General features: G+C 61.3%; 107 protein-coding genes and 3 tRNA genes (2 of these 110 cut by a window edge). 71 read left to right on the top strand and 39 right to left on the bottom strand.

The window, feature by feature from the left end:
- The 14 genes from CRO18_RS01115 to CRO18_RS01050 form a co-directional block, all read left to right on the top strand.
- Window positions 1–845, top strand: partial view of a polyprenyl synthetase family protein gene (locus CRO18_RS01115; RefSeq protein WP_076484824.1) — the 3' portion only. It extends 25 nt beyond the left edge of the window; only the last 845 of its 870 coding nucleotides appear in the window; the start codon falls outside the window, past its left edge; the stop codon is at window positions 843–845.
- Window positions 846–941: 96 nt separating this feature from the next.
- On the top strand, window positions 942–2024 hold the full coding sequence (locus CRO18_RS01110) for a methyltransferase (RefSeq protein ID WP_170952549.1): 1083 nt from the start codon (window positions 942–944) through the stop codon (window positions 2022–2024).
- Between the two features lie 143 nt (window positions 2025–2167).
- Complete coding sequence (bchC, locus tag CRO18_RS01105) at window positions 2168–3112, top strand: chlorophyll synthesis pathway protein BchC (protein ID WP_076484823.1); 945 nt, start codon at window positions 2168–2170, stop codon at window positions 3110–3112.
- Window positions 3109–4110: a chlorophyllide a reductase iron protein subunit X gene (locus CRO18_RS01100; RefSeq protein ID WP_076484822.1), complete on the top strand. Its 1002-nt coding sequence runs from the start codon at window positions 3109–3111 to the stop codon at window positions 4108–4110. The genes bchC and CRO18_RS01100 overlap by 4 nt, the downstream gene beginning before the upstream one ends.
- The gene (gene bchY / locus CRO18_RS01095) at window positions 4103–5608 is read left to right on the top strand and encodes a chlorophyllide a reductase subunit Y (RefSeq protein ID WP_097080762.1); all 1506 of its coding nucleotides are present in this window, start codon (window positions 4103–4105) and stop codon (window positions 5606–5608) included. The genes CRO18_RS01100 and bchY overlap by 8 nt, the downstream gene beginning before the upstream one ends.
- Complete coding sequence (gene bchZ, locus CRO18_RS01090) at window positions 5608–7080, top strand: chlorophyllide a reductase subunit Z (RefSeq protein WP_097080761.1); 1473 nt, start codon at window positions 5608–5610, stop codon at window positions 7078–7080. Before bchY ends, bchZ begins: the two co-directional genes overlap by 1 nt.
- A complete protein-coding gene (pufQ, locus tag CRO18_RS01085; RefSeq protein ID WP_097080760.1) occupies window positions 7077–7301 on the top strand; it encodes a cytochrome PufQ in 225 nt (74 codons plus the stop codon). The genes bchZ and pufQ overlap by 4 nt, the downstream gene beginning before the upstream one ends.
- A 162-nt stretch (window positions 7302–7463) precedes the next feature.
- Window positions 7464–7613 (top strand): light-harvesting antenna LH1, beta subunit, encoded by a 150-nt coding sequence (gene pufB / locus CRO18_RS01080; protein ID WP_076484818.1) that lies wholly within the window; start codon window positions 7464–7466, stop codon window positions 7611–7613.
- A 13-nt stretch (window positions 7614–7626) separates the two neighbouring features.
- Entirely contained in the window at window positions 7627–7803 is a 177-nt protein-coding gene (gene pufA, locus CRO18_RS01075) for a light-harvesting antenna LH1, alpha subunit (protein WP_076484817.1), read from the top strand.
- Between the two features lie 130 nt (window positions 7804–7933).
- Window positions 7934–8782, top strand: a complete 849-nt coding sequence (gene pufL / locus CRO18_RS01070; protein WP_076484816.1) for a photosynthetic reaction center subunit L — start codon at window positions 7934–7936, stop codon at window positions 8780–8782.
- On the top strand, window positions 8775–9695 hold the full coding sequence (gene pufM / locus CRO18_RS01065; protein WP_076484815.1) for a photosynthetic reaction center subunit M: 921 nt from the start codon (window positions 8775–8777) through the stop codon (window positions 9693–9695). Before pufL ends, pufM begins: the two co-directional genes overlap by 8 nt.
- A gap of 12 nt (window positions 9696–9707) precedes the next feature.
- A complete protein-coding gene (pufX, locus tag CRO18_RS01060; protein ID WP_076484814.1) occupies window positions 9708–9935 on the top strand; it encodes an RC-LH1 core complex protein PufX in 228 nt (75 codons plus the stop codon).
- Window positions 9936–10123: 188 nt separating this feature from the next.
- Complete coding sequence (gene dxs, locus CRO18_RS01055) at window positions 10124–12049, top strand: 1-deoxy-D-xylulose-5-phosphate synthase (RefSeq protein ID WP_097080759.1); 1926 nt, start codon at window positions 10124–10126, stop codon at window positions 12047–12049.
- Between the two features lie 109 nt (window positions 12050–12158).
- Window positions 12159–12761, top strand: coding sequence for a hypothetical protein (locus CRO18_RS01050; RefSeq protein ID WP_097080758.1), 603 nt, complete (start codon window positions 12159–12161; stop codon window positions 12759–12761).
- A gap of 3 nt (window positions 12762–12764) precedes the next feature.
- Here CRO18_RS01050 and CRO18_RS01045 read toward each other — a convergent pair whose 3' ends face one another.
- On the bottom strand, window positions 12765–13406 hold the full coding sequence (locus tag CRO18_RS01045; protein ID WP_097080757.1) for a TetR family transcriptional regulator C-terminal domain-containing protein: 642 nt from the start codon (window positions 13404–13406) through the stop codon (window positions 12765–12767).
- A gap of 174 nt (window positions 13407–13580) precedes the next feature.
- Here CRO18_RS01045 and CRO18_RS01040 point away from each other — a divergent pair, with 174 nt between their 5' ends.
- From CRO18_RS01040 to aroC, 8 genes are all read left to right on the top strand, one after another.
- Window positions 13581–14906, top strand: a complete 1326-nt coding sequence (locus CRO18_RS01040) for an aspartate aminotransferase family protein (RefSeq protein WP_097080756.1) — start codon at window positions 13581–13583, stop codon at window positions 14904–14906.
- A gap of 236 nt (window positions 14907–15142) precedes the next feature.
- Window positions 15143–16393, top strand: a complete 1251-nt coding sequence (locus CRO18_RS01035; RefSeq protein ID WP_097080755.1) for a Zn-dependent hydrolase — start codon at window positions 15143–15145, stop codon at window positions 16391–16393.
- A gap of 80 nt (window positions 16394–16473) precedes the next feature.
- The gene (gene hydA / locus CRO18_RS01030; RefSeq protein WP_097080754.1) at window positions 16474–17925 is read left to right on the top strand and encodes a dihydropyrimidinase; all 1452 of its coding nucleotides are present in this window, start codon (window positions 16474–16476) and stop codon (window positions 17923–17925) included.
- Between the two features lie 21 nt (window positions 17926–17946).
- Window positions 17947–18726 carry an ABC transporter ATP-binding protein gene (locus tag CRO18_RS01025; RefSeq protein WP_097080753.1) on the top strand — a complete coding sequence of 260 codons (780 nt, stop codon included), beginning with the start codon at window positions 17947–17949 and terminating at the stop codon, window positions 18724–18726.
- A 260-nt stretch (window positions 18727–18986) separates the two neighbouring features.
- Window positions 18987–19850: an ABC transporter permease gene (locus tag CRO18_RS01015; protein ID WP_097080751.1), complete on the top strand. Its 864-nt coding sequence runs from the start codon at window positions 18987–18989 to the stop codon at window positions 19848–19850.
- Window positions 19847–20695, top strand: a complete 849-nt coding sequence (locus CRO18_RS01010) for an ABC transporter permease (protein ID WP_097080750.1) — start codon at window positions 19847–19849, stop codon at window positions 20693–20695. Before CRO18_RS01015 ends, CRO18_RS01010 begins: the two co-directional genes overlap by 4 nt.
- Window positions 20696–20748: 53 nt before the next feature.
- Window positions 20749–21729 (top strand): ABC transporter substrate-binding protein, encoded by a 981-nt coding sequence (locus CRO18_RS01005; RefSeq protein WP_076484246.1) that lies wholly within the window; start codon window positions 20749–20751, stop codon window positions 21727–21729.
- A gap of 140 nt (window positions 21730–21869) precedes the next feature.
- A complete protein-coding gene (gene aroC / locus CRO18_RS01000; protein WP_097080749.1) occupies window positions 21870–22970 on the top strand; it encodes a chorismate synthase in 1101 nt (366 codons plus the stop codon).
- Here aroC and CRO18_RS00995 read toward each other — a convergent pair.
- The 4 genes from CRO18_RS00995 to hisA all read right to left on the bottom strand — a co-directional run bounded on the left by CRO18_RS00995 (window position 22967) and on the right by hisA (window position 25309).
- Window positions 22967–23263 carry a DUF1330 domain-containing protein gene (locus CRO18_RS00995; protein WP_076484244.1) on the bottom strand — a complete coding sequence of 99 codons (297 nt, stop codon included), beginning with the start codon at window positions 23261–23263 and terminating at the stop codon, window positions 22967–22969. The two genes, aroC and CRO18_RS00995, sit on opposite strands and share 4 nt — an antisense overlap.
- Window positions 23264–23344: 81 nt before the next feature.
- Complete coding sequence (locus tag CRO18_RS00990; protein ID WP_076484243.1) at window positions 23345–23656, bottom strand: phosphoribosyl-ATP diphosphatase; 312 nt, start codon at window positions 23654–23656, stop codon at window positions 23345–23347.
- Window positions 23653–24414 carry an imidazole glycerol phosphate synthase subunit HisF gene (gene hisF, locus CRO18_RS00985; protein WP_097080748.1) on the bottom strand — a complete coding sequence of 254 codons (762 nt, stop codon included), beginning with the start codon at window positions 24412–24414 and terminating at the stop codon, window positions 23653–23655. Before hisF ends, CRO18_RS00990 begins: the two co-directional genes overlap by 4 nt.
- 175 nt (window positions 24415–24589) lie before the next feature.
- The gene (gene hisA / locus CRO18_RS00980) at window positions 24590–25309 is read right to left on the bottom strand and encodes a 1-(5-phosphoribosyl)-5-[(5-phosphoribosylamino)methylideneamino]imidazole-4-carboxamide isomerase (protein WP_097080747.1); all 720 of its coding nucleotides are present in this window, start codon (window positions 25307–25309) and stop codon (window positions 24590–24592) included.
- Window positions 25310–25464: 155 nt separating this feature from the next.
- On the opposite strand from hisA, the gene CRO18_RS00975 reads away from it, so the two are divergent.
- Entirely contained in the window at window positions 25465–25848 is a 384-nt protein-coding gene (locus tag CRO18_RS00975) for a DUF2147 domain-containing protein (RefSeq protein ID WP_076484240.1), read from the top strand.
- A 70-nt stretch (window positions 25849–25918) separates the two neighbouring features.
- Here CRO18_RS00975 and ilvD read toward each other — a convergent pair whose 3' ends face one another.
- The 3 genes from ilvD to CRO18_RS00960 form a co-directional block, all read right to left on the bottom strand.
- Complete coding sequence (ilvD, locus tag CRO18_RS00970; RefSeq protein WP_097080746.1) at window positions 25919–27754, bottom strand: dihydroxy-acid dehydratase; 1836 nt, start codon at window positions 27752–27754, stop codon at window positions 25919–25921.
- Between the two features lie 190 nt (window positions 27755–27944).
- The gene (locus tag CRO18_RS00965; protein ID WP_212710043.1) at window positions 27945–29123 is read right to left on the bottom strand and encodes an acetyl-CoA C-acyltransferase; all 1179 of its coding nucleotides are present in this window, start codon (window positions 29121–29123) and stop codon (window positions 27945–27947) included.
- A gap of 11 nt (window positions 29124–29134) precedes the next feature.
- A complete protein-coding gene (locus tag CRO18_RS00960) occupies window positions 29135–29902 on the bottom strand; it encodes a 3-hydroxyacyl-CoA dehydrogenase (protein ID WP_097080744.1) in 768 nt (255 codons plus the stop codon).
- A gap of 151 nt (window positions 29903–30053) precedes the next feature.
- On the opposite strand from CRO18_RS00960, the gene ybaK reads away from it, so the two are divergent.
- The 3 genes from ybaK to CRO18_RS00945 all read left to right on the top strand — a co-directional run bounded on the left by ybaK (window position 30054) and on the right by CRO18_RS00945 (window position 32840).
- Entirely contained in the window at window positions 30054–30533 is a 480-nt protein-coding gene (gene ybaK, locus CRO18_RS00955; RefSeq protein WP_097080743.1) for a Cys-tRNA(Pro) deacylase, read from the top strand.
- 155 nt (window positions 30534–30688) lie between these two features.
- Entirely contained in the window at window positions 30689–31633 is a 945-nt protein-coding gene (locus CRO18_RS00950; protein WP_097080742.1) for a lipid A-modifier LpxR family protein, read from the top strand.
- 130 nt (window positions 31634–31763) lie between these two features.
- Window positions 31764–32840, top strand: a complete 1077-nt coding sequence (locus tag CRO18_RS00945; RefSeq protein ID WP_097080741.1) for a Hint domain-containing protein — start codon at window positions 31764–31766, stop codon at window positions 32838–32840.
- Here CRO18_RS00945 and CRO18_RS00940 read toward each other — a convergent pair whose 3' ends face one another.
- From CRO18_RS00940 to CRO18_RS00930, 3 genes are all read right to left on the bottom strand, one after another.
- Window positions 32841–34190, bottom strand: a complete 1350-nt coding sequence (locus tag CRO18_RS00940; protein WP_097080740.1) for a peptidoglycan -binding protein — start codon at window positions 34188–34190, stop codon at window positions 32841–32843.
- Window positions 34191–35384 carry a biopolymer transporter ExbB gene (locus CRO18_RS00935; RefSeq protein ID WP_097080739.1) on the bottom strand — a complete coding sequence of 398 codons (1194 nt, stop codon included), beginning with the start codon at window positions 35382–35384 and terminating at the stop codon, window positions 34191–34193. It abuts the gene before it with no gap.
- A gap of 61 nt (window positions 35385–35445) precedes the next feature.
- Window positions 35446–35997, bottom strand: a complete 552-nt coding sequence (locus CRO18_RS00930) for a gamma-glutamylcyclotransferase (RefSeq protein WP_097080738.1) — start codon at window positions 35995–35997, stop codon at window positions 35446–35448.
- Between CRO18_RS00930 and CRO18_RS00925 the strand changes: the two genes are divergently transcribed.
- Window positions 35996–37042 carry a DUF2125 domain-containing protein gene (locus CRO18_RS00925; RefSeq protein ID WP_097080737.1) on the top strand — a complete coding sequence of 349 codons (1047 nt, stop codon included), beginning with the start codon at window positions 35996–35998 and terminating at the stop codon, window positions 37040–37042. The two genes, CRO18_RS00930 and CRO18_RS00925, sit on opposite strands and share 2 nt — an antisense overlap.
- Window positions 37043–37048: 6 nt before the next feature.
- On the opposite strand, the gene CRO18_RS00920 is transcribed toward CRO18_RS00925, so the two are convergent.
- Complete coding sequence (locus CRO18_RS00920; RefSeq protein WP_097080736.1) at window positions 37049–37981, bottom strand: prephenate/arogenate dehydrogenase family protein; 933 nt, start codon at window positions 37979–37981, stop codon at window positions 37049–37051.
- Complete coding sequence (hisC, locus tag CRO18_RS00915) at window positions 37978–39069, bottom strand: histidinol-phosphate transaminase (RefSeq protein WP_076484228.1); 1092 nt, start codon at window positions 39067–39069, stop codon at window positions 37978–37980. The genes CRO18_RS00920 and hisC overlap by 4 nt, the downstream gene beginning before the upstream one ends.
- A 257-nt stretch (window positions 39070–39326) precedes the next feature.
- Here hisC and CRO18_RS00905 point away from each other — a divergent pair, with 257 nt between their 5' ends.
- Window positions 39327–39746, top strand: a complete 420-nt coding sequence (locus CRO18_RS00905) for a peptidoglycan-binding domain-containing protein (RefSeq protein ID WP_170952515.1) — start codon at window positions 39327–39329, stop codon at window positions 39744–39746.
- A gap of 14 nt (window positions 39747–39760) precedes the next feature.
- On the opposite strand, the gene hisH is transcribed toward CRO18_RS00905, so the two are convergent.
- From hisH to CRO18_RS00885, 4 genes are all read right to left on the bottom strand, one after another.
- The gene (hisH, locus tag CRO18_RS00900) at window positions 39761–40402 is read right to left on the bottom strand and encodes an imidazole glycerol phosphate synthase subunit HisH (protein ID WP_097080734.1); all 642 of its coding nucleotides are present in this window, start codon (window positions 40400–40402) and stop codon (window positions 39761–39763) included.
- Entirely contained in the window at window positions 40403–40990 is a 588-nt protein-coding gene (gene hisB / locus CRO18_RS00895; protein ID WP_076484224.1) for an imidazoleglycerol-phosphate dehydratase HisB, read from the bottom strand.
- A gap of 102 nt (window positions 40991–41092) precedes the next feature.
- Window positions 41093–41167: transfer RNA gene (locus tag CRO18_RS00890), tRNA-Gly, on the bottom strand.
- A gap of 51 nt (window positions 41168–41218) precedes the next feature.
- Window positions 41219–41293, bottom strand: a tRNA-Gly gene (locus CRO18_RS00885).
- Between the two features lie 163 nt (window positions 41294–41456).
- Between CRO18_RS00885 and CRO18_RS00880 the strand changes: the two genes are divergently transcribed.
- Window positions 41457–41654 carry a CsbD family protein gene (locus CRO18_RS00880; protein ID WP_076484223.1) on the top strand — a complete coding sequence of 66 codons (198 nt, stop codon included), beginning with the start codon at window positions 41457–41459 and terminating at the stop codon, window positions 41652–41654.
- Between the two features lie 90 nt (window positions 41655–41744).
- Here the strand turns inward: CRO18_RS00880 and CRO18_RS00875 are convergent, their stop codons facing one another.
- The gene (locus CRO18_RS00875; protein WP_097080733.1) at window positions 41745–45179 is read right to left on the bottom strand and encodes a pyruvate carboxylase; all 3435 of its coding nucleotides are present in this window, start codon (window positions 45177–45179) and stop codon (window positions 41745–41747) included.
- 148 nt (window positions 45180–45327) lie between these two features.
- Window positions 45328–47157 (bottom strand): trypsin-like peptidase domain-containing protein, encoded by a 1830-nt coding sequence (locus CRO18_RS00870; protein WP_249275962.1) that lies wholly within the window; start codon window positions 47155–47157, stop codon window positions 45328–45330.
- Between the two features lie 182 nt (window positions 47158–47339).
- Between CRO18_RS00870 and CRO18_RS00865 the strand changes: the two genes are divergently transcribed.
- From CRO18_RS00865 to glmM, 8 genes are all read left to right on the top strand, one after another.
- The gene (locus tag CRO18_RS00865; protein WP_076484220.1) at window positions 47340–48269 is read left to right on the top strand and encodes a glycine--tRNA ligase subunit alpha; all 930 of its coding nucleotides are present in this window, start codon (window positions 47340–47342) and stop codon (window positions 48267–48269) included.
- Complete coding sequence (locus tag CRO18_RS00860; protein WP_249275961.1) at window positions 48266–48694, top strand: DUF6446 family protein; 429 nt, start codon at window positions 48266–48268, stop codon at window positions 48692–48694. Before CRO18_RS00865 ends, CRO18_RS00860 begins: the two co-directional genes overlap by 4 nt.
- A complete protein-coding gene (gene glyS / locus CRO18_RS00855) occupies window positions 48695–50965 on the top strand; it encodes a glycine--tRNA ligase subunit beta (protein ID WP_097080732.1) in 2271 nt (756 codons plus the stop codon).
- A gap of 102 nt (window positions 50966–51067) precedes the next feature.
- On the top strand, window positions 51068–53605 hold the full coding sequence (locus CRO18_RS00850) for a putative PEP-binding protein (RefSeq protein ID WP_076484218.1): 2538 nt from the start codon (window positions 51068–51070) through the stop codon (window positions 53603–53605).
- A gap of 274 nt (window positions 53606–53879) precedes the next feature.
- Window positions 53880–54554 carry a cell wall hydrolase gene (locus CRO18_RS00845; protein WP_249275960.1) on the top strand — a complete coding sequence of 225 codons (675 nt, stop codon included), beginning with the start codon at window positions 53880–53882 and terminating at the stop codon, window positions 54552–54554.
- A 90-nt stretch (window positions 54555–54644) separates the two neighbouring features.
- A complete protein-coding gene (locus CRO18_RS00840; protein WP_076484216.1) occupies window positions 54645–55559 on the top strand; it encodes a dihydroneopterin aldolase in 915 nt (304 codons plus the stop codon).
- A 48-nt stretch (window positions 55560–55607) separates the two neighbouring features.
- A complete protein-coding gene (gene folP / locus CRO18_RS00835) occupies window positions 55608–56624 on the top strand; it encodes a dihydropteroate synthase (protein ID WP_097080730.1) in 1017 nt (338 codons plus the stop codon).
- On the top strand, window positions 56621–57967 hold the full coding sequence (gene glmM, locus CRO18_RS00830; RefSeq protein WP_097080729.1) for a phosphoglucosamine mutase: 1347 nt from the start codon (window positions 56621–56623) through the stop codon (window positions 57965–57967). Before folP ends, glmM begins: the two co-directional genes overlap by 4 nt.
- Window positions 57968–57970: 3 nt before the next feature.
- Here glmM and CRO18_RS00825 read toward each other — a convergent pair whose 3' ends face one another.
- Together CRO18_RS00825 and CRO18_RS00820 are read right to left on the bottom strand one after the other, a co-directional pair.
- Window positions 57971–58339, bottom strand: a complete 369-nt coding sequence (locus tag CRO18_RS00825) for a hypothetical protein (RefSeq protein ID WP_097080728.1) — start codon at window positions 58337–58339, stop codon at window positions 57971–57973.
- Between the two features lie 59 nt (window positions 58340–58398).
- Window positions 58399–59685, bottom strand: a complete 1287-nt coding sequence (locus tag CRO18_RS00820) for a DUF2254 domain-containing protein (protein ID WP_170952514.1) — start codon at window positions 59683–59685, stop codon at window positions 58399–58401.
- 256 nt (window positions 59686–59941) lie between these two features.
- Here CRO18_RS00820 and CRO18_RS00815 point away from each other — a divergent pair, with 256 nt between their 5' ends.
- On the top strand, window positions 59942–60562 hold the full coding sequence (locus CRO18_RS00815) for a hypothetical protein (protein ID WP_097080726.1): 621 nt from the start codon (window positions 59942–59944) through the stop codon (window positions 60560–60562).
- A gap of 62 nt (window positions 60563–60624) precedes the next feature.
- On the opposite strand, the gene ilvC is transcribed toward CRO18_RS00815, so the two are convergent.
- Complete coding sequence (gene ilvC, locus CRO18_RS00810; RefSeq protein WP_097080725.1) at window positions 60625–61647, bottom strand: ketol-acid reductoisomerase; 1023 nt, start codon at window positions 61645–61647, stop codon at window positions 60625–60627.
- Between the two features lie 126 nt (window positions 61648–61773).
- Here ilvC and CRO18_RS00805 point away from each other — a divergent pair, with 126 nt between their 5' ends.
- The 6 genes from CRO18_RS00805 (at window position 61774) to ureC (ending at window position 65971) form a co-directional block, all read left to right on the top strand.
- A complete protein-coding gene (locus CRO18_RS00805) occupies window positions 61774–62232 on the top strand; it encodes an Lrp/AsnC family transcriptional regulator (RefSeq protein ID WP_076484278.1) in 459 nt (152 codons plus the stop codon).
- Window positions 62229–62687, top strand: a complete 459-nt coding sequence (locus CRO18_RS00800; protein ID WP_076484209.1) for an Lrp/AsnC family transcriptional regulator — start codon at window positions 62229–62231, stop codon at window positions 62685–62687. The genes CRO18_RS00805 and CRO18_RS00800 overlap by 4 nt, the downstream gene beginning before the upstream one ends.
- 138 nt (window positions 62688–62825) lie before the next feature.
- Window positions 62826–63638, top strand: a complete 813-nt coding sequence (locus CRO18_RS00795; RefSeq protein WP_097080724.1) for an urease accessory protein UreD — start codon at window positions 62826–62828, stop codon at window positions 63636–63638.
- 9 nt (window positions 63639–63647) lie between these two features.
- On the top strand, window positions 63648–63950 hold the full coding sequence (locus CRO18_RS00790; protein ID WP_097080723.1) for an urease subunit gamma: 303 nt from the start codon (window positions 63648–63650) through the stop codon (window positions 63948–63950).
- Between the two features lie 9 nt (window positions 63951–63959).
- Window positions 63960–64265 carry an urease subunit beta gene (locus CRO18_RS00785; protein WP_097080722.1) on the top strand — a complete coding sequence of 102 codons (306 nt, stop codon included), beginning with the start codon at window positions 63960–63962 and terminating at the stop codon, window positions 64263–64265.
- A complete protein-coding gene (ureC, locus tag CRO18_RS00780; protein ID WP_097080721.1) occupies window positions 64265–65971 on the top strand; it encodes an urease subunit alpha in 1707 nt (568 codons plus the stop codon). The genes CRO18_RS00785 and ureC overlap by 1 nt, the downstream gene beginning before the upstream one ends.
- A gap of 5 nt (window positions 65972–65976) precedes the next feature.
- On the opposite strand, the gene CRO18_RS00775 is transcribed toward ureC, so the two are convergent.
- A complete protein-coding gene (locus CRO18_RS00775; RefSeq protein WP_097080720.1) occupies window positions 65977–66318 on the bottom strand; it encodes a hypothetical protein in 342 nt (113 codons plus the stop codon).
- A gap of 78 nt (window positions 66319–66396) precedes the next feature.
- Between CRO18_RS00775 and CRO18_RS00770 the strand changes: the two genes are divergently transcribed.
- From CRO18_RS00770 to urtE, 8 genes are all read left to right on the top strand, one after another.
- Window positions 66397–66906, top strand: coding sequence for an urease accessory protein UreE (locus tag CRO18_RS00770; RefSeq protein WP_097080719.1), 510 nt, complete (start codon window positions 66397–66399; stop codon window positions 66904–66906).
- A complete protein-coding gene (locus CRO18_RS00765; RefSeq protein WP_097081087.1) occupies window positions 66893–67534 on the top strand; it encodes an urease accessory protein UreF in 642 nt (213 codons plus the stop codon). The genes CRO18_RS00770 and CRO18_RS00765 overlap by 14 nt, the downstream gene beginning before the upstream one ends.
- Window positions 67531–68157: an urease accessory protein UreG gene (gene ureG, locus CRO18_RS00760; RefSeq protein WP_097080718.1), complete on the top strand. Its 627-nt coding sequence runs from the start codon at window positions 67531–67533 to the stop codon at window positions 68155–68157. Before CRO18_RS00765 ends, ureG begins: the two co-directional genes overlap by 4 nt.
- A gap of 233 nt (window positions 68158–68390) precedes the next feature.
- Window positions 68391–69683, top strand: a complete 1293-nt coding sequence (gene urtA / locus CRO18_RS00755; RefSeq protein WP_076484201.1) for an urea ABC transporter substrate-binding protein — start codon at window positions 68391–68393, stop codon at window positions 69681–69683.
- A gap of 62 nt (window positions 69684–69745) precedes the next feature.
- Window positions 69746–71728, top strand: coding sequence for an urea ABC transporter permease subunit UrtB (gene urtB, locus CRO18_RS00750; RefSeq protein WP_097080717.1), 1983 nt, complete (start codon window positions 69746–69748; stop codon window positions 71726–71728).
- An 88-nt stretch (window positions 71729–71816) separates the two neighbouring features.
- Entirely contained in the window at window positions 71817–73043 is a 1227-nt protein-coding gene (urtC, locus tag CRO18_RS00745; protein WP_097080716.1) for an urea ABC transporter permease subunit UrtC, read from the top strand.
- Window positions 73040–73780 carry an urea ABC transporter ATP-binding protein UrtD gene (gene urtD, locus CRO18_RS00740; RefSeq protein ID WP_097080715.1) on the top strand — a complete coding sequence of 247 codons (741 nt, stop codon included), beginning with the start codon at window positions 73040–73042 and terminating at the stop codon, window positions 73778–73780. Before urtC ends, urtD begins: the two co-directional genes overlap by 4 nt.
- Window position 73781: 1 nt before the next feature.
- Complete coding sequence (gene urtE / locus CRO18_RS00735; RefSeq protein ID WP_097080714.1) at window positions 73782–74477, top strand: urea ABC transporter ATP-binding subunit UrtE; 696 nt, start codon at window positions 73782–73784, stop codon at window positions 74475–74477.
- Between the two features lie 25 nt (window positions 74478–74502).
- Here the strand turns inward: urtE and CRO18_RS00730 are convergent, their stop codons facing one another.
- From CRO18_RS00730 to CRO18_RS00715, 4 genes are all read right to left on the bottom strand, one after another.
- Window positions 74503–75717 (bottom strand): UbiH/UbiF family hydroxylase, encoded by a 1215-nt coding sequence (locus CRO18_RS00730; RefSeq protein ID WP_097080713.1) that lies wholly within the window; start codon window positions 75715–75717, stop codon window positions 74503–74505.
- 85 nt (window positions 75718–75802) lie between these two features.
- Complete coding sequence (locus CRO18_RS00725) at window positions 75803–75985, bottom strand: hypothetical protein (RefSeq protein ID WP_076484195.1); 183 nt, start codon at window positions 75983–75985, stop codon at window positions 75803–75805.
- 152 nt (window positions 75986–76137) lie between these two features.
- Window positions 76138–76359 (bottom strand): hypothetical protein, encoded by a 222-nt coding sequence (locus tag CRO18_RS00720; RefSeq protein WP_076484194.1) that lies wholly within the window; start codon window positions 76357–76359, stop codon window positions 76138–76140.
- 159 nt (window positions 76360–76518) lie between these two features.
- Window positions 76519–77178 (bottom strand): pyrimidine 5'-nucleotidase, encoded by a 660-nt coding sequence (locus CRO18_RS00715; protein WP_097080712.1) that lies wholly within the window; start codon window positions 77176–77178, stop codon window positions 76519–76521.
- A 157-nt stretch (window positions 77179–77335) separates the two neighbouring features.
- On the opposite strand from CRO18_RS00715, the gene CRO18_RS00710 reads away from it, so the two are divergent.
- Window positions 77336–77971, top strand: a complete 636-nt coding sequence (locus tag CRO18_RS00710) for a GntR family transcriptional regulator (protein ID WP_076484192.1) — start codon at window positions 77336–77338, stop codon at window positions 77969–77971.
- Window positions 77972–77989: 18 nt separating this feature from the next.
- Here the strand turns inward: CRO18_RS00710 and CRO18_RS00705 are convergent, their stop codons facing one another.
- Window positions 77990–80068: a glycosyltransferase family 2 protein gene (locus tag CRO18_RS00705; RefSeq protein ID WP_170952513.1), complete on the bottom strand. Its 2079-nt coding sequence runs from the start codon at window positions 80066–80068 to the stop codon at window positions 77990–77992.
- Between the two features lie 193 nt (window positions 80069–80261).
- Complete coding sequence (gene carA / locus CRO18_RS00700) at window positions 80262–81428, bottom strand: glutamine-hydrolyzing carbamoyl-phosphate synthase small subunit (RefSeq protein ID WP_097080711.1); 1167 nt, start codon at window positions 81426–81428, stop codon at window positions 80262–80264.
- 169 nt (window positions 81429–81597) lie between these two features.
- Here carA and CRO18_RS00695 point away from each other — a divergent pair, with 169 nt between their 5' ends.
- Window positions 81598–82050: a GatB/YqeY domain-containing protein gene (locus CRO18_RS00695; RefSeq protein WP_076484190.1), complete on the top strand. Its 453-nt coding sequence runs from the start codon at window positions 81598–81600 to the stop codon at window positions 82048–82050.
- Here the strand turns inward: CRO18_RS00695 and CRO18_RS00690 are convergent, their stop codons facing one another.
- From CRO18_RS00690 to lipB, 4 genes are all read right to left on the bottom strand, one after another.
- The gene (locus CRO18_RS00690; RefSeq protein WP_097080710.1) at window positions 82051–82482 is read right to left on the bottom strand and encodes a DUF6691 family protein; all 432 of its coding nucleotides are present in this window, start codon (window positions 82480–82482) and stop codon (window positions 82051–82053) included.
- Entirely contained in the window at window positions 82482–82922 is a 441-nt protein-coding gene (locus CRO18_RS00685; protein ID WP_076484188.1) for a YeeE/YedE family protein, read from the bottom strand. The genes CRO18_RS00690 and CRO18_RS00685 overlap by 1 nt, the downstream gene beginning before the upstream one ends.
- 322 nt (window positions 82923–83244) lie before the next feature.
- A complete protein-coding gene (locus CRO18_RS00680; RefSeq protein ID WP_076484186.1) occupies window positions 83245–83661 on the bottom strand; it encodes a cytochrome c family protein in 417 nt (138 codons plus the stop codon).
- A gap of 283 nt (window positions 83662–83944) precedes the next feature.
- Entirely contained in the window at window positions 83945–84622 is a 678-nt protein-coding gene (gene lipB / locus CRO18_RS00675) for a lipoyl(octanoyl) transferase LipB (RefSeq protein WP_097080709.1), read from the bottom strand.
- A gap of 139 nt (window positions 84623–84761) precedes the next feature.
- Here lipB and CRO18_RS00670 point away from each other — a divergent pair, with 139 nt between their 5' ends.
- The 7 genes from CRO18_RS00670 (at window position 84762) to CRO18_RS00640 (ending at window position 95438) form a co-directional block, all read left to right on the top strand.
- Window positions 84762–86588, top strand: coding sequence for a peptidoglycan-binding domain-containing protein (locus CRO18_RS00670; RefSeq protein ID WP_097080708.1), 1827 nt, complete (start codon window positions 84762–84764; stop codon window positions 86586–86588).
- A gap of 184 nt (window positions 86589–86772) precedes the next feature.
- Window positions 86773–86859 (top strand) — tRNA-Leu (locus CRO18_RS00665).
- 248 nt (window positions 86860–87107) lie between these two features.
- Entirely contained in the window at window positions 87108–90722 is a 3615-nt protein-coding gene (locus CRO18_RS00660) for a Hint domain-containing protein (protein WP_097080707.1), read from the top strand.
- A 93-nt stretch (window positions 90723–90815) separates the two neighbouring features.
- On the top strand, window positions 90816–91919 hold the full coding sequence (locus tag CRO18_RS00655) for an ABC transporter ATP-binding protein (protein WP_076484182.1): 1104 nt from the start codon (window positions 90816–90818) through the stop codon (window positions 91917–91919).
- A gap of 117 nt (window positions 91920–92036) precedes the next feature.
- Window positions 92037–93107, top strand: coding sequence for an ABC transporter substrate-binding protein (locus CRO18_RS00650; protein ID WP_076484181.1), 1071 nt, complete (start codon window positions 92037–92039; stop codon window positions 93105–93107).
- 101 nt (window positions 93108–93208) lie between these two features.
- Window positions 93209–94474, top strand: coding sequence for an ABC transporter permease (locus CRO18_RS00645; RefSeq protein WP_076484180.1), 1266 nt, complete (start codon window positions 93209–93211; stop codon window positions 94472–94474).
- Window positions 94475–94487: 13 nt separating this feature from the next.
- Window positions 94488–95438, top strand: coding sequence for an ABC transporter permease (locus CRO18_RS00640; RefSeq protein WP_076484179.1), 951 nt, complete (start codon window positions 94488–94490; stop codon window positions 95436–95438).
- A 121-nt stretch (window positions 95439–95559) separates the two neighbouring features.
- Here the strand turns inward: CRO18_RS00640 and CRO18_RS18555 are convergent, their stop codons facing one another.
- Window positions 95560–95850, bottom strand: a complete 291-nt coding sequence (locus CRO18_RS18555; protein WP_143128580.1) for a hypothetical protein — start codon at window positions 95848–95850, stop codon at window positions 95560–95562.
- Here CRO18_RS18555 and CRO18_RS00635 point away from each other — a divergent pair.
- The 10 genes from CRO18_RS00635 (at window position 95843) to CRO18_RS00590 (ending at window position 108901) form a co-directional block, all read left to right on the top strand.
- Window positions 95843–97468 (top strand): ABC transporter ATP-binding protein, encoded by a 1626-nt coding sequence (locus CRO18_RS00635; RefSeq protein ID WP_097080706.1) that lies wholly within the window; start codon window positions 95843–95845, stop codon window positions 97466–97468. The two genes, CRO18_RS18555 and CRO18_RS00635, sit on opposite strands and share 8 nt — an antisense overlap.
- Window positions 97469–97663: 195 nt before the next feature.
- Entirely contained in the window at window positions 97664–98191 is a 528-nt protein-coding gene (locus tag CRO18_RS00630; protein ID WP_212710041.1) for a MarR family winged helix-turn-helix transcriptional regulator, read from the top strand.
- Window positions 98182–98892, top strand: a complete 711-nt coding sequence (locus tag CRO18_RS00625; protein ID WP_097080705.1) for an SDR family NAD(P)-dependent oxidoreductase — start codon at window positions 98182–98184, stop codon at window positions 98890–98892. The genes CRO18_RS00630 and CRO18_RS00625 overlap by 10 nt, the downstream gene beginning before the upstream one ends.
- Window position 98893: 1 nt before the next feature.
- The gene (locus CRO18_RS00620) at window positions 98894–100225 is read left to right on the top strand and encodes an FAD-binding oxidoreductase (protein WP_097080704.1); all 1332 of its coding nucleotides are present in this window, start codon (window positions 98894–98896) and stop codon (window positions 100223–100225) included.
- A gap of 106 nt (window positions 100226–100331) precedes the next feature.
- Window positions 100332–101996, top strand: a complete 1665-nt coding sequence (locus CRO18_RS00615) for a peptide ABC transporter substrate-binding protein (protein WP_097080703.1) — start codon at window positions 100332–100334, stop codon at window positions 101994–101996.
- A 136-nt stretch (window positions 101997–102132) separates the two neighbouring features.
- Window positions 102133–103083, top strand: coding sequence for an ABC transporter permease (locus tag CRO18_RS00610; protein WP_097080702.1), 951 nt, complete (start codon window positions 102133–102135; stop codon window positions 103081–103083).
- Between the two features lie 14 nt (window positions 103084–103097).
- A complete protein-coding gene (locus tag CRO18_RS00605; protein WP_076484174.1) occupies window positions 103098–103979 on the top strand; it encodes an ABC transporter permease in 882 nt (293 codons plus the stop codon).
- A 4-nt stretch (window positions 103980–103983) separates the two neighbouring features.
- Window positions 103984–105306 (top strand): FAD-binding oxidoreductase, encoded by a 1323-nt coding sequence (locus tag CRO18_RS00600; RefSeq protein WP_097080701.1) that lies wholly within the window; start codon window positions 103984–103986, stop codon window positions 105304–105306.
- A 57-nt stretch (window positions 105307–105363) separates the two neighbouring features.
- Window positions 105364–106716, top strand: coding sequence for an FAD-binding oxidoreductase (locus tag CRO18_RS00595; RefSeq protein ID WP_097080700.1), 1353 nt, complete (start codon window positions 105364–105366; stop codon window positions 106714–106716).
- A 232-nt stretch (window positions 106717–106948) separates the two neighbouring features.
- Window positions 106949–108901 carry a YgiQ family radical SAM protein gene (locus CRO18_RS00590; RefSeq protein WP_249275959.1) on the top strand — a complete coding sequence of 651 codons (1953 nt, stop codon included), beginning with the start codon at window positions 106949–106951 and terminating at the stop codon, window positions 108899–108901.
- 12 nt (window positions 108902–108913) lie between these two features.
- On the opposite strand, the gene CRO18_RS00585 is transcribed toward CRO18_RS00590, so the two are convergent.
- From CRO18_RS00585 to CRO18_RS00565, 5 genes are all read right to left on the bottom strand, one after another.
- Window positions 108914–110233 carry an RsmB/NOP family class I SAM-dependent RNA methyltransferase gene (locus CRO18_RS00585; protein WP_097080698.1) on the bottom strand — a complete coding sequence of 440 codons (1320 nt, stop codon included), beginning with the start codon at window positions 110231–110233 and terminating at the stop codon, window positions 108914–108916.
- Between the two features lie 283 nt (window positions 110234–110516).
- Complete coding sequence (locus CRO18_RS00580; RefSeq protein WP_097080697.1) at window positions 110517–111200, bottom strand: hypothetical protein; 684 nt, start codon at window positions 111198–111200, stop codon at window positions 110517–110519.
- 13 nt (window positions 111201–111213) lie between these two features.
- On the bottom strand, window positions 111214–112263 hold the full coding sequence (locus CRO18_RS00575; protein ID WP_097080696.1) for a PASTA domain-containing protein: 1050 nt from the start codon (window positions 112261–112263) through the stop codon (window positions 111214–111216).
- A gap of 3 nt (window positions 112264–112266) precedes the next feature.
- Entirely contained in the window at window positions 112267–112902 is a 636-nt protein-coding gene (locus CRO18_RS00570; protein WP_076484168.1) for a hypothetical protein, read from the bottom strand.
- Window positions 112899–113706 carry the 3' portion of a hypothetical protein gene (locus CRO18_RS00565; protein ID WP_097080695.1) on the bottom strand. The gene runs 317 nt beyond the window's last position, so only the last 808 of its 1125 coding nucleotides appear in the window; the start codon falls outside the window, past its right edge; the stop codon is at window positions 112899–112901. The genes CRO18_RS00570 and CRO18_RS00565 overlap by 4 nt, the downstream gene beginning before the upstream one ends.

Below are 113706 nucleotides of genomic sequence, written 5' to 3'. Positions count from 1 at the left end.
CGGCGCTGAAAAATGCGCTTTCGACCGAAGCTCTGGCTGATTGCCCGCCGCGCTTGGCAACGTCTTTGCCCTATGCCGTATTCCCGGGCGGCGCGCGTATCCGCCCGACGATCTTGCTTTCGGTCGCGATGGCCTGTGGCGACGATATGCCCGCCGTGACCGATGCCGCCGCTGTGGCGCTTGAATTGATGCACTGCGCAAGCCTCGTGCATGACGATCTGCCCGCCTTTGATGATGCCGATATTCGCCGGGGCAAGCCCTCGCTTCACAAAGCCTATAACGAGCCGCTGGCGGTGCTTGCAGGCGATAGCCTGCTGATCCGCGGCTTTGAAGTGCTGGCCGCCGTTGGCCCGCACTCGCCCGACCGTGCGCTGAAGCTGATCGCCAAACTGGGCCAGCTTTCGGGCGCTTGTGGGGGCATCTGCGCGGGCCAAGCTTGGGAAAGCGAAGAAAAGGTCGATCTGGCCGCTTATCACCAATCCAAAACCGGGGCGCTTTTCATTGCTGCCACGCAAATGGGCGCGATTGCGGCAGGAGCGGAGCCCGAGCCGTGGTTTGATCTGGGGATGCGGATTGGCTCTGCCTTCCAAATCGCCGATGACCTGAAAGATGCGCTCGTCTCGGCTGAGGTGATGGGCAAGCCTGCGGGCCAAGACAGCACCCACCAACGCCCGACTGCCGTGCAAACCATGGGGATCGCGGGCGCGACCAAGCATTTGCAAGACATTCTGGCGGGCGCCATTGCCTCGATCCCGTCTTGCCCGGGCGAAGCCAAACTTGCTCAGTTGGTGCAGCTTTACGCCCAGAAGATCATGGACATCCCGGCCGCCGCCGATCGGAGCTGAGCCGTGGCGAAGGACGAGGTCAGCGCCGCGACCGAAAAGCAGGCGTCCGCGCCGGGGGCGCAGGCGCCTTCGGTTCCCGGCCAACCCGGCCATAAGGTGACCGAGCCGGGACGGGTGAGCTTTTTCACCCGGATCGCGCTTTCCCCGCGTTTGCATGAAATTTTCGAACGCACGCCACTCTTTAACCGTGTCACGCGGCGCGAAGGGCGGGCGCTTTTCGATGTGGTGGCGGGCTTTGTGCATAGCCAAGCGTTGCTCGCGATCGTCGAATTTCGCATCCTGCACATTCTGGCCGAGGCCTCTTGGCCGCTGCCTGCACTCGCTGACCGGACAGGTTTGGCCGAGAATCGCTTAGCCGTGCTGATGCAGGCGGGCGCTGCGCTCAAGCTCGTGAAATTCCGCCGCGGGATGTGGGAGCTTGCGCCGCGCGGCGCGGCCTTCATTACCGTGCCGGGGCTTGAGGCCATGGTGCGCCACCATCCGGTGCTGTACCGCGACCTTGCCGACCCGGTTGCCTTTCTTAAAGGCGACATCGAGCCCGAGCTCGCGGGCTTTTGGCCCTATGTCTTTGGCCCGCTCGTGCAAGAAGATGCGGGGCTGGCGGAGCGCTATTCCCAACTCATGGCGGACAGTCAGCGCATTGTGGCTGATGACACATTGCGCCTGGTCGATCTGAAAAACGCCAAGCGGCTGATGGATGTGGGTGGCGGCACCGGCACCTTCCTGCGCCAAGCCGCGAAACTGCACCCGAATCTCGACCTGACCTTGTTCGATCTGCCCCATGTGCTGGCGGTGGCGGAGCCCTTCAGTCCGCGACTCACCCTTGCGCCCGGCAGTTTCCGCGATGACCCGATCCCGACAGGGGCGGATGTTATCTCTTTGGTGCGGGTTCTGTATGATCATCCTGACAATGTCGTCGAGCCGCTGCTGAAAAAAGTGCATGATGCATTACCGCCCGGCGGCCGGATTGTCGTGTCGGAAGCGATCGGCGGCGGTGCCAAACCGGACCCGGCTTGTGACATATATTTCGCCTTCTACACCATGGCGATGAGCTCTGGCCGCACCAGAAACCCCGAAGAAATAAAGAAAATGTTGGAAGCGGCGGGCTTTGTCAAAGTCACCAAGCCCCGCAGCCTTCGCCCCTTCATCACCTCGGTGATCGAGGCGGAGCGCGGCTGATCTGCCCCGGATGGGGGCAGAAAGTCGCACATTTCACCTGCGCAAAAGTGTCTAATCAAATTGACAGTTCGGCGTGTAAGTTTAATCATACACCTAGGCGTGATCTGCCCGACTCTCCGGCCCGATCTCGCCGGGAGTGAGAGATGGAAACTAAAGTCGTTATAATGTCCGGTCCGAAAGCGATCTCGACGGGCACCGCTGGACTGACCGACCCCGGTCCTACGGACCTTGTCGTCGACATCGCCTACTCGGGCATCTCGACTGGTACTGAAAAGCTGTTCTGGCTCGGAACCATGCCACCCTTCCCGGGCATGGGGTACCCTCTCGTTCCTGGCTACGAAAGTTTCGGAGAGGTCGTTGAAGCCGCCCCCGACACCGGCTTCCGACCGGGCGATCACGTCTTCGTTCCTGGGGCAAACTGCTTCTCGGGCGGGGTGCGCGGACTTTTTGGTGGGGCGTCCAAGCGTTTGGTCACCGCCTCGTCACGGGTCTGCCGCCTTGATGCGGGGATGGGCGCTGAAGGGGCTTTGCTGGCGCTTGCCGCCACCGCCCGCCACGCCCTTGCAGGGTTCGACAATGCGCTTCCTGATCTGATCGTGGGTCACGGCACCTTGGGCCGCTTGCTTGCGCGCCTCACCATTGCCGCCGGTGGCAAGCCGCCGATGGTGTGGGAAACCAATCCCGCGCGCCGCTCTGGTGCGGTGGGCTATGAGGTGCTTGACCCCGAAGACGATCCCCGCCGCGATTACATGGCGATCTATGATGCCTCTGGTGCCCCCGGTCTGATTGACCAGCTTGTGGGGCGGATCGCCAAGGGCGGTGAATTGGTGCTGTGCGGTTTCTACACCGTGCCCGTCAGCTTCGCCTTTGTGCCGGCCTTCATGAAAGAGATGCGCCTGCGCATCGCCGCTGAATGGCAGCCCGCTGACCTTTCCGCGACCCGTGCGCTGATCGAAAGCGGTGCGCTTTCGCTCGATGGTCTCATCACCCACCGTCGCCCCGCGACGGAAGCGGCTGAGGCCTATCAAACCGCCTTTGAAGACCCTGACTGCCTGAAGATGATCCTGGATTGGAGGGATGTGGCATGAACGACGCGCCCAACCTGAAGGGATACGACGACCGGCTGCGTAACGAGGCCGCCGAGGAGCCGACGATGGAATTACCCGACTTCCCGCCCACCAAGAAAACGCAGATCATCGCAATCTACGGCAAGGGCGGCTCTGGCAAGTCCTTCACGCTCGCCAACCTCAGCCACATGATGGCCGAGATGGGCAAACGCGTGTTGCTGATTGGCTGTGACCCGAAATCGGACACCACCTCGCTTTTGTTTGGCGGTAAAAACTGCCCCACCATCATCGAAACCGCCGCTGCCAAAAAGGCGGCGGGCGAAGAGGTGACGGTGAGCGATGTCTGCTTCAAATCGGGCGGCGTGTTTGCCATGGAGCTTGGCGGGCCGGAAGTGGGGCGCGGCTGCGGTGGTCGGGGGATCATCCACGGCTTTGAAACGCTCGAAAAGCTTGGCTTCCACGAATGGGATTTTGACTTCGTCCTGCTCGACTTCTTGGGCGACGTGGTCTGTGGCGGCTTTGGTCTGCCGATTGCGCGCGACATGGCGCAAAAGGTGATTGTGGTTGGCTCGAACGACCTGCAGTCGCTTTATGTGGCCAACAACGTCTGCAACGCGGTCGAGTATTTCCGCAAACTTGGCGGCAATGTCGGCGTGGCGGGCATTGTGATCAACAAAGATGACGGCACCGGCGAGGCGCAAGCCTTTGCGAAAGCGGCCAATATCCCGATTCTGGCGGCGATCCCGGCGGATGAAGAACTGCGCCGCAAATCGGCGGCCTATCAGATCGTTGGCACCAATGCGACCTCTTGGGGCCCGCTCTTTGCGGAGCTTGCACAGAACGTGGCCGATGCGCCGCCGCTGCGCCCGCATCCGCTGAGCCAAGATGAACTGCTGAACCTTTTTGAATCGAGTGACGAGGGCGGGGATGTTGATCTTGTGCCCGCCACCGAAGAAGACCTGCGTGGCGCCAACGCCGCGCCGAAGCAATCTCTGGAAGTGATCTACGACGATGTCTGAGAGCCAAGGCGCATATGGCCAGGGCGAAGGCGGCTGCACGTCAGGCGCTGAACGGCTTGAGGCTGACGCGCGCGCTGCGGGCAATGCTGAACTGCTCGATCGTTTTGCCGCTGACTATCCGCAAGGGCCGCATGATCGCCCGCAAACTATGTGTCCGGCCTTCGGCTCGCTTCGGGTCGGGCTGCGGATGCGCCGCGTGGCGACCGTGCTTTGCGGCTCGGCTTGCTGCGTCTATGGGCTAAGCTTCATTTCCCACTTCTATGGCGCGCGACGCTCGGTGGGATATGTGCCCTTCGATTCTGAAACTTTGGTGACGGGCAAGTTGTTCGAAGACATTCGGGCGGCGGTGCATGAACTGGCCGACCCGGAACGCTATGATGCGGTGGTTGTGGCGAACCTTTGCGTGCCCACAGCCTCTGGCGTGCCGCTGCGGCTTTTGCCAAGCGAGATCAATGGAGTCCGCGTGGTTGGGATCGACGTGCCCGGCTTTGGCGTGCCGACCCATGCTGAAGCGAAAGACGTTCTGTCCGGCGCGATGCTGAACTATGCACGCCAAGAGGCGATGGCTGGCCCCGTGCAAGCGCCCGCCTCTGGCCGGGCGGACCGCCCGACCGTGACGCTTTTGGGCGAGATGTTCCCGGCTGATCCGATGGTGATTGGCGGCATGCTCGCGCCGATGGGCCTCGCCGTGGGGCCGACCGTTCCAGTGCGCGATTGGCGCGAACTTTACGCCGCGCTTGATAGCAAGGTGATCGCCGCGATCCACCCGTTCTACAGCGCTTCGATCCGTGAGTTTCAGGCCGCTGGCCGGACGATTGTGGGCTCTGCTCCTGTGGGGCATGACGGCACGATGGATTGGCTCGCCAATATCGGGGCCGCCTACAACGTGCCCGCCGAACAAATCGCCGCCGCGCAAAACGCCTTTGGCCCCGCGATCAAAGGGGCGATTGCCAATGCGCCGATCAAAGGTCGCATCACGCTTTCGGGCTATGAAGGCTCGGAACTGCTGGTCGCGCGTCTCTTGATCGAATCTGGGGCTGATGTGCCGTACGTTGGCACCGCGCTTGGCCGCACGCCGTGGAGCGCTGCGGACAAAGAATGGCTCGAAGCGCGTGGCACGGTCGTTAAATACCGCGCCAGCCTTGAAGACGATTATGCCGCGATGGAAGCCTTTGAGCCTGATCTCGCGATCGGAACCACGCCTGTGGTGCAAAAGGCGAAAGAATCGGGCACGCCCGCGCTTTACTTCACCAACCTTATCTCCGCCCGCCCGCTCATGGGGCCGGCAGGGGCAGGCAGCCTTGCGCAGGTGATCAACACCGCGATGGGCAACCGCGAGCGCATGGCCTCGATGAAAGCCTTCTTTGAGGGCGTGGGCACGGGAGACACCGCCGGGATCTGGGAAGACCAGCCCGAGTTGCACCCTGATTTCCGCGAAAGCCAGCGCAAGAAACAAGAAAAAGCCGCCCGCGTGGCCAAAGCCGAGGAGATGATCTGATGCTGATCCTCGACCACGATAGGGCAGGGGGCTATTGGGGCGCGGTTTATGCGTTCTGTGCCGTCAAAGGTCTGCAAGTGGTGATCGACGGTCCTGTGGGCTGCGAAAACCTGCCCGTGACGTCTGTGTTGCACTATACCGACGCGCTGCCGCCGCATGAGTTGCCGATTGTCGTCACCGGGCTTGGCGAAGAAGAACTGGGCCGCGAAGGCACCGAAGCGGCGATGAGTCGGGCTTGGAAAACGCTCGACCCGCATCTGCCAGCTGTGGTGGTGACGGGCTCGATCGCCGAAATGATCGGTGGCGGCGTGACGCCGCAGGGCACCAATATCCAGCGCTTCTTGCCGCGCACGATTGACGAAGACCAATGGCAATGCGCCGACCGCGCGATGACTTGGCTCTTCACCGAATTTGGCATGACCAAAGGGCGTATGCCCGGCGAGCGGGTGAGACCGGAAGGCGCGAAGCCCCGCGTCAACATCCTTGGGCCGATGTATGGCACCTTCAATATGGCCTCCGACCTTGCGGAGATCCGTCGCCTTGTCGAAGGCATCGGGGCCGAGGTGAATATGGTCTTCCCGCTCGGCGCGCATTTGTCTGAGATGCGCAATCTCGTGAATGCCGATGTCAACATCGTCATGTATCGCGAGTTTGGTCGCAACTTGGCCGAGAAGCTGGGCAAGCCGTATCTGCAAGCGCCGATGGGGCTTGAGGCCACCACCAAGTTCCTGCGCAGCCTTGGCGAGCTCTTGGGAATCGATCCTGAGCCCTTCATCGAGCGTGAAAAACACACGACTCTGAAGCCGTTGTGGGATCTGTGGCGTTCTGTCACGCAGGACTTCTTTGGCACTGCTTCGTTCGGTGTCGTCGCGAATGAGACATATGCGCGCGGTATCCGAGCCTATCTTGAACGCGATTTGGGCCTGCCTTGCGCATTTTCCGTGCCAAGAGTGGCCGGAAAGAAGACAAATAACGAGGAAGTTCGCGGTTTGATCCGCCAAACCCGGCCTTTGGTGGTGTTTGGCTCGATCAACGAGAAGATTTATCTCGCCGAAACCAAGGGTGGGCATGGCCCCTCGGCCTCTTTTGTGCCCGCTTCCTTCCCCGGGGCGGCAATCCGCCGCGCGACGGGCACCCCCTTCATGGGCTACACAGGGAGCGTCTACTTGTTGCAAGAAATCTGCAACGGACTGTTCGACGCTTTGTTCAATATCCTGCCGCTCGCTTCCGAAATGGACAGCTCCGCGGCAACGCCTACCACCTTGCGTCGTGACATGCCCTGGGATGCAGATGCACAGGTGGCGCTCGACCGGATCGTCAGCGAGCATCCGGTTCTTACGAGGATTTCAGCGGCCAAGTCTCTGCGGGACGCGGCCGAGAAAGCTGCCCTTGATCAGGGGGCAGAACGCGTAGTGCTGGAAATGGTTGAGGCCCTTGGTGGTCTTGATCGGAAGAAGGGGGGAACTGAATGAATACCCAAGAGATCCGCGCACACGGGGTTTCGCATGCGCACCGTGCCCCCCGTCCTGAGTACACGCTTTATTTCTCGCTCATCTTGATCGTCGCGGTTCCGTTCGCGCTGGTCGGCTGGGTGAACCGTCTGGTCCGTGATCGTCGTCTGCCCGAGATGGGGCCGTTTGCCCGCGCCTGGCGCGAGGCGACCGAGATCACGCCCGAGATTTTCCGCCCCTAAGGCGGCAAGGAATTCCCGACGGGTTGCGCCCACCGGTCGGATGAAAGTTCTCCATGAGCGGGGATGAGCCTCGGTCATGGCGGAAATGCGAGATGGCATGGTGCCATTTCGTCTACCCGGCCGCAGGGGTTGCGGCGTCAGTCTGCCAATCCGGAGGTTGTTATGGCTGATAAGAACGACCTGAGCTTCACAGGTCTTAGCGACGAGCAGGCGCAGGAACTGCATGCCGTCTACATGAGCGGTCTCTCGGCGTTCGTCGCCGTTGCGGTTCTCGCTCACTTGGCGGTCTTCATCTGGCGTCCGTGGTTCTGAGGAGAATCTGAAAATGTCCAAGTTCTATAAAATCTGGCTCGTTTTCGATCCCCGTCGCGTGTTCGTGGCGCAGGGCGTGTTCCTGTTCCTTCTCGCGGTGCTGATCCACTTGATCCTGCTCTCGACCCCCGCTTTCAACTGGCTCACGGTTGCCACGGCCAAACATGGCTACGTGGCTGCGTCCCAGTAAGCGCTAGAAAGCATCGCGGGCGGGGCGCATGCCGTCCCGCCCGCGATCATACCGCAAGACGCAACCCATCGGCACGATCCGGAGCCTTTCGCCGGGCTAAGGACCGTCCCGCAACAGCGGAGACACGGGCATGGCTTTGCTCAGCTTCGAACGAAAATATCGCGTGCCGGGCGGCACCTTAGTTGGCGGGAATCTCTTCGACTTCTGGGTCGGACCCTTCTACGTGGGGTTCTTCGGGGTTACTGCCATCTTCTTCGCCGCTCTCGGTACAATTCTCATTCTGTGGGGGGCTGCGCTGCAAGGCACGTGGAACCCGCAGTTGATTTCCATCGTGCCTCCGTCGGTTGACGTGGGCCTTGGCATGGCACCGCTCGCCGAAGGTGGGCTGTGGCAGGTCATCACCGTTTGCGCCATCGGCGCATTCTGCAGCTGGGCGCTGCGTGAGGTGGAAATCTCCAAAAAACTCGGCATCGGCTACCATATTCCGATCGCTTTCTCGATGGCGATCTTTGCCTATGTCACCCTGGTGGTTATCCGCCCGGTGATGATGGGTGCTTGGGGCTATGCTTTCCCCTACGGGATCTGGACCCACCTCGATTGGGTGTCCAACACCGGCTACACCTACGGGAACTTCCACTACAACCCGTTCCACATGCTGGGGATCTCGTTGTTCTTCACCACCGCTTGGGCCTTGGCCATGCACGGCGCGCTCGTGCTCTCGGCTGCCAACCCGGTGAAGGGCAAAACCATGCGCTCGCCTGATCACGAAGATACCTATTTCCGTGACCTCATTGGCTACTCGCTCGGCACGCTCGGCATTCACCGCGTCGGTCTGCTGCTCGCTCTCAATGCGGTGTTCTGGTCGGCCATGTGCATGCTCGTGACTGGCACCATCTACTTCGATCTGTGGAGTGACTGGTGGTACTGGTGGGTCAACATGCCCTTCTGGGTCGACGTCGCGGGAGGCATCAATGGTTGAGTATCAAAACTACTTTGCTCAGGTGCAAGTGAAGGGGGAGCCCGAACTCGGGCTCACCGAACAGGTCGACACTTCCGAACGTACTGGCGCTGGCTTCATGTCCATTCTGGGCTGGATGGGCAACGCTCAGATCGGTCCGATCTACCTTGGCATCGCGGGCACCGTCTCGCTTGCCTTCGGGATCGCGTGGTTCATGACCATCGGCTTCTGGTTCTTCTACCAGGCGGGCTTCAACCCGGCCGTGTTCATGCGCGACCTGTTCTTCTTCAGCCTTGAGCCGCCGGCGGAAGAATGGGGCCTTGCCCTTGCGCCGCTCGGTGAAGGTGGTGTGTGGCAGATCGCTTCGATCTTCATGGCGATCTCGGTCATCACCTGGTGGGTGCGCGTTTACACCCGCGCCGAACAACTCGGCATGGGCAAACACATGGCTTGGGCGATGCTCTCGGCGATGTGGCTGTGGTCGGTTCTGTCCTTCTGGCGCCCGATCATGATGGGCTCCTGGAGCCACGCAGTGCCCTACGGCGTGTTCTCGCACCTAGACTGGACCAACCAGTTCTCGCTCGACCACGGCAACCTGTTCTACAACCCGTTCCACGGTCTTTCGATCGCGGCGCTCTATGGCTCGGCTCTGCTGTTCGCCATGCACGGCGCAACGATCCTTGCCGTCAGCCGCTTCGGTGGGGAACGCGAACTCGAACAGATCTGTGACCGCGGCACCGCTTCGGAACGTGCGGCTCTGTTCTGGCGCTGGACCATGGGCTTCAACGCCACCATGGAAGGTATCCACCGCTGGGCGCTTTGGATGGCCGTTATGGTCACCCTGACGGGCGGCATCGGGATCCTGCTTTCGGGCACCGTCGTCGACAACTGGTATGTCTGGGCTCAAACCCACGGCTATGCGCCGGTCAACTAAGGGGAAGTGATCATGTTTGATAAACCGTATGACTTCTCTGCAGGCAACAAGTTCAAGATGGGTCTTTGGATTGGCCGTCAGATGACTTGGGGCGCCGCGCTTGCCTCGATCTTCGTGGGCTTCCTGCTTGGTCTGTTCCTCTTCTCGTACTTCGTTGGCATGTTCTTGCCCGAACGTTCGAAACAGGCTCCGTCGCCATACACCGCCCTTGAGGTTGTGTCGGTCACCGAGATCGCCTGATCAAGCTTTCCGGTCGCCTTTGCCTTTGTGCATTGGCGGCCGGTTCCCGTTTCCGGGCCTTGGCTCGGGAATGTTGGGGTCCCCACATGGCCCCGATCCCTTCCCTGTGAACACAGGCACCTTGGTGCCGTGCGGCACACCACACGGCACCATTTTTGATCAATACCAGCTCATCGGAGGACGCAGCCATGAGCGACACCCCTTCCCGCACCCCGTATCTTGACCGCGTGACCGGTCCGGCCGATCTCAAACCGATGAGCATTGCCGAGCTGACCGCCCTCGCCGGAGAGGTCCGCCGCGAAACCGTCGAGATCGTGAGCCAGACGGGGGGGCACCTTGGGTCATCGCTGGGCGTGATCGAACTCACCGTTGCGCTGCATGCCGTTTTCAATTCCCCCGGTGACAAGTTGATCTGGGATGTGGGGCACCAATGCTACCCGCATAAGATCCTGACCGGGCGCCGCTCGAAAATGTTGACCCTGCGCCAAGCCGGGGGCCTTTCGGGTTTCACCAAACGCTCCGAAAGCCCGCATGACCCCTTTGGCGCGGGCCATTCTTCGACCTCAATTTCCGCCGCACTTGGTTTTGCCGTTGGCCGTGAAGTGGGCCAGCCGGTGGGCGATGCGGTCGCGATTATCGGCGATGGCTCGATCACCGCAGGCATGGCCTATGAGGCGCTCAACCACGCGGGCCACCTCAAAACCCGGATGTTCGTCATCCTGAACGACAACGACATGTCGATTGCGCCGCCGGTGGGCGCGCTGAGCCGGTATTTGAACACGATCGGTCGTCAGGCGCCTTTTGCTGCGCTTAAAGCCGCCGCCGAAGGGATCGAAATGCATCTGCCCGGCCCGGTGCGCGACGGCGCCCGCCGTGCCCGCCAGATCGTCACCGCTATGCCCGGCGGGGCCACCTTCTTTGAAGAGTTGGGCTTTGATTACATTGGCCCGGTTGATGGCCATAACATGGATGAGCTGGTCGAGACGCTGCGCGTGGCGCGTGCCCGTGCCTCTGGCCCGGTTTTGATCCATGTGTGCACCACCAAGGGCAAAGGCTATGCGCCCGCGGAAGGTGCCGAAGACAAGCTGCATGGTGTCTCGAAATTCGATATCGAGACCGGCAAGCAGAAGAAATCGGTCGCGAATGCCCCGAACTACACCGCTGTTTTCGGTGAGCGTCTGACGGCAGAGGCTGCGCAAGACCCGCGCATTGTGGGGGTGACGGCGGCGATGCCCACTGGCACCGGGCTTGATGTGATGGGCAAGCGCTTCCCGAATCGCGTCTTCGACGTGGGGATTGCCGAACAACATGCCGTGACCTTCTCGGCGGCCATGGCGGCCTCGGGCCTCAAACCCTTTTGCGCGCTCTATTCGAGCTTCTTGCAGCGCGGCTATGACCAGATCGTGCATGATGTGGCTCTGCAAAATCTGCCGGTGCGCTTCATGATCGACCGCGCCGGGCTTGTGGGCCAAGACGGGGCGACCCATGCGGGCGCCTATGACGTGTCTATGCTCGCGAACCTGCCCAATTTCACGGTGATGGCCGCCGCAGATGAGGCGGAACTCTGCCATATGATCGTCACCGCCGTTGAACATGATGCCGGGCCTTTGGCACTACGCTATCCGCGCGGCGAGGGCCGTGGGGTGGACATGCCCGAACGCGGCGAAGTGCTTGAAATCGGCAAAGGCCGGGTTCTGCAAGAAGGCAGCGACGTGGCGCTTCTTTCCTATGGCGCGCATTTGTCTGAGGCGCTCAAAGCCGCAGGGATGCTTGCTGCGGATGGCGTTTCCGTCACTGTGGCCGATGCCCGCTTCGCGCGCCCGCTCGACACCGATTTGATCGATCGCCTGATCGACAGCCACCCGGTCTTTATCACGCTTGAACAAGGCGCGATGGGCGGCTTTGGCGCGATGGTCCTGCATTACCTTGCCCGCACTGGGCAACTCGAAAAAGGCCGCGCGATCCGCACCATGACGCTGCCCGATCATTTTGTCGATCATGGGTCTCCCGCTGAAATGTATGCCTGGGCGGGGCTCACGGCAGAGGATATTCGCAAGACCGCTCTTGGCGCTTTGCGCCCCAGCGCGGATGTGCATCAGCTTCACCGGGCCTAGCGAAAACACGCTGACCCGGAAGACAGGACTTGCCTTCGGGCGAACCGGCGTGTGACAGTCGGGTGGCATACCGTGCCGCCCGCACGGGTTCTCGCACCCGGATTTTGTCTTGAAGTTCCAGCAGGTTTATTATGTTGTCGACGACCTGCTCCGCATCCTCTGGATCGGCGGGGAATGGGACGATTTCGCCTTGGCCAATGCGGGATCGGGTGCGCGCGCGAATGGTGTTTTGTCGACGCGGCTTCTGGATCACGTCGCAGGTGCAACCACACGCAGTGCTTTGGCGGATCTGATTTCTGCGGTGCGGGAAGAGGCGCGGCCGCTTCGCCTTGATTACCGTTGCGATAGCCCGCAGATGCTGCGCCGGTTCCAATTGACAATCCAGCCGATGCGGGGCGAGCGGGTGCTTTTGGTGCATGATCTGCGGGATGCGCGCAGCTTCGAAGAGCCCTTGCCGCATTGGCATGCGGACCGCGCCGCAGATGCGCAGAAATGTTCTTTTTGTGGCGCAGTGCACCATCCATTGCGCACGGATCTTGAGGGCGTGTGGGCACCTCCCGAGGATTTGGGGGCCCAGCATCCCGAGGCGGTCTCCTATGTGATCTGCCCTAGTTGTTCCGCTGAGATCGAGGAATTGATCGCGAGCCTGCGCCAACATCGCGCGCCGCGCAGCCTTTCGACCGGCGGCTTTGGCCCGGCAGAAGAAGACTAAGCCCTAGGGCTTCAGCAGTCTTTCGAACATGGTTGTGAGGAAGGTTTCGGCTTCTGCGAACGGGTCGTGACCGGGGCCGAGGACGGCGCGGACTTGGACGTCGAAATCGGCGTAATGTTGGGTCAGTGCCCAGATCGAGAAAATCAGGTGATGCGGGTCAACCGGGGCGATTTGGCCCGCCTCCGTCCAGGCGCGGATGAGCGCGGCCTTTTCATCGACCAAGGCTTTGAGCTCCGTGCCCAGCATCGCCCCCATGCGCGGCGCGCCTTGCAAAATCTCATTGGCAAAGAGCCGGCTTTCGCGCGGCATCTCCCGGCTCATCGCAAGCTTGCGGCGCATGTAGCGCATCAGCTCTTCACGCGGATCGCCCGCGCCGGTCATTTCCCGCAGGGGGGCGAGCCAATCATCCAAAAGGCTGGTCAAAAGCGCGAGGTGGATCGCCTCTTTCGAGGGGAAATAATAAAGCAGATTGGGTTTCGACAACCCGGCCTCCGCGGCGATCTGGTCGAGCGTCGCGCCCCGGAAGCCCTGCGCCGAAAACACCTCCAAAGCCGCTTCCAAGATCGCCTCGGTGTTGCGCTGTTGAATGCGCGTGCGGGGCCGCGCCCCGCCCTTGCTGGCCCCGGTTGCCGTCTCTTCCGCCATGCTGTTCTGACCCTGCCCCTGTTTCCATTTTACTTTTCAACGGGGGCTTTGTGCCCCCGGCTGCGCGCCGCCGCTCACCCCCGCTTGACGCCGCGCGCGCCGATGTTAGCCTGCGCCTGACCGTGTGGTCAAACCGCCCGGATGCCCCACCCCCTCACTCGCATGGAGAGACCCATGGCGCTCGACCGCAAGACGCCCAATGATTTGAACGCATTCTGGATGCCCTTTACCGCCAACCGCCAATTTAAAAAGGCGCCGCGGATGTTTGTGGGTGCCAAAGACATGCATTACACGACCGCCGAAGGCCGCCAAGTGCTGGATGGCACCGCGGGGCTGTGGTGCTGCAACGCGGGCCATTGCCGCCCGAAAATCTCGGAAGCGATCGCCAAACAGGCAGTGGAGCTCGATTATGCCCCCGCGTTCCAAATGGGCCATCCGGCGGCGTTTGAGCTGGCCAACCGGATCATCGACATCGCGCCCGAGGGGATGGAGCATGTGTTCTTCACCAACTCCGGCTCGGAATCGGTCGAAACCGCGCTGAAGCTCGCCATTGCTTACCACCGCGCGCGTGGCGAAGGTGCCCGCACGCGGTTGATTGGCCGCGAGCGCGGCTATCATGGGGTGAACTTTGGCGGCATTTCGGTGGGCGGCATTGTCACCAACCGCAAGATGTTTGGCAGCTTGCTCAATGGCGTGGACCACCTGCCGCATACGCATTTGCCGGGCCAAAATGCCTTTTCGAAAGGCCAGCCGGAGCATGGCGCGACCCTCGCCGATGAGTTGGAGCGGATTGTTGCGCTGCATGGCGCGGAAACCATCGCCGCGGTGATTGTGGAGCCGATGGCGGGCTCAACGGGCGTGCTCTTGCCGCCCAAGGGCTATCTTGAGAAACTGCGCGCGATCACCCAAAAGCACGGCATCTTGCTGATCTTTGACGAGGTGATCACTGGCTATGGCCGTTTGGGCGCGCCCTTTGCCGCGCAGCATTACGGCGTGACGCCGGACCTCATGACCACCGCCAAGGGCCTGACCAACGGCGTTATCCCGATGGGCGCGGTGCTGACCTCGGCCGAGGTGCATGATGCCTTCATGCAAGGCCCCGAGCATATGATCGAGCTCTTCCACGGCTACACCTATTCGGGCAACCCGGTGGCCGCCGCGGCGGGCTTGGCGACGCTTGAGACCTATAAAGAAGAGGGCCTGTTCGAGCGCGCGGCGGAGCTTGCGCCTTACTGGCAAGAGGCGCTGCATTCGCTCAAAGGCACCCGCCATGTGATCGACATCCGCAACGAGGGGCTGATTGGCGCGGTGGAACTGGAGCCGATCGCGGGCGAACCGACGAAGCGCGCCTTCAGCGCCTTCCTCAAAGCCTATGAGAAAGGCATCTTGATCCGCACCACCGGCGACATCATCGCCATGTCGCCGCCGCTGATCATCGAAAAAACCCATATCGATACCCTCATCGGCACCCTCAAAGACGTCCTCGAAACACTCGACTGAGGTGGCTATCCCCCTTTAAATGCACAAAACCCCGGCAAATCTGCCGGGGTTTTTTGTGCTTGTGGCCTGCCTTGCCTATTTTTTGCGCATGCGACTGATTGCGCAGCGATATGCTGCGCTGCGTCATGGGAAGGTCATTGACCGGGGCGGTTGAACATGGCCTGTTTCCTCTGACCAATCGGTCAGAAAAGATTCGGCCAGAGGGCATAAGCCCCGCACCGGCAGGGAGAAAACAGATGTCTGCACCCGGAGAAAACCTCCGTATCGATTCCGCACGCCTTTGGGACAGCCTGATGCAGATGGCACAGATCGGCCCCGGCGTGGCAGGCGGCAACAACCGCCAGACCGTTACCGATTCCGATGCCGAAGGCCGCGCGCTGTTTAAGAAATGGTGCGATGAGGCCGGGCTGACGATGGGTGTTGATCAGATGGGCACGATGTTTATGACGCGGCCGGGTGAAGACCCGGATGCGCTGCCGGTCTATGTGGGCTCGCACCTTGATACGCAGCCCACGGGGGGCAAATTTGACGGGGTGCTTGGCGTGTTGGGTGCGCTTGAAGTGGTGCGCACGATGAATGATCGCGGCATCAAGACCAAGCATCCGATTGTCGTGACGAATTGGACCAATGAAGAAGGCGCGCGGTTTGCGCCCGCTATGCTCGCCTCGGGCGTTTTTGCGGGGATGCATACGCTTGAGTACGCCTATGGCCGCACCGATCTCGAGGGCAAGACCTTTGGCGCGGAACTGGAGCGCATCGGCTGGAAGGGCGAGGAAGAAGTCGGCGCGCGCAAGATGCATGCCTATTTTGAACTGCATATCGAGCAAGGCCCGATCTTGGAGGCCGAAGACAAGACCGTTGGCGTGGTGACCCATTGCCAAGGGCTTTGGTGGCTGGAATTCACGCTCACCGGCAAAGAAGCCCATACCGGCTCCACCCCGATGAACATGCGCACCAATGCGGGCCTTGCGATGGCGCGCATTCTGGAAATGGTGCAAGAGGTGGCGATGGCGGCCCAGCCCAATGCCGTGGGCGGCGTGGGGCAGATGCAATTCAGCCCCAATTCGCGCAACGTGCTGCCGGGGACGGTGGTCTTTACCGTCGATATTCGCACCCCCGATCAAGAGAAACTTGACCGGATGCGGGCCGAGATTGAGACGCGCGCGGCCGAAATTTGCGCCGAGTTGAACGTGGGCTGTGCGGTGGAACCCGTGGGCCATTTTGACCCGGTGACCTTCACGCCGGAACTGGTGGAGCGGGTGCGCAGCGCGGCGGAAAAACTGGGCTATACGCATCGCGACTTGGTCTCGGGCGCGGGCCATGATGCTTGCTGGGCGGCCAAAGTTGCGCCGACCACGATGGTCATGTGCCCCTGTGTCGATGGGCTCAGCCATAACGAGGCTGAAGACATCAGCCCCGAATGGGCGACGGCGGGCACCGATGTGCTCTTGCATGCAGTGCTTGAGACTGCCGAAGTCGTCGAATAACCAGCATCCGGGGGGCAGCCCCCGGAGCTTCCCAAGAATATTTGAACAAAGTCGAAGGCCGGACCTTCAGGGAGTGTCCCATGAGCACAGTCATCAAAAACGGAACCATCGTCACTGCCGATCTGACCTATAAGGCCGATGTCTTGGTGGAAGGCGGGCAGATTGCCGCCATTGGCCAAGGCCTTGTGGGCGATGAGGTGATTGACGCTACGGGCTGCTATGTGATGCCGGGCGGGATTGACCCGCATACCCATCTTGAGATGCCCTTCATGGGCACCTATTCGGCCGATGACTTTGAAAGCGGCACCCGTGCGGCTTTGGCGGGCGGCACCACGATGGTGATCGACTTTGCGCTGCCCGCGCCGGGGCAGGGGCTCTTGGATGCGATCAAGGTCTGGGACAACAAATCCACCCGCGCGCATTGCGACTATTCCTTCCACATGGCGATCACTTGGTGGGGCCAGCAAGTGTTTGAGGAAATGCCGAAAGTGGTGGAGCATGGCATCACCTCGTTCAAGCATTTCATGGCCTATAAAGGCAGCCTGATGGTGAACGATGATGAGATGTTCGCCTCCTTCAAGCGCTGCGCCGAACTGGGCGCGGTGCCGATGGTGCATGCTGAAAACGGCGATATCGTCGCGGAAATGTCCACCAAGCTGTTGGCAGAGGGCAATAACGGCCCCGAGGGCCATGCCTATTCGCGGCCCTCTCAGGTGGAGGGCGAGGCGACCAACCGCGCGATCATGATCGCCGATATGGCAGGCGTGCCACTTTATGTGGTGCATACCTCCTGTGAAGAGGCGCATGAAGCCATTCGCCGCGCGAAAATGAACGGCAAGCGCGTTTGGGGAGAGCCGCTTATTCAGCACCTCACGCTCGATGACAGCGAATATTTCAACCAAGATTGGGACCATGCCGCGCGGCGCGTGATGAGCCCCCCCTTCCGCGATAAAAAGCACCAAGACAGCCTCTGGGCCGGTTTGGCTTCGGGCACGCTGTCTTGTGTGGCCACCGACCACTGCGCCTTCACCACCGAACAAAAACGCTATGGTGTTGGCGATTTCACCAAAATCCCGAACGGCACCGGCGGGCTTGAAGACCGTCTGCCGATGCTCTGGACCTATGGCGTCGGCACGGGCCGGATCACGATGAACGAGTTTGTCGCCGTGACCTCGACCAATATTGCCAAGATCATGGGCATGTATCCCAAGAAAGGTGCGGTGCTCGTTGGCGCCGATGCCGATTTGGTGGTTTGGGACCCGGAAGCCTCGAAAACGATCTCCGCCAGTGCGCAGCAATCGGCGATTGATTACAACGTCTTTGAGGGCAAAGAGGTCAAAGGCCTGCCGCGCTATACGCTGAGCCGCGGCGTGGTTGCTGTGGCCGAGGGTAAGGTACAAAGCCGCGAAGGGCATGGTGAGTTTGTTGCCCGCGAACCGATGGGCGCGGTCAACAAGGCGCTCTCTACGTGGAAGGAACTCTCTGCGCCGCGTCCGGTGGTGCGGGCAGGCATTCCGGCCTCGGGCGTCTAAGAAAAAGGACAAAAGCCAACGATGCGCAGCCCAGTGATCGACGCCAAAGACCTCAACCTCATTTTTGAGACGAATGACGGCCCCGTGCAGGCGCTCAAAGATGTGAACCTGTCGATTGAGCGGGGCGATTTCGTCTCATTCATCGGCCCCTCGGGCTGCGGCAAAACCACTTTCCTGCGCTGCATCGCGGCGCTGGAACACCCGACTTCGGGCAGTTTGACGGTGAATGGCATTTCGCCGGAGGAGGCGCGCAAGGCGCGCAGCTATGGCTATGTATTCCAAGCCGCCGGGCTCTACCCTTGGCGCACCATTGCGGGAAATGTGAAACTTCCGCTGGAAATCATGGGCTATACGCAGGCAGATCGAGAGGCACGTGTTGAAAAAGTGCTCTCGCTGGTGGACCTGCAAGGCTTTGCGAAAAAGTTCCCGTGGCAGCTTTCGGGCGGCATGCAGCAACGCGCTTCAATCGCGCGGGCGCTGGCTTTTGATGCCGATATTTTGCTGATGGATGAGCCTTTCGGCGCGCTGGATGAGATCGTCCGTGATCGGCTGAATGAGGAGCTTCTCAAGCTTTGGGCCACAACGGGCAAGACGATTGGCTTTGTCACCCATTCGATCCCCGAGGCGGTCTATCTCTCCACTAAGATCGTGGTGATGTCGCCGCGTCCGGGCCGGATCACGGATGTGATCGAAAGCACGCTGCCGAAAGAGCGCCCGCTCGATATTCGCGACAGCGCAGAGTTTTTGGCGATTGCGCATCGGGTGCGCGAGGGCCTGCGCGCGGGGCATGCCTATGATTAAGGTTTTGCGCGGAACGCAGACGGGGAGAGGACGGGGGCACCTCCTCCTTTTCGGGCTCTTCACGGGTTTCGGGGTGATTGGGGCGCTCCCCCTCGCCGTATTTTTCGCAGCTGCGGCAGGAGATTTCTTCAATCAGCACTGCGCGCAGTTTGGGATGAGCGTTGGAAACTGCTCGGATGCGCGCGATGTCATGCTGACCAGCGGCGGGTTGATGGTCTTGCCTCTCGCGGCGCTTGTGATCGGTCTTCGGGGGACGTGGCATGGCTAAGCTTCTCTCCATTCTCACCGTGCTCGCCGCGATTGTGGTGATTTGGTATGCGGGTGCCGTTAGGCTCAACAGCCAATGGACCTATGATCAAGCTGCCCGCGCGGGCGTTGAGGTCAGCTTCTCGGAAATGGTCTCCGATACGCTGACCCAAGACCGCCCGGTTCTGCCCGCGCCGCATCAGGTGGCCAAGGGGCTTTGGGACGGCATCGCCGGGCAAAAGATCACCTCCAAGCGTAGCTTGGTTTATCATGCTTGGATTACCTTCTCGGCCACGATGGCGGGCTTTGGCTTGGGCACGATCGCGGGAATTTTGCTGGCCGTCGGCATTGTGCACAGTCGCGCGATGGATATGAGCGTGATGCCTTGGGCGATTGCGAGCCAAACGATCCCGATCTTGGCGATTGCGCCGATGGTGATTGTGGTGCTCGCTTCGCTCGGGATTAAGGGGATGCTGCCGAAGGCGATTATCGCGGCCTATCTGAGCTTCTTCCCGGTGCTGGTGGGTATGGTGAAGGGGCTGCGTGCGCCCGATGCGATGCAGCTTGATCTCTTGCGCACCTATAATGCCTCGGATGCGCAGGGCTTTTGGAAGCTGCGCCTGCCTGCCTCGATGCCCTATCTTTTTGCCTCGCTGAAGGTGGGCATCGCCGCAGCACTTGTCGGCACAATCGTGGCCGAACTGCCTGCGGGCGCGACGCAGGGGCTTGGCGCCCGGCTGCTCTCGGGCAGCTATTACGGGCAAACGATCCAAATCTGGGCCGCGCTCTTTGGCGCCGCCATTCTGGCCGCGCTTTTGGTGCTGGTCGTTGGGGTGGTGGAGCGCATCACGCTGAAACGCAAGGGGATGGCACAATGAGCGCGGTCGGATGGGGGGCCATCGTCTTCTGGTGCGCCGCATGGGCCGCGAACTCGTTCTTGGCCAACCGCTACCCGAAAGCGGGCTGGGTCAAGGCGCTGGTGCCCACGCTTTTTGGCATCACGCTTTTGGTGCTGTGGCAGGGGCTGGTGCGGGGGCTCAATGTGAGCCCGGTGATCTTGCCCGCACCCACCGATATTGCCACCGCCATTGGCGCGAATATCCCGCTTTTGTGGGGCGATTTTAGCCAAACAATCCTGAAAGGCGCGCTTGCGGGGTATCTGATTGGCTGCGGCGCGGCGATTGTGGTGGCCGTGCTGGTGGACCGTTCGCCATTTTTGCAACGGGGGCTGTTGCCGGTGGGCAATTTCGTCGCTGCGCTGCCCATCGTTGGGATCGCGCCGATCTTGGTGATGTGGTTTGGCTTTGATTGGCAATCCAAAGCTGCCGTGGTGGTGGTGATGGTCTTCTTCCCGGTCTTGGTGAACATGGTCGCGGGCCTCGCCGCGACTGATGCGCTCAGCCGCGATCTGATGGCCACTTGGTCGGCCTCTTACCCGCAGGCACTGGTGAAATTGCGCCTGCCTGCCGCGCTGCCGTTTTTGTTCAACGGGCTGAAAATCGCCACCACGCTTGCGCTGATTGGCGCGATCGTGGCGGAGTTCTTTGGCTCGCCCACCCGTGGCATGGGGTTCCGTATTTCCACCGCTGTGGGCCAGCTTGATCTGCCGCTGGTCTGGGCCGAAATTACCGTAGCGGCTTTGGCCGGTTCGGGGTTCTATGGGCTTATTGCCATGATCGAGAAGGCCGCAACCTTCTGGCACCCGTCGCAACGCGGCAAGTAAAGAAATCAACCAACCGGGCGCAAAGCTCGGGTCCAACAGAGAGAGTGTGAACCATGAAAAAACTGATGCTGGGGGCCGCCGCCCTTGCGCTGATGGCCGGTGGCGCGCAAGCGGAATCGGTGAAACTGCAACTCAAATGGGTGACCCAAGCCCAGTTCGCGGGCTACTATGTCGCCGCCGAAAAAGGCTATTATGAAGAAGAAGGGCTTGATGTCGAAATCCTGCCCGGCGGCCCTGATATCGCGCCCGAGCAGGTGATTGCGGGCGGTGGCGCCGATGTGATCGTCGACTGGATGCCCGCCGCTTTGGCCGCGCGTGAAAAGGGGCTGGGGCTTGTGAACATCGCTCAACCGTTCAAGCATTCGGGCATGATGCTGACCTGCCTCGCCGAAAATGGCATCACCTCGCCCGAGGATTTCAAAGGCAAGACGCTCGGCGTTTGGTTCTTTGGCAACGAATACCCGTTCCTGAGCTGGATGTCGAAACTCGGCATCCCGACCGATGGCTCTGAGGGCGGCGTGACCGTGCTCAAGCAAGGTTTCAACGTCGATCCGCTGTTGCAAAAGCAAGCGGCTTGTATCTCCACCATGACCTATAACGAATATTGGCAGGTGATCGACGCGGGCATCTCGGCCGATGACCTTGTGACCTTCAAATATGAAGACGAGGGCGTCGCCACGCTCGAAGACGGGCTTTACGTGATGGAAGATCGTCTGGCCGATCCGGCATTTAAAGAAACGATGGTCAAATTCGTGCGCGCTTCGATGAAGGGCTGGAAAGACGCCGAAGCGAACCCGGATGAAGCCGCGATGATCGTGCTCGACAATGACGAGACCGGCGCGCAAACCGAACAGCATCAAAAGCGCATGATGGGCGAAGTGGCGAAACTGACCGCTGGCTCGAACGGCGCGTTGGATGTGGCGGACTATGAGCGCACGGTGGCGACGCTTCTGGGCGGCGGCTCTGACCCGGTCATCACCCAAGAACCCTCGGGCGCTTACACGCTCGAAATCACCGACGCGGCGCTGCAATAAGCATTCGCGTGATCGTTTAGGGAAGGGCGCCTGTGGGCGCCCTTTTCCTTTGCGGCGGGGCCTTGCGCGCGCGGCTGCGCCACTTTCCGCCTTTATCCGCGCGGCCCCATAGCTTATGGCAAAGCCAAAGGGAGGCGGTCATGAGCTACAACACCTTCGGTCATCTGTTCCGGGTCACCACTTGGGGCGAAAGCCACGGGCCTGCGCTTGGCGCGACGGTGGATGGCTGCCCGCCCGGCGTCGAGATCTCCGAAGAGTTCATCCAGGTCTTCTTGGATCGTCGCCGCCCCGGCCAATCGAAAATGACCACCCAGCGGCAAGAGCCCGACCGGGTGCGTATCTTGTCGGGCGTTTTCGAAGGCCGCTCGACCGGCACGCCGATCCAATTGATGATCGAAAACACCGATCAACGCTCCAAAGACTACGGCGAGATTGCGCGGCAGTTCCGCCCCGGCCATGCCGATATCACCTATCACCAGAAATACGGTATCCGCGATTATCGCGGCGGCGGGCGCTCGAGCGCACGCGAAACGGCGGCACGTGTCGCGGCGGGCGGCGTGGCGCAGGCGGTGCTGAATGCGCTGGTGCCGGAACTGACCATCACCGGCTATATGGTGCAGATGGGTGAAAAGCACCTTGATCGCAGCAAATTCGATGCGGGTGAGATTTTGAACAACCCGTTCTTCCTGCCCGATGCGAGCGCGGTGGCGGAGTGGACCGAGTATCTTTCGGCGCTGCGCAAAGGCCAAAACTCGGTCGGGGCCGCGGTTGAGGTGGTGGCGACGGGCTGCCCTGTGGGGCTCGGCGCACCGATCTATGCTAAGATGGACAGCGATTTGGCCGCCGCGATGATGACGATCAATGCCGTGAAAGGCGTGGAAATCGGCGAAGGCATGGCCGCGGCGGCGCTTACCGGCACCGAAAACGCCGATGAGATCGTGATGGGGCCGAACGGGCCGGAATATCTGTCAAACCACGCGGGTGGGATTTTGGGCGGCATCACCACCGGGCAACCGATTGTGGTGCGTTTCTCGGTGAAGCCGACCTCCTCAATCCTGACGCCGCGCCGCTCGATCAACACGGCGGGTGAGGCGGTAGAAGTGGTCACCCAAGGCCGCCACGACCCCTGCGTCGGCATTCGTGCCGTGCCGGTGGCCGAGGCGATGATGGCCTGTGTGATTTTGGATCACCTGCTCATGGATCGCGCGCAAACCGGCGGTCAGCGCGGGCAGATCGGCTAACCGAGCCAGCCCTCGACAATGCAAAGATCGGCTTCCGAAATCGGCGTGCGCAGTGACAGCGCATGCTGATATTCGGGGCTGAGGTAGCACGCGCGCGCCGCTTCGAGTGACGGAAATTCAATCACCACGGTGCGCGGGCGCAGATCCCCCTCAACCACTTCCATCTCGCCGCCGCGCACCAAAAACTTGGCGCCATATTTCTCAAACGCGGCGGCATTGGCGGTGCGATAGGCCTGATAGCCTTGGGGATCGTCCACTGTCACATGGCCGATCCAATAGCCTTTAGCTGTCATGCGGTTCCCCTTCCCCTTTCACGCAGCCTGCGAGGGAAGGGGGGATTCGGCAAGTCTTTTGAAGGGGCTGGCGCGCGACGCTCAGCCGCGCGCGGCTTTTTCCGCAATACCCGAGGTGCCCTCGCGCCGTTCAAGCTCGGCCAGCACCTCATCCAAAGGAATATCCCGCGCGGCCAGCATCACCACAAGGTGGTAAAGCACATCAGCAGCTTCATAAACGAGGTTCTCGCGGTCGTTTTTGGCGGCGGCAATGATCGCTTCCACCGCTTCTTCGCCAAATTTCTCGGCGCATTTTTCGGGGCCTTTGGCGAAGAGCTTCGCGGTCCACGAACTGTCCGGGTCCGCGCCTTTGCGCGATTCAACCGTGGCGGCAAGGCGGGAAAGCGTGGTCATGAAAGCCTCATCGGGATGCCGGCGGCGGCCATATGGGCTTTGGCCTCGCCAATCGTGTAAGTGCCGAAATGGAAGATCGAGGCGGCGAGCACAGCGCTTGCATGGCCCTCGGTCACGCCTTCAACCAAGTGATCAAGCGTACCCACGCCGCCAGAGGCAATCACCGGCACATCCACCGCATCGGCAATCGCGCGGGTGAGCGGCAAGTTAAAGCCCGCCTTGGTGCCGTCGCGGTCCATTGAGGTGAGCAAAATCTCCCCCGCGCCTTTGGCGACCACGGTGCGGGCAAATTCCACCGCATCAATGCCCGTGGGCTTGCGCCCGCCATGGGTGAAGATCTCCCACCGGCCCGGCTCGACGGTTTTGGCATCAATCGCGCAAACGATGCATTGCGCGCCAAAGCGGTCGGCGGCTTCGGCGATCACATCGGGGTTCGCGACGGCGGCGGAGTTAAAGCTGACCTTATCGGCCCCCGCCAAAAGCAGTGCGCGCACATCTTCATGGGTGCGCACCCCGCCACCTACCGTCAGCGGCATGAAGCATTGCTCGGCGGTGCGGGTCACCAGATCGAACATCGTGCCACGGTTTTCATGCGTGGCGTGAATATCAAGAAAACAGAGCTCATCCGCGCCTGCCGCGTCATAGGCCTTCGCGGCCTCGACCGGGTCGCCTGCGTCGATCAGGTTGACGAAGTTCACGCCTTTGACCACGCGGCCATCGGCCACGTCGAGGCAGGGGATGATACGCGTTTTGAGCATGGAGAGACTCCTTTGCAGCCTTACTAGCGGGCAGCGTGCAGGAAGCCAAGAAGAAGGGGCGCTCTGGACCCTTCGCGCCCCCGTGGACATTTGCGCAAAGTTGAAACGGAAAAGCTTCCGGTCTTCGACTTTGTCCAAATATCTCGGGGGTCTGGGGGCAGCGCCCCCAGCCTTTTTACGCTTTCAATGCGGCCAAAGCCTGCGTCAGATCGAGTGCGCCGTCATAAATCGCGCGGCCCGAGATCGCGCCCGCAATCACGCCGGTGTCGCGCAGGGCGATCAGGTCGGGCAGCGACGAAACGCCGCCCGAGGCGATAACGGGGATCGAAACCGCCCGCGCCAGCGCTTCGGTCGCCTCGATATTCGGGCCAGTCATCGCGCCATCGCGCATGATATCAGTGTAAATGATCGCCGCCACGCCGGCATCTTCAAAGCTTTGCGCAAGGTCGGTCACCATCACATCGGTTTCCTCGGCCCAGCCTTTGGTGGCCACTTTGCCGCCGCGCGCATCAATCCCCACCGCCACTTGGCCGGGGAAGGCTTTCGCCGCCTCGCGCACGAGCGCGGGGTTCTCCACCGCCACGGTGCCCAAGATCACGCGCGAGAGGCCCTTGGAAAGCCAGCGTTCAATCGTCGCCATATCGCGGATGCCGCCGCCAAGCTGTGCGGGCACTTTGATCCGCGCCAAGATCGCCTCGACCGCCGCGCCGTTCACCGGCGCGCCCGCGAAAGCGCCGTTCAGGTCCACCAGATGCACCCATTCGCAGCCCGCAGCCTCAAACTTTGCCGCTTGCGCTGCCGGGTCATCGCCAAAGACCGTGGCCTTATCCATCTCGCCATGCAGCAGCCGCACGCATTGGCCATCTTTAAGGTCGATTGCCGGGTAAAGGATCATCACGGGCTCCTGTCTGTGGCGGGGTTGTGCGCCTCTTGCCATGCGCGGGGGCGCTTGCCAAGACGTCTCAACGCCACGTCGCGCCGCGATATCGGGCTTGCGCGGACACCACTTTGATGGCGCAATGGCCCCAGCGAAAGCGGGAGGAGAGAGGAATGAAATCCATTTTGATGGCGGGGGTGTTATGCCTTTTCGCCGGGGCTGCGCTGGCCGACCCGATTGAAGGGCTGTGGAAGACACAGCCGGATGACGGGGCCTATGCCCATGTGAAGATTGCGCCCTGCGGCGCGGCCTATTGCGGCACGATTGTCAAAAGCTTCAACGCGGATGGGGAATATCAATCCCCGAATGTCGGCAAGCAGATCGTGATCGACATGGTGCCTGCGGGGGGCGGTAAATATGAGGGCAAGGTCTGGCGGCCCTCGAACAACAAAATTTACATCGGGAAAATTGCGCTTTCGGGCGCATCGATGAAGCTTTCGGGCTGCGTGGCCGGGGGGCTCATTTGCGCCAAGCAAAACTGGAGCAAGGTGCAGTAACGCATTGCCCGTTATCCAAAACAAAAGGCCCCGCTTTGGCGGGGCCTTTTCATCATTCGTAGGCTTAGCCTTATTTCGGCAAAATCCGCACGCCGCCTTTCGCCGCCGAAGAGGCCAGAAGCGCGTAAGCCTTGAGCGCGGTCGACACGGCACGGGTGCGCGGCGCGGCGGGTTTCCACGGCAGCGGGCCTTTGGCGGCGCGGCGCGCTTCCAGCACATCATCGGCTACGGCCAGTTGGATGGTGCGGTTCGGGATGTCGATCTCGATCATATCGCCGGTTTCAACAAGGCCGATCAGCCCGCCTTCTTCGGCTTCGGGCGAAACGTGGCCAATCGACAAGCCCGAGGTGCCACCCGAAAAACGGCCATCGGTCAGTAGGGCGCATTTTTTGCCCAAGCCTTTGGATTTGAGGTAGCTCGTCGGGTAGAGCATTTCTTGCATGCCCGGCCCGCCGCGCGGCCCTTCAAAGCGGATCACCACCACATCGCCCTCGGTCACCTTGCCGGTCAGAATGCCGGAAACGGCATCATCTTGGCTTTCAAAGACTTTGGCCTTGCCCGAGAATTTCAGGATCGAGTCGTCCACGCCTGCCGTTTTCACGATGCAGCCGTTGAGCGCGATATTGCCAAAGAGCACCGCCAAACCGCCATCTTTGGAATAGGCATGCTCAGCCGAGCGGATCACGCCGGTTTCGCGGTTGCGATCCACCTCTTTATAGCGGTTTTGCGTCGAGAACGCCTCGGTCGTGCGCACACCACCCGGCGCGGCGCGATAGAAGCTATCCACCGCCGGGTCATTGGCGGTCATCACATCCCATGTGGCGATGGCTTCGCCCATCGAGCTGCTGTGCACGGTGCCGCAATCGGCATGCAACAGGCCCGCGCGATTCATCTCGCCCAAGATCCCCATGATGCCACCGGCGCGGTGCACATCTTCCATATGCACATGCGAGACGGCGGGCGCGACCTTGCACAAAACCGGCACTTTGCGCGACAGGCGGTCGATATCGTCCATGGTGAAATTCACCTCGCCCTCATAGGCGATGGCGAGCAGGTGCAGCACGGTGTTGGTGGAGCCGCCCATCGCGATATCAAGGCTCATCGCGTTTTCAAACGCTTCAAAGGTGGCGATGTCGCGCGGCAGGAGGCCCGCTTCCTCGCCTTCGTAATGGCGCTTGGTGATCTCAACGATCTTGCGACCCGCTTCCAAGAACAGCTCTTTGCGGTCGGCGTGGGTGGCGAGCATCGAGCCGTTGCCCGGCAGCGCCAGACCCAGCGCCTCGGCCAAGCAGTTCATCGAGTTTGCGGTGAACATGCCCGAGCAGGAGCCACAGGTCGGGCAGGCGGCGCGCTCAATCTCGGCCACTTGCTCATCGGTGTATTTGTCGTCGGCGGCAGCGACCATCGCGTCGATCAGGTCGATGTCATGGGCGATCACATCGGGGTTGATCTTGCCCGCTTCCATCGGCCCGCCCGACACGAAGATCACCGGAATGTTCAGCCGCATCGCGGCCATCAGCATGCCGGGGGTGATTTTATCGCAGTTGGAAATGCACACCATCGCATCGGCGCAATGGGCATTGACCATATATTCGACGCTGTCAGCGATCACCTCGCGCGAGGGGAGCGAATAAAGCATGCCGTCATGCCCCATCGCGATCCCGTCATCGACGGCGATCGTGTTGAATTCTTTCGCAACGCCGCCTGCCGCTTCAATCTCGCGCGCAACCATCTGGCCAAGGTCCTTCAGGTGGACGTGGCCGGGCACGAATTGCGTGAAAGAGTTGACGACCGCAATGATCGGCTTGCCGAAATCGCCATCTTGCATCCCGGTCGCGCGCCACAGGCCACGGGCACCGGCCATGTTGCGGCCATGGGTCGATTTGCGGGAACGATAATGCGGCATGGGATCCTCCGGGCGGCATGAATTGCAGCCCTTCTAGCGCAGGGTGTTACCGAATGCCAATGGCGAAGCCTTGCAATATTGCTTGATCGCGCGGGGTGGCGGACATTTCATTGCCGCTTGGCAGGGATGCGGGATAGAATCGGCCAGGCCTGCCTCGCAAGGCCGGAGGGAAGCCCCCGGCTGTCATGCGTTACATCAACTCCACCGCCATCGCCGTTGCTTCGCCGCCGCCGATGCACAGCGTTGCGACGCCGGTTTTCAGCCCATGCGTTTTCAGCGCGGCCAGAAGCGTCACCAGCACCCGCGCGCCAGAGGCGCCGATTGGGTGGCCAAGTGCGCAGGCCCCGCCGTGGATGTTGACCTTATCATGCGGCAGATCAAGCGCCTGCATGGCCGCCATCGCGACCACGGCAAAAGCCTCGTTCACCTCGAAAAGGTCCACCTTGGCCAGATCAAGATCAAGCTTGGCCGAAAGCGTTTTCAGCGCGCCAATCGGCGCGGTGGGGAAGAGGTTTGGCTTATCGGCATGGGTGGCATGGCCTAGCACACGTGCAAGCGGGGTGAGGCCACGCTTTTCCGCCTCAGAGGCGCGCATCAGCACCAGCGCCGCCGCGCCATCGGAGATGGAGGAGGAATTTGCCGCCGTCACCGTGCCATCCTTGCGGAAGGCGGGTTTGAGGGTGGGAATTTTATCGAGTCGCGCTTTGCCGGGTTGTTCATCCTCCGCCACCACCGTCTCGTCCTTGCGAGTGGAAAGCGTGACCGGGGCAATCTCGCCCACGAAATGCCCCGTTTCAATTGCGGCCTGCGCGCGGGTGAGCGAGGTGATCGCATAGGCATCCTGCGCCTCGCGGGTAAAACCAAAACTCTCCGCGCAATCCTCGGCATAGGTGCCCATGAGGCGGCCCTGTTCATAAGCGTCTTCAAGCCCATCAAGGAACATGTGATCCATCACCTGCCCGTGGCCGATCCGGTAGCCGCCGCGCGCTTTAGTCAACAGGTAAGGGGCATTGCTCATGCTCTCCATCCCGCCTGCGAGCACGACTTGCGCCGAGCCTGCCGCCAAGAGATCATGGCCGAACATCGCGGCCTTCATACCCGAGCCGCACATCTTGTTGATGGTGGTGCAGCCGGCAGACAGCGGCAGCCCCGCGCCAAGGCTGGCTTGCCGGGCGGGCGCTTGGCCTTGGCCTGCGGGCAAAACGCAGCCCATGATCACCTCTTCCACCGCTTCAGAGGCAAGGCCTGCGCGGGCCACAGCAGCCTCAATCGCCACGCGCCCCAAATCGGCGGCGGTCACATCACTCAATGCGCCTTGAAAGCCGCCCATCGGCGTGCGTGCCATGCCAACGATCACAATCGGGTCCATCTTTGCCTCCGTCATTTCGCGGCCATGCGCAGCGCGCCATCAAGCCGGATCACTTCGCCATTGAGCATCTGGTTTTCACAAATATGGCGCACCAAAGCGGCATATTCTGCAGGGTCGCCCAGCCGTGGCGGGAAGGGGACCGAGGCCCCCAAACTGTCTTGCACCTCTTGCGGAAGCCCCGCCATCATCGGGGTATGGAAAATCCCCGGGGCCACGGTGACAACGCGAATGCCATGGCGGGCCAATTCGCGCGCGGCGGGTAGCGTGAGTGCGGCAACGCCCCCCTTAGAGGCCGCATAGGCCGCTTGGCCGATCTGCCCGTCAAAAGCGGCGATCGAGGCGGTGTTGATAATCACGCCCCGCTCGCCACCGGGGCCGGGGGCGTTGCGCGCCATCGCCTCTGCCGCAAGGCGCAGCATGTTGAACGTGCCCACAAGGTTGATTGAAATCGCGCGGGCAAAGCTTTCGAGCCGATGCGGCCCCTCGCGGCCCAAAATCTTTTCGCCCGGCGCAACGCCTGCGCAATTGACCAGCCCGTCAAGCCGCCCGAACGTGTCTTGCGCCAAGGTGATGGCGGCTTGGCCATCCGCCTCTTGCGTGACATCTGCGCGGCGAAAGCGGGCCTTGGCACCCAATTCCTCCGCGGTGGCCATGCCTGCTTCGGCATTGATATCGACCAAAATCACCGCGCCGCCAGCATCTACGACCATCCGGGCCACAGCCGCGCCCAGCCCCGAGCCGCCGCCGGTGATGGCGAAGACTTTGCCTTCGATCTGCATGTTGTCCTCCTTGGGCCTCTCCCTTGCCCTAAGGTCAAACTTATCGGGGTGACCGCGTGAGGCAACGGGGAAGGGCGCGCCGCGACGCAACGGAATTTCGCCCGTTGACCGCATGAGGGGCGCGGGGCAGAACGGCGCAAAGGAGCATGTCATGAGCACAGCCACCCCCGCCACCCGCGCGCTAGAAGCCGCGAAAATCCCGTTTGAGCGGCTCGAATATGACTATGTGGCGGGCCAAGACAAAATCGGCCTGCATGCCGCGCAGGCGATTGGGGCGGACCCGGCGCAGGTGCTTAAAACGCTGATGGTTGAGGTGGATGGCAGGCCTGCCTGTGCGGTGATCCCGTCTGATGCACAACTCTCGATGAAAAAGGTGGCGGCGGCCTTTGGCGGCAAAGCGGCGGTGATGATGGCCCCTGATAAGGCCGAGCGGTTGACGGGCTTTCATGCCGGGGGCATTTCGCCCTTTGGGCAAAAGAAGCGCGTGCCTGTGGCGTTTGAAGAAAGCGCGCTGGGCGCGGCCCTTGTGGTGATCAATGGCGGCAAACGCGGCCTGATGGTGCGATTGGCGCCTGAAGATGCGCTCAATGCCTCGGGCGGGGGCGCGAAAGCGTTGATCGCGGCCGGCTAGCCCGGCCTAACGCCTCGCCAAAGCGTGACTTTTTCGCCGCGCCAAGGCGCAGCGCCGCGGCGTATGCCCCATTTCTGCCGAATTCCCTTGCGAAGACGCGGTAACGAGTGATTAACCACGCCCGCCTTGGGCCAAGACAAGATTACAGGACTGACATGCTGCCCCGACTTTGTGCCACGCTACGCGATATTGCCGCAGTTTCTCTTTTGGCAGGGGCGTTTTGCAGCGGCCTTAACTCCGCCGCGCAGGCCGAGCCGCGCCAAACTCTGGGGTTCGGGCATTTCCTGAACAATGACGCCATCGGCGACGGGCAAGACCGGTGGCAAAGTGGCTCTTACACGATGTCATGGCTGCGGGGGCCGGGCTGGGAAGACACCCTGCCCGCGAAACCTTTTGAGGTGCTGGAATACCGGCTGAGTGGCGCGATTGTGGCCCCTGCGGATTTGCATAAACCCGCTGCGGGGGATCGGCGCTACGTCGCAAAGTCGATGTGGTCGGTGCATACCCCCTTCGCGCCGCGCCCGGGGCTTGAGGCAGATTTGGGGCTGGGGCTCGTTTGGATCGGGCCCTCGAACGGGCTCTCGCAGTTCCAAGACTTCATCCACAAATCTTTGTCGATCAGCCGCCCGGTCGCGGCACTGAACCAATTGCCCGATCATGTCTATCCGGTGGTGACGGCGGAAGTGGCGCATCCCATCGCGCTGGGCGGGGCGGAATTGCGCCCCTTCATGGCGGTGCGCGCGGGGGATGAAAGCCTCGTGCGCGTGGGGGCCGATCTGGCTTTCGGCGCGCGGGAGCGCGGTGCGCTGTGGCTGCGCGATGAGGTGACGGGGCAGCGTTATGTCGGGGTGTCTGGCCAGCAAGAAGGTGGCACAAGCTTTGTGATTGGCGGCGATATCGCGCATGTCTTTGACAGCTACTATTTCCCCGAAGCCGATGGCGTTGCGTTTGAGCCGGTGCGCAAGCGGGTACGCGCGGGTGTCACCACCCGGATCGGCAGCCTTGGTGTCTTTTATGGTGCCACTTGGCTTTCCGAAGAGTTTAAGGGCCAGCCCGAGGGGCAGGTCGTGGGCTCAATGCGGTTTCGGCTGAATTTTTAAGCCGGTTTCTGCCTTTTGGCCTATGCCCCTTGAAGACAAAGGGGATTTTCAAGCCGAATCACCCGTGTTACCGTGATCAATAATCAAGGGTCAGAAGGCCCATATAAAAACGGCACGGGACATACAGGCAATGCAACCGGGTTATCTCGGAACCTTCGTCATATCTTGGGCACAGACGGAGATTGATGGCACCTTCGCGGCGCCGATAGAGGCCCTTTCGACGGGGGCCTGTTGGCGCTGGACGGGCGAGGCGGTAAGGGTCGATGGCCCTTCGGCACCGCTGTTACTCACGGGAGCGGAGGGCGCAGCCGATGTGCGGCTGCGCGCGGCGCGTGTGGTGCGCAGGCTTTTGGGCGCTGCGATGGACGAGGGCGGCGCCGGGGCTGATGCGCTTTTGGCGCGAGACAGAACGCCCGATCTTCCCGATCAAAGTTTCACCATCACCGATGGGATCGAGGCTTATGTTGTCACCTTGATCGAATTGCCTGAGGCGCAGGCGCGGCTTTTGATGTTTTCGGGCCGCGTGCCGCCGCGCGATACGGATTTGTGGCTGGTGGAAAGCACCGTCGATACGCGGCCCGAGGCGCTGCGTCTGCCCGAGCCGGGGGTGATTTGCTTTACTCCGGGCACCTTAATCGACACGCCCGATGGCAAACGCCCGGTTGAGGCCCTGCGCCCGGGGGACAAGGTGTTCACCCGCGATGACGGCGTGCAGGCGCTGCAATGGATCGGTTCGCGGCGGATGAGTGGGGCGCGGCTCTATGCTTTGCCGCATCTGCGCCCGGTGCGGATTAGGGCGGGTGCTTTTGGCATGGATCGACCCGAGGGGGATCTGCTGGTTTCGCCGCAACACCGCATGCTGATCAAAGGCCCTGCTGCGCGTGCGCTTTTCAATGAAAGCGAAGTGCTGGTGCAGGCGCTTGATCTGGTCAATGGCAGTTCTGTGCGTATCGAGCACAGCCTGCCCGAGGTGCATTACATTCACCTGATGTTTGAGCGCCATCAGGTGCTTTGGGGGAATGGGGTGGAGACCGAAAGCTTCCATCCGGCCTCGACTGCCTTCGATATGATCGACCCGGCGCAGCGCAACGGCCTGTTGCAGCTTTGTCCCGGGGCGCAAAACGACCCGCTCAGCTATGGGGCATTTGCGCGGCGCGCGCTGACCCCGTCAGAGGCGGCGATTTTGCGCCACGATCTGGCGGCCTGATCAGCGCTCGGTCAGCTTAAGTTCAATGCGGCGGTTTTGGGCGCGGGCCTCCTCGCTTGTGCCCTCCGCCACCGGACGAAACTCGCCAAAGCCCGCCGCGGCAAGACGCTTGGGCTCAAAGCCTTGGGTTGTGATGAGAAAGCGCACGACCGATAGCGCGCGGGCCTGCGACAGTTCCCAATTGTCTTTGAACTCGCCAAGGCCAGAAAGCGGCGTGTCGTCAGTAAAGCCATCGACTTCTAGCACCCAGTCGATTTCTGGCGGGATTTCATTGGCCAATTCGCGGAAAGTCTCGGCGACACGGGCAATTTGCGCTTGGCCCTCGGGGGCTAAATCGGCAGAACCTGGTTCGAACAGCACTTCCGAGGAGAAGACAAATCGGTCGCCCACCACCCGCACGCCCGCGCGGCCATCAAGCAGTTGCGACATGCGGCCAAAGAATTCAGAACGGTAGCGGGCAAGGTCTTTCGCCTCGGCTTCGGCGCGTTTGCGGGCTTCTTCTTCCAAAGCGGCGCGGCGCTTTTGTTCGGCGGCGACTTGGGCAAGGGCCGCGTTCAACTGGCTCCCCAAAGCTTCCACCTGAACTTTGGCGGCAGTGTCTTTGGCTTTGGCTTCATCTAGCACCGCCTGCAGATCGGCCAATTGGCCGCGCAGCGCCGCAATTTGCTGGTTTAACAGCGCCACCTGTTCGGCATTGCGGTCGGCCTCCGCGCGGGTCTCTGTCAGCTTTTGCTCGGCAAGCGCTTTGAGCGCGGCTTCTTTCTCGGCTTCGCTCAGTTGCACATCCAGTTTCTGTTCCAGATCGGCTTTTGCGGCTTCGGCGGCAGCAAGCAGGGTCAGCGTTTCTTCGGCTTTCTTGCGCGCGGCCTCTAAGTCGAGCCGCGTGCTGGCAAGTGCGGTTTCAGAGGCTTTGAGATCGGCCTGAAGGCCAGAGATTTGTGCGGCGCGATTTGCCAACTGGGTGTTGCGGTCGGCGAGTGCCGCTTCTTGCTCGGCAATTGTTGCCCCTTGCGCGGCGATCTGTGCGCGCGCGGCTTCGGCATCGGCCAAAAGACCCGAAACTTGCAGTTCATAAGCCGAAATCTGTGCCCCTGCGGCCTCCAACCGCCCGGTGAGTTCGGCGGTCTTGCTCTCCTCAAGCGACAACGCCTGCGCCAAGCTTGCCACCTGCGCTGCCAAGGCGGATAGCTCATGATCTTTGGTCGTGATCGTGTCGCGCAACATGGATTGCACGATCATGAAAATCGAGATCACGAAAAACAACACCATGAGCAGCGCGGCCATCGCATCGACAAAGCCGGGCCAGACGTTGGTGGAAAAGCGCGCGCTGCGGCGGGCCGAAAGTGCCATTTAGCCCTCCGAACGGCTGCGCGACAGGATCGCCCGGGTCAGCGCGGCAAAGTCATTGCGCAATTCGGCCATGCTTTCTTGCCGCCCCGCGGCCATTTCTTCCAAAAGCCGCGACATCTGAATGTCGATCGAGCGCAGGCGCATGCGCATTTCGCCATCCACCTCAGACTCTTGCGCGGCGCGAGCTTGCGAGGTGAGCGCCTCAAGCGCGGTCACGAGCCGGTCTTGCCCCGCTGCCATTTGTGCGAGCGATTGGCTTTGCGTGGCACGGTTTTCTAGATCGGCCGCCATCTGCCCCGCAAAATCGGCAAAGGCATGGGACAGATGCGCAAGCTGCGTTTCGGTTTGCGCGCGGGCATGTTCCGCGCGCGTGAAAAGCGTTTGCAGCGCATCCATCTGCTCGGACATGTGATCAAGGATCTCGGCCATTGCCGAGCCCTCGCCGCTATCGCCCTCTGCCGCTGCGAAGCTCAGCCGGGTGATCGAGGAAATCCATTCCTCCAACTCGCGGTAAAAGCGGTTTTGGCCATGGGTCACGAAGAGTTCGAGCATCCCCACCACCAGCGATCCCGCAAGACCAAGGAGCGAGGAGGAAAACGCCGTGCCCATGCCGCCAAGCTGACCCTCAAGCCCGCCCATCAGCCGCTCAAACACCGCTGTTGCGCTTTCGCCCGGTTGCGGGGCGAGCGCGCGGATCGTTTCCACCACGCCCGGCACAGTGGTCGCGAGCCCGTAGAAGGTGCCCAGAAGGCCAAGGAATATCAGAAGGTTAGAGAGATAACGCGTGATGTCGCGGGCTTCATCAATCCGGGTGCCGACCGATTCCAAGATCGAGCGCGCGGCGGAGGTGGCGATAGAACGGGTTGAGCCGCGCGCGCCCAAGAGCGCGGCAAGGGGGGCCAGCATTTGTGGCGCTTTATACTGCGGGCGACCGGGGCGATCTGCGGCGAAGCTTTCGATCCAACTCACCGCTTTGATCAATTGCGCGACCTGCCAAAAACAGGTGACGATCCCGGCCGCGAAAACGGCGAAAATCACCCCGTTGAGCCATGGGTTGGATTGGAAGATTGCGGAAATCGGCCCGTAAGCGAACCAGCCCCCCGCGCCAACAAGCGCCAGCACGGCCAGCATCGAGGCCACTTGCCGGACGGGTTGCGAGAACTGCGGGGCCTGGGGCCGGGCCGGTGCGCGCATGATATGCCTCTTTGCCTGCTCTTAGCAAGAGGATATGCCGCAGACCGCCCCCTGCCAAGGGTCAGCCGATCAGCGCACGCACCCGTGTTGCCAGCGCCACAAGGTCCTCATCTTCAAGCCCCCATTCGGCCAGATGGGCTGCGGTGTTAAAGAGGTAATCGCGGTTTGGCCCGCGCCCGCCCACGGCAGTGGCAATGATCTGCGCCTGTTCCTCGGCCCCGATCTGGCAATATTGCGGCCCGGCGCGGTCGATCACATAGGTGACGGTCTCGACTTCACGGCCATCTTGCAAGGTGACGGGAAGGCGCTTTTCCAGATAGGCGTCCGAAACCAATTCCCGCGCGCGGGTCTCGGCCAGAACCGCCTCACGGTCCTCTTCGGCCACGCGCAAAGCCACGCCCCAGCAATGCGCGCCGGGTTGGGCATCAAGCGCGAGCACAAGACCGGGCTTTTCGACGGTGCCGCGAAAATGGATCGAGCGCATGCAAAAGCTGCGATGCCAGCCATCAAGCCGCGCGGGGACCGCTTCGGTGGGTGTAAAGCCCGGGTCCCAGACCAAGGAGCCATAGCCAAAGATCCACAGCGGAGTGGTATGGTCATTGGGCTTGGTCATGTGCTGGCTCTCCTTCGCGGCGGGGCATAAAGTGATTGGGCAGTTTTGGGAAGGGGTGGCGATGCGGATCTGGCTTTGGGCGATTGTGGCAGCGGGGCTGGCCGGGGCCGTCAGTTGGGGGGGGAGCGCCGCGCTGGTTGCAGGCGCGCGGACGGGCTTTGCCGAAATCGCGGCGCAAGGGCAGGGCAGCGTTGAGGACGTTTCTGCGAAGGGTTTCCCACTTGCGATTGGCGCGCGTGCGCAGGGGGTGCGCCTGACCGATCCAGCGCAAGGTTTTGCGTGGACTATCCCTGAGCTTACGCTCTCAGCCCCGCTTTGGGCGCCGCTGACGTGGCGCGTCGATTTAAGCGCGCTGCAAGATATCACCGTGGGCGGGGTGCCCTTTACGCTCACGACAGATCAGGCCTTCGCGCGTGTGTCCTTTGGTGCGGGGCGTGATCTGCCGCTGCGTGGTGGTGCGGTGCGGATCACGAATGCCAGTTTGGAAATGGTGGTCGCGTCGATCCCGTCATTTTCGGTTACCGCGTTTGAGCTTGTGGCGCAAGCTGGGGATGCGGAGGGGCGCTATCAGATTAAAGGCGGAGCAGAGGCGCTTACTTTGCCGCCGCAACTCATCGCCACGCTCGCGCCGCAGGCGGGTTTTCCGGCCACGGTAGAACAGCTCTCCGTCGCGGGGCAACTTGGGTTTGCCGAGCCGCTTGCGGTGTTGAAGGATACCCCGCCAATTCTGCAAGTGCTTGATCTCGAAAAGGTCGCGCTTTCATGGGGCGGGCATCGCTTGGCGGTTTCCGGGGCGCTGACCCTCTCGCCCGCAGGCGAGCCCGAAGGCACGCTTACTTTGGCGGTATCGGATTGGCAAAACTGGCTCGCACTTGCGCAAGGGGCGGGACTGGTGCCGCAAGAACGGTTGCCGATGGTGCAAGCCTTTGCCCAAGGGCTGGCCAATCAAAGCGCAGATGGCGTGATCCGCTTACCGCTCAGCTTTGCGGGCGGGCTGATGTTCTTTGCGGGTTTGCCACTGGGCCCAACGCCGCGCCTGCGCTAAGCGGCGTTACTTTTTCGCGGGGTCGGTCGTGGTCGGGCTGCGGCCAAAGTCGGGCGCGGCAGTATCTTGACCCGCTTCAATAATGCCACGGCGGATCGCCCGTGTTTGGGTGAAGTAGTCAAAAAGCTTTTCGCCATCGCCCATGCGAATGGCGCGTTGCAGCATGAACAATTCTTCCGTGAAGCGGCCCAAAATATCGAGGGTGGCTTCTTTGTTCGTCAAGAACACGTCACGCCACATCGTCGGGTCCGAGGCTGCGATCCGGGTGAAATCGCGAAAGCCCGAGGCGGAATATTTGATCACTTCCTCATGGGTGACGCGGCGCAGATGGTCCGCCACACCCACCATCGTATAGGCGATCAGGTGCGGGGTGTGCGACACGACCGCCAGCACCAGATCGTGCCGGGTCACGTCCATCTCATCGACATTGGCGCCAAGCCCGGTGAGGAAGTCTTTCAGCCGGGTCACCGCCACCGGGTCATTCCCCTCAAGCGGGGTAATGAGCCACCAGCGGTTCACAAAAAGCGTCGCAAAGCCCGAGCGCGGGCCGGAATGTTCGGTGCCCGCGAGCGGGTGGCCGGGGATGAATTGTGCATGGGTGGGCAAATGCGGGGCCACCGCTTCGACCACGGCTTGCTTGACCGAGCCAACATCGGTGACCGTCGCACCGGGGGCAAGGTGCGGGGCGATTTCGCGCGCAATCGCTTCCATCGCGCCCACCGGCACACACAGCACCACCAGATCCGCACCTTGGACCGCCTCGGCAGCAGTCTCAAAGACCCGGTCAACAAGCCCGATCTCCAGAGCGGTTGCCCGCGTCTCGGCAGAGCGGGCATGGCCCACGATTTCATCAGCCAGACCGTTTGCGCGGATCGCATGGGCCATAGACGAAGCAATCAGGCCCAGACCAATCAGCGCGACGCGGTTGTAATGGCTCATACCGTGCCGCCCGCCTTAAAGACGCCGATCAAATGCGCCACGCGGCGGCAGGAGGGTTCGTCGCCCACGGTGATGCGCAGGCAATGCGGCAGGCCATAGCTTGCCACGCGCCGCACGATCAGGCCGTCTTTCTTGAGGAATTCGTCACAGGCCACCGCTTCGGCTTCCGAGCCGAAACGCGCCAGCACGAAGTTCGCCATCGAGGTGTCATTCGGTACGCCACGCTCGGCCAAGGCCTCCGAAAGCCAGTGCCGCAACCGGGTGTTTTCCCCCCGGCAGTGGGTGATCCAATCTTGGTCCCGCACAGCGGCTTCTGCGGTTTCCAACTGCGCGGTCGACAGGTTGAACGGATCGCGAATGCGCGACAGCACATCAATGATCGCCTGCGGCCCATAGGCCCAACCGATCCGCAGACCGCCTAGCCCGTAAATCTTTGAAAAGGTGCGCGTCATGATGACATTGGGCAGACGATGCGCCAGTTCGGCGCCGCCATCATAGCCCTCGACATATTCCGCATAGGCACTGTCGATCACCAAGATCGCCTGTTTCGGCAGGCCGGTGGCGAGCCGCTCCAGTTCCGCCAGCCCGACCATCGTGCCGGTCGGGTTGTTCGGGTTGGCGATGAAGACGATCTTCGTTTTCTTCGTGCAGGCGGCCAAGATCGCATCGACATCAATCGTGCGCTCGCGCTCGGGCACGGCAACCGGGGTTGCCCCCGCACCTTTCGCTGCGATCGAATACATCAAGAAGCCGTGCTCGGTATGGAGCACCTCATCCTTCGGGCCGGCATAGGCATTGGTGATCATGCGGATGATTTCATCCGAGCCAACGCCGCAAATGATCCGGGTCGGATCAAGGCCATGCACTTCGGCAATCGCTTGGCGCAACGCGGCGTGATCCGTCGAGGGGTAGCGGTGCAGCTTGTGCATGCAGCGCTGAAACGCCTCTTTCGCTTTATCAGAGGGCCCGTGCGGGTTCTCGTTCGAACTCAGTTTAATCGCATCGCTGATGCCCGCCACATGCGAGGCGCCCCCTTCGTAAAGGGCGATGTCGAGAATACCGGGTTGCGGGCGGATCGGGTCGGTCATGGCAGCGTTCCTCGTACTCACGGCCTCAATAGCGGGACGGCTTGCGCTTTGGAAGTCTTGTTTACTTTGCAAGGCCGAGGTGTGGCCGCGCGGTAGCAGGTTCCGAGGGATTTTAGGAAAATTGCAGCCTTTTGCTGAAATCTTGCCGCAGATCGCGCCGGGGTTTGCCGCGATCGGGGGCGACTGTCAGGAAAAGTGAAGGGTGGGCAGTCATGAATTTACGTATGATTTTGGCAGGGCCGGTGCTTGTCGGCGCCATGACCACACTGGTCCCCGTTGCGGTGTCGCAAGCGGGGACAGATGCGCTTTGGGCTGGGTTCTCTTCCTTGAGCCACGCAGATCGTATCGAGGTGCAGCGCGAGCTTGAGCGCGCGGATCTTTATTTCGCGCCCATTGATGGGAAATGGAGCGCCGCCACCGAACAAGCGTTGCGCCGCTCTGTCGAGACGATTGCCTTGGCGTCAGGGGACCGGATTCACCCCAAGGTGAACTCCCAAACAAGTGCCGCACGGTATCTCGATGATCTTGGAGAGGGGGCCTATCGGCGGCTGCTTTATGGTGGCACGTTGTTTGAAAAGATCTTCTTTTTGGCGGAAGATCCGGTGCTTGCGGTGCAAGAGGCGTTGAACCAGCGCGCCAAGGCGCGGGCGCAGGAAGACCCGCCCGGCCCGAATTAACCTGCGCCGCAGGCTTAGGGCTTCCAGTTCAGGAAGTTGGCAATCAATCGCAGCCCGGTGCGCTGCGATTTTTCCGGGTGGAATTGGGTGCCCACGATATTGTCGCGCCCAACGATCGCGGTGATCTCGCCTGCGTAATCGGCATGGGCGAGCCGCTCGGCCGGATTGGTCACTGTGAAGTGGAACGAGTGCACGAAATAAGCGTGATCGCCGGTTTGCACGCCTTCAAGCACCGGGTGGGCGTGATCGACCACCAGATCGTTCCAGCCCATATGCGGCACTTTCAGGCTCGGATCGGTAGGGGCGATCTTCACCACCTCGCCGCCGATCCAGTCAAAGCCCGGCGTCGGTTCAAATTCGAGGCCGCGCGTCGCGAGCATCTGCATGCCGATACAAATGCCCAAAAACGGCACAGCGCGGCGGGTTACTGCCTCGTCGATCGCCTCAAAAAGCCCAGTATGGCGAATGAGCGCTGCGCGACAGGCCGGAAAAGCGCCATCGCCCGGCAGCACAATCCGATCGGCACGGGCCACGACGTCAGGTTCGGAGGTGACAACCACCGTCCCGTGCCCCGCCTCGCGGGCCATCCGTTCAAAGGCCTTCTGCGCGGAATGCAGGTTGCCGCTGTCGTAATCGACCAGAACCGTCAGGCTCATTTACAGCGCCCCCTTGGTGGAGGGCAGCACATCGCCCATGCGCGGATCGGGCTCAACCGCCATACGCAGCGCGCGGGCGACCGATTTGAACGCCGCTTCGGCAATGTGGTGGCTGTTGATGCCATGCACCTTGTCGATATGCAGCGTGATCCCGCCATGGGTCGAGAGCGCTTGGAAAAATTCGCGCACCAGTTCCGTGTCGAAGGTGCCGATCTTTTGCGTCGGGAAATCGACATTCCACACCAAGAAGGGCCGGGCCGAAAGATCGAGCGCGGTGGCAATTTGCGAGTCGTCCATCGCCAGCACGAAATGGCCGTAACGACGAATGCCGCGCTTGTCGCCCAAGGCTTTCGTAAGGGCTTGGCCAAGCGCGATGCCCACATCTTCCACCGTGTGGTGGTCATCAATGTGCAAATCACCCGTGGCGGTAATGGTCAGGTCAATCAGCGCGTGGCGCGAGAGTTGATCCAGCATATGGTCAAAGAAGCCCACCCCGGTGCGGTTGTCATAAACCCCGGTGCCGTCCAGATTGACGGTGACCGAGATATCCGTCTCGGCGGTCTTGCGGGTGATCGTCGCTGTCCGCATCGGGCGCTCCTTTTGCTTTCAGCGCCTTATAGGGCCTTGCGCGGAGCTTGTTAAGCGTGAAGCTGAAAAGACAAAACCCTCCCCGAAGGGAGGGTTTTCGTCTGGAGCGGGCGATGAGATTCGAACTCACGACCCTTACCTTGGCAAGGTAATGCTCTACCCCTGAGCTACGCCCGCATCCTTGGCGATGGCCTTGCGGCCTGGGTTGGTCTTGCGACCGGTTCCGAATGGAGCGGGCGATGAGATTCGAACTCACGACCCTTACCTTGGCAAGGTAATGCTCTACCCCTGAGCTACGCCCGCGCTGCCTTTCGGTGCAGGCGATTTAGGCAATCGCGCGGGCGCCCGCAAGAGGAAAATGCGCCGCAATGTGAAAAACTATCGGAACCGGGTTCGGGCGGGCCGCGTTGGTTTGTCACAGGCGAGGGGAAGCCTTCGCATCAACGCAAACCGAGAGGAGACCACCATGAACACGCATGTGATCGAGGGGAAGTGGAAGGAACTCAAGGGGACGGTGCGCGCCAAATGGGGCGAACTGACCGATGACGAGATCGAACAGGTCGCGGGCGAGCGTGAAAAGCTCGAAGGCATCGTGCAACAGAAATACGGCAAGACGAAAGAGGAAGCGAAGAAGGAAGTGGATGCCTTCTTTGATTCGATCTGACCTTTCGACCCAATGTGCCGAAATGGAAGCGGGGGCCAAATGGCCCCCGTTTTCTTTTTCTGAAGGTAAGGGGGCAGTGCCCCCTTTTGCTTATTCCAACTCGATCAGCAGGTCTTTGGCGTCGATCTGTGCGCCGGGGCTGACATGGAGCGCCTTCACCGTAGCGGCGCGGTCGGCATGCAGACCGGTCTCCATCTTCATCGCTTCGATCGTCAGCATCAAATCGCCCGGATGCACCTTTTGCCCCACCGTCACCGCAACCGAGGCAATCGAGCCCGGCATCGGCGCGCCGATATGGCCGGGGTTCGCCGGATCCGCTTTCGGTTTGGCTTGGGTCGTGGCCTTCACCGCCCGGTTCGGCACACGCACTGCACGCGGCTGACCGTTGAGTTCAAAGAAGACCTTCACCTCGCCCTTCTCATCGGTTTCGCTCGCCGTTTGGTAGCGAATCTCCAGCGTTTTGCCGGGGTCGATCTCGGCCGAGATTTGTTTGCCCGAGCTCATGCCGTAGAAGAAGACTGGCGTCGGCAGGGTGCGCACCGGGCCGTATTGGCGGTGGCGGCCCATGTAATCCAAGAAGACCTTGGGATACATCAGATAGCCCGCCAGATCTTCGTCATCGACAGTGAAGCCGTTGAGTTCGGCCGAAAGCTTGGCGCGGGTTTCCTCAAGATCGACCGAGGGCAGCTTCTTGCCGGGGCGTTCGGTCGAGGGTTTCTCGCCCTTGAGCACTTTCGCCACGATCCCTTCGGGCCAGCCGCCCGGCGGTTGGCCAAGGTTGCCCTTGAGCATGTCGATCACCGAATCCGGGAAGGCCATGTCTTTCGCCGGGTCAAGCACATCGGCCATCGACAAGTTTTGCGCGACCATCATCAGCGCCATATCTCCCACCACTTTCGACGAGGGCGTGACTTTCACGATATCGCCAAAGATGCGGTTCGCATCGGCATAGGCTTGCGCGACTTCGTGCCAGCGCTCCTCCAGCCCCAGCGATCGCGCCTGCGCCTTGAGGTTGGTGAACTGACCACCGGGCATTTCGTGCAGATAGACCTCAGAGGCTGGGGCCTCGAGCCCGCTTTCAAAGGCCGCATACTGGTGGCGCACGGCCTCCCAATAGTTCGACATGTGGCGGATCGCGCCAATGTCGAGTCCGGTGTCGCGGTCTGTGTGGTGCATCGCCTCGACAATCGAGCCAAGGCAGGGCTGCGAGGTGCCGCCCGAAAACGCATCCATCGCCGCGTCAATCGCATCCACGCCCGCATCGGCAGCGGCCAGCACGGTCGCGCCTGCAATCCCCGAGGTGTCATGCGTGTGGAAGTGGATCGGCAGGCCAACCTCTTCCTTCAGCGCTTTAATCAGCGCGCGCGCGGCGGCGGGTTTCAAAAGCCCCGCCATGTCTTTCAGGCCAAGAACATGGGCGCCGGCGGCTTCCAGTTCTTTTGCCATGCCGACGTAATATTTCAGGTCATATTTCGCGCGGTCGGGGTTCAGAATATCGCCGGTGTAGCAAATCGTGCCTTCGCAGACCTTGTTAGCCTCCACCACAGCATCCATCGCGACGCGCATGTTTTCGACCCAGTTCAGGCTGTCAAACACGCGGAACACATCAACGCCCGATTTCGCCGCCTGATGTACGAAGAACTGCACCACGTTATCGGGGTAGTTGGTGTAGCCGACCCCGTTCGAGGCGCGCAGCAGCATCTGCGTCATGATATTGGGCATGCGCGCGCGGATGTCGCGCAGGCGTTGCCACGGGCATTCTTGCAAGAAGCGGTAAGCCACGTCGAAGGTGGCGCCGCCCCAGCACTCGACCGAGAAAAGCCCCGAAAGGTTCGCCGCATAGGCTGGCGCGGCGGCGATCATATCGGCCGAGCGCATCCGGGTGGCCAAAAGTGATTGGTGCCCGTCGCGCATCGTCGTGTCGGTGATCAAAAGCTTCTTTTGATCCCGCATCCAGTCTGCGACGGCTTTCGGGCCTTGCGCCTCCAGCAAATCCCGCGTGCCAGGGACAACCGGGCCGCGCAGTTCGGGAACACGCGGCGCGCGCGCATCGGGCGAAGGCTCAGGGCGGCCCGCTGTTTCGGGGTGCCCGTTGACCGAGATATCCGCGATATAGGTCAGGATTTTCGTCGCCCGGTCGCGCCGCTTGCGGAACTGGAACAGCTCGGGCGTCGTGTCGATGAACTTCGTCGTATAGCTCATGTCGAGGAAGGTCTCGTGCTTGAGCAGGTTGATGACGAAATCGATGTTGGTGGAAACCCCGCGAATCCGGAATTCGCGCAACGCCCGGTCCATCCGACGGATCGCTTGATCGGGCGATTGCGCCCAAGCGGTGACCTTCACCAGCAAGCTGTCATAGTAGCGCGTAATCACGCCGCCCGCATAAGCGGTCCCGCCATCCAAACGGATGCCCATGCCTGTGGCAGAGCGGTAAGCGGTGAGCCGTCCGTAATCGGGGATGAAGTTGTTTTGCGGGTCTTCGGTCGTCACCCGGCATTGCAGCGCATGGCCCGAAAGCGAGATATCGGCCTGATCGGTTACGCCCGTCGCCTCGGCCAAGGTTGCGCCCTCGGCGATGCGGATCTGGCTTTGCACGATGTCGATCCCGGTCACCTCTTCGGTGACGGTATGTTCCACCTGCACGCGCGGGTTCACCTCGATGAAGTAGAATTTCGAGGTTTCCATATCCATCAGGAATTCGACAGTGCCGGCGTTTTGATAGCCCACGGCATTGCCGATTTTGAGCGCAAGCGCACAGACCTCGGCGCGTTGTTCTTCGCTCAGATAGGGGGCCGGGGCACGTTCCACCACCTTTTGGTTGCGGCGCTGCACGGTGCAGTCACGCTCAAACAGATGGTAAAGGTTGCCATGCGTATCGCCCAGAAGCTGCACCTCAACGTGGCGCGCACGGGTAATCATTTTCTCCAGATAGCCTTCGCCATTGCCAAAGGCGGCCTCGGCTTCACGGCGGCCCTCGCGGACTTTTTCGACCAGCTCATCAGGGCCGTTGATCGGGCGCATCCCGCGCCCGCCGCCGCCCCAGCTGGCTTTCAGCATCAGCGGATAGCCGATCTCGGCGGCCTCAGCTTTGATCGCGTCAAAATCGTCGCCCAGCACTTCGGTGGCCGGAATCACCGGAACCCCCGCCGCAATCGCAACTTTGCGGGCGGAGGCTTTGTCGCCAAGCGCGCGCATCGTTTCGGCTTTGGGCCCGATGAAGGTGATGCCCGCGTTGGCGCAAGCTTCCACGAAATCAGGGTTTTCCGACAAAAGCCCATAGCCCGGGTGAATCGCATCCGCACCCGCCTCTTGCGCAACGCGGATGATCTCGTCGATGCTCAGGTAAGCGCCTACGGGGCTCAGCCCCTCGCCAATGCGGTAAGCTTCATCGGCTTTGAAGCGGTGCAGGCCAAGCTTGTCTTCCTCGGCATAGACCGCGACCGTCTTCTTGCCCAGTTCGTTGGCGGCGCGCATCACGCGGATGGCAATTTCGCCGCGGTTGGCGACAAGGATTTTTTTGAACATTTAGGTCTCCCTGAAAACCGGCACGTCCCACAGGCGCGTGTGACGAAAGGTTGACGGAAAACCTAGCGGTGCCGCAACGCGGCGCAAGGCCAAAACTGCAAAATCGGGCAAATTTACTGTCCAATTCACCCGAGTTTGCAAAGTCCCCTTATTTCCAACACTCAATCTGGACGGTGAAACCTCCGGCCAAGGCCGCAAGGTCTTCGGCGGCAAGGTGGGTTTGGGCATCTGCCGCCACCGGGGCAAAGCCGTTTTCGGCCAAAACCGGCACCAGCGCTGCGGTTTGCACCGCCACGGTCATTTCAGAAGGCAGCAATTGCGTGGTCGCATCGCCGCGCGGCAGCACAAGGCCGAGCACCGCACCCATCGAATCGAGCACCGGCCCGCCCGCATCGCCCGCAAGTGTCGGCACCGCGAGCCGTGCGCGCTCCGCTTCACCGGCAAGACCGGTCAGGTCCGACAGCGTGCCAAAGTTCAGCACCGGGGCCGAAAGCGCCTCGGGGTAAGAAAAACCTGCCACAACGATTGAGGCACCACGGTTCACGGTTTCGGTCTCAAAGGCGGCGACTGCTGCGGGGGCGAGTTTGTCTTCGGGCGTCAGCACAGCCACGCCCAGCCCAGCATCGCTGAAGGCAATCGTGGCGGGCAGCCCCTCAATCGTGACCTTGCCACAGGTGCCAAGACCTTCGCCGGCCGTCAACACGGCGCCGTTTTCATTGATGAAAAAGCCAGAGCGGGCAAATTCCGGGTGACGCACGTCGAGCCCGCCAATCAGATCGGCACGGCCCACGCCCATCGGCTGGCCCAAAGTCGGATCAAGCGCAGAATCGCCCACCGCGCGGAAGCTCGCTTTCATCGCATCAAGAACACGCAGCATCCGCGCGCCCTCATCGGCAGGGTAAACCAGCGTGAAGCCCTTCACCATGCCTTTGGACAGCTTCACCTCGGTCACCGAATGGATGCGCGCATCTTCGCCGACCAGCGAGAAGCCTGATTTGGAGCGTTCGCGCGGCCCGTTTTGCGGCACGATTTCAAGCGTTTGCATCGCATCGTAAAGGCCGAAAAGGGTGTTTTGGTCGCCCGGTTCCGAGATCAAGATCACCTGCACGCCCGAGCCGTTTTTTTCGCGGAAATGCACGAACGGCGGGTCGTAATGGTCAAATTCGACAAGTCCCAACGGCAGGTCGATGGCGATGCCCGCTTTGACCTCATCGACTGGGGCGATGCCAAGGGCCGCGCGCTCTGCGGCAACGGTTTCGAGCAGATGCGCTTGCTGGGCAGAGGCCAGAACGCCGGTGGGCTCAAATCCTTGCGTTTCTTGCCAGACCGAAATGGAGCTGCGCGTGCCACGGCCAAAGGCGCCATCAATCCCGCTGTTATAAAGCCCGACCCATTGCAGCGCGCGCTGAATATCCATCCGCTCTTCGCGGCTCAGCGCCGCTTCCAAACGGCGCGACTCGGCGAGCGTCTCCACCGGTTCGGGGGGGAGTTCGGGTTCCGCGACCGGTTCCACAACGGGTTCGGGCTGCGGCGCGACTTCGGCTGTTTGCGGGGCAGGGGCCTCGGGCGCTTCGGCGACAGGTTCCTGCGGCGCTTCGGGCGTTGGGGCGACTTGCGGCACCGGTGCGGTCAAATTCGCGCCCACCGGCCAGAATTGGCTCCGGAAGGTGTTCGGGTCGGCCACATAGCTGTCGCCGGGGATTTGCCGTGCACGCCGTAGGTTCAGCAGTGCTTCTTGCGCCGCTTCGGGGGTGGCATAGGGTCCAAGCGCCACACCATACCAGCCGCCGGTTAGCGCAAAGCCCGCCAAATCGGGGAAGCTGGCAGAGAGATCACGCAGCCGCCCCTCGGCTTGATCGAGCGTCGGCAGGGCCTCAATTTGCACCCAAGCCTCTTGTGCTTGCGCGACGGTTGCCCAAACAACTGCCGCCAAACCCAGCGCGCTTGCCATCAGCTTGGCCCGTTTTCCTGCCTGCATTTGATCCCCGAAAATCCTGTTGTGAAACTTTTGCGGCAAATTAGGCACGAAGCGCGCCCCCGTCACCCCCTAAAAGCCGGATAAATCGTGCGAGGGCGCCGCTGCGGCCCGGTGGCCCCGTTGACCGCCTGCCGCCCCTTGCCTAAGAGGGGGCAGCTTAGAGAACAGATCGGTGACAGACCATGGCAGCGCCCCGCTCGTTTCAGGAAATCATCCTGCGGCTCATGACCTATTGGGCCTCAAAGGGCTGTGCGGTCTTGCAACCTTATGACATGGAAGTGGGCGCAGGCACCTTCCACCCGGCCACGACGCTGCGCAGCTTGGGCAATCGCCCGTGGGCGGCGGCCTATGTCCAGCCCTCGCGTCGCCCGACCGATGGCCGCTACGGCGAAAACCCGAACCGTTTGCAGCACTATTATCAATACCAAGTGCTGATCAAACCAAGCCCGCCGGATTTGCAAGCGCTCTACCTTGGCTCGCTCGAAGCCATTGGCATTGACCTGAACCTGCACGACATCCGCTTTGTCGAAGACGACTGGGAAAGCCCGACGCTGGGCGCTTGGGGGCTTGGCTGGGAAGTCTGGTGTGATGGTATGGAAGTCAGCCAGTTCACCTATTTCCAACAGGTCGGCGGGCATGATTGCCACCCCGTTTCGGGCGAGCTGACCTATGGTTTGGAACGTCTGGCGATGTATGTGCTCGGCATCGACCATGTGATGGACATGCCCTTCAACGACCCCGACAGCCCGATCCCGCTGAAATACGGCGATGTGTTCCGGCAAACGGAAGAAGAATATTCGCGCCACAACTTCGATGCGGCCACGACCGAAATGTTGCTGCGCCACTTTGAAGATGCTGAAGCCGAATGTGAAAAGATCCTGTCGTTCCCGGCAGATGATCCCAACACCGGCAAGCGCATCGTCATGGCGCATCCGGCCTATGACCAATGCATCAAGGCAAGTCACCTGTTTAACCTGCTCGACGCGCGCGGCGTGATTTCGGTCACCGAACGCCAAGCCTATATTGGCCGGGTCCGGGCGCTTGCCAAAAAATGCGCCGATGCTTTCGTGCAAACAGAAGCGGGCGGTTATGTGGCGGAGGCTCAGGCGTGAAACCCTTCGCCCTGACTTTGGCGGGCCTTGGTTTCGCGGGGGCGGCGATGGCGGCCGTGCCGCAGGCGGTGGAGCTGACCTCGCTCATCACCGGGCAGCCCGAGCCGATCTTGTCGGAAAACTGGCAGGCAGTGGGCGAGCACAGTGCTCCGGTCGATTTCCGCGCCTGTTTCCGCACGCCCTTGAGCCTTGGCCTTCTGACCGAGACTTTCACCGTCTATGACGCCGCCCATCCTTTGGCCGCGCCGCCCGAATTTGGCTGCTATGATGCGCGCCGGATCGGGGCGGATCTTGCCACCGGTGTGGCGATTGCTTTCCTTAGCGCGCGCGACATCGCCCCCGGCGTGGATCGTGTTGTCGCTGTCTATCCCGATGGCCGGGCCTTCGTCTGGCAACAACCAAGCGACCTTGCGGGGACCGAGTAAATGCCCGAGCTTCTGATTGAACTCTTTTCCGAGGAAATCCCCGCCCGTATGCAGGGCGCGGCCCGCGACAACCTCAAAAAGCTTGTCACTGACGGGCTGGTAGAGGCCGGGCTCACCTATGCCAGCGCGCAGGCGTTTTCGACGCCCCGGCGGCTGGTGCTGGTGCTGGATGGGTTGTCCTCTGAAAGCCCCACGCTTCGCGAAGAACGCAAAGGCCCCTCTGTCAGCGCGCCGGAAAAAGCGCTTGAGGGCTTTCTGCGCTCCACCGGGCTGACGCTCGACCAGTTGGAAAAACGCGCCGATAAAAAAGGCGAGGTCTGGTTTGCGGTGATGGAAAAGCCGGGCCGCCAAGCGCCCGAAATTATTTCCGAAGTGCTGGAAAAAGTGATCCGCAGCTTCCCTTGGCCCAAAGCCATGCGCTGGGGCGCGGGCAGCTTGCGTTGGGTGCGCCCGCTGCACTCGATCTTGTGCCTGTTGTCCGATGAAGCGGGCAGCACCGTGGTGCCGCTCACTATTGATGGCATCGTGGCGGGCAACACCACTGCGGGCCACCGTTTCATGGCCCCTGCACCCTTTGCCGTGACCGGGTTTGAGGATTACGCCGCAAAACTGAAAGCCGCGAAGGTGGTGCTCGATTCCGCTGAGCGCGCCGAAATGATCTGGCATGACGCAAGCCAAATGGCCTTTGCGCAGGGGCTGGAACTCGTGGAAGACAAAGGTCTTTTGAATGAGGTTGCGGGGCTGGTTGAATTCCCGGTCGCGCTGATGGGGGCGATTGCGGAAGATTTCCTACATCTGCCGCCCGAGGTGCTGCAAACCTCGATGAAGGAACACCAAAAGTTCTTCTCGGTCAAAAATCCGAAAACGGGCCGGATTGAGGGCTTTGTCACCGTGGCGAACCGCGAAACGGCGGATCACGGCGAAACCATCCTCAAGGGCAACCTCAAGGTGCTTTCGGCGCGTCTGTCTGATGCGCGCTTCTTCTGGGAGCATGACCTGCGGCTGGTGAAATCCGAGGGGCTGGAGGGCATGGGCGCGGGGCTCGCGAATGTGACCTTCCACAACAAGCTTGGCAGCCAAAAAGCTCGCATCGACCGGATCGAGGCTTTGGCGCGCGAAATTGCGCCGCGCGTGGGCGCGCAGCCCGATTTGGCGGCAGAGGCCGCGCGGGTGGTAAAATCCGACCTGCGCTCCGCGATGGTAGGCGAATTCCCCGAACTTCAGGGCCTGATGGGCAGCTATTACGCACGCGAAGCGGGCCTGCCCGACGCCGTGGCAAATGCCTGCAAAGGCCATTACTCGCCGCTTGGTCCGAGCGACGAGGTGCCGTCTGAGCCCGTGACCGTCGCCGTGGCGCTGGCTGACAAAATCGACACGCTCACCGGCTTTTGGGCGATTGATGAAAAGCCCACCGGCTCGAAAGACCCCTTCGCCCTGCGCCGCGCCGCGCTGGGGGTGATCCGTTTGGATAGGGAGAACGAAGGTAAATTCTCGCTTCTTGACCTACTTCAAAAAGCGCGAGGTCCTTTTGTGACCATTTTGCAGCGTCCGCTTTCGGACGCGGTTGAGCAAATTCAGGCGGAAATAGCAGAAATCGAAAATAGAACTGGGCTTGAGAACTCTGAGCGGGGTTTGCTGGTCCCGGCGGTAGAAATGGATGCGGTTCTTCTCGCTGAAAGAACCAAAGTTTTGGGCTCGCTGAAAGAGGAACTCGCGGCAGTTCTTGAGCGGCTTGAGAACCTTCCCACCGACCTCCTCTCCTTCTTCCACGACCGTCTCAAAGTCTTCCTGAAAGACGAAGGCATCCGCCACGACGTGATCGACGCAGTGCTGGCCATGCCGGGCTCGGATGATTTGACGCTTGTCGTCAAACGCGCCGAGGCGCTGAGCGCCTTCCTGAAAACCGAAGATGGCGGCAACCTGATCCAAGGTTTCAAACGCGCCAACAACATCCTGACCCAAGCCGAGGCGAAGGATGGGGTGGAATACAGCTACGGCGCCGATGTCAAATTTGCCGAGGCCGCGGAAGAGAAAACCCTCTTTGCCGCGCTTGACGCAGCCGAAGCCGCGCTTGCGCCCGCGATGGCAGCGGAAGATTTCGCCACGGCGATGGCCGAAATGGCCAAGCTCCGCGCGCCGATTGATGCCTTCTTCACCGCTGTGCAGATCAACGCCGAAAACGCCATTGTCCGGCGCAATCGGCTTAATCTGCTCTCGCGCATCCGCCAGATTTGCCTCTCTGTGGCGGATCTGACGAAGCTTGAAGGCTAAGCCCCGGCCCGCCGCTTGTCGGCGGGCTGTTACCTTCCGTTCATACTTGCGCCGGGCGGCGATCTGCCTATCCTGCAAAAAGCGGGCCAAGGACGTGCCAGAATGTCAAAAAACGCCGATGTGACCGAGTTTGTCGCGCTGACGCCTTCCGCAAAGGTTAAGGCCGCGCGGCACGGTTGGCGTGCCAAATGCCTGCAACGGCTTATTCGGCTGGATATGCCGGTGCCCGAGACGCTGTCGCTGCCAGTTGAAACCGTGCGGGCGATTGCGGCGGGGGTGATGCCCGATACCGCCGCGATGGTGGCGCATTTTGGCGAGGACTTCTTGGTCTCGGTACGGTCCAGCCCCGGCAACCCGGAATGGGGCGGGCCGGGCACGGTGCTCAATGTCGGCATGAATGATGCGATGCATCGCAAGCTTGCCGACAGCCACGGGCAAGAGGCCGCCGATGCGCTTTATCTGCGTTTTGTGCAAAGCTACGCGGTGCATGTCGCGCGCCTAGACCCCGATATGTTTGATGCGGGCCCCGGCCCCGGCGCGCTGAACGAGGCGCTGGCCGCTTTCGAGACCGAGATGGAAGCGCCCTTCCCACAAGATGCGGCGCGGCAATTGGCCGAAGTGCTGCGCTCGATGGCGCGGGCATGGGAGGGCACAACGGCAAGGCTTCTGCGCGAGGCGAAAGGCGCGCCGCCGGATGCCGCGCTTGGCCTTTTGGTGCAGCGCATGGCTTTGGGGGTTGGCCCCGGCGTTTGTGGCTCGGGCACGATGCAATTTGTCGATAGCGTGACCGGTATGCCCCGCATCATGGGGCGGTTTCGCGGCCAAAGTCAGGGCCGGGCGGCGGCGCAAGACACGTTTTTCCTGACCCGCGACCCGCGCGGTGGGGCGCTGGAAGAACTCGCCCCAGCGGTTTTTGAGGAATTGCGCCATTACGGCGCGATCTGCCGCAAGCGGCTGCGCGAAGAAATGCAGATCGAATTCACCGTGGAAGGGGGCCGCGTCGCGGTGATTGACGCGGTGCGGGTGGCGCGCTCGTCCCGTGCGGCGGTGAAAATTGCCGTGGCCTTGGCCGAGGATGAGGTGATTTCGCGCGAAGATGCGCTGTTGCGGGTGGAGCCGCGCGCGCTTTCGGAACTGTTGCACTATCAGGTGGACCCGCGCGGGCCGCGTGATCGCTTCGCCATCGGCATTGCCGCCAGCCCCGGTGCCGCTGTGGGCCGGATCGTGTTTTCTGCCACCGCCGCACAGGCCAGCGCCGCGCGCGGCGAGCCTTGCGTGTTGGTGCGCCGTGAAACCGGGCCAGAGGATATTCGCGGCATGCATGCCGCCGTTGCCGTTCTGACCGAACGTGGGGGCATGACCAGCCATGCCGCAGTGATTGCGCGCGGATTGGGCTTGCCCTGCATCGTCGGCTGTTCGGATGTGCAAATCTCGTGGCGCGATCGCAGCTTGCGCGGCCCCGGTGGGCGGATGTTCCATGAGGGCGATCAGATCACCGTCGATGGCACCAATGGCGAGGTGTTGGTGGGCGCAGCCGAAATGCTGGAACCTGCGCTCGATGATGGGTTCCGCACGCTTTTGCGCTGGGCGGAAACGGTCTGCGACATTGGCATTCGCGCCAATGCTGACACGCCCGATGATGCCCGCACCGCGCGGATGTTTGATGCCGATGGGATCGGGCTGTGCCGCACCGAGCATATGTTCTTTGATGAAGACCGGCTGACGGTGATGCGCGAGATGATCTTTGCCGATACGGCCAATGATCGCCGCGTGGCGCTGGAACGGTTGTTGCCGATGCAAAAGGCCGATTTCAGCGCGCTTTTCGACATTATGGCGGGCCAGCCGGTCTGTATTCGGCTCTTTGACCCGCCGTTGCACGAATTCTTGCCGCATGACCGCGAAGGGCTGCGCGATCTGGCCGAGGCTTTGGGGCGGCCGCTTTCAGAGGTCACGCGTCGGGTTGAGGCGCTCTCTGAGTTTAACCCGATGCTCGGCATGCGCGGGGTGCGGCTTGGCGTGACGGTGCCCGAGATTTACGACATGCAGGCCCGCGCGATTTTTGAAGCGACGGTAGAGGCCAGCCGTCGTGGTGCGCCGGTGGTGCCTGAGGTGATGATCCCGCTGGTTTCTGCGGCGCGTGAGGTGGAAATCGTCAAAACCCGCATCGACGCGGTGGCCGCTGCCGTGCGCACGGAAATGAAAGCTGATTTCGCCTACCGTCTTGGCGTGATGGTGGAAACGCCGCGTGCCGCACTGCGTGCCGGTGAAATTGCCGAACACGCGCATTTTCTGAGCTTCGGGACCAACGACCTCACGCAAATGACCTATGGTCTTTCACGCGATGACGCCGGGCGCTTCATGTCGGCTTATGTCAATCAGCATGTCTATGCCGAAGACCCGTTCCATATTCTGGATGTGGAAGGGGTAGGGGAATTGCTGCTGATGGGCGCCTCGCGCGGGAAGGCGGCGCGGTCCGATGTGACGATTTCGGTCTGCGGCGAGCATGGCGGCAACCCCGAATCAATCGCGTTCTGCCGCGCGGCGGGATTCGACTATGTTTCCTGTTCGCCTTTTCGCGTGCCAGTTGCACGACTCGCCGCTGCGCATTTCGCCCTTCTGGCGCCACGGAATCGATTCTGAGGCGGAAAACCGCTGAAAATAAGGTTAACGCCAACAAGACTCTGGTAATCGCGTCGCGTTACCTTTAGTCGCATTTCTGTGAGAAAACTGCGAGGGGCGGTTGATTTTGCGCGGATTTCCGCCACTTTTGTGGGCGGAAATTGCCCGCGCCATTTCGCTTTATAGACAAGGTAACTTCCTTTCGCTAAGCCCGCCCGGTCGCGGCTTAGGCCGGGGCGTTTGACCTTATCGAAAGAAGACCATGTCAGTGCTGAAAAGCTGGGCGGGGGGCGCAATGATCCTCTTGGCTCTCGCCTCAGGCTCGCGTGCCGATACGACGGTAAGCCAGTCGAATGATCCGACGGAGATCGCGGAGCAGGGCCTGATGGCGCTCCTGTTCCAAGAACGTGTGGCGCTTGAGACGGTTTCCGCAGAGCGGGCCGAGGCGCTGACCACCGCGCCGAGAGCCCCGCGTAAAGCGTCGCTCTGGCCTTGGGCGCGCAAAAAAGATGACCCGCCGGCGCAAATTACAGCCGCTTGGCTGGAAGCGCAGCCCGCGCCGAAAGGCGGCGAGCAGTTTCAATGCCTTGCCAATACGCTGTATCACGAAGCGCGCGGCGAGGGGATCGCCGGGCAAGTGGCCGTGGCCGAAGTGGTGCTGAACCGCGTCGATGATCCGCGGTTCCCGCGTTCGGTCTGTGGCGTGGTCAATCAAGGCAATTCGCGTGGCTGCCAGTTCAGCTGGACCTGCGATGGCCGTTCGGACCGGATTCGCGACCGCGCCGCTTGGGATCGTGCTGCGCGCATTGCACGTGCGATGCTGGATGGCGCGCCGCGCAATTTGACCGATGGTGCCACCTTCTTCCACACCCGCGCCGTGCGCCCTTCGTGGTCGCGCCGGTTTGAACGCACCGTGCGGATTGGGGCGCATACCTTCTATAAACGCCCCGCGCAGACGGCGGGCGGTTAAGCGCGAGGTCGCAAGAGCGGTCGCAAATGACGTTTCGGGGTGGGCTTCGGTCCGCCCCCTTTCTATATCAGGGGGCAAAAAGGCGGCCCGATGACATCCGACACTTCCCTTGCCTTCGCCCATCCCGAGGAGCGCGCGCTTGCCTCGGCCCCTGCCGATCCGCGCGACCGGATCAGCTTGCGCGATCATGTGGTCGAGGCTGATATCGGCGCGTTTCAGCAAGAGCGTGGCCATAGCCAGCGGCTGAATTTCAACGTTGTGGTCGAGGTGCGGCCAGCGTCCGGTCCGCTGGACGACGATGTTGACCGAATCCTTTCCTATGACCGGATCACCGAAGCGATTGCGGCGGAGCTTGCCGCCGAACGACTCAACCTTTTGGAAACATTGGCCGAACGTGTGGCGGAGCGGATCTTGCTTGAGCCGCGTGCAATGCGGGTTTTCGTGCGGATCGAAAAGCTCGACCGTGGCCCCGGCGCGCTGGGTGTGGAGATCGTGCGTGCTCGCGCCTCGGCCCCGGTGCAAGCCTTGCATGAAGATGATGCCGCACTGCACCCGGTGGTGGCTTATCTCTCCAATGATGTGATTGCCGCGCCGGATCTTTCGGCCCGACTTGATGCGCTCGCGGCTTCGGGCGCGCCGGTGATTCTGGCGGTGGGTATGCCCGAAGGCGTGCCACCCGAAACCGGCCATCGCCCGACCCAGCGCCGGATTGACCTTTTGGCGATTGAGCAAAACGCTTGGGTGCTGGCGGCGCGCGACCCGCGCTGCGTGGTGGTGGCGACCCGGACCGAGATTGATTGGGCGATGCGCCATGGGCAAATGCTGGTTTGGGCGCCCTCGAAAATCGTGCTGGATGCCGTCGATGGCCCCAAGGGCGCGGTGCGCGAAGCGGGCAATCTGATCATCTGGCTCGCCGAACAACTGGCAGCCGTGCGGTTGGAACTTCACGGCGATGTTTCAGCCCCGGCGGGAAGTCGCGTGCCGGTTCAGACTGTCGCGCGTTAACGCTTCCTTAGCCTTGCCATTGGCGGTCTTGCGCGCCAAGACAGGCGCATGACGCTCTATTATCGACCAATTGCGCAAACCGATCCTTGCCGCCCTGCGGGGGCGCTGACGCTGGCTGGTGGCTGGTGCTGGTTCACCCATGTCGAGGTGCTGACCCGCGCGGGCAGCCAAGGGCTGATAGCTGCCGCTGATCTGCCTGAAGATGTGCTGGGTCGCCTCACCGCTCCGCGTGCGCCACTGGCCGGGGTCTCATTTGAGCGCCCCTCGGTCATGGGCATTTTGAACGTCACGCCCGATAGCTTCTCGGATGGTGGGCGGTTCGATGCGCCCGAAGCCGCGCTTGCCCAAGCACAAGCTTTGGCGCAAGCCGGGGCCGATATGCTGGATATCGGTGGCGAATCCACCCGCCCCGGTGCTGTAGAAGTCCCGGTGGCGGAAGAAATCTCTCGCACTGCTCCGGTCATTGGGGCCCTGCGTGCGCAAGGCTACGGCGCGCCTATCTCGATTGATACGCGCAAAGCCCCGGTTGCCAAGGCGGCTGTCGAGGCGGGCGCGGGGCTGGTGAATGATGTCTCCGCCATGCTTTTCGATGCCGATATGGCGGCGACGGTCGCGGCCACTGGCGCCGCGCTATGCCTCATGCATGCGCAAGGCACGCCCGCCACGATGCAGGCCGCGCCCAGCTATGATGACGTTCTTCTGGATGTCTATGATCATTTGGCCGCGCGTTTGGCCGTGGCCGAGGCCGCCGGAATCGCGCGTGCACGCATCATGCTCGACCCCGGCATCGGCTTTGGCAAAACACTCGAGCATAATCTGGTGCTGCTGCGCGGGCTGAGCCTGTTTCACGCGCTCGGCTGCCCGATCTTGCTGGGCGTTTCGCGCAAACGGTTCATTGGCACCATCGGTGGGGCGGAGGCGGTAGATGCCCGCGCGCCGGGCACTTTGGCGGTGACGCTTGCGGGGCTTGCCCAAGGCGCGCAAATGCACCGGGTCCATGATGTTGCCGAAATCGCCCAAGGCATCCGCCTTTATAACGCAATAACAAAAGGGTACGAGCAATGACGCGGAAGCTTTTTGGCACCGATGGGGTGCGTGGGGAAGCCAATACCGCCCCGATGACCGCCGAACTGGCCCTGCGCCTTGGCGCTGCGGCGGGGCGCTATTTCCGCCGTGATGGCCGCAACGGCCACCGCGTGGTAATTGGCAAAGACACGCGGCTTTCGGGCTATATGCTGGAAAACGCGCTGACCGCTGGGCTGACCTCTACCGGGATGAATGTGCTGCTTTTGGGGCCGGTGCCGACGCCTGCTGTGGGCTACCTCACGCGCTCGATGCGGGCTGATTTGGGGATCATGATCTCGGCGAGCCACAATCCGGCGAAAGACAATGGTATCAAGTTCTTCGGCCCCGATGGCTTCAAATTGTCCGATGAGGCCGAGGCCGAGATTGAAGCGATTGTGGCCGGCGAAATTCGCCTCGCGCAACCGCAAAACATTGGTCGCGCCAAGCGGATTGATGATGGCCTTGGCCGCTATGTCGAATATGCGAAAACGACCTTCCCGACGCGTGATAGCCTTAAGGGGCTGAAGGTCGTGGTCGATTGCGCGCATGGTGCCGCTTATAAGGCGGCCCCGCAGGTTTTGTGGGAACTGGGTTGTGATGTGATCCCCGTGGGCGTGGAGCCGAATGGCCTGAACATCAACGATAAATGCGGCTCGACCTATACCCAAACCGCAGCAGAAGCCGTGGTGGCGCATGGGGCGGATCTTGGCATTTCGCTGGATGGCGATGCCGACCGGGTGATGATCATTGATCAAAACGGCATGGTTGCCGATGGCGATCAGATCATGGCGCTTTTCGCCGCGCGTTGGGCCGAGGCGGGCAAGCTGCGCGGCAATGCGCTGGTGGCGACGGTGATGTCCAACCTTGGGCTTGAACGTTTCTTGCAAGGGCGCGGTTTGGGGCTTGAGCGTACGGCTGTGGGCGACCGTTATGTGGTTGAGCGGATGCGCGCGGGCGGCTTCAACCTTGGAGGGGAGCAATCGGGCCATATTGTGATGACCGATTACGCGACCACGGGCGATGGGCTGATGGCGGGGCTGCAATTCTTGGCTGCAATGGCCGAGACAGGCGCGCGCGCCTCTGAATTGACGACGCAATTCGAAACCGTGCCGCAAATGTTGAAAAATGTACGGTATCAGGCGGGTCAGGCGCCGCTTGAGGCCGAGAATGTTCAAAAAGTGATTGCGGCGGCCGAGGCTTCAGTGGCTGGGAAGGGCCGGATTTTGATCCGCAAATCGGGTACCGAGCCGCTCATTCGGGTGATGGCCGAATGCGAAGACGCCGATCTGCTGGCGCAGACGGTTGATGGTATCGTTGCGGCGGTGGAACGCGAAACGGCCTAAGACTTAAAGCGTGGCGGCGGTGTAAAGTGCGTAAAGCGCCATGCCCGCCGCCAGCGCCATGCCTGTGATGGGCCAGCCGCCACGCGCCCCGATACGGAGCAGCGCTTGCGAAACGGCGAGGGCCCAAATTCCATAAAGCCCAGAGATCACTTTCAAAAACGGGATCATCGCAGCGGTGGCTTGGGCGTAGAGCAACCCCGCAACCAACACTACGGCGGGGACGACAAACATCAAAACGCCAAAGAGGCCGAGCCAGAACGTATCGCCAAAGCTCAGTCGGCCCGAGATCAGATCACCGAACCAGCCGGGGGTGAAGATCTTGGCGCGCTCAACTTCCAGCGCTTCCAGTTGCTTTTGATCAAGTTCGCTCATCCGCCCCTCCTGCGATTTGTCGCGACCCTGCCGCAAAACGCCTGTTCCCGCAACCGGGCTCAGGTAGCGCGGCCAAGAGGGTCGTCCGGTAGGCGCCGCGCATGCAATTGCGCATTAAGCGCGTGCAAGGTGTTCTTATCGTCGTCCAAAACGAGTGCTGCTTCGGCCAGCGCCAGCGCTCGATCAGAGAGTTTTAGCGCCTCGGGGCCGAAGAGCGCCGGATCAATATCGTATAGCGCCATCAGCATTTTTTGCAGCCGGATCTGCACCTCGATCAGCCCGGCCCCGTCGCGCGCAATCGCGGCAAAGGCATCGGTCATCATATCGCCAAGGCTCAGTTCCGCGACCGAGAGGCTGGGGTAAATCAGCTCCGGTTCGGGGCGGATGTGCCAGTGCGCAAGCACCCGCACCTGCCGCCCCAAAATACCGATCGCCGTGCCCGGGTCATTCACCGCAGGCGACAGCGCGCGCGAGGCGACCTCTGAGAGCGCCAAAATGCCAAAGCGCGGGTCTTGCTCATAGGTGCGGGTTTCCGCCACAACGAAGCGCGAAGCAATGAAGCGCTCGGTCTTCTCATCCAGCGTTTTGTCCCCCAAAACATGGGCAACGGGGGCTCTTTCATGCACGAAGTGGCCGGGCAAAACGGTGATGGCAAGCCGCACGCCTGCCAATTTGGCACCCTGTTCGAGCCCTTTCATATCAAGGGTTTGCAAATATCCTGTGGTGGGCGCGCGAATGATATGGCCAGGTGTGGCAGCCTCGGTCAGGCTCAGCCGGTGCCCGCCCAAAAACGGGTTGGCGAGCCTTTCTTGCAAGGCTGCCGTTGCGGCGGTTTCGAGCCGCGCAAGCGTATCGCCGAGCCGCCCGAAATCGGCCAAATGCCCGATCCAGCGCACCAGTTGCACCACCACCGCCGTCACCACGGCGAGCGTGACGATGAACAGGACGAGCCGACCGGAGGCATCATAAACGCCACTTTGTAGTCCGATCAGCCCTGCGAGCGCAAAGATGAACACCCCCATGAAAGTGGCAAGCACCGACCGCGAAACGTCATCTTCTTGCAAAAGCTTGATCGCGCGCGGTGTGGCAGACCCGGCCGCCGAGCCAAAGGCCGAAAGCATGATTGAGAGCGAGAAGGTGGTGACCGTCAGCATTGATGACGCAAGGATTTGCAACAGCGTGCCGACCGAGTCTGCGCCAATCTTCAGACCCAGATCAGCGGGTAGGAAGGGTTTGGCCAGAACCGCGCCTGCTGCCGTGGCCAGCCCCAAGGCGGCAAAGGCGGCAATCGGCACCCAGATCTGCCGAGAGATCTGGCGCAGGTTCCATTTCCACAAAGCGCTCATGGTCTCTCCGGGTTTGTGGTCCGCTTCTATCTTTATACATGGCGCGGAACGGATGCAGAAAAAGGCTGGTTTTGTCGCCAAATTGACGAGGTTCGCCCCGATTAACATTGAATAAGTGATTTTTGCCGGTTTGGGGGCGCGAGGCTCCCCCGATGTCGCGATGATAAAGCCTCGTTCGATTTGCCCGTCCGCACGCAGAATCGGCATTTTTTAAGCTATGCTGGGAAGCGAAATCGGAGGATGGAGGATCCCAGAGATGACGGCCTTGGCCTTTTCCAGACTATCGAAGATCGCCCCAGACCCTTGGCATGTTGCCCATCCAGGGGCTGGCAACATTGGGTACACCTGCCATATGGCGGCGATGCATTGGGCGCAGATGGCGCTTGGGGCCTCGCAGATGCGGGCGAATGAGATTGTGGGCGTGTTCACGCGCCTGCATTGCCCGGGATGCAAAGCCAATGGCAGTGGTGTGCACACCTCGGTGTCCACCACAGCCTATGGGCACTTGTTTTGCCGCCGTGCGGTTTTGATTCCGGATCGCAATTCCCTGCATGGCATGGTCGAGGTGGGCGACGTGCTGATTGCGGGATTGGCCGCTTGGCCCATGCATACGATGGTGCTGCGCCAAAAGCGCGGAGCCGGTCATATCACTGTGCGCGGGTTCAATAATTTGGGCACGCTTGGCACCGGCGAACGCGATCGCTACGACCCTGTTTCCCACAACATCACGCAAGACAAATACTGGAAGGATCCGGCGGCTGGCCTGTTTGGTCGAGGCGCCGCGCCGCTTTGCGTTGTGCGCCATGCGGATTTTATGGAGGCGTCGCGAATGCTGCGCGATGAGGCGATGCGTACTGGCGCTGTGGCCGCGCATTAATGACATAGCAAACGGGGGCGAGCCATGGCCCGCCCCCGTTCTTTTCAAGGAGGAAAACTGAATTAGTTGCGCTCTTTGTCGACCATTTTGCCTTTGGCGATCCAAGGCATCATGGCGCGCAGTTCGGCACCGACTTTTTCGATTTGGTGCGCATCGTTGTTGCGGCGGGTCGCTTTGAACGAGGGTTGACCCACGGCGCATTCTTGCATCCAGTCGCGGACGAATTTGCCGTTTTGGATGTCGGTCAGCACGGCTTTCATGCGGGCTTTGGTTTCGTCGTAGGGCAGAACGCGCGGGCCCGAAACGTATTCGCCGTATTCGGCGGTGTTCGAGATCGAGTAGTTCATCGTCGCGATGCCGCCTTCGTAGATCAGGTCGACGATCAGCTTCACTTCGTGCAGGCACTCGAAATAGGCCATTTCCGGCTCGTAACCGGCTTCCACGAGGGTTTCAAAGCCCATGCGGATCAGTTCGACAAGGCCACCGCAGAGCACGGCTTGTTCGCCGAACAGGTCGGTTTCGCATTCTTGACGGAAGGTGGTTTCGATGATGCCCGAACGGCCACCGCCGATGGCGGAGCAGTACGAAAGCGCAACGTCCATCGCTTTGCCGGTCGCGTCGGTGTCGACGGCCACGAGGCAGGGCACGCCGCCGCCTTTGACATATTCGCCACGCACGGTGTGGCCCGGGCCTTTCGGTGCCATCATCACCACGTCAACGCCGGGTTTCGGCTCGATCAGGCCGAAATGCACGTTCAGGCCGTGGGCAAACGCCAAAACGGCGCCTTCACGGATGTTGTCGTGGATGTATTTTTTGTAGGTTTCGGCTTGGAGCTCGTCGGGCATGGTGAGCATGATCACGTCGCACCAAGCGGCGGCTTCGGCGATGCCCATCACGGTCAGGCCTTCAGCTTCGCATTTTTTCGCCGTGGCGGAGCCTTCGCGCAGCGCGACGACAACGTTTTTCGCACCACTGTCGCGCAGGTTCAGCGCGTGGGCGTGGCCTTGGCTGCCGTAGCCAACGATGGCGACTTTTTTGTCCTTGATCAGGTTCACATCGCAATCGCGATCGTAATAGACGCGCATGGCGTTCCTCCATTTATCCGATGCCGCAACAATAGGCAGCCTGCAAAGAGGATGCGTTCTTTATTTGTAAAAATTGGGGTCATTCGGTAAAAGTCATGCTCAAGAAACTTGATTGGCGAAAATATCATGCAAGTAGATGATGTGGATCGGCGGATCTTGCGGCAGATGCTGGCCGCGCCGGGGTTGGCGCGTGCAGAATTGGCCGAGCGGGCAGGGGTGACGCCCGCGAGCCTGTGGCGGCGGCTGGAAAAGCTGCGCGCGGGCGGGGTTATTCGGGGGGAAGAGGCGGTGATCGATTGGCGCAAGCTCGGCTGGGAAGTCGAGGTTTCCTTGCGTTTCACGTTGGAAAAGGCGCATCCGCGCGCCTTTGATGAATTCATCGCGGCTGCCCGCGATGTGCCCGAAGTGATTGAGATACAGACCTTTACCGGGCAAACCGATGTGCGGCTCAATGTGATTGCGCGCGATATGGCGCATTATCAAGAAATCTACCGCGCGCAGATTCTGGCGCTCCCGCATATCGCGGATATGGATTCGCTGATGCTGATCTCTACGCTCAAAGACAGTGCGGAGCTGCCACTATGATCGCGCTGGATGATACCGATCGTGCGATCTTGCGGGCGCTTTCCGCCGATGCAGGGCTTGGGGCCGGGGAGTTGGGGCGGCGGCTTGGTCTTTCGCAGCCCGCCGCATGGCGTCGGGTGAAACGGCTTGAAGATGCGGGCGTTTTGGCGGGGCGGCGACTGGTGTTGGATCTGCCCGCTTTGGGCTTTGGGGTGACCGTGTTTCTGGGCGTGAAGCTGGCGATCAAAGGGCGGATTTCTTTCGAAGATTTTGAACGCGCGGCGCGCGCCATCCCAGAGGTGCAGGTGGTGCAGCACGTGTTGGGGCGGTTCGATTATCGGCTAAAAGTGGTGGCGCGTGACATTGCGGATTTTGAGCGGGTGCTGCGGCGCCGGATCATGACCTTGCCGGGGGCGGGGCAGATCGAGGCCAATGTGATGTTGAGCGAGGAGCGGCGCCCCGGCCCCTTGGGGTGATTCATTGTTGCGTATTTTTTGCGCAAGTGGCTGTAAAGTTGGGCGCGTTTGGTCTGGCCGCCTTCTTGCTGGCCCCTGCTGTCGCGCGGGGCATGGACGCTGCCCCCTCCCTTGCGTCAGATCGGCCCGGAGGTTTTGATGTTCGACACCGCGCGCCCCGTCCGCCATCAGCGCAGCCACGGCCATGCCGCCGTGGGGTTTGATGCTGGGCGGCTCACCACGCTCCGCCAGCAAGGCTCGGCCAAGGCGCTGTTGCCGCATGTGCGCGGCGTGCCGGAGGTGGTGTTTCTGAACACCTCGGGCGGGCTGACCTCGGGCGATACACTCCATTATGGGCTTGATCTTAAAGGCGGCACGCGGGCGGTGGCCACAACGCAAGCGGCCGAGCGCGCTTATCGCGCCGATGCCGGGGCTGCCAAAGTGCAAGTTCTGCATCAGGTCGGGCCGGGGGGCTGGCTGGATTGGCTGCCGCAAGAAACCATTCTCTTTGACCGTGCCAATCTGGCGCGCGAAACCACTGTTCAACTCGCCTCTGATGCGGGCTGTTTGCTGCTCGAGGCGGTGGTTCTGGGCCGCGCCGCAATGGGCGAGGTGGTGCGGGACTTGCAGTTTTCCGACATGCGCCGAATTGAGCGCGCCGGAAAACCAGTATTTTTTGAGCCTTTCTTGCTCAATTCCAACATTCTTGCCAAAGGTCCGCGCTCTGCGCTCTTGGGCCCGGCTCGTGCCTTTGCAACGCTAGTGCTTTGCGCACCGGGGGCTGAAGATGCAGTGGGCGCGGCACGGGCAGTGCTCAACGAACCGGGTGTCGAGGCGGCGGCCTCGGGCTTTGATGGCAAATGCGTGGTGCGGCTTTTGGCCGAAGATGGCTGGCCGCTGCGCAAACAAATTCTGAAACTGATGAATGCGTTGCGCCGGGGCAGCCCGCCGCCGCGCGTCTGGCAAACCTGAGGAAAAGCGATGAACCTGACACCGCGCGAAAAGGAAAAGCTGCTGGTCAGCCTTGCCGCTATGGTGGCGCGCAATCGGCTGGAGCGTGGGGTGAAGCTCAACCACCCCGAAGCCATTGCGATCATTTCGGATTTCGTGGTCGAGGGCGCGCGCGAGGGGCGCTCGGTTGCGGATCTGATGGAGGCGGGCGCTGGGGTCATCACCCGCGATCAATGCATGGATGGCATCCCGGAAATGATCCATTCGATCCAAGTCGAAGCCACCTTCCCCGATGGCACCAAGCTTGTCACCGTTCACCACCCGATCCGCTGAGGTAAGCCGATGATTCCCGGAGAAATCTTCCCCGCCGATGGGGATATTGAACTGAACAAAGGCGCCGAGACGATCACGCTGATGGTGGCCAATACGGGCGACCGCCCGGTGCAGGTGGGCTCGCATTACCATTTTGCCGAAACCAACCCCGGCCTGAGCTTTGATCGTGAGGCCGCGCGCGGCTACCGCCTTGATATTGCAGCCGGAACCGCCGTGCGGTTTGAACCCGGCCAATCGCGCGAAGTGCGCCTTGTGCCGCTTGCGGGCAACCGCCGGGTGTTCGGCTTCAACGCCAAAGTGATGGGGGATCTCTGATGCCGAGCCTGATTTCGCGCGCAACCTATGCCGATATGTTTGGCCCCACCACGGGCGATAAGGTGCGGCTCGCCGATACCGATCTGATCATTGAGGTGGAAAAAGACCTCACCACCTATGGAGAGGAGGTCAAATTCGGCGGCGGCAAAGTGATCCGTGATGGCATGGGCCAAAGCCAAACGCCGCGTTCGGGCGGGGCGATGGATACCGTCATCACCAATGCGCTGATCTTGGATTACACCGGCATTTACAAAGCCGATGTGGGCCTGCGCGATGGCAAAATCGCGGGCATCGGCAAAGCGGGCAACCCCGATACCCAGCCGGGGGTGACGCTGATCATCGGGCCGGGCACGGAAATCATTGCCGGGGAAGGGAAAATCCTGACCGCAGGCGGGATGGATGCACATATCCACTTCATCTGCCCGCAACAGATCGAAGATGCGCTCGCCTCTGGCATCACCACGATGCTGGGCGGCGGCACGGGTCCCGCGCATGGCACGCTTGCCACCACCTGCACGCCCGGGCCGTGGCATATTTCGCGGATGCTGCAAAGTTTTGAAGCCTTCCCGATGAACCTTGCGCTCGCGGGCAAGGGCAATGCGTCGCTGCCCGAAGGGCTTGTGGAGCAGGTGAAGGCAGGCGCTTCGGCACTGAAATTGCACGAAGATTGGGGCACCACCCCTGCGGCGATCGGCAATTGCCTGAGCGTTGCCGACGATATGGATGTGCAGGTGATGATCCACACCGACACGCTGAATGAGTCGGGCTTTGTGGAAAACACGCTCGCCGCTTTCAAGGGCCGCACGATCCACGCCTTCCATACCGAAGGGGCAGGGGGCGGCCACGCGCCCGATATTTTGAAGGTCGTCTCGGCGCAAAACGTGATCCCGTCTTCGACGAACCCGACCCGGCCTTACACCAAAAACACGGTTGAAGAGCATCTCGATATGCTCATGGTTTGCCACCACCTTGATAATAAGGTGCCCGAAGACGTGGCCTTTGCTGAAAGCCGCATTCGCAAAGAAACCATCGCGGCAGAAGATATTCTGCACGACATGGGCGCGATGGCGATCATTTCGTCTGACAGCCAAGCCATGGGCCGTGTGGGCGAGGTGATCATTCGTTGCTGGCAAACCGCGGATAAAATGAAAAAACAGCGCGGGCGCTTGGCTGAAGAGGTCGGTGAAAACGACAATATGCGCGCGCGCCGCTATGTGGCGAAATACACGATCAACCCGGCCATCACCCATGGCATGGCCGATCACATCGGCTCGGTCGAGGTGGGCAAACGCGCCGATCTGGTGCTCTGGCATCCGGCCTTTTTTGGCGCGAAGCCTGAAATGGTGCTGATGGGCGGCGCGATCGTGGCGGCGCAAATGGGCGACCCGAATGGCTCGATCCCGGCGCAGCCGTTCTACACGCGGCCGATGTTTGGGGCCTTTGGCAAAGCACGTTTTGCGAGCTGCGCGACTTTTGTGTCTGCTGCGGCAGAGGCTGAGGGCGTTGCGGGCAACCTTGGGCTTGAAAAGCAGGTGTTGGCGGTGGCGAATACCCGCAAGATCGGCAAGTCGGATATGAAGCTCAATACCGCGACGCCGCACATTGAGGTGCACCCCGAAACCTATGAGGTGCGCGCCGATGGCGAGTTGCTGACCTGCGAACCGGCAGAAAGCCTGCCGCTCGCGCAGCGCTACTTCCTGTTCTAAGGGGGTTAAAGGCTAGCGAGGAACCGCGTGCGCGGTGTGGCGCGCGCGGGCACCTCGGCGGCCTCAAGGGGGACAGTGACCGTGGCGGGGCCTTCGCGCAAGACGCGGCGAACCTTTTCGCGGCTGTAAGCCGGGTCGAGGCGGATCTCAGAAGGCAGAAGCCGGGGATCAAACACACGCTCGCGCCGGGTTGTAAGTGTGGCCTTGTGCATGGTGGCGATCTTCGGCAAGGCGGTGTCGCGCAGCACGATTTCGCTCAACTCTGCCTCGCGCAGCCGCAGTCGCGCGATTTCGGCGCGGATTTGGGCGAGTTCCTCGGCGGGTGAGGGGGCGGCAGTGGCGGTCATGGCGGGCTCCCGGGCTGGGTGAACGCCTCTCAGCTTGCCGATTCATGTTTAAGAAAGCTCTAAAGGCGGAGAAAAACCATGACGATCACGCAACGCGCCACGAAGGTTTTGGCTGCGGGAAGCTGGTCTGACGCGGCGGACTATGTGGCGCTGGATTACGAGGGGCGTTTTTTGCGCCGCAAACGGCTGGTCGCGGCCTCTGGCGCCGATTTTCTGGTCGATTTGCCCGAGGTGGTGAACCTGACTGGCGGCGAAGCTTTCGCGCTTGAGGATGGTCGGCGCATCGAGGTGCGTTGTGGGCTGGAGCCAGTCTTGGTGATCACCGGCGATCTGACGCGGCTCGCGTGGCATATCGGCAACCGCCATACGCCCTGCCAGATTGAAGCGGGGCGGCTGGTCATTCGCGATGATCATGTGCTGGAGGCGATGCTGAAAGGCCTCGGCGCCAAGGTCGAAAAACGCATGGAGCCGTTTCGCCCGGAAAGTGGCGCCTATGGCACGGGCCGCACGATGGGCCACGACCATGGGGGGCATGATCACGGCCACAGCCACGCGCATGGCCACGGCGGGTTCCATGTCCACTCCTGATCTGGCGCTTTTAAGCCTTGTGCAATGGCTTTCGCCCGCGTTCCCAACCGGGGCCTTTGCCTATAGCCACGGACTGGAGCAGGCGGTCAGTGAAGGGGAGGTCACGTCAGAGGCTAGCTTGTTGGAGTGGCTGACGGACATTTTGGAGCATGGCGCGGGTTGGAATGATGCGGTGCTTTTGGCCTGCGGGCTGCGCGGCGAAGATTTAGGCGCGCTGGCCGATTTGGCGCGCGCATTGGCTGGCACCGCCGAGCGGCTGAAAGAAACCGAAGAACAAGGCGCGGCCTTTGCCAAGGCGCGGGCCGAAATGACCGGGGGCAGCACAAATGCGATGCCTTTGCCCTTGGCGGTTGCGGAAGCTGCGCGCGACTTGGCCCTTCCGACAGAGCAGGTGATCACGCTTTTCCAACATTCCTTCGCCTCGAACCTTGTCTCTGCCGGGGTGCGCTTTGTCCCGTTGGGGCAAGCGGCGGGGCAACGGGTTTTGGCGGCACTACATGGCCCAATTGCCCAAATCGCACAACGGGCGGCCACGGCAACGGCCGCGGATCTGGCCCAAACCGCCTTTCGGGCTGAACTTCAATCAGCCGCGCATGAAACGCTGGATGTAAGGATCTTCAAGACATGAGCAATGGACCTTTGCGCGTTGGGATCGGTGGTCCCGTCGGCTCTGGCAAAACCACGCTGACTGAACAGTTGTGTCGCGCCTTGGCGGAGCGGTGTTCGATGGCAGTGGTGACGAATGACATCTACACCCGCGAAGATGCCGAAGCGCTGATGCGCGCCCAAGTGCTGCCCGCCGCGCGGATCAGGGGCGTGGAAACGGGGGGCTGTCCGCATACCGCCATTCGCGAAGATGCCTCAATCAACCTCGCAGCGATTGCGGAGCTCACAAAAGAGATTCCCGACCTCGATCTGGTCTTGGTGGAATCCGGGGGGGATAACCTTGCCGCTACCTTCAGCCCAGAACTCGCCGATCTGACGATTTATGTGATCGACACTGCCGCCGGGCAGGACATTCCGCGCAAGCGCGGGCCGGGGCTCGCGCGCTCCGATATGCTGGTGGTCAATAAAACCGACCTCGCGCCCTATGTCGGCGTGGACCCGGTGCTTTTGGAGGAAGACACCAAACGCGCCCGTGGCGCGCGCCCCTATGTGATGGCGCAGCTTAAAAACGGCTCCGGAATCGACCAAATTGTCGCATTTCTGGTGCAGGAGGGCGGATTGGAGCTTGCGCCGATTCCTGCGTAGCGACGCAAGGGCTGTGCCAAATCTGTTAATTTCTCGCCCGAGCTTTGCGCAAGGCTCGGGCATTTGCTTAAATTACGCGCAAATTCTGGTCTTGGCCTCTTCCCTGCTTGATCGCCAACTTGCCGCGCCGCAGCGCCTTCGGTCTTCTCTGTCACGCGGGTGTGACCCGACACGAAAATCAACACGAACAATGAACGGGGCGTCGCTGCCTTTTGGCGCCCACGGAGGACCGTATGACAGGGATTGGCAAACTGCTTTCGGGGGCCGCGCTCGGCCTTGCGCTCACCGCTGGCATGGCCGCGGCCGAAGGCGACACGATCAAAGTGGGCGTTCTGCACTCGCTCTCGGGCACGATGGCGATTTCGGAAACCACGCTGAAGGACACGGTCCTGATGCTGATCGACGAGCAAAACGCCAAGGGAGGCTTGATGGGCAAGCAACTCGAAGCGGTTGTCGTGGACCCGGCCTCCGACTGGCCGCTCTTTGCGGAAAAAGCGCGTGAGCTGATCACCGTTGATGATGTGGACGTGATCTTTGGCTGCTGGACCTCGGTCAGCCGGAAATCGGTTCTGCCGGTGCTCGAAGAACTGAACGGCTTGCTGTTCTACCCGGTGCAATATGAGGGCGAAGAAAGCTCCAAAAACGTGTTCTACACCGGCGCCGCGCCGAACCAGCAAGCGATCCCGGCGGTGGACTACTTCCTTGACGAGCTTGGCGTTGAGAAATTCGCGCTGCTCGGCACCGACTATGTCTACCCGCGCACCACGAACAACATCCTCGAAGCCTATCTGCAGCAAAAAGGCATCGCGGCGGAGGACATCTTCGTCAACTATACCCCCTTTGGCCACAGCGACTGGTCGAAGATCGTCGCCGACGTGAAAGCGCTTGGTGCGGATGGCAAAAAGGTCGGCGTGATCTCGACGATCAACGGCGATGCCAACATCGGCTTCTATAAAGAACTCGCGGCTTCGGGCATCACCGCCGAAGATATCCCGGTTGTGGCCTTCTCGGTTGGCGAAGAAGAGCTTTCCGGCCTTGGCGAGGGCGATCTGAAAAACCTCGTCGGTCAGCTGGCTGCGTGGAACTACTTTGAAAGCGCCGAAAGCGAAGCGAACACCGAATTCGTCGCCGCGTGGAAGGCGAAAATGGGCGAGGACCGCGTGACGAACGACCCGATGGAAGCCACCTATATCGGCTTCAACATGTGGGTGAATGCGGTGGAGCAAGCCGGTTCGACCGAGACCGACGCCGTGGCCGCTGCGATGATCGGGCAAGAGTTCCCGAACCTCACCGGCTCGACCGCGACCATGCTGCCGAACCACCACCTGACCAAGCCGGTGCTGATCGGCGAGATCTTGGAAGATGGTCAGTTCGACATCATCAGCGAAACCGACCCGGTGCCGGGCGATGCTTGGACCGATTTCCTGCCGGAATCGGCGGTGTTGAAATCGGATTGGCAAACGCTTGGCTGCGGGATGTACAATACCGAGACCGAGACCTGCGTGCAGATCAAATCCAACTACTGATCTGATTTCAAACGCTCATCGAAGGGGGCTTTTCGGCCCCCTTCCCCAACCCCGGATCTCCCATGCGACGCTTGCTTCTGGCGCTGGCCGCCAGCTTTGCCCTTGCGATGCCCGTGCATGCGCAAGAGGCCCCGCCCCAGTCGCCCGTCACGGCTGAAGCGCCCCTTACTGGGCTTGCTGCGGTGATTGCCGAAAACGCGAAATCCATCGCCAAACCCTCGCGCAAAACCATTGGTCCGATCATCGCGGCCATTGGCGCGGCGGGGCCCGGTGCGCCCGAATTCCTTGAGGCCTGGGCCGACAAGCGGTTGGGGGAGCGAAAAACCGACAACGGCATTTTCCTTGTGGAGCGTAAGGGCAGTGTCTACCTGCTTAGCGACCCGGTGACGGGCGCGCTCATGGGGGAAGCGCCGCGCAAAGAGATTTCTGAGATCAAACCGAATGCCGGGGTGCGCGGCCTTATTGCCGCTGCGCTGATCGAATTCCAACTTTCGGATGCAAATATTGCCAAACGCCGTGCCGCGCTGGTGGCGCTTTCGCGCGATGGCGGCGCCGAGCATCTTGCGCCGCTGGCGGCCTCTATCCCGACTGAACCGGATGCAGAGATTAAGGCCGAGAAGGAACGCCTTCTGGGGCTGTTGACCATTCGCTATGGCGAAAGCTCGGCGGACCGTGTTGCCGCGATTGAAAGCTTTGGGGCTGATCTGGGGCTTGATTTCCGTGCAAGCCTGAACCCGCTTCTCGCAACCACTCGGCGCGCTTTTGAGGGCGCGCCGGAGGGTAACGTGGCGCAAGAGCTTCGCCCCGGAAAGCCCGGTTTCACCGCCGAAGAAGCCTATGATCTCTTGGTGGCCGAAAACCGCGCCCCCGCACGCCTGACCCGCGCCGATTTGCGCGCCGCTTTGGAAGCGCATATCGAAAATGGTGCCGTTGCGGGCATTCCGCTCGCCGAGCTAGACACCCCCGCGCGCCGCGATGAAGCTTATGATGCGCTGGAAGCCGCAGGTCTGGTGCCTGCTGCCGCGACGGATGCAGAGGTTGCTGAAACCGTTGCCGCGCACCGCTACGCCGAGATTTATGCCGAACCCGATGCTGCGGTGACCACCGCGGCCGCGGCGGCGCTGAAATCGGTGTCCTTCAAGGTGGAGGCGATGCAGGGCGCGGACCTCGCGCTCGACGCGCTCTCGCTTGCCTCGATCTACTTCCTTGCGGCGATTGGCTTGGCTGTCACCTTTGGGGTGATGCGGGTCATCAACATGGCGCATGGTGAATTCATCACCATGGGCGCTTACACCGGCTATGTGGTGCAGCTTTATATCTCGGATTACACGCTCTCGATATTGGTTGCGTTGCCCTTGGCCTTTGCGGTGACCTTTGCGGCAGGTGTGGCGATGGAGCGGCTGGTGATCCGCCATCTGGTCCGCCGCCCGCTGGAAACGCTGCTTGCCACCTTCGGGATCTCGATCGCGCTGCAGCAGCTTTTCAAAAACATCTTCGGCACGCAGGCGCGCCCACTGACCGCCCCCGAATGGCTCGATGGGGCTTGGGTGCTCAATGACATCGTGGGGATCAGCTATATCCGCATTGCGATCTTTGTGCTGGCGCTGATCTTCCTGGGCCTCTTCTTGTTCGTGATGAGCCGCACAAGGCTTGGGCTCGAGGTGCGCGCGGTGACGCAAAACCCCTCAATGGCGGCCTCAATGGGGATCAACCCCGACAAGATCAACATGCTTACCTTTGGCTTGGGCTCGGGCATTGCCGGTATTGCGGGCGTCGCGATTGGGCTTTTTGCCAAGGTCACCTCAGAACTTGGGGCCGATTACATCGTGCAAAGCTTCATGACGGTAGTTGTGGGCGGTGTTGGCAACATCTGGGGCACGCTCGCCGGGGCCTCGCTGGTGGGCGGGCTGCAAAAGGGGATCGAGGCGCTCAACCCTTCCAACACGCTTGCCGCGCAGACTTATATGATCTTGTTCATCATCATCTTCATCCAGTTCCGGCCGCGCGGGATTATCGCGCTCAAAGGCCGCGCGGCGGGGGATTGATCATGCAACGCACACCCGCCCTTTCATCTTGCTGCACATATCTCGGGGGAACCGGGGGGCTGGCCTCCCGGTCGGTGGAGGCCCGCGCATGACCCAAGGTTTTCTTTCCAAGAACCCTTCGGTTCTGATTTTTCTCTCGGCCTTGGCGATCTTCACGCTGGTGATCACCTTCCTGTCGAACGCCTATGGGGCAGAGTTGATCTCCACCTCGATGGTGAAGACGCTGGGTAAAACGCTTTGCCTGTGCCTGATCGCCATCGCGATGGACCTTGTCTGGGGTTATATGGGGATCCTGTCGCTTGGCCATTTCGTCTTTTTCGGGCTTGGCGGCTACATGGTTGGGATGTGGCTCATGTATGCCCGCACGCGCGATATTGTGCTGCAATCCAGCGCTGGCCTGCCGCTCACCCCGCAAGAACTTTCTGATGCCATCGCCAGCCAGATCTTTGGCGTCGTGGGCACGTCTGAGTTGCCCGCGATTTGGGCCTTTGCGGGATCGCTGCCCTTCCAACTTACACTGGTACTGATTGTGCCGGGGCTGTTGGCCTTGGTTTTTGGCTGGCTTGCGTTTCGCTCGCGGGTGACGGGGGTTTACCTCTCCATCCTCACCCAAGCGATGACGCTCGCGCTTGCGCTTTACCTCTTCCAAAACGACTCTGGTCTGCGCGGGAACAACGGCCTTTCGGGGCTGCAAAACATCCCCGGGCTGGCTTGGGCGGGGCAAGACCGGCTGTCGGTCTGGTTCCTCTGGGCCTCCGCTCTGGCGCTGGGGCTTGGCTATTTGGCAGCTGCTTTCACCGTGTCTGGCAAATTCGGTTCGGTGATGCGCGCGATCCGCGATGACGAGGCGCGCGTGCGCTTTTTGGGCTACCCGGTCGAGGGCTATAAGCTTTTCGTCTTCACCCTCACCGCGCTGATCGCCGCCATTGCGGGCGCGCTTTATTACCCGCAAGCGGGCATCATCAACCCGGCTGAAATTGCGCCCATCGCCTCCATTTACCTCGCCGTTTGGGTCGCGATTGGGGGCCGGGGGCGGCTTTGGGGCGCGGTGCTTGGCGCGGCCTTTGTGTCGCTCGTTTCCACATGGTTCACCGGAGGGCGTGCGCCTGACCTCAACCTTGGCTTTTACACGGTCAAATGGGTTGATTGGTGGCAGGTGCTGTTGGGGCTGAGCTTCGTGTTGGTCACGCTGTTTGCGCCCAAGGGGCTTTCGGGTCTGGTTGATCTGTTCGACGGTTTGCGCCCGCCGCAACGGCGCGGCGCCCCGCTTGGGCCCGATGATGGCGCGCTGCAAGAACGGGAGGCACAGGAATGAGCGGTCTTCTGGAAGTTTCCGGCATCTCAGTCACCTTTGACGGGTTCCGCGCGATCAACAACCTCAGCTTTTCCATCGGTGCGGCGGAGTTGCGCGCGGTGATCGGGCCGAATGGCGCCGGCAAGACGACCTTCATGGATATTGTGACCGGCAAAACCCGACCGGACGAGGGCAGGGTGCTGTGGGGCGAACGCTCGATCGACCTTCTGAAACTCGACGAGGCGCAAATCGCCCGCGAAGGCATTGGCCGCAAATTCCAGCGCCCCACGGTCTTTGAAGATCAGACCGTGGCGGAAAACCTGATGATGGCGCTGAAGGCGCATCGCAGCCCGTGGCGGGTTTTGTTCTGGAAACCCGCCGGTGCCGATCATGCGCGGGTCGAAGAACTCGCCGTGCAGGTAGGTTTGGGCGAGGCGCTGGCCCGCAAATCGGGTGAGCTTTCGCATGGGCAAAAGCAATGGCTCGAAATCGGGATGCTCTTGGCGCAAGAACCGCGCCTTTTGCTGGTGGATGAACCCGCCGCGGGCATGACTTTGGCGGAGCGCGAGCAGACCACAAGCCTGCTGGTCGATCTGGCCAAAACCCATGCTGTGGTGGTGGTCGAGCATGATATGGACTTTGTCCGGCGGCTCAATTGCAAGGTGACGGTGCTGCACGAAGGGTCTGTGCTGGCCGAAGGCTCGCTTGACCATGTCACCGCGAACCAACAAGTGATCGAAGTGTATTTGGGGCGATAAGATGCTGAAAACCGAAGGGCTTACGCTTCATTACGGCGGCTCGCAGATCCTTTATGGCATTGATCTGGAGGCCCGGGCGGGCGAGGTGACCTGCATTATGGGCACCAACGGCGTGGGCAAAACCTCGCTTCTCAAGGCGATTGCCGGGGCGCATCCACGCTCGGGCGGGTCGGTCACGCTCGATGGGCAGGCGGTGGGCAAGGTGCCACCGCAAGCGATGGCGCGGCGTGGCCTTGGTTATGTGCCGCAAGGCCGGATGATCTTCCCGCTGTTGACGGTGCGCGAGAATATGGAAACGGCCTTTGCGGTGCTGCCGCGCTCGGAACGGTTTATCCCGGATGAGATTTATGAGCTGTTCCCGATCCTCAAAGAGTTCCTCAATCGGCGCGGGGGCGATTTGTCAGGCGGGCAGCAACAGCAATTGGCGATTGCGCGCGCGATGCTGATGAAGCCGAAACTGCTGCTTCTTGATGAGCCGACCGAGGGTATTCAGCCCAATATCATCCAGCAAATTGGCCGTGTGATCAAATATTTGCGCGATACCAAAGGCATGGCGATTGTGCTGGTGGAGCAATATTTCGATTTCGCCCATGATCTGGGGGATCGGTTCTACGTGCTCAAACGCGGTGCGGTGGCGATGGAAGGCACGAAAGAAAGCCTAAGCCGTGAGGCCCTGCGGGAAGTGGTGAGCGTGTAAGGGGGCGCTGCCCCCTGTCACCCTGTCAGCGCACGCCGAGCCCCGCTTTCATAAGCGTCTTGCGCACGGGTTTGAGCGCGTAAAGCGCGCCCAAGGCCCCGGCGCGCAAATCGCGCAGCGGGCGCGGTTCGAGCATTGAGGCGCGGTTCAAGAGGTCAATCCCCACCTCGCGCGCCTTGACCTCGGGCCAGCGGCGACGATGGTAGGCGCTCAGCATCGCTTCTTCGCCCAGATGGCCGGGGTCTTTTTCGGCGAGATCAAGCAGGCACCGCAGATCAGCCAAGCTCATGTTCAGCCCCTGCGCGCCAATGGGCGGGATCACATGTGCGGCTTCGGCAATCAGCGCCACGCGCTGGGCCGAGAAGCGGCAGGCGATTTGCGTGATCATCGGCCAAAGCGCGCGGCGCGTGACGAGTGTGAGCGGCCCCAAAACGCCCGTCGAGCGTTCGGTCATTGCCGCTTCAAATTCTGCGGCAGGCAGTTCTGCCAGTCGCTCCGCCTCGGGCCCGCGCTCCATCCAGACAATGGCGGAAGAGGGCACGCCATCGCGGTCAGGCAGCGGTACCAGCGTGAACGGGCCGCCTGAGCGGTGCACCTCGGTTGAAACGTTTTCATGCGGGTGCTCATGGGTGACCGCGCAAACCAGCGCCTTTTGCCCGTAGCGCGTTGTTTTGACGGAAATCCCTGCCGCTTCACGGATGAAGGAATTGCGCCCATCCGCGCCAATCACCAGCTTGGCCGTGACTCGCGTGCCATCCGAAAAGCTGACTTCCGCACCGCTGTCACGGGTGACAAGCCCGGTGGTCGCCACGCCGGGGCGGAAATCGACAAGCGGCAATTCGGCGAGCCGGGCGACCATTTCGCGCCGCAACAGCCAGTTCGGGAAGTTCCAGCCAAAGGGCTCGTCAGATAGATCCGCCGCGTCAAAATCCCGGGTGAGCCGTGCGACAGGCGTTTCGCCGCCCGCATCAATGATCCGCATCACTTGCAAGGGCGCCGCATGCGGGGCGAGCCGCGCCCAAAGCCCGGCGCGTTCTAAAATCACGCGTGAGGGGTGCAAAAAGGCGGTGGTGCGCATATCCGCCCCGGCCGCGCCTTCTTCGGTGACAGGGGGTGCGGGATCAACGCAGATCGTCGTGAAGCCAGCCGCCCCAAAGGCGGCGGCGGCCACAAGGCCCGCGACACCGCCGCCGGAAATTACAATATCAGTCTGTTGCCGCGGCGCAGTGGCATCGGTCATGGCGGTCTCCCTTGATGTCCCGCCATAAGATGGCCCGAGGTGGACCTGAATTCAATCTGTCCGCATGAAAGAAGCGCGTGTCGCGTCAGGAAATGGACATCAACACCATCAGAGCCAGCATCAAGAAGGTCAGGATCACGAACCAGACGGTCATCAAGAAGACCCCGCCCATCATGAAGCCCGCCACCGCGCCGCCGATGATGATCAGCGCCACCAAATACATCACAAAGGCGCCGCCTTTGCCCGAAGTCGCTTGTGCCGTGCTCATAGTGATCCTTTCCCCCGCAATGCGGGTATTTATGCATGATCAATATATGAATAATTGAATCTTGATTTGGATTCGGGCCATGTCGCAAATGGTCGCAGAAAATGAAAAGGCCCGGGCAAGCCCGGGCCGTTTGCGAAACTGTCAAAAGGCGCTCAGCCGCCCGCGGTCATCACCACGAGAAGGGCGAGCATGAACCAGGTCGCGCCAACGCCGAACAGGATCAGACCGCCAAGGCCCATCGTGACGACGAGGGTTGCGATGATCCCGATCACGACGGCTGCAATGATGTACATCGCGAAAGTGTAGTCTTTTTTCTCGTCGTGGCCGTGCGAGGCAGCCGACATCATGCCGGTGTCGGCGGTGGTCATGGTCATGGCAAGTCTCCCTTCGCCGTCTCCCTGACGGCGGTATGCGTTTGCATACGCGAAAAGGGAGATTCGCGTCAAGTTGCCGCGGAGGCCGTGGTTAGAATTATTTTAATCTGCACGGCATTGTGTTCGCTTGAACGGGCTGAAAAGCGACGCGCAAGCTGCTTAGCGGTGCCGCTGCGCGCGCAAGGCTTTCAAAAATTTTGGCAAATCGGCAGTGTGATGCTCGATATGCGGCGCGGGGGCCGGGCTCGGCGCAACATGGACCGTACGCATGCCGAGCCCGTGCGGCACAGCAAGGTTGCGCGGATCATCTTCAAACATCGCTGCACGGTCAGGAACCACACCCGCCTTCGCAAAGACAGCGGCGAAGGCCTCAGGCTGCGGTTTGGGGTGATAATCGGCATGTTCAACGCCAAAGATCCCATCAAACAGGCCTGCCAGCCCGCGGGCTTTGAGCACCTGCTCGGCATAGGGAGCTGAGCCATTGGTGAAGACGATCTTGTGGCCGGGCAGCGCGGCGATGGCGGCGCGCAAATCCGGGTCGGGTTCTAGCACGCCAAAGTCAATGTCATGCACTTCATCAAGATAGGGGCCGGGTTCCAGCCCATGTTCATGCATCAAACCGGCGAGCGTGGTGCCGTAAAGTTGCCAGTAATGGTCGCGCAGGTGGTTCGCCTCTTCATGCGGCACCTCAAGCGTGCGGGCCACAAAATCGGTCATCCGCCGTTCGATTTGGTCAAACAGCCGCGCCGAGGGCGGGTAGAGCGTGTTGTCGAGGTCGAACACCCAGTGCGCGACATGGGAAAAAGCATCTGCAAGCATGGCGCGAAGCTAATTGCGCAAGCGATGCGACGCAATGGGCAGAATTTGCGACTGTGGCGGGTTGTCACGGGGCGGCGCAACGCCTAAGTTGTCGGCGCCTCGACTTTCCGCATACTGCGGCATACAATGGGGCCAGCAGCGAAAGGCCAAAGATCCAATGCAGAAGGATGCTTACACGCTCATTCTCGAAGCGATCGACGCGGGGCTCTATCGGCCCGGCGACCGGCTTGTTGAATCTGAACTGGCCGAGCGCTTTGGCGTGTCCCGTACCCCGGTGCGTGAGGCAATGCAACGGCTGGAAACGCAGGCGATGCTGGCGCGCGATGGCCGCTCGTTGATTGTGGCCTCGCTTGATCATAATCAGTTGGCTGAGCTTTACGTGGTGCGCGCTGAGCTTGAGGCCTTGGCCGCGCGCTTGGCGGCCAAACACGCTGCGCCGGAAGAAATTCGCGTGCTGCAAGAAATGATCGATATGGATCGTGGGCAGCTCAATGACCCGGTGGCGCTGGCGCGGGCGAACAAACGCTTCCACCGGCAACTGCATCTTGCCTCGCACAACCGCTATCTGGTGCAGCAATTGGACCTTGTGCATCGTTCCATGGCGCTTTTGGCCACCACCTCGCTGGCCGCCGAGGGGCGCGGGACGCGTGCGCTTGATGAGCATCAAGCGATTGTCGATGCGATTGGCGCAGGCGATGAAGATGCCGCCGCCATGGCGTTGCGAGCGCATATCTCGCAAGCGTTTGAAACGCGGCTCAAGCTGGATGCAGAAAGCCGCGGCGAGCACCCCTAAGCCGTAGTCCCTTAAGCCTTAGTCAATGAGCGGGGCACGCGCGACGCGCACCGGTTCGGTTGGCGTGTTGAGTGTGGCGACTTCTGCCACAAGGGTCGAGCGAAGTCCCGGAGCTGACATGTGGCGCAGCCCGTCAAACAGGCCATGGGCCGTCTTGTCCCAGTAAAAGGGCCGGGTGATCACCTCATAAAGCGCTTTCCATGCCGCGATGGCACCAAGTGCGAAATAAAACTGGAGCGTGGGAACCCATTTTACCAATGGGCGGTGCGTCCCCCCACGCACCGCCCAAGCGCCCACCCCGATATTGATCAACTCCGTCATGACGAAGGCGAAGAGCAAGAGCGTCTCAAGCTCCGGTGAGAGGAGCGCCGCGACCGGGTGCCAAATGCCAAACAGAATTGCCCAGCAACTCCACAACAGCGGCGCCAACAGATATTGCGAGAGTGATCCAAGAATAAGGATTTGCAGGCCGATGAAGCGCTTTGTCCCTAGGTCGCACCAAAGCTGGCGCGGATTGCGCATATGCACGGCCCAAGTCATCGCATAGCCCTTAAGCCAGCGGGAGCGTTGCTTGACCCAAGGCAGGGGGCGGCAATTCGCTTCTTCATGGGTGACGGTGGGGATCAACTCCGTGCGGTAGCCGTGGCGCGCGAGCCTGATGCCTAGATCGGCGTCTTCGGTGACGTTATGCGCATCCCATCCTCCCAGCTTTTCCAACGCCTCACGGCGAAAGAAAAGCGTGGTGCCGCCCAAGGGGACAACAAGGCCAAGCCGCGCCAACCCCGGCAGAAACACCCGAAACCATGCCGCATATTCAATGGTGAAACAGCGCGCGAGCCAGTTCGTTTGCGGGTTGTAATAGTCCAACTGGCCTTGCAGGCAGGCCACGTCTGGACCGGTCTCCGCAAAGTGGCGCGCCACGATATGCAGTTGATTGGGCTCGGGCATATCCTCAGCGTCATAAACGCCGACCACGCTGCCGCGGCAAAAGTTCTGCGCGTAGTTGAGCGCGCGTGGCTTGGTGCGGATCGGCCCGTTGGGCACAGTCACAATCCGTATCCAACGTGGCAGTCGCACATCGCGTAGCGCCTCGGCGGTGGTCTTGTCGCTTTCCTCGACCACCAGCACGATATCAAGCAATTCGCGCGGATAGTGCAGCCGCGCAAGTCTTGCAATCAGCCGGGGCGCGATATCGCGTTCCTGAAATAGCGGCACCATGATCGAGATCATCGGCAGCCGATGCGGCGGGCGTGTTATTTGCGGGGCTGATGACCTGCGGGTAGCAAGCCAATGCGCTAGAAACGCCGCGAGTTTTAGGCCGGTAGTCGCAAAGAGCGTCATGATCGCCCAAAGGAACAAAAGCCCGAAGACGCCGATGGGCATCACCATCAGCCCTAGTGCGAGTGCGACAAGCGCCCCAAGGGCCAGCCTTGCGGCGCGTGCTTCGTTATGGGCGCGGCAGCTTTGCGTCGGTTCCACCTTGGTTTCCGCGCGTCGGATCAGGGCGGTTTGCCGCCTTGCCAAAAGCGCTTTGTGCACATCGGCCTCGGGCGCGAGCACCATTCGAAATGGGCCAAGCCGGTGGGGCAATCGCGCGCGCAGGGCGGTGAAATCTTCGGGCCGCGCAGTTGCAATCAGCGTCACGCCGCCGATCTCGCACCACGGCACCATCCGCTCGCGGAGGCACAGTTCCGGGCCGACGATGTCGATCAGGCGCGGGTCGGGCGGTTGCGCGAATAGGTCTATGACGGAGGTGCGCCATTGTCGTGAGAGCGCCGCCATGAGCGCGGCTTCCTCTACCCAGCCGTGGCTCAGCAAAATATCCCCCAACCGGACATCTTGCCGTGCACGCATCGCGATGGCCTTGAGCAGATCCCCCGGTGCGACGGCGCCCATTTCCAGCAAGATCTGCCCAAGTGGAGCGCGGTCTGCCGTGGGGCGGGGCGGCGGGGGCTTTTGTGTGTCGCCCTTTGCGGGTAAGCTCGAAAGCTGATCGGGCGTATCTGCGGCGCTGCGCGCAGTTTCGAGTTTTTCACGCACAGCTGCCCGACGCGCCGTTGAGCCAAAATCGACAGGTATGATCGCCCGCTCGGCCATCTTGTCCCTTTCGCTGCTACGCGGTTAACCATTCCTTAGGGATACCAAGCCTTTGGTTAAGGCTTCGTTAATTCGAAAGGGTAGCGCGCTATTCTTTGGGGTGTGGCGGGATGTGCGATTGCGGCGAACGACGGACCTAAAATGCAAAAGACCGGCGCAGGGCCGGTCTTTCGGGTTTGTGCTGGGGCGTAGTTTAGGCGCTGCGGCGTGCGGCCATCGCAGCGGCAAAGCGCTCGAACAGGTAGTAGCTGTCTTGCGGGCCAGGGCTCGCCTCGGGGTGGTATTGCACCGAAAAGACCGGACGATCTTCCAGCGCGATGCCGCAGTTCGAGCCATCGAACAGGCTCACATGCGTTTCCGCCACGCCTTTGGGCAGGGTTTGCGCATCGACCGCGAAACCGTGGTTCATCGAGGTGATTTCCACTTTGCCGGTGGTGATGTCTTTCACCGGGTGGTTCGCGCCGTGGTGGCCGTGGTTCATTTTGATGGTCTTTGCACCAAGCGCGAGCGCCAGCATTTGGTGGCCAAGGCAAATCCCAAAGACCGGAAGCTCGGTTTCCAGCACGCCCTTGATCATCGGCACGGCATATTCGCCCGTCGCCGCCGGGTCGCCCGGACCGTTCGAAAGGAACACGCCCTCGGGGTTATGGGCCAGCACCTCTTCGGCGGTGGCGGTGGCGGGCAGGACCGTCACATCGCAACCGGCTGAGGCAAGGCAGCGCAGGATGTTGCGCTTTGCGCCGTAGTCAATCGCCACGACTTTGAAACCGGGTTCGCTGCGGGTCTTGTAGCCCTCCGGCCAAGCCCAACGCATTTCGTTCCAGCTGTAGCTTTGCGCGCAGGTGACTTCCTTCGCGAGGTCGAGGCCCACAAGGCCTTTCCAGTCGCGGGCCTTTTTCACCAACGCTTCAATGTCAAAGACGCCATCAGGGTTATGGGCAATCGCCACATGCGGCGCGCCTTGCTGGCGGATCGCGCGGGTCAGGCGACGGGTATCTACCGCGCCCACACCAATGCGGCCGCGTTTTTCAAGCCAGCCAACAAGATGTTCGGCTGCGCGCCAGTTCGACGGTTCAGTCGGGTCCCATTTGACCACCAGACCTGCCGCCACTGGCTCGTTGGTTTCATCATCTTCCGGGGTGACGCCGACATTGCCGACATGGGGGAAGGTGAAAGTCACGACTTGGCCCGCATAGCTCGGGTCGGTCATGATCTCTTGGTAGCCCGTCATCGCGGTGTTGAAGACCAATTCGGCCACCGTTTCGCCGGTCGCGCCGAAGCCCTGACCGTAAAACAACTGCCCATCAGCGGTTGCGATCAGCGCGGTGGGTTTTTCCGACGGCTGGTGGCTAGTGGGCATGGCGCGACTCCCGGGCAAAAATCCGGCCGAACCTACGGGCAGTCGGTGAGGGCGTCAAGGCTTTTGGGAAAATGATGAAATTCAATGAAATCAATAATTTGCCGCAGTTGTGCCGCGCAAAGCTTCAAGCTAGAGTGTCGGCTGGATCAATCAAGGGTGGATCACAAGTATGCGCGAGAAGCTGGCATCGGCGCTCAAAGAGGCGATGAAGGCCAAGGAGGCGGCGCGGCTGTCGACCTTGCGTTTGATCAACGCAGCCATCAAAGACCGCGAAATTGCGCTGCGCTCTGAGGGCGAGGGCGCGACGGTCGGCGATGCCGAGATCATGGCGATTCTGAGCAAGATGGTGAAGCAACGCCAAGAATCAGCACGCGCCTATGAAGAGGGCGGGCGTCTGGAATTGGCCGAGAAGGAACTCGCCGAGATTGCTGTGATCGAGGAATTCCTTCCGCGCCAACTCACCCCAGAAGAGGTTGAAGCGGCGATTGCTGCGGCGATCGAGAAGCTGGGCGCCACCTCGATTCGCGACATGGGGCGGGTGATGGGCGAACTGAAAGCGGCCCATACCGGTCAGATGGATTTCGGTTCCGTGGGGCCGAAGGTGAAAGAGCGCCTGAGCTGATTAGGCGGCCACGGCGCGCGGGCGGCGCGCGCCGATCAGGTTCCAAAGTGCCATGCCCGCGACCATCGCGGCACTAAAGGCAAAGCCCGACACACCAGACCATCCGAGCGCGGCGAGCGCGGGGCCGGGGCAAAGGCCCGCAAGCGCCCAACCAAAGCCAAAAAGCGCCGAGCCGCCAACCAGTTTCGTATCAATCTGTGTTTCGGGAGCAGCAGGTAGGGGCGCGCCGGTGAAGCTGCGTTTGCGCCGCGCGGCGATGCGCCATGCAACCAGCATCGGGATCAGAGCGCCGGTGAGAACGAAAGCGAGCGTCGGGTCCCAAGCGCCCGCAACATCAAACCAGCCTTGCACGCGGGCCGGTTCGGTCATTCCCGAAAGCCAAAGGCCCAGCCCAAACAGCGCGCCAGAGGCCGTCCAAATCAAGCGGGTCATCACAGCACTCCGAAAACATGATGGGCGAGGTGGAAGGTGACAAAGCCCACCGCGAGCGAGACAAGCGTTGCCACGATGGAGCGGCGCGAGAACCGCGTCATACCAACAACGCCGTGGCCCGAGGTGCAGCCATTCGCCATCCGCGTGCCAAGGCCAACGGCAAGCCCCGCCACGACCAAGAGCGGCAAGGGCGCGAGCGTCTCAAACTGTGGCACGCCCCAGATCAGCGCGGCGAGCCCCGGCACCAGCACCAGCGCGGCAACAAAGGCGGCGTGATCGCGCCAGTCGGCGCCAGTGGTGGTGCGCGTGGCAAACCGCCCCAAAATGCCCGAGGCACCAAGGATGCGACCGTTGCCCAAAAGCAAAAGCGCTGCGGCAGAGCCGATCATCAGCCCGCCAGCAAGGCCAAGCAGATGGGTTTGGGTGAAAAGAGGCGGCATGAGGGGGCTCCGTATTCGTCCCCCTTTAAATCGCAGTTGCTGCGGGCAGGAACAAGCCGATCCGGGAAATAAGAAGGCTGTCGGGGCAGGGCCGCAGCCGGGGCGAACAGCGCAGGGCTTAGGCGTTGCAAGCGGCGAAGATGCGTCTGCGCACAAAGAAGAAACCGGGAAAGCGTTCCGCCTGTTTTATGCGGATATCGGCATTTGTATTCTTGGGAAGGCGTTGCGCGCAGCAATCTGGCCCCCATTTGGCGCCCGCCGTGCAGCCATAAAAGAAGCCCGGTCGATGCACGACCGGGCCCCGTCATTTCTGTAGCGTCGATTACTCGGCGACGACAGACGCCAGATAGGCGACGATGTCTTCTTGTTTCTTCGACTGCTTGTGGGTCATGCCCGACTTGGCTTTTTTGTCGTCCAGTTTCTCTTTGAGGAACTTGGTCGGGTCGGTCATGTAGGTGGCGATTTCTTCTTCGGTCCAGACGAAGCCGCTTTCGCCCAGAGCAACGATCGAGTCTTTGTATTTGAAATCCGGGTAGGTGCCGGCTTGACGGCCGATCACGCCATAAAGGTTCGGGCCGATTTTGCCGCCTTTGACGATATCAGTGCCATCGGGCGCAGTGATCGAGTGGCAGGTTTTGCACTTGGTGAATTCTTTTTCACCGGCGGCAACATCGCCCTCGGCGAGCGCGGGCGTGGCCAGAGCGAGCGCGGCGAGGGTGGCATAGAGGCTGATCTTCATCGCTGGTTCCTTGGTCTGTTTGCTTGCCCGGAGCGCCCGGGATCGTAAGGCAGTCTTTGTGCCCGGTTTCCCCCTTACCACAGGGCATAAGGTCGCGCATCTCACATTATTACATTTCCATGTGTATGCACAAAACTTCGTTACCTTAGGGGTGCCGAGACACATACTTCCTTTCGCCCCAGAGTCGGGGCGCGTCCTATCTGTTCAAATTGCGTCACGAAGGTCAACGCCTCTGTCGTCGCGCTGTCATGCAACCGTCGTGCCGGGTGGTTTAACTGTGCTTTCAGGCAGATGGGGGCGCGGCGGCGCATTCGGTTTTGAAGGCTGTTTCAAAGGTGGCCTGCAGCGCCACATCCAGATCATCCATCGTCACAGGGAGCCCAAGATCCACGAGCGAGGTCACGCCATGTTCGCGGATGCCGCAGGGCACGATGCCGGAAAAATGGCTCAGATCCGGCTCGACATTGATCGAGATGCCATGAAAGCTGACCCAGCGGCGCAGCTTCACCCCAATCGCGGCAATCTTGTCTTCTTGCGGGCTGCCATCGGCTTGCAGGCCCTTTTCAGGGCGCTTGACCCAAACACCCACGCGGCCATCGCGAATTTCGCCGCTCACGTTGAACTCGGCCAGAGCCGCAATCACCCAAGCTTCGAGCGCACGCACGAAACAGCGCACATCGCGGCCGCGTTTGTTGAGGTCAAGCATCACATAGATGATGCGCTGTCCCGGCCCGTGATAGGTATATTGCCCACCGCGCCCGGCCTCATAGACCGGGAACCGATCCGGATCGACCAAATCCTCGCGCTTGGCCGAGGTGCCTGCTGTGTAAAGCGGCGGATGTTCCAAAAGCCAGATCGCTTCATCTGCCTCACCTGCCGCAATGGCGGCGACGCGGGCCTCCATAAAGGCTAAAGCCTCAGCATAGCCCACGGGCGTATCGGATTTTATCCATTCGGGCATGGCCGCCTCCTGTCCTTTTGGGTGTTAAGCACACAAAAATCTTGCCACAAGCCCGATTCGGGCGAACACTCACAAAGGTTTTATCAGCTGCGGTGCCATGGGGCCGCACAGGGGCTAGGCCCCGGAATTGGAGGAAAGCATGAAATCGCGTCATCTTCTCACGAGCATCGTGGCCTTGAGTGTTGGGTTGACCGGGGCACCGGTTCTCGCGGGCGGGGGCGATGTGGTCGGTGGCCTGATCGGCGGGATGATCGGGGCGGCCATCGTCAATGAAGCGAACCGCTCGCACACGACGCGCCGCACCACGACACGCCGCTCCACCATGTCTTCCGCGCAGCGCGAACAAAACCGCGAAGTGCAAAACTCGCTCAACTATTTTGGCTATCCGGTCGGCACCGCCGATGGTGTGCTGGGCAGCAAATCGCGGTCTGCGATTTCGCAATATCAGGTGCTTCTGGGCTATCCGGCCACCGGGCAATTGACCGAGATGGAACGCAACATCCTTGTGACCGCCTATAACCGCGCCCAACTGGGCGGGCCGCAGGTGCAAAACATCATCGCGCGCAGCCCCCAAGGTGTGCGCGGTATGCTGCTTGCCCAGCGTGACGAGATGATGGGCGGCGGTGCCAACACCGGCTATGCGGGCTATTCGGGCGGCACCATCGGGGGGCTTCCGCCGGAAGTCTCGGAAGCAGTGTTTGAGATTGCGCGCAACACCAATGTCGAACCCGATCAACTGCTGCAACGTGCGGGCTTCGTGCAACTGGCCGATATGAACGCCGATGGGCGCACCGATTATATGATCGACACTTCGGTCACCGGCTCGGGCTTCTGGTGCAACGGTCCGGCCTGCACGGTGCGGGTCTTTGCCTCGACGCCGCAGGGCTATCAGCGCAACGACTTCCAAGTTGCCGGGGCGACGCCCGCCTCCTTCACCTGCCGTCATGGTCTGTGTGAGGTGAAGGGCGGTGGCACGATGGCGGCGAACCCGGCCTTGCCGATGCCGAGCCCGGGGGCTGCGCTTCCCAACACCATGATGGCCGCGCAGCCGACCGCGCCGGCGGCTCCGCCAATGCCGAGCTTCGCGGCAGCGACCACCCCTGCGCCCGCTCCGGTGATGCCGAACTTTGGCTCGGCCATGGCACCGCCGAAGGTGACGCTGGTCAGCTATTGCTCTGGTGTGAAGGCAAAATCGGGCGCCAATGGCCGCCCGCAGACGGTTGCCGCGATGTCTGATCCGGCGCTTGCGCTGGGCGAGCAGTTCTGCGCCGTTTCTGCCGCGGCCAAGGCCGATGGCGAGGTGCTGGCGGGCCAGATCCAAGGCTTCACGCCCGAGCAGATCGCCGATCAATGCCGTGGCTTCAGCGCGGCGCTGAAAGATCAGGTCGCCAAGCTCGGCACCACGCCGCGTGATGATGTGGTCTCGTCGATCCAAAGCTGGATCGGGCAATCGGGCATGGCGGAAGATCAGCTGATCTCGACATCGAAGGTTTGCCTGTCGATGGGCTATGGCTTGGACGAACCCGAGATGGCGATTGCTTCGGCGCTGGTGCTGACCGGTGCGGGCCAGATGGTCTATGCCGAAATGCTTGGCCACCACCTGACTTCGGGCGTGGGCATGGCTGCGCATCCCGATCTGGCGCTTGAATGGTATGAGCTTGGCGCCAACGCGCTTTCGGTCGGCCAAACCCCGGTCTTCCTGCCCGAGCAAGGCGACCGTGCGAGCCTGATCAAGAAAGCCTCGATGGCGTTGAATGGCCGCGCGAGCGCGATTCCGGTGCTGCCGATCCCGGTGACCGCGGCGCCGAGCGTTGCGCCCACCGCGCCGGCGATTCCGGCCTCTGCTCCGAGCGGCACGATTTCGACCAAATCGGCCTCGGGCGGGATCGCGGGTCTGGCAAGCTTCGCGGCGGGCGCGGCCAACTTCGTGGCCGAAGGCAGCTCGAAACTGCCCGCGCAGCCCTGATAGAGGGCTTTGAAGGACGTGCGAGGGGCGCTTCGGCGCCCCTTTGCTTTTGGCGCCAGGCTTTTGGGGCGGGCGCAACTTTCCCGCCGTTGAAAATTTTTTCGCCAGAATTGTTCAAAGCGGCAAAATGGGGCTTTTCATTCCTGACGGGCTCGGCTAAATGCCCCTCACCAAGCCAGAACGTGCGGTTGTGGCGGAATTGGTAGACGCGCAGCGTTGAGGTCGCTGTGGGGTAACTCCCGTGAAAGTTCGAGTCTTTTCAACCGCACCACTGGCCGGATGGCCATAGGCCCGGAGCGCAAGCCCCGGGCCTTGTCTTTTCGCCCGGCCCGCTGCGCCTGTGCGCCGTTTCCGCCAAAAGCACGGGCACTGTTTCCTTTTCTGGCCTTTGGCTGACCTTTCGTGACCAGATCGTTTCTGAATTGCCTTGGATTCGTCCTTAAATGGCAAACCCCGGCCTGTGGAAATTAACCCGGCCTTTACCGTCTCATCCGATCCTTCCCATGGGTGACTCCGCGCATGCGGCGCGATGGACTTGGGGCAGGCGACTTGGCGACCTACACGATACAGGGCTTTTATGGGGCGCAGATCCTGATCGAGGGAGGCGGTTCTAGCCTCACGACCGGGTCGAATTTCATGATTGACCCGACGTGGGATTATGACACGTCTCGCCGTACTTTTGTCATCGAGGATGAAGGTACCAATCTTGAGGGGGACAATCTCAACAACGAGGTTGGCAACGACTCCACCCAAAATGCCACGGTCTATGATGCGACCGGCACACAGCTTTTTTCCGGCCAAGTCTATGCCGAGTGGGCCGCGGAGTTTACCGCTCCCGATGGCTCCACCATCACCATGTATGTGCTGGAGATCAACGGCACGGTCGTGGGGGAGATTACTTCGGCCCCGCTGGTGCCGGGCGTTACTTACCATGTGACGGCGACGCCTGACGTAACCGATGGTCCTACCTATACCTCGCTCGCCTCGATGAGCTTTGACCCAGATGCCGCGAACAACATCCAAGGCGGAGATTACAACGACTCGATCCTTGCGGGCGCGGGGAACGATACGATCAATACCGGCGCGGGCTCCGATACGATCGACGGCGGCTCGGGCAATGATAGCATCGAATATGGCACCGGCGGCGATGAGGTCCACGGCGGGGATGGCAATGACTACATCGACGATTATGCGGGCTCGACCGGTTATGTCTGGAACGACACGATCTATGGCGATGCGGGCAATGACACGATCTATTCCGGGCATGGCAATGATTATGTCGATGGCGGCGCCGACAACGATACGATTTTTGGCGAAGACGGCAATGACACGCTTCTTGGTGGCACCGGCAATGACTGGATCGAGGGGGGCGGGGGCGCCGACAGCATCGACGGCGGCGCGGGCGCAGATGTCATTATTGCGGGCGACGCGAACGATACGGTCCGTGGGGGCGATGGCGCCGACAGTATGGCCGGGGATTACGGCGATGACGTGCTTTATGGCGATGCCGATGCTGACCGGTTCTATTTCGAGGCGAACTGGGGCCATGACACCGTTTACGGGGGCAACACCACCACGGCGGGCGGGTCGGATTACGATACGCTCGATTTCAGCTACTTCAGCGGCGTGGCGGGCGTCTCGGTCATCTATTCCGGGTCGGAAGACGGCAACGTCACCCAAGGCTCAAACACGATCACCTTCTATGACATCGAGGGAATCTACGGCTCCAGCCTCGGGGATACGATCAATGCCTCGGCAGATAGCTCGGGGCTAACGCTTGATGGTGCGGCGGGCAATGACAGTATCATCGGCGGTTCTAGCCATGATCTCATTCTGGGCGGCACTGGCGACGACACGATCTATTCGGGGCTCGGCAATGACACCGTCTATGGTGGCGACGGCAACGATTACATTGATGACCTAAGCGGCGTGCGCGCCGAGACCTATGCAAACTATGTCGATGCAGGCACCGGCAATGACACCGTCTTTACAGGCGGCGGCTCCGACACGATTTACGGCGGTGCCGGCGACGACCAGTTGCATGCCGAGGCCGGTGACGACCTTGTTTATGGCGATGCTGGCAATGACACGATCGACGGCGGCGACGGCAATGACACGATCTACGGCGGCGATGGCGACGACTCTGTCTGGGCCAATACGGGCGATGACTATGTTGATGGCGGCGCGGGCAATGACACGCTGCATGGCGCGGCAGGCGATGACACGCTGACCGGCGGCACCGGGCTGAATGAGCTTCATGGCGACGACGATGCCGACACCTTCCTGCTCAACTTCGGGGATGGTGCCACCTCGATTTACGGCGGTGAGGGCGGCACCGATAGCGACACGATCATTCTGTCGGGGGCGGGTGCGACGGTCACGTGGACCGGATGGGAAACCGGCACGATCACCTATGACGGCGATCCGACCGTCCATTACTTCTGGGAGATCGAAAAGGTCGTCGGCACCGATCTTGCCGATAGTTTCGATGCCAGCAGCGCCTTGGACGGTGTCGATGTCGATGCCGGGGGCGGCAGCGACGTCATCATCGGTTCCGATTTCGGTGACTCCATTTCCACTGGTTCCGGCGCCGATACCGTTACCGGTGGCGACGGCAATGACACGATCCTGACCGTCAGCGGCAATGATGTGGTTGATGGCGGAGCGGGGGATGACTCGATCCATGGCGGCACCGGCAACACCACGCTCTCAGGCGGCGATGGGAATGACACGCTTGTCGCGGGCTCTGGGTCAAACGACATGTCGGGCGGGGTAGGCGATGACCTTCTGATCGGTTCGACGACGACGGGTGCCGATACGCTGGATGGCGGCGATGGCAATGACACGATTCAGGCAGGGCAGGGGGCGAACTCGATCCTTGGCGGATCGGGGGATGACAGCATCTCGACTGGGGACGGCAATGACACGGTGGATGGCGGCAGCGGTGCTGACACCATCGTTGCCGGGGCCGGGGCCAACGAAATTTCGGGCGGGGATGGCAATGACAGCATCACCGGCGGCAGCGATGCTGAGACGCTGTCGGGCGATGCGGGCAATGACACGATTTCTGGCGGCACCGGCAATGACCTGATCTGGGGCGGGGCCGATGGCGATGCGCTTTATGGTGATGATGGCGATGACACGCTGATCGGCGGCACGGGGTCAGACACGCTCACCGGCGGGACGGGGGCGGATACCTACGTCTTCTCCGATGGCGACGGGGCCGATTTCATCGCCGATTTCGACATGAGCGTGGTGGGGGGGCTCACCACTGACCAGCTTGATGTCAGCGCGCTGCAAGACCTTAGCGCCAACCCGGTGAACACCTGGGACGTGACGGTCGGTGATGACGGTTCGGGCAATGCGGTGCTGGGCTTCCCAGATGGCACCACGGTCACGCTTTTGGGGGTCTCTCCGGCAAGTGTGTCCTCGGCGCCGGTGTTGCATGCGATGGGCATTCCTTGTCTCGTTGCGGGCACGCGGGTTGCGACGCCGGGAGGAATGGTGCCTGTGGAGCTTTTGAAGCCGGGTGATCTCGTCAATACGCGCGCCGGTCCGCCTATGCCTGTGCTTTGGGCGGGAAAACGGCATGTTTGCCCAAAAACAATGCAAAACAACCCGAAGTTGCTGCCTGTTGAGATTTCAGCCGGGCGGTTGGGCAATGCCCGACCGGTCCGGCTTTCGGCGTTGCATGGGGTTTATGTGCCCGAAGGGCCCGATGGGGCGCTCGCCCGTGCGGGTCATATGGCGGCGTGCGGATGGGGCGGGGCGCGGCAAATGCGCGGGGTGGTGCGGCATGACGAGGGGGTGAGCTATCACCACCTGCTCTTGCCGCATCATGCGCTGATCTCTGCGGAAGGGCTTTGGGTGGAGAGCTTCTGGCCGGGCAAACAGGGGCTCAAAGGGCTTGACCAAGCCGCAAGGATGCGACTGATTCGCGCATTGCCACGGCTCGCACGGGTCGTTTGGGCGGGGGAACCTGTCGAAAAGGTCTATTCCGCGCCTGCAGCAAGGTTTTTAAAACGCCGTCAAATTGATCGTTTGGTCTGCGCGAACTGGTCGCGCATTACCTGCAAGATGGCGCATTTTGACGGTTTTGTAACCGAACCGGTCGCGTCTGCCCGCGCTTTGTGATCTGTCGGAAATGACTGTTGAATTATTCAAAAGTGGCTGTTTTAGTTGCCGCCACGGGAGCAAACGAACCACAAAAATCACGGGGAGCCCGCATTGACTGCTGCACCGACCGACGAAGGTTTCGTCGTATTTGACCATGTCCAGAAGAGCTACGACGGCGAAACGCTGGTCGTGAAAGACCTGAACCTGTCAATCGCCAAGGGTGAATTCCTGACGATGCTTGGCCCCTCGGGGTCTGGCAAGACAACCTGCCTGATGATGCTGGCTGGGTTTGAAACGGCGACGCACGGGCGCATCTTGCTCGATGGAACCAATATCAACGAAATGCCGCCCCATAAGCGTGGCATTGGCATGGTGTTCCAAAACTATGCCCTTTTCCCGCATATGACGGTTGCCGAAAACCTTGCCTTCCCGCTGGAAGTGCGTGGCATGGGCAAGTCTGAGCGCGAAGTCAAAGTGATGCGCGCGCTGGACATGGTGCAGATGGGGGCTTTTGCCAACCGTCGCCCGGCCCAGCTTTCGGGCGGCCAGCAACAGCGGATCGCACTCGCCCGCGCGCTGGTGTTCGACCCGAGCCTCGTGCTGATGGACGAACCGCTCGGCGCGCTGGATAAACAGCTGCGCGAACATATGCAGTTCGAGATCAAGCACCTGCATGAAACGCTTGGGATTACTGTGGTTTACGTGACTCACGACCAAGGCGAGGCGCTGACGATGTCGGACCGCGTCGCGGTGTTCAACGATGGCCGTATCCAGCAGCTTGCGCCGCCGGATGAGCTTTATGAACGCCCCAAAAACAGCTTCGTCGCGCAATTCATCGGTGAAAACAACAAGCTCCCCGGCACCGTTGAAGAACTGACCGACGAAACCTGTCTTGTGCGTCTGGAGACGGGCGAACTGATCGACGCCACGCCGGTGAACATTCGTCACAAAGGGCAAAAAACGCTCGTGTCGATCCGTCCCGAGCGTGTCGAGTTCAAGCCCGAGATGATGCCCGAAGGCGCGCATATGATTAACGCCGAAGTGCTCGAAGTGATCTATATGGGCGACATCTTCCGCACCCGGATGAAGGTTGCAGGCAGCGAAGAATTCGTGATGAAATCGCGTAACACGCTTGGGCAAACCAAATTGCGCCCCGGCGAAAAACTGCAAATCGGTTGGCACCCGGCCGATGCGCGCGCACTCGATCCGATGTAAGAATAGAAGATAGGGACAGAGAAACCATCCATGCGATGCGGCGGCCCCGCCGCATCGGCTGCAAAGCGGGGAAACATCCGCAGGCGGCCACCAACTAATCAACAAGGGAGTAACACAATGAAAAAAGTTCTGATCCTGAGCACGGCGCTTGTCGCTATGGGAGCTGCCGCGCAAGCGCAGGAGCTCAACGTCGTGTCCTGGGGCGGTGCTTACACGGTCAGCCAGGTTGAGGCTTATCACAAGCCCTTCACCGAAATGACCGGCATCAAGATCAACTCGATCGACGCTGACAACCCGGCTTCGCCGCTCAAAGCGCAAGCTGAAGCGGGCAACGTTTCGATCGACCTCGCCGACGTGGAACTGTCGGATGCGATCAAGATGTGTGACGAAGGCCTGCTGGCCGAAATCGACCCGGCGATCTTGCCGCCGGCGCCCGATGGCACCCCCGCGACCGAAGACTTCGTTCCGGGCGCCATTCAAGATTGCGCCGTTGCGAACATCGTCTGGGCCACGGTTATCGCCTATGACAAAACCAAGTTCGACACCGCGCCGACCACGATTGCCGATTTCTTCGATACCGAGAAATATCCGGGCAAACGCGGCCTGCTGAAAGCGGCCAAACGCACGATGGAACTGGCGCTTTACGCTGATGGCGTGGCCCCGGAAGACATCTATGACGTGCTCGGCACCGATGAAGGTGTGGCCCGTGCGCTTGCCAAACTCGACACCATCAAAGACGACGTTGTCTGGTGGGAAGCCGGTGCGCAACCGCCGCAACTGCTGGCCGATGGCGAAGTCGTCATGACCAATGGCTACAACGGTCGTTTCTTCGCGGCGGAAGTTGCCGAAGGCAAACCGTTCGGCACCATCTGGGATGGCTCCTACATGGACTATGACCTGTGGGTGATCCCGAAAGATGCGCCGCACATGGAAGATGCGATGAAGTTCCTCGCCTTCTCGACCGACACCCAGCGTCTGGCCGATCAAGCGAAATACATCTCCTACGGTCCGGCGCGTAAATCGTCGAACGCTCTTGTTGGTCTCTATCAAGACGGCAAGACCGAAATGGCGCCTTACATGCCGACCAACCCGGCGAACATGACCTCGCCGATCTGGACCGACCCGACCTTCTGGGCCGACCACGACACCGAGCTGAACGAGAAGTTCAACGCTTGGCTCGCCAGCTAATCCGCTGAAGCTATCCGGGCGGGGGTTTCCCCGCCCGACCTTCCTCCTCCCTTCCCGCCGCTCCCCCGCGGTGGTGTGACCGCTCATGACCGGGGAACCGAATGACCGACGCAACTACTGATATTTCAACCGGCCCATTGACGACGGCCGATGGCCGCCCGCTCAAGGCCGCGCTTGCTGCTTCGCTGGCTGTGCGACGCCGCCGCGCCTTCATGCTCGTTGCGCCGCTCTTTCTGTTCATCACGATCAGCTTCATCGTGCCGATTGGCCAGATGCTGTTCAAATCCGTCTATAACGATGGCTTTTCGAAAAACGCACCGGCCTTGGTGCAGTGGTTCAAAGAGCATCCGAAAGGTGCCGAGATCGACGAAAGCGCCTATGCCGCGCTGCATTCGGACCTGATCTTGATGCGCGAGCAGAAAACCGCTGGCGAGGCAGGCACGCGGATCAACTATGACATTTCGGGCACGCGTTCTCTGTTCACAGGTGGCGCGCGCAAAGCCGCAAAGATGGAGCCGCCCTATAAAGAGGCCTTCATTGATGCCGACAAGGATTGGGGCGACCCGAATGTCTGGCGTGCGATGCGCTCGGCCTCGAACCCGTTCACGATTGACTTCTACCTTGCGGCGAACGACCTGACCCGCGATGAAAGCGGTGCGATCACCGCCGTGGACGAAGGTCAGGCGATCTATAAAAAGCTGATGTTCCGCACCTTGGTGCTGTCGATCGAGATCACCGCGCTGTGCTTGCTCTTGGGCTTTCCGATCGCGCATTTGCTGGCGACGCTGCCGATGCGCAAAGCCATGCTTTTGATGATCTTGGTGCTGCTGCCCTTCTGGACCTCGCTTCTGGTGCGGACCACCTCGTGGATGGTGCTGTTGCAAAGCCAAGGGGTGCTCAATGATATCTTCGTTTGGCTTGGTATCGTCGATGACGAGGGCCGGATTCAGATGATCTACAACGAGATGGGCACGATCATCGCGATGACGCATATCTTGCTGCCCTTCACGATCTTGCCGCTTTACTCGGTGATGAAGACGATCCCGCCGAGCTATGTGCGTGCGGCGCGCTCGCTTGGGGCGACCTCGTGGACCGCGTTCCGCCGGGTTTACCTGCCGCAAACGCTGCCCGGCATCGGGGCAGGGGGACTTTTGGTCTTCATCCTCGCGATGGGCTACTACATCACCCCGGCCTTGGTCGGTGGCGCAGACGGTCAGATGATCTCCAACATGATCGCTTTCCACATGCAAAAATCGCTCAACTGGTCGCTCGCGGCCGCCCTTGCCGCGCAATTGCTGGCTGTCGTGCTGATCTTCTTCTGGATCTACGACAAGCTCGTCGGCATCGACAAGATGAAGCTCGGCTGAGAGGACGACACCTATGGCACTTCCCGTCTATGCAAGCCCGCTCGAAAAGCTCTGGCACTACACCTACATCGTGCTTTGCGCAGGGATCTTCATTTTCCTGATCGCGCCGATCATCGTGATCATCCCGCTGAGCTTCAACGCCGAGCCCTATTTCACCTTCACCGACAAGATGATCGCCTTCGATCCCGAGGGCTATTCGATCCGCTGGTACGACAAGCTGATCACGTTTGGCATGGTCAACCCGGATGCGCCGCGTGACATGTCGTTCTGGATCGACTTCTGGCAACATGCCGCGTGGATGCAGGCCGCCAAGAACTCGGTGATCATCGGTGTTTTCGCGACGATCTTGGCTGCCGGTCTGGGCACCATCGCCGCGCTTGGCCTGACCCGCCCGGAAATGCCCTTCCGCAAGCAGATCACCGCCGTGCTGATTTCGCCGATGATCGTGCCGATCATCATCTCGGCGACGGGGATGTTCTTCTTCTACTCGGGCAAATGGGTGCCGACGGTCGGGTCCGATGGGTTCGAATGGGGCCGCCTTGCGGGCACTTATGCGGGCATCATCCTTGCCCACGCCGCGCTGGGGATTCCCTTCGTGATCATCACCGTGACGGCGACGCTGTCGGGCTTTGACCAATCGCTGGTACGGGCAGCGGCCTCGCTTGGGGCCAACCCGCGCACAGCGTTTTTCAAAGTGCAAATGCCGCTGATCATGCCCGGCGTGATCTCGGGTGGGCTTTTCGCCTTTGTGACCTCGTTTGACGAGGTGGTGGCCGTGCTCTTCATCGCGGACCACACCCAGCAAACGATCCCGCGGCAAATGTGGAACGGGATCCGCGAACAAATCAGCCCGGCGATCTTGGCGGTGGCCACGCTGCTGGTGATCTTGTCCGTATCGCTGCTCACTGTGGTGGAACTTCTGCGCCGCCGCTCGGAACGCCTGCGCGGCATGTCGCCCAGCTAAGCGAACCACTGATCTAGATGAGAAACCGAGAAGGGGGGCTGTTTGCCTCCCTTTTTGCATCATTCAGCCCCAAGGATATTTGCGCAAAATGTAAGGGCTCGGCAGGGGAAGAGGGCAGTCCTTAATTTACGCTTCGCTGAAGGACTTTAGCGGTATCCAGCAGAGCGCCGACCGCCTCAATATGATTGCTGCCAAAAGTGTGCTTTACGACATAGACTTCATCCGCTGCGCTTGGCTCATGGATGCCCAATTCATGAACATTAGCGCTTAAATCATCGCCGTAATGCGCCAATGTGGTCTTCTTTGGCCCTTTCAGGCGGGTAAAGCGCGGAGCAGCTTTGCCTCTCTGTCCTTCGTCATGGCCTTCTGGTCGGGTAACAAAAACCATAAACGACGAGATATCTATGACCACCACCTCCCCCGGCGCTACGCCGGTCCTTTCCGTGCGCGATCTGACTGTTGCGCTGCCCGGAAATCTTGATCGCCCCTTTGCGGTCGAAAACGTAAGTTTCGACCTGCAGCCAAGCGAAATCCTTTGCATCATTGGCGAATCCGGGTCCGGGAAATCTGTCACCGCTAATACGGTGATGGGCTTGCTGCCAGATGTGATGCGTGTCACCGACGGGCAAATCGCGTTTCGTGGGCGCCAGCTTTTAGGGCTGCCGGAATCGGAGTTGCGCAAACTGCGCGGACGCGCCGTCTCGATTATCTTCCAAGACCCGCTTTCGGCGCTCAATCCGCTAATGACGGTGGGCGATCAGATCCGCGAGGTACTGGACGCCCATGCGATCGGCACTGTCGAAAGGCGTGCGGCAAAGGTGCTTGAGATGCTTACGGAGGTGGGCTTGCCCGAACCGACGCTGATCCAGCATCAGTACCCGTTCCGGCTTTCCGGTGGGCAGCGCCAGCGGGTGATGATCGCCATGGCATTGGCGCTTGACCCCGACATCTTGATTGCGGATGAGCCGACCACTGCGCTTGACGTGACAACGCAGGCGCAAATCCTTGATCTGATCCGGCGCATTCAGCAGCGCAAGGGCATGAGCGTGATGTTCATCACCCACGATTTTGGCGTTGTGGCCGAAATCGCGGATCGGGTGATCGTGATGGAAAAGGGGCGCATGGTCGAACAGGGCACCGCGCAGCAGGTGCTGAACGCCCCCGAACATCCATATACGCAAAAACTGATCGCGGCCGTGCCCTCTTTGCGCGAAGAAGATCGTGCCCGCGAGACCGCGAAATATGTGGTGATGCAGGTCAAGGATCTGCAAAAGACCTACCGGACGCGCAGCGGCTTTCTGGGCCGGATGCGCGAGGTGCATGCCGTCAACGGCATCAGCTTTGATCTGCACAAGGGCGAAACGCTCGGAATCGTTGGGGAATCCGGCTCGGGGAAATCCTCAATGGGCAAAGTGCTGATGAAGTTGATTGAGGCTGATGGGGGAGAGATCCGTTTTCAGGGTGAGGATGTCGCGAAGATGACGGAAGAAGAATTCCGCCCGTTGCGCGCCCGCATCCAGATGATCTTCCAAGATCCTTTCGCCTCGCTCAACCCGCGTTTCACCATCGGTCAGGCGCTGACGGTCGGGCCGGTCGCGCATAGTTTGCTCACCCATGCCGATGCACGCGCCAAGGCGGAAGACCTGCTGGAGCAGGTTGGGCTCGATGCCTCTGCCTATGATCGCTATCCGCATGAATTTAGTGGCGGACAACGACAGCGTGTGGGTATTGCCCGGGCACTGATGTTCGACCCTGAGGTGATCGTGGCCGATGAAGCGGTTTCGGCGCTTGATGTGTCGATACAGGCGCAAGTGTTGGAACTTTTGGACCGAATTCGCAAAGAGCGGAAGCTGGCGATGATCTTCATTACGCATGATCTGCGCGTGGCGAGCCAAATCAGCGACGAGATTTTGGTGATGCATCGTGGCAAGATGGTCGAATACGGTCCGCCGTCGCGCATCTTTCATGCGCCAGAGCACGATTATACCCGCTCGCTTGTTGCCGCGATTCCCGGTGCCAAGGCTGCCTAAGGTGGCGCGGCTCCGATTTTCCAAGGACGGCTCCGGCCGTCCTTTTTCTTTTGTCACAAAGCGACGCATGCCGACCCATTTGCGCCGAGAAATGCGAAACTTTTGTGCAGTAATTGTAAAACACAACCACTTTGGTTGTGAAATGCAACTTACTTATTGTGGCGCTGCCGTTAGCGCCAAAAGATGAGGTGACCAATGAATACGGATGACAACTCTGCAATGACGAGCCTGCCTGAAAACGCAGTGGAAGATGACCTCAAGGTCACCATCGGGGGGCTGCAAATCGACGTTCTGGAAGGGGCGTTCAGCTGGTATATTCGGAGCCTAGATAGCGTCGTTTCGCGTGATCTGGATGCTCGGATGGCGCATCTGGAAATTGCCCGCGGCAAGGGCAAGATCACCGCGATCTTGCTGGTGGATGATTATCCCGGCATCCGACCATCGCAAATTGCTGAGGTGTTGATGCGCGACCGACCCGCCACGGGACGGATCATTGAAGGCATGGTCGCTGCTGGGCTGATCCGGCGCGAGGAAGACCCGGCCGATCAGCGTGCGCAATCGCTCTTCATCACCGAAAAAGGGCAGGCGTTGGCGCAGGAAGTGCGCGCGATCATCCGCGCGCAAGAAGAGGAATTCTTCGACTTCATCGCCCCCGAAGATCGCGCCCAATTCATGCGCATGCTCAAGCGCGCTTACCTGAACATGAGGACGAAATGCAGTTGACCGATGCGCGTGTCGCGCTGATTTCCGGGGCAAGCCGTGGCATTGGTGCCGCGATCGCAAAGCACCTGTTTGAAGCGGGTTGGGGCGTGTCGCTCGGAATGCGCGCGCCCGTGCTTCCGGATTGGGCGCAGGCGGCGCCAGAGCGAGTCCACCTTTTCAGCTATGATGCGCGCAGTCCGGAGGCCGCCACCAATTGGGCAGAGGCCGCGCAAAGCTGTTTTGGTCGGATTGATGCGGTGATCGCCAATGCCGGGGTGATGGTGCCCAAAAACGTGATCGAGATTTCCGACCCAGAGATGGCAGACATGTTGGCGATCAACGTGCAAGCGCCGCAGCGGCTCGCCAAGGCTTGCTGGGACGGGCTTAAATCATATGGACGCGGTCGGGTGATTGTTCTGGCTTCGCTTTCGGGCAAACGGGTGAAAGGCGCGCGTTCGGGCGCTTATGCCATGACCAAATTCGCGGCGGTCGGGCTTGCCCATGCGCTGCGCCACACAGGGTTTGAAGATGGCATTCGCGCCACCGCCGTCTGCCCCGGCTTTGTGGCCACCGATATGGGGCTGGGGCTGAGCGACCGCGCCGCTGCGGCGATGACCCAGCCCGAAGATCTCGCGCGCATCATCGAAATGCTGATCGACCTGCCCAATGAGGCAAGCGTCGCTGAGTTTTGCGTGAATTGTCAACTTGAGGAGTCCTTCTGAGATGCCCGGCCCATATGTCAACCCGTTCCACGGCGATGCCGACCTGCCGAAAAAAGTCGACGTGGTGGTGATTGGCGGGGGGATCATCGGTTGCTCTACCGCGCTTGAACTTGTCGAACGCGGGTTCAAGGTGGCGCTATGTGAAAAAGGCGGCATCGGCCACGAACAATCGAGCCGCAACTGGGGTTGGGTGCGGATCACCCGGCGCGACCCGCGCGAGATTCCGCTGATGGCCGAGGCTCTGCGCATCTGGCCGTGGATGAATGAGCGTACTGGGCGCGACGTGGGCTATGAGCGGGCGGGGATCGCTTTCGCTTGCGCCACCGATAAGGAATTTGCCGAGCATGAACGCTGGCTCGACAACCTCAAAGACTACCAGATTGATAGCCGGATGCTTTCGGCCAAAGAAGTTGCGCAAACATTTCCGGGATCGAAATTTCCGGTCAAGGGTGCGCTTTATACTGCCGCAGATGGTCGTGCTGAGCCGCAATGGGCCGCGCCGGCGATTGCAGAAGCCGCCCGTGATCGAGGCGCGCATGTGCTGACCGAATGCGCCGTGCGCGGGATCGAAACGCAGGCAGGCGCGGTCTGTGGCGTGGTGACGGAACGCGGCGAAATCGCTTGTGAACAGGTGGTTTTGGCGGGCGGCGCTTGGTCGAGCCTGTTTGCCCGCAACACCGGGTTGCGGCTGCCGCAGTTGAAGGTGAAGAACTCGGTGATCCGCACCAAGCCGCTGGACGGCGGGCCCGAGGCTGCGATCTGGAGCAACGGATTTTCGGTCCGCAAACGCCAGGACGGCGGCTATACGATTGCCGATGGGTTCCGCAACATCGTCGATATCGTACCCGATAGTTTCCGCTACATGCGCGATTTCCTGCCCGCCTTTGGGGCGGAATGGCGGTCCTTGATGCTGCGGGTCGGCGGACGGTTCTTTGACGAGGCGCGTATCCCGAACCGCTGGTCACTCGATCAGGCCAGTCCGTTTGAATATTGCCGCGTGCTCGACCCAGAACCCTCTTTCTCGTTGCAAGACAAGGCACTGTCCAATCTGCGCAAAGCCTTCCCGGTGTTTGAGAAAGCGGAAATCGCGCAGCGCTGGGCGGGGGCGATTGACGTCACCCCTGATGCGATCCCGGTGATCTCGGGCGTGGACAGCATCCCCGGTTTCTACATGGCCACGGGTTTTTCGGGCCACGGCTTTGGCATTGGCCCCGCCGCAGGGCGGCTCGCGGCTGAATTGGTGGCGGGCAAGCCCACGGTGGTGGACCCCAAACCCTTCTCGTTCAACCGTTTCACCGACGGAACGAAGATCGAGATCATCAGCGGGTTCTAAAAAATGACCAAGCCCGCCTAGCGGGTTTGGCCAAATGGGCGGGTCCGAAGCGCAGGCGGGCTTGCCGCCCCTCCCCATCCTGCGCATCCGACAGGGAGTATCGGACATGACCAACGAAAAACACGCGAAACCCGGGCCGACGCGCCGTCAGGCGTTGATGCTCTTGGGCGCCGCAGGTGCTGTGGGGGTGATGAGCCCCGCGATCTTGGGGCGCGACCAAGCCTTCGCCGCCAATGCTGCGCCGAGCGGGCAATTGGTGTTGGCCTTCTCGCAAGAACCCACCGTGTTCAACCCGCTGATGCCGCATATCGAAGTGGATGAAGGCGTCTATTACGCAATCTTCGATACGCTCTTTGATTTCGACCCGGCTGGCAATTTCTTCCCGATCCTTGCGGCCGAAGTCCCCACTGTCGCCAATGGCGGGATTTCGGAAGACGGTCTGACCTGGCGCATCAAGCTCAAAGAAGGAGTCAAATGGCATGACGGCACGCCCTTCACGGCGGCTGACGTGAAATTCTCGCTCGAACTGACGATGGACCCGGATTTCCGCTCGTTCCGTTCGACCGGTTACAAATTCATGCGCAACATCACCGTGGTCTCGGATACTGAGCTGACCTGGGAAATGAGCGAAGCTTTCGCGCCGATGGCGGGCATTCTGGCTTCCACCTACATCATCCCGAAACACGCGTTCGACGGTGTTGAAGACAAAAACACCGCCCCCTTCATGAACGCGCCCATCGGCACCGGCGCTTATAAGTGGAAAGAGCGCATGGCCGGCGACCATATCGAACTGGTCGCCAACCCGGATTATCACATGGATGGTCCCTATCTTGAGACGCTGATCATCAAATACGTTCCCGACCTGAACGTGATGTATACGCAGTTCAAATCGGGCGATATCGACGTGGTCGGTCTGCAATATATCTCGCCCGACCATTTGGCCGAGGCCGAGGGGCTGGACGGCAAGGTGATCAAAGTCGCGGGCACCGGCACGTTTGAATCGTTCGGCCTCAATATGATGCGCGATCAATTCAAAGATCCGGCGGTGCGTAAGGCGCTTTATGCGGCGCTCGACAAAGGCTCGATCATCGACGCGCTCTATTATGGCGTGCCGACGCCCACCGAAACCTACATGCCGCAGGAATCCTTCTACTATAACCCGGACCTGCCCAAGCATGAGTTTTCGATCGAGAAGGCCAAAGCGCTTCTGGACGAAGCAGGCTGGGTCCCCGGGGCCGATGGTATCCGCGAAAAAGACGGGGTGCGGCTCGCTTTCACCAACTCGACTACGGCGGGCAACCACCTGCGTGAGCAAACCCAGCAATTCATTCAGCAGACCTTCCTTGAGATCGGTGTCTCGATGGAGATCAAAAACTTCCCGCCCGCGGTCATGTGGGGCGATTACTGGATGAAATCGCAGTTTGACTCGGTGATCGTCGGGCTTAACTGCCTCGCGGGCGCGGACCCCGACAGCTCGGATTACTTCATGTCGACGATGAGCCCGGCGCTAGGCGGGGCTGGCCAAAATACCTTCGTGTATCAAAGCGAAAAGGTCGATGAATTGCTCGCAAAGGGGGCGAAGATGTTCGTGCCCGAAGAGCGCCGCAAAATCTATCAAGAGCAACAAGCGGTGATGCGCGAAGACCTGCCGTTCCTGCCGATGTTCCAATATGCGGTGGTCAAAGGTTGGAAAGACGATGTCGAAGGGCCAGCGCCCAACGTCAACAACCGGATCGACACGTGGAACGTGCGCGACTGGAAACGCGTCTGATCATAGGCCCTCGGCCCTAAATGATCTTCTCGGCGGCAACTGATGTTGCCGTCGACCTGCCCGGTTTGCCGATCGGCACCGGTTCCGGCCGTTTTCGAATTGCCCTGACCCTCCGCAAGAAAGGCGCGCACCCCTCATGCTGCGTTATCTCCTCTCCCGGCTCGGCCAGAGTCTTATCCTGCTGCTGCTGGTCTCCTGCATCGGCTTTATGGTTCTTAACCTCGCACCCGGTGGACCCTTGTCGCAATTCGCGCTCAGCCCCGGCATGACGCAAGAGCAGATCGACAAGATCGCCGCGCAGATGGGGCTCGATCGCCCCTTGGTGATGCAATATCTCGATTGGCTGTGGCATATGGTGCGCGGCGATTGGGGCACATCTTATCGCGATGGCCAATCGGTTCTGGCGGTGATCGGTAGCCATCTGTTTGCCACGCTTTTGCTGATGGGCACGGCCACCACGATCTCGATCAGCCTTGGCGCGGCGATCGGCATTTTCAGCGCCATGCGGCGTGGCTCGATCTTTGATCACACCTTCACCGTTCTGGCGATGATCGCGCTTTCGATCCCGACCTTTTGGTTCGGTCTTATCGCAATCTACATCTTCTCGCTCAATCTGGGCTGGTTGCCTGCGGGCAATATGTACACCGTGGGCGATGGGTCGGTGCTGGACTACTTGCGCCACCTGATCCTGCCCGCAAGCGTTTTGGCGCTTGTCGATGTGGCGATCTGGAGCCGCTACATGCGCACCTCCACGCTCACTGTCATCAGCCAAGATTTCGTCCGCACCGCCCGCGCGAAAGGGCTCACCCGGCGCCGCGTGCTTTTGCGCCACGTCGTGGGCAATTCGCTGGTGCCGATGGTCACCTTGGCAGGGCTGCAATTGCCGATGGTGCTGGGGGGCGCGCTTGTCACCGAGACGGTGTTCACGTGGCCCGGCATGGGGCGTCTCTTCCTCGATAGCCTTGGCTATTCGGATTACCCGGTGGTGATGGGGCTATTGATGACTTCGGCCCTGTTGGTTTTGGTCGGCAACCTCGCCGCCGATATGATTGTTGCGCTGATTGATCCGCGCATTCGCCTCAATTGACGAAAGGATCTGTCATGACCGCAACGCTTTCCACATCTGCGCCTCGTCGGGTTCTTTTGGGCTCGCGCGCTTTGCGCCGGTTCGTGCGCCACAAACTGGCGATGATCGGTCTGGTGATGGTGCTCAGTTTGACGCTGGCCTGCTTCTTTGGGCCCTATCTGCTCGCCTATGATGAACTCTTTATCGACCTACGCGCCCGCTTTGCGCCACCCGGCACCGGAGCGCATATCTTTGGCACCGATCCGCTGGGCCGGGATATTGCCGCGCGCTTGTTCCATGCAGGCCAAATCTCGATGGCGGTGGGCTTTGCGGTGATGGCGATTGCCACCACCATCGGCTCGGTCGTCGGGGTGGTCTCTGGCTATTACGGTGGCAAGGTCGCCGCGGTGCTGATGCGCATTGTCGATGCCTTCCTATCCTTCCCGTCGGTGTTCCTGCTCTTGGCGCTGGCGGCCTTTATCCAGCCCGGCCCTGTGATGATCGCGCTGATCATCTCGGCCACCAGTTGGATGGAAGTCGCCCGGATCGTTGAGGCCGAGGTCAAATCCCTGCGCGACCGTGATTTTGTGCAAGCCGCACGGATGCTCGGCCTATCCAAAAGCTGGATCATGTTCCGCGAGCTTTTGCCCAATGCCATTGGTCCGATCATCGTGGCTGCCACGCTGACGGTGGCGCGTGCGATCTTGCTTGAAGCCTATATCAGCTTTCTGGGCTATGGCATCCAACCGCCGTTGCCGAGCTGGGGCAACATGCTCAACGGTGCGCAGCAATACCTTGCGAGCGCCCCGTGGTTGGCCATTGTGCCCGGTGTGGCTATCACCGTGGCGGTGACCGGGTTTAACTTCATCGGTGACGGGCTGCGCGACGCCTTCGACAGCCGCACCGCCGGAGAATAAGCAAATGGCCCGGTTTTCCCCGTTCCAAGACACCCTGTGGTTTGCAACCGCCCCTGCGGCTCCGCAAACTGAGACCTTGCAAGGTAAGATCCGGGCCGATGTTTGTGTGGTGGGCGCGGGCTATGCCGGGCTGACCACGGCGCTTGAACTGGCGCAGACGGGTGTCTCTGTTGCGGTTCTCGAACGCGAAGAGATCGGTTTTGGGGGCTCGGGGCGCAATGCGGGCCATTGCACCCCCACCTTCACCCATTACAGCCTACCCGATCTGCGCCGGCTTCTGGGCGCACCTTGGGCGGAGCGTTTGATCCGGCGTCAGACCCGCGCCAATGACACGGTGGGCGGTTTGATCGCGCGCTACGGGATCGACTGCGAATGGGAACAAAACGGTTATGTGCAGGGCGCGCTTTTTCCCTCGCATATGAAAACGCTCGAAAAGCGGGGCGAGGAATATAACGCCGTTGGTGCCAAAACCCGGCTCCTTGATCGCGACGAGGTGGCAAAGATCACCGGGTCCGCGCGGTTTTATGGCGGCTGGTATCACGCCGAGGCTGGCGGGCTGAACCCGCTCGCCTATGCGCGTGGGCTGGGCCGGGCGGTGATGGCTGAAGGCGGGCGGATTTTCACAGGCGCGGAGGTCACCGACTGCACGCCCGCGGCTGGCAAATGGCGGGTGAAAACGGCGCAAGGCGCGGTCTTGGCCGATAAGGTGATCTATACCACCGGGGCCTATACCGTCGCGGGCTGGCCCCGGCTTGAAGAAACTTTTCGGATCATGCGGGTCTTTGTGGCCGCCACCCAGCCGCTTTCCGAAGACAGCCGCGCCGCGATCTTGCCCGCGCGCACCACGCTGCATGACGGACGCGGCGATATTCTGGTCTATAAATTCAGTGCGCAAAACCGCCTTGTCGCCTCGATGTTTCCAATGGGACGGCGTGGGCGCGATGCGGCCCATACCGTGAGGGTGCTCAATGAGCGGCTGAAATGGTTGCATCCCGGCCTGCGCGAAGAGTTGCACTGGGAGTATTTCTGGTTTGGCGAACTCGACATGCAGCGGTTGACCATTCCGCGGCTCTATCAACTTGCGCCGGGCGTGGTGGCGATGACCGGGCTTTCCGGGCGCGGCGTGCCTACCGCCTCGATGCTGGGGGCGGTCTTGGCCGATTGGGCGCGCGGGACAGCGCCCGCCGATCTTGATCTGAGGCTTGAGCCGCTCTCGTTCCAACCCCGCTACATGAGTTTTGCCCCGCAACTGGCGCTGCGCGGCTATCGGCTGCGCGATGATCTGCGCGCACTGACGCAAGGCGCGCCGCTTCCGCCGCATTTTTGAGCCCAATACTTAAGATTCAAACCCCGGGCGCAGAGCCGCCCGAAAGAGGATAAGACGATGCCAGGACCGAGACCTGAACCTGTTGAAAGCGATTCACAATTGCCCGCGCGCGCCGATGTTGTGATCATTGGCGGCGGGATTGCAGGGGTAAGCACGGCGCTTGAGTTGGCCGACCGCGGGCTGAAGGTGGCGATTTGCGAAAAGGGCAAGATCGGGGCCGAGCAATCCAGCCGGAACTGGGGCTGGGTCCGGCTCAGCCATCGCGACCCGCGCGAAATGCCGCTGATGGTGGAATCGGTGCGGATCTGGAAAGGGCTTGAACAGCGGATCAGTGCGCGCACCGGCTATGACCAATGCGGCGTCGTCTTCACCTCGGCCGATAACACCGCGCTCGAAGAAGAGCGCGAATGGGTCGATGATTTGCAAGAATATCAGATCCCGGCGAAAATGCTGGGCCGGGACGAGGCCTTGGGCCGTTTTCCGGGGCTCGATATCAACATTCGTGGCGCGATGATGAACCCGCATGACGGGCGGGCCGAACCTCAATTGGCGGCCCCGGCGATTGCCCGTGCGGTGCAGGCTTTGGGCGGCACGGTGCATCAAGATTGCGCGGTGCGGGTGCTCGAAACTGCGGCTGGCCGGGTTTCGGGCGTGGTGACGGAAAAGGGCCGGATTGCCTGCGATGCGGTGCTGGTGGCGGGCGGTGTCTGGTCGCGCTTGTTCTTGGACAATATGGGTATTTACCTGCCGCAATTGCGCACCAAAAACACCGTGATGCGCACCTCGCCCGTGCCCGATGGCCCTCAAGAGACACTGAAATTCAAAGAATTTGCGATGCGTCGGCGCGCGGACGGCGGCTATACCATCGCTTCGGCCGCCGCGAGCAGCTATCAGCTCACCCCAGACAGCTTCCGGCTGATGCGCGCCTTCTTGCCCACATTGCGCAATGAATGGCGCAGCCTGAGCTTGAGCATTGGCCCGTCTTTCCTCGAAGGGCTGCGCACGCCCCGGCGGTGGGGGCCAGATGATATAACCCCCTTTGAGACAAACCGTATTCTGGACCCAGAACCGGATACAGCCATGATCGACAAGGTCTTTGCTTTCGTGCAATCGGCCTATCCGGCATTTCGCGACGCCGAGATTGTGCAGCGCTGGGCGGGTTATATCGATGTGCTGCCCGACGTGATCCCGGTGATATCGGGGACTGAGGGGGTCAAGGGAGGCATGCCGGGGCTCTTCGTGTCTACGGGCTATTCGGGACATGGCTTCGGTCTTGGGCCTGGGGCAGGGCGGCTTGGTGCCGATTTGATCCTTGGATCGACCCCGATTGTGGACCCCAAACCGTTCCGGCTGCACCGCTTCACCGACGGCTCGAAAATCGCGCCGATGGCGGGCATTTTGCGGCGATAACTTCGCGCAAGATATTGGGGCGCTTTGGGCGCCCCAAATGTCATGGTCGGGAGGTGCCTGACGCGAGAGAGTTGCCTCGCGCAAAGAAGGTCTCGGGGCCAGCGTGCAACGCGAGTCAGATTGAATTCGCGTTGCGGGCGACCTATACGTGCATATGACTTCCATCAATAATCCCATCGCCCCCCTTTCGTGCCAACGGCCCGCCCACATGCGCGCCGCGCCTTTCCTGCCCATGAGCCGCACTGAGATGGCTGCACTGGGCTGGGAGGAATGTGACATCGTGCTGGTCACGGGGGACGCCTATGTCGATCACCCAAGCTTTGGCATGGCGATCATTGGACGCTTGCTCGAATCCCAAGGCTTCCGGGTGGGCATCATTTCGCAGCCCGATTGGCAATCGGTTGAGCCGTTCAAGGCGCTGGGCAAGCCGCGGCTCTTTTGGGGGGTCACGGGCGGCAACCTCGATTCCATGGTGAACCGTTACACCTCCGACAAGCGGCTGCGCCATGACGATGCCTATACGGCAGGGGGCGAAGGCGGCAAACGGCCGGACCGCTCCACCATCGTTTACACTCAGCGATGCCGAGAGGCATTTAAAGATGTGCCCGTCGTGCTGGGGGGTATCGAGGCCTCGTTGCGGCGCATCGCGCATTATGACTATTGGTCGGACAAGGTGCGCCGTTCGATCTTGGCGGATGCCAAGGCGGATTTGCTCCTTTACGGCAATGCCGAGCGCGCGGTGATTGAAGTTGCGAACCGGCTGGCGGCCGGGGAAAGCGCGCGCGATTTGGATGACATTCGGGGCGTTGCGCTGTTTCGCGCCGTGCCCGAAGGCACGACGGAACTGCCTGCCGATGATCTGGACTCTGCAGATGAGGCCGCGACCCGCGTGCCCGGCAATACGGTGATCCGGCTGCCGTCCTTTGAAGTGGTGGAAGAAGATCGCGAGGCCTATGCTCGCGCCTCTCGCGTTTTGCACCGCGAGGCCAATCCCGGCAATGCGCGCCCCTTAGTGCAACGCCACGGCGACCGGGATTTGTGGCTCAATCCGCCACCCATTCCGCTGAGTACAGAGGAAATGGATGCGGTTTATGAACTGCCCTATGCCCGCGCGCCGCACCCGAGCTATGGGGAAGCGAAAATCCCCGCTTGGGAGATGATCAAAACCTCGGTCACGGTGATGCGTGGCTGCTTTGGTGGCTGCACCTTCTGTTCGATCACAGAACACGAGGGGCGCAAAATCCAAAGCCGCTCGGAAGGCTCGATCCTGCGGGAGATCGAGAATATCCGCGACAAGACACCGGGCTTCGCGGGCGTGATTTCGGACATTGGCGGCCCTACCGCCAATATGTATCGCATGGCCTGCAAAGACCCCAAGATCGAGGCCGCGTGCCGGTTGCCCTCTTGCGTGTTTCCCGACATCTGCCCCAACCTCGACACCTCGCATGATGATCTGATCCGGCTGTATCGCAAGGTGCGCGAGGTGAAGGGCGTGAAGCGGGTGATGGTTGCTTCGGGCGTGCGCTACGATCTGGCTGTGCGCAGCCCCGAATATATCAAGGAACTCGTCACGCATCATGTCGGCGGCTATCTGAAGATTGCCCCCGAACATACCGAGCGCGGGCCGCTTGATGTGATGATGAAGCCTGGCATCGGCACCTATGATCGGTTTAAGGAAATGTTCGATGCGGCGGCGAAGGCGGCGGGCAAGAAATACTATCTGATCCCGTATTTCATTGCCGCACACCCCGGGACGACCGACAAAGACATGCTCAACTTGGCGCTTTGGCTGAAGAAAAATCGCTACCGCGCGGATCAGGTGCAGACCTTCCTGCCGTCTCCGATGGCGACCGCAACGGCGATGTATCACACCGGGGTCAATACGCTTAAAGGTGTGCGGCGTGGGGCGTCTGAAAGGGTGGGCACGGTGCGCGGCGGGCGGCAGCGCCGCTTGCACAAGGCGTTCTTGCGCTATCACGACCCGGAAAACTGGCCGCTTCTGCGCGAGGCGCTCAAATCCATGGGCCGCGCTGATTTGATCGGGCCCGGGGCGCATCAGTTGATCCCGGCGCATCAACCCGCCGGGACCGGCAAGGGGATGCCGAAGCGGAGTTCTTCGCGACCGGGGCCGGGGGGGCGGAAATTCACCACCAAAGGCGTGCCGTTTCCCAAACCCAAAAAGTGAGCGGCAAACCGATTAGGCTGGCGCATCCACAGGTGCCGCCGCGCGTTGCAGCACGGCCGCAAAGAAGCCATCTGTGCCGTGCCGTGCGGGCGTAAGCGAGAGGTAATCTGGATGCGCAGAGCCTGTTAGCTCTGGCGCAGCCTCGCAAAGCGGCACCACCGAGAACATCGGATGGGTGACAAGAAAGGCCGCCACTTGCCCTTCATTTTCCTCTGGTAGGAGGGCGCATGTCACATAAACGAGCCGCCCGCCCGGCTTCACAAGCCGCGCGGCACTTGCCAAAATGCGCCCCTGCAGCGCAACAAGGCCCTCAAGCCCCTGTTCTTCCGAGGCGCGCCAACGGGCATCTGGATTGCGTCGCCAAGTGCCGGTGCCAGAACAGGGCGCATCGACCAGAACCCGGTCAAAACTCGCCTTGTGGCGCTTCACCCAACGGTCGGTTTCGCTGGTGAGCAGCCGCGTTTCGGCATTTTGCAGCCCCGCGCGGCGCGCCCGCTCGGCGCAGCGTTTCAACCGCCCCTCGCTGACGTCACAGGCAATAAGCCGCCCTTTGTTGTTCATTTGCGCGGCAATCGCCAAAGTCTTGCCGCCTGCGCCCGCGCAAAAATCAACGACGCGATCTCCGGGTTGGGCATCAACGAGGCGCGCCACGAGCTGCGAGCCTTCGTCTTGAATTTCAAGCGTGCCGGTTTTCAGCCCCGGCAGGCGCGCAAGCGAGAGCCGCTCTTCGAGCCGAATGCCATCGGGGGTGCGCGTGAGCGCCTCCGCCTGCAGGCCAATGCCTTGCAATTCCCGTAGCATCGCCGCGCGCTCTGCCTTGAGCGCATTGACGCGCAGATCAAGCGGCGGCGGGATCAGAAGCGCCGCCATTTCGGTTGCAAAATCCGCGCCAAAGCGGCGGCGCAACGGTTCTGCCGCCCAAGCCGGGCATTCAAGGCGCACCTCTTCGGGCATGGCGGGATGCTCAATTGTGGCGCCCTGCAATTTAATCATCAGCGTATATTCTTGCTCGCTCAGAGGAGAGAGCGCGAATTTGCCCCCCGTGAACAGGCGCTTCATCTGGTCCGGCGTTTTGCCCTCACCCAGCGTGAGCCAAGCGATCAGCCGATGGCGCGGTGTATCGCGGCGCCCATGCCGCTCAAGCCACCAGCCAAGCCGCGCATGATGGCGCAGCAACGCTTGCAGCAGATCCAAGATCACACCGCGATCTTGATCCGTGATCTGGCGCCGGGTCCGGAGCCAAGCGGAAATCACTGCATCCGCAGGGCGCGCGGCGCGATCAACGTCAGAAATAAGATCAAGGGCAGCTTGCAGGCGGGCAGCAGGGGTCACGGTAAGACAGCCAAGTTGGAAGCGTGAAAAGACATGGGTGCGCGCGCCTTTGGTCAGTGTTCGCCGCGGCGGCCAGCGTGAAGGGCCTTACGGCCCCGTCGGCGTATCTACCCGCAACAACGACGTTTGGAAACCGGGCATTCTTGACGCCGTCCGCAAGGGGGGGGATGGCGCGCCCGGTCGTGAGTGATCCACTTGCGCAAGGTATGCAACGGGCGCTGACGCGGGTCTTCTTGGACGCAGTCGCTCACGCTTCAGTCCCCGAAATCGAAGGTCTTCAAACCTAGACCTTCACCTGCACCCTATCCCCCAAACGCAAGATGGCTCCGGGCTCCGTGTTCTGCCCGCTGATCTTTTTCGCCAAGTCTGGATCGCTTACTTCTTGCCCGGTCTTATCAACGAAGACTGTTTCTAGCCCCAGCTTGGCGAGCGTTGCGATAGCTTGTGCCCCGGTTCGGGGGGCCAAATTCCCCTCCGCATCGTGCATCAGGTCCGGCATTTGGCGCAGTTCATCCGCGCCTTCGGGGGCGGGCACGGGCACAATCTTGAAGCTGAGTGTCGCCGAAATAGACGCTTGATAGCCAAAGCGATTGGCATAGGCCGCATCGACGGGCGTAGCGTAGACCTGCGTTTCGCGCTTGGTTGGTAGAGCTGCTCGCTTTGAAGTGGCTTTGGCCGTGCCGACAGTGCTGGTGACAGGGGTTCCCGCAGCCCCCGTGCCCATCGTCAGAGAAACTTTCACCTCCCCGGTCGCTTCAGGAATTGTATAAAAGGTGGGGCGGTATCCGATCTCTTGCAAAAGCTGCAGTTTCGCGTCGTCGCTTTCAGCATAAATCTCGAGGACGGTGGCGAGCGAGCCTTCATCCAGCGCCTGCTGTGCCTCGGCGACGCCGCGCCCGACCGAGGCGATCACATCGCCCAAGGGAGCAGCCACAACATCGGTTACCAGTGATTTTAGATCAGACATTGTTGCGCACCTTTCACTCCACTGCCGCAAAGACAACGAGCACTTCGCTGCCCAAAACCACCTGCTCCCCCGCTGCAGGGGTTTGCATCACCATCTGCCCCGGGGTGCCTCCGCTGCCCGCATGGGTCGAGGCGCGCAACCGAAGCCCAAGCGCTTGTAGCACCCGCAAGGCCGCACCGCGCGTGAGGCCCGAGAGATCCGGCACGCGCGGTTGCGCGGCGTCGGGCGTGGTCTCATCCGTGTTCAGCTCCACACTCAGCCCACCGGGATCAATCTGGTGCTCGCCTCCCAATTCGATCTTGCCATCGGCCAAAAGCGAGCCGCGCAGATCAAGCTTGATCTTGCCAATACGAAACCGGCTGCCCTGCAGGGACTTGTCGGCCTCCACCATGCTGGAGTTGAACTGCTTGAACACATCGTCGACTTTTGCGGGCGTGCCGACTTTGCGCGGGAGCACCTGAGGGGTTGCCGCGCGGCTGGCCTCTGCCGCAGCGCGTGCCGCGTCGCGTTCTTGCGTGAGTGTCGTGATTTGTGCCTCAAGCACTTTTGTGCTGCGTTGGAGGTCATTCCGCGCGCTTTCGCTGATGCTCAACTTCCCCCGCAGATCAGTGAGTTGGGCGCGTGTCGCCGAGGCCTCCACTGCGGCATTTCCAGAGAGAAGATCTGCGATACCGCCTTCTCTGCGGAGCGGCACCGCTGCCAGAGGTGCCGCCGCCTCGGTTCCGCGCATAAGCACGATGGGAAAAGCTGCCTTTTCGAGGTATTCGAGTTGACCAAAGTCGATCTCAAGCGTTTGCGAGCGGGCGTCGTAGCTGAGTTGCCCGCCCTGGGCCAATACCCGGTTTTGCGCATCGCAAAGCCGCAAAAGCGGTGGTTGCTGCGGGTTTCCGAGTGTCTCGGGCTTTATGGCCAGAGAGAACTGGCCCCTAGCATTCGTTTTACTGCGGCGGATCGGTTTCCAAAGCTGATCGCTCAATTCGGCCATTTCGAGCGTCAGCGAAACATCCGCGCGCGGCTTGCCGGCCCCATCGGCCAATAACACCGAAACCTTGATTGCCCGCATCGTCTAGCCCTCCTTGCCAAGGACGAGGCTAGCGGTCTCTGGGCCGAGTGCTGCCGTGATGACGACGAGGGCTTTATCCGGTAGACGGTTGGACAGGGTAACCACAGTATCGGCCGTGCCGTCATTTCCGGTGTCCAACACCGCTGTTTCAAACTGCACATGGTCTGAAAAACGGATTCCGCGCACCCCCGCAGCCTCCGAAAGCGCTGCCGACGCAGCTTGGTCGATGTTAAGTTCGACCCGTGCGCCGATCAAAAGCTCGCCCGCTGTGTTCCCCGCCACAACGACGAGCCGCGGTTTTTGCTTCTTCTCCGGCACGCGTCGTAGTGCCAGCACAGGCAATGGCATCCCATCACCGGCGGGAACAGCCACAAAACGGCCTGAGATCTTCGCATTCCCTTCGGAATGCGTGGTGCCATCGGTTTTGCCGATCCGTTTTATCTTTTGACGCCCCGAGGCCTCGTCATGGGTGAGGGTGAAGTTGATCTCGAAATCCAGATGCGGGATGCGGTATTGCTGCGTGGGGCGCCCCCAGCCATCAAGCGGGGGCGTTGCGTTCAGTTGTTCTTGCGCGGCACGTAGGCTTTCAGCCATCCCCACGATCAGCCCTTCTATCGTGTCTGAAACGAAGTCGCTCATGTGCGGTTACTCCCCCCGGTCTCTTCCGCCTTCTTTTGCGCCTTGGCTTGGCGCGCTCGGTCGCGGCGGGCTTCGTCGCGCTGTTCCGCTGACTTTGCCGCACGGCGGCGCTCCAGGGCGGCTGCGCGGTTGCGAGCCATACGTGTGAACAGATCGCCCGAGCCCCCGGTTTCGCTGGAAAGCCGGCGCTTGCGCATTTCGGCGTATGGGCCTTGCGCATCCATAGGGGCGGTCAGCGCATCTTTGCGTTTGCCCCAACCGCGCTCCAGCCCGCCCGCAAGCTCTTTCGGTGCTTCCAGCGCTTTGGCTGCCCGATCCATGCGCCCGCCAGTCTTATCGAGTTTATCCAGCTTATCCCCGCCGAGGTCGCGACGGATCTGCGCGCGCTCTTCTGCGCTTATCCCCTCAGCGGCGAGTTTCGTATCTAGGTCGCGTAATTGCCGATCATAATCGTCGATTTTGTCGCGTGTTCCTCGGCGCAAGTCAGAGCCAAGACTGGCCAGATCATTCGCCCCAGAGCGCAGCCTTGACCCAATATCGCCGAGGTTGGTGCGTGCTTTTCCAATTATGTCACCAAGCCCAGAGGCCCCCAAGCCCGAGCCCGCGCGTTCTGCTAGGCCATCCTTGATACGTCGACCAAAATCCGTCTGCCCCAAGGCGCGCAGCCCAGCGATTTCCGAGGACGGAAAGGCAGAGCGATCCTTGGCGCTTGAGGGGCGTATCGGTTCTGGATCCGTGCCGTATGCGCGGTGGCCAAACTGCGCAGTACGGTCGCGGTGTTCGGCAAGCCGTTCGCGTAAAGAT

The sequence above is a fragment of the Rhodobacter sp. JA431 genome, assembly GCF_900217725.1.
GTDB classification, from domain to species: Bacteria; Pseudomonadota; Alphaproteobacteria; order Rhodobacterales; family Rhodobacteraceae; genus Rhodobacter; species Rhodobacter aestuarii.
Note: the sequence above shows the minus strand (reverse complement) of the source record. Positions and strands in the feature narration are given on the sequence as shown.

Bases quoted from the DNA above. Each gene is read 5' to 3' on its own strand.
- bchC (WP_076484823.1), top strand. From the start codon at position 2,168: ATGGAAACTAAAGTCGTTATAATGTCCGGTCCGAAAGCGATCTCGACG.
- CRO18_RS01100 (WP_076484822.1), top strand. From the start codon at position 3,109: ATGAACGACGCGCCCAACCTGAAGGGATACGACGACCGGCTGCGTAAC.
- bchY (WP_097080762.1), top strand. From the start codon at position 4,103: ATGTCTGAGAGCCAAGGCGCATATGGCCAGGGCGAAGGCGGCTGCACG.
- bchZ (WP_097080761.1), top strand. From the start codon at position 5,608: ATGCTGATCCTCGACCACGATAGGGCAGGGGGCTATTGGGGCGCGGTT.
- pufQ (WP_097080760.1), top strand. From the start codon at position 7,077: ATGAATACCCAAGAGATCCGCGCACACGGGGTTTCGCATGCGCACCGT.
- pufB (WP_076484818.1), top strand. From the start codon at position 7,464: ATGGCTGATAAGAACGACCTGAGCTTCACAGGTCTTAGCGACGAGCAG.
- pufA (WP_076484817.1), top strand. From the start codon at position 7,627: ATGTCCAAGTTCTATAAAATCTGGCTCGTTTTCGATCCCCGTCGCGTG.
- pufL (WP_076484816.1), top strand. From the start codon at position 7,934: ATGGCTTTGCTCAGCTTCGAACGAAAATATCGCGTGCCGGGCGGCACC.
- pufM (WP_076484815.1), top strand. From the start codon at position 8,775: ATGGTTGAGTATCAAAACTACTTTGCTCAGGTGCAAGTGAAGGGGGAG.
- pufX (WP_076484814.1), top strand. From the start codon at position 9,708: ATGTTTGATAAACCGTATGACTTCTCTGCAGGCAACAAGTTCAAGATG.
- dxs (WP_097080759.1), top strand. From the start codon at position 10,124: ATGAGCGACACCCCTTCCCGCACCCCGTATCTTGACCGCGTGACCGGT.
- CRO18_RS01045 (WP_097080757.1), bottom strand. From the start codon at position 13,406: ATGGCGGAAGAGACGGCAACCGGGGCCAGCAAGGGCGGGGCGCGGCCC.
- CRO18_RS01040 (WP_097080756.1), top strand. From the start codon at position 13,581: ATGGCGCTCGACCGCAAGACGCCCAATGATTTGAACGCATTCTGGATG.
- CRO18_RS01035 (WP_097080755.1), top strand. From the start codon at position 15,143: ATGTCTGCACCCGGAGAAAACCTCCGTATCGATTCCGCACGCCTTTGG.
- hydA (WP_097080754.1), top strand. From the start codon at position 16,474: ATGAGCACAGTCATCAAAAACGGAACCATCGTCACTGCCGATCTGACC.
- CRO18_RS01025 (WP_097080753.1), top strand. From the start codon at position 17,947: ATGCGCAGCCCAGTGATCGACGCCAAAGACCTCAACCTCATTTTTGAG.
- CRO18_RS01015 (WP_097080751.1), top strand. From the start codon at position 18,987: ATGGCTAAGCTTCTCTCCATTCTCACCGTGCTCGCCGCGATTGTGGTG.
- CRO18_RS01010 (WP_097080750.1), top strand. From the start codon at position 19,847: ATGAGCGCGGTCGGATGGGGGGCCATCGTCTTCTGGTGCGCCGCATGG.
- CRO18_RS01005 (WP_076484246.1), top strand. From the start codon at position 20,749: ATGAAAAAACTGATGCTGGGGGCCGCCGCCCTTGCGCTGATGGCCGGT.
- aroC (WP_097080749.1), top strand. From the start codon at position 21,870: ATGAGCTACAACACCTTCGGTCATCTGTTCCGGGTCACCACTTGGGGC.
- CRO18_RS00995 (WP_076484244.1), bottom strand. From the start codon at position 23,263: ATGACAGCTAAAGGCTATTGGATCGGCCATGTGACAGTGGACGATCCC.
- CRO18_RS00990 (WP_076484243.1), bottom strand. From the start codon at position 23,656: ATGACCACGCTTTCCCGCCTTGCCGCCACGGTTGAATCGCGCAAAGGC.
- hisF (WP_097080748.1), bottom strand. From the start codon at position 24,414: ATGCTCAAAACGCGTATCATCCCCTGCCTCGACGTGGCCGATGGCCGC.
- hisA (WP_097080747.1), bottom strand. From the start codon at position 25,309: ATGATCCTTTACCCGGCAATCGACCTTAAAGATGGCCAATGCGTGCGG.
- CRO18_RS00975 (WP_076484240.1), top strand. From the start codon at position 25,465: ATGAAATCCATTTTGATGGCGGGGGTGTTATGCCTTTTCGCCGGGGCT.
- ilvD (WP_097080746.1), bottom strand. From the start codon at position 27,754: ATGCCGCATTATCGTTCCCGCAAATCGACCCATGGCCGCAACATGGCC.
- CRO18_RS00965 (WP_212710043.1), bottom strand. From the start codon at position 29,123: ATGGACCCGATTGTGATCGTTGGCATGGCACGCACGCCGATGGGCGGC.
- CRO18_RS00960 (WP_097080744.1), bottom strand. From the start codon at position 29,902: ATGCAGATCGAAGGCAAAGTCTTCGCCATCACCGGCGGCGGCTCGGGG.
- ybaK (WP_097080743.1), top strand. From the start codon at position 30,054: ATGAGCACAGCCACCCCCGCCACCCGCGCGCTAGAAGCCGCGAAAATC.
- CRO18_RS00950 (WP_097080742.1), top strand. From the start codon at position 30,689: ATGCTGCCCCGACTTTGTGCCACGCTACGCGATATTGCCGCAGTTTCT.
- CRO18_RS00945 (WP_097080741.1), top strand. From the start codon at position 31,764: ATGCAACCGGGTTATCTCGGAACCTTCGTCATATCTTGGGCACAGACG.
- CRO18_RS00940 (WP_097080740.1), bottom strand. From the start codon at position 34,190: ATGGCACTTTCGGCCCGCCGCAGCGCGCGCTTTTCCACCAACGTCTGG.
- CRO18_RS00935 (WP_097080739.1), bottom strand. From the start codon at position 35,384: ATGCGCGCACCGGCCCGGCCCCAGGCCCCGCAGTTCTCGCAACCCGTC.
- CRO18_RS00925 (WP_097080737.1), top strand. From the start codon at position 35,996: ATGTGCTGGCTCTCCTTCGCGGCGGGGCATAAAGTGATTGGGCAGTTT.
- CRO18_RS00930 (WP_097080738.1), bottom strand. From the start codon at position 35,997: ATGACCAAGCCCAATGACCATACCACTCCGCTGTGGATCTTTGGCTAT.
- CRO18_RS00920 (WP_097080736.1), bottom strand. From the start codon at position 37,981: ATGAGCCATTACAACCGCGTCGCGCTGATTGGTCTGGGCCTGATTGCT.
- hisC (WP_076484228.1), bottom strand. From the start codon at position 39,069: ATGACCGACCCGATCCGCCCGCAACCCGGTATTCTCGACATCGCCCTT.
- CRO18_RS00905 (WP_170952515.1), top strand. From the start codon at position 39,327: ATGACCACACTGGTCCCCGTTGCGGTGTCGCAAGCGGGGACAGATGCG.
- hisH (WP_097080734.1), bottom strand. From the start codon at position 40,402: ATGAGCCTGACGGTTCTGGTCGATTACGACAGCGGCAACCTGCATTCC.
- hisB (WP_076484224.1), bottom strand. From the start codon at position 40,990: ATGCGGACAGCGACGATCACCCGCAAGACCGCCGAGACGGATATCTCG.
- CRO18_RS00880 (WP_076484223.1), top strand. From the start codon at position 41,457: ATGAACACGCATGTGATCGAGGGGAAGTGGAAGGAACTCAAGGGGACG.
- CRO18_RS00875 (WP_097080733.1), bottom strand. From the start codon at position 45,179: ATGTTCAAAAAAATCCTTGTCGCCAACCGCGGCGAAATTGCCATCCGC.
- CRO18_RS00870 (WP_249275962.1), bottom strand. From the start codon at position 47,157: ATGCAGGCAGGAAAACGGGCCAAGCTGATGGCAAGCGCGCTGGGTTTG.
- CRO18_RS00865 (WP_076484220.1), top strand. From the start codon at position 47,340: ATGGCAGCGCCCCGCTCGTTTCAGGAAATCATCCTGCGGCTCATGACC.
- glyS (WP_097080732.1), top strand. From the start codon at position 48,695: ATGCCCGAGCTTCTGATTGAACTCTTTTCCGAGGAAATCCCCGCCCGT.
- CRO18_RS00850 (WP_076484218.1), top strand. From the start codon at position 51,068: ATGTCAAAAAACGCCGATGTGACCGAGTTTGTCGCGCTGACGCCTTCC.
- CRO18_RS00845 (WP_249275960.1), top strand. From the start codon at position 53,880: ATGATCCTCTTGGCTCTCGCCTCAGGCTCGCGTGCCGATACGACGGTA.
- CRO18_RS00840 (WP_076484216.1), top strand. From the start codon at position 54,645: ATGACATCCGACACTTCCCTTGCCTTCGCCCATCCCGAGGAGCGCGCG.
- folP (WP_097080730.1), top strand. From the start codon at position 55,608: ATGACGCTCTATTATCGACCAATTGCGCAAACCGATCCTTGCCGCCCT.
- glmM (WP_097080729.1), top strand. From the start codon at position 56,621: ATGACGCGGAAGCTTTTTGGCACCGATGGGGTGCGTGGGGAAGCCAAT.
- CRO18_RS00825 (WP_097080728.1), bottom strand. From the start codon at position 58,339: ATGAGCGAACTTGATCAAAAGCAACTGGAAGCGCTGGAAGTTGAGCGC.
- CRO18_RS00820 (WP_170952514.1), bottom strand. From the start codon at position 59,685: ATGAGCGCTTTGTGGAAATGGAACCTGCGCCAGATCTCTCGGCAGATC.
- CRO18_RS00815 (WP_097080726.1), top strand. From the start codon at position 59,942: ATGACGGCCTTGGCCTTTTCCAGACTATCGAAGATCGCCCCAGACCCT.
- ilvC (WP_097080725.1), bottom strand. From the start codon at position 61,647: ATGCGCGTCTATTACGATCGCGATTGCGATGTGAACCTGATCAAGGAC.
- CRO18_RS00805 (WP_076484278.1), top strand. From the start codon at position 61,774: ATGCAAGTAGATGATGTGGATCGGCGGATCTTGCGGCAGATGCTGGCC.
- CRO18_RS00800 (WP_076484209.1), top strand. From the start codon at position 62,229: ATGATCGCGCTGGATGATACCGATCGTGCGATCTTGCGGGCGCTTTCC.
- CRO18_RS00795 (WP_097080724.1), top strand. From the start codon at position 62,826: ATGTTCGACACCGCGCGCCCCGTCCGCCATCAGCGCAGCCACGGCCAT.
- CRO18_RS00790 (WP_097080723.1), top strand. From the start codon at position 63,648: ATGAACCTGACACCGCGCGAAAAGGAAAAGCTGCTGGTCAGCCTTGCC.
- CRO18_RS00785 (WP_097080722.1), top strand. From the start codon at position 63,960: ATGATTCCCGGAGAAATCTTCCCCGCCGATGGGGATATTGAACTGAAC.
- ureC (WP_097080721.1), top strand. From the start codon at position 64,265: ATGCCGAGCCTGATTTCGCGCGCAACCTATGCCGATATGTTTGGCCCC.
- CRO18_RS00775 (WP_097080720.1), bottom strand. From the start codon at position 66,318: ATGACCGCCACTGCCGCCCCCTCACCCGCCGAGGAACTCGCCCAAATC.
- CRO18_RS00770 (WP_097080719.1), top strand. From the start codon at position 66,397: ATGACGATCACGCAACGCGCCACGAAGGTTTTGGCTGCGGGAAGCTGG.
- CRO18_RS00765 (WP_097081087.1), top strand. From the start codon at position 66,893: ATGTCCACTCCTGATCTGGCGCTTTTAAGCCTTGTGCAATGGCTTTCG.
- ureG (WP_097080718.1), top strand. From the start codon at position 67,531: ATGAGCAATGGACCTTTGCGCGTTGGGATCGGTGGTCCCGTCGGCTCT.
- urtA (WP_076484201.1), top strand. From the start codon at position 68,391: ATGACAGGGATTGGCAAACTGCTTTCGGGGGCCGCGCTCGGCCTTGCG.
- urtB (WP_097080717.1), top strand. From the start codon at position 69,746: ATGCGACGCTTGCTTCTGGCGCTGGCCGCCAGCTTTGCCCTTGCGATG.
- urtC (WP_097080716.1), top strand. From the start codon at position 71,817: ATGACCCAAGGTTTTCTTTCCAAGAACCCTTCGGTTCTGATTTTTCTC.
- urtD (WP_097080715.1), top strand. From the start codon at position 73,040: ATGAGCGGTCTTCTGGAAGTTTCCGGCATCTCAGTCACCTTTGACGGG.
- urtE (WP_097080714.1), top strand. From the start codon at position 73,782: ATGCTGAAAACCGAAGGGCTTACGCTTCATTACGGCGGCTCGCAGATC.
- CRO18_RS00730 (WP_097080713.1), bottom strand. From the start codon at position 75,717: ATGACCGATGCCACTGCGCCGCGGCAACAGACTGATATTGTAATTTCC.
- CRO18_RS00725 (WP_076484195.1), bottom strand. From the start codon at position 75,985: ATGAGCACGGCACAAGCGACTTCGGGCAAAGGCGGCGCCTTTGTGATG.
- CRO18_RS00720 (WP_076484194.1), bottom strand. From the start codon at position 76,359: ATGACCATGACCACCGCCGACACCGGCATGATGTCGGCTGCCTCGCAC.
- CRO18_RS00715 (WP_097080712.1), bottom strand. From the start codon at position 77,178: ATGCTTGCAGATGCTTTTTCCCATGTCGCGCACTGGGTGTTCGACCTC.
- CRO18_RS00710 (WP_076484192.1), top strand. From the start codon at position 77,336: ATGCAGAAGGATGCTTACACGCTCATTCTCGAAGCGATCGACGCGGGG.
- CRO18_RS00705 (WP_170952513.1), bottom strand. From the start codon at position 80,068: ATGGCCGAGCGGGCGATCATACCTGTCGATTTTGGCTCAACGGCGCGT.
- carA (WP_097080711.1), bottom strand. From the start codon at position 81,428: ATGCCCACTAGCCACCAGCCGTCGGAAAAACCCACCGCGCTGATCGCA.
- CRO18_RS00695 (WP_076484190.1), top strand. From the start codon at position 81,598: ATGCGCGAGAAGCTGGCATCGGCGCTCAAAGAGGCGATGAAGGCCAAG.
- CRO18_RS00690 (WP_097080710.1), bottom strand. From the start codon at position 82,482: ATGACCCGCTTGATTTGGACGGCCTCTGGCGCGCTGTTTGGGCTGGGC.
- CRO18_RS00685 (WP_076484188.1), bottom strand. From the start codon at position 82,922: ATGCCGCCTCTTTTCACCCAAACCCATCTGCTTGGCCTTGCTGGCGGG.
- CRO18_RS00680 (WP_076484186.1), bottom strand. From the start codon at position 83,661: ATGAAGATCAGCCTCTATGCCACCCTCGCCGCGCTCGCTCTGGCCACG.
- lipB (WP_097080709.1), bottom strand. From the start codon at position 84,622: ATGCCCGAATGGATAAAATCCGATACGCCCGTGGGCTATGCTGAGGCT.
- CRO18_RS00670 (WP_097080708.1), top strand. From the start codon at position 84,762: ATGAAATCGCGTCATCTTCTCACGAGCATCGTGGCCTTGAGTGTTGGG.
- CRO18_RS00660 (WP_097080707.1), top strand. From the start codon at position 87,108: ATGCGGCGCGATGGACTTGGGGCAGGCGACTTGGCGACCTACACGATA.
- CRO18_RS00650 (WP_076484181.1), top strand. From the start codon at position 92,037: ATGAAAAAAGTTCTGATCCTGAGCACGGCGCTTGTCGCTATGGGAGCT.
- CRO18_RS00645 (WP_076484180.1), top strand. From the start codon at position 93,209: ATGACCGACGCAACTACTGATATTTCAACCGGCCCATTGACGACGGCC.
- CRO18_RS00640 (WP_076484179.1), top strand. From the start codon at position 94,488: ATGGCACTTCCCGTCTATGCAAGCCCGCTCGAAAAGCTCTGGCACTAC.
- CRO18_RS00635 (WP_097080706.1), top strand. From the start codon at position 95,843: ATGACCACCACCTCCCCCGGCGCTACGCCGGTCCTTTCCGTGCGCGAT.
- CRO18_RS00630 (WP_212710041.1), top strand. From the start codon at position 97,664: ATGAATACGGATGACAACTCTGCAATGACGAGCCTGCCTGAAAACGCA.
- CRO18_RS00625 (WP_097080705.1), top strand. From the start codon at position 98,182: ATGCAGTTGACCGATGCGCGTGTCGCGCTGATTTCCGGGGCAAGCCGT.
- CRO18_RS00620 (WP_097080704.1), top strand. From the start codon at position 98,894: ATGCCCGGCCCATATGTCAACCCGTTCCACGGCGATGCCGACCTGCCG.
- CRO18_RS00615 (WP_097080703.1), top strand. From the start codon at position 100,332: ATGACCAACGAAAAACACGCGAAACCCGGGCCGACGCGCCGTCAGGCG.
- CRO18_RS00610 (WP_097080702.1), top strand. From the start codon at position 102,133: ATGCTGCGTTATCTCCTCTCCCGGCTCGGCCAGAGTCTTATCCTGCTG.
- CRO18_RS00605 (WP_076484174.1), top strand. From the start codon at position 103,098: ATGACCGCAACGCTTTCCACATCTGCGCCTCGTCGGGTTCTTTTGGGC.
- CRO18_RS00600 (WP_097080701.1), top strand. From the start codon at position 103,984: ATGGCCCGGTTTTCCCCGTTCCAAGACACCCTGTGGTTTGCAACCGCC.
- CRO18_RS00595 (WP_097080700.1), top strand. From the start codon at position 105,364: ATGCCAGGACCGAGACCTGAACCTGTTGAAAGCGATTCACAATTGCCC.
- CRO18_RS00590 (WP_249275959.1), top strand. From the start codon at position 106,949: ATGAGCCGCACTGAGATGGCTGCACTGGGCTGGGAGGAATGTGACATC.
- CRO18_RS00580 (WP_097080697.1), bottom strand. From the start codon at position 111,200: ATGTCTGATCTAAAATCACTGGTAACCGATGTTGTGGCTGCTCCCTTG.
- CRO18_RS00575 (WP_097080696.1), bottom strand. From the start codon at position 112,263: ATGCGGGCAATCAAGGTTTCGGTGTTATTGGCCGATGGGGCCGGCAAG.
- CRO18_RS00570 (WP_076484168.1), bottom strand. From the start codon at position 112,902: ATGAGCGACTTCGTTTCAGACACGATAGAAGGGCTGATCGTGGGGATG.